The organism is Pseudomonas sp. FBCC-B545, assembly GCF_059134095.1.
Genome location: NZ_CP101441.1, coordinates 1,542,672 through 1,657,433, shown reverse-complemented (window position 1 = coordinate 1,657,433; position 114,762 = coordinate 1,542,672). Strand labels below are relative to the sequence as shown.

General features: G+C 57.6%; 109 protein-coding genes, 1 tRNA gene and 3 pseudogenes (2 of these 113 running past the window's edge). 53 read left to right on the top strand and 60 right to left on the bottom strand.

Features of this window, described 5'->3' with window-relative positions; genetic code table 11:
* Positions 1-349, top strand: the 3' portion of a protein-coding gene (gene ppsR / locus NMB39_RS07750) for a posphoenolpyruvate synthetase regulatory kinase/phosphorylase PpsR (RefSeq protein WP_003193298.1). 470 nt of this gene lie to the left of the window's left edge; the window shows 349 of its 819 coding nt (coding positions 471-819); its start codon lies beyond the left edge, outside the window; its stop codon occupies positions 347-349.
* A gap of 104 nt (positions 350-453) precedes the next feature.
* On the opposite strand, the gene NMB39_RS07745 is transcribed toward ppsR, so the two are convergent.
* Entirely contained in the window at positions 454-1,878 is a 1,425-nt protein-coding gene (locus tag NMB39_RS07745; RefSeq protein ID WP_494339443.1) for an aminotransferase-like domain-containing protein, read from the bottom strand.
* 160 nt (positions 1,879-2,038) lie between these two features.
* On the opposite strand from NMB39_RS07745, the gene NMB39_RS07740 reads away from it, so the two are divergent.
* Genes NMB39_RS07740 through NMB39_RS07720 form a run of 5 tightly spaced genes read left to right on the top strand, consistent with a single transcriptional unit; the run spans position 2,039 to position 7,516 of the window.
* Positions 2,039-2,932, top strand: coding sequence for a DMT family transporter (locus NMB39_RS07740; protein WP_162276342.1), 894 nt, complete (start codon positions 2,039-2,041; stop codon positions 2,930-2,932).
* Positions 2,933-2,955: 23 nt separating this feature from the next.
* Positions 2,956-4,818, top strand: coding sequence for a molybdopterin-synthase adenylyltransferase MoeB (moeB, locus tag NMB39_RS07735; RefSeq protein WP_057023141.1), 1,863 nt, complete (start codon positions 2,956-2,958; stop codon positions 4,816-4,818).
* Positions 4,819-4,834: 16 nt separating this feature from the next.
* Complete coding sequence (locus tag NMB39_RS07730; RefSeq protein WP_494339444.1) at positions 4,835-5,749, top strand: PLP-dependent cysteine synthase family protein; 915 nt, start codon at positions 4,835-4,837, stop codon at positions 5,747-5,749.
* Positions 5,750-5,786: 37 nt separating this feature from the next.
* Positions 5,787-6,779 (top strand): serine O-acetyltransferase, encoded by a 993-nt coding sequence (locus NMB39_RS07725; RefSeq protein WP_198730934.1) that lies wholly within the window; start codon positions 5,787-5,789, stop codon positions 6,777-6,779.
* A gap of 2 nt (positions 6,780-6,781) precedes the next feature.
* Positions 6,782-7,516, top strand: a complete 735-nt coding sequence (locus NMB39_RS07720; RefSeq protein WP_306958530.1) for an alanyl-tRNA editing protein — start codon at positions 6,782-6,784, stop codon at positions 7,514-7,516.
* A gap of 155 nt (positions 7,517-7,671) precedes the next feature.
* Here the strand turns inward: NMB39_RS07720 and prpD are convergent, their stop codons facing one another.
* The 6 genes from prpD to NMB39_RS07690 all read right to left on the bottom strand — a co-directional run bounded on the left by prpD (position 7,672) and on the right by NMB39_RS07690 (position 16,096).
* Positions 7,672-9,156: a 2-methylcitrate dehydratase gene (prpD, locus tag NMB39_RS07715; RefSeq protein WP_494339445.1), complete on the bottom strand. Its 1,485-nt coding sequence runs from the start codon at positions 9,154-9,156 to the stop codon at positions 7,672-7,674.
* 178 nt (positions 9,157-9,334) lie between these two features.
* The gene (gene prpF, locus NMB39_RS07710) at positions 9,335-10,525 is read right to left on the bottom strand and encodes a 2-methylaconitate cis-trans isomerase PrpF (protein ID WP_057023145.1); all 1,191 of its coding nucleotides are present in this window, start codon (positions 10,523-10,525) and stop codon (positions 9,335-9,337) included.
* A gap of 11 nt (positions 10,526-10,536) precedes the next feature.
* Entirely contained in the window at positions 10,537-13,131 is a 2,595-nt protein-coding gene (gene acnD / locus NMB39_RS07705; RefSeq protein WP_494339446.1) for a Fe/S-dependent 2-methylisocitrate dehydratase AcnD, read from the bottom strand.
* Between the two features lie 191 nt (positions 13,132-13,322).
* The gene (gene prpC / locus NMB39_RS07700; protein WP_046071651.1) at positions 13,323-14,450 is read right to left on the bottom strand and encodes a bifunctional 2-methylcitrate synthase/citrate synthase; all 1,128 of its coding nucleotides are present in this window, start codon (positions 14,448-14,450) and stop codon (positions 13,323-13,325) included.
* Between the two features lie 42 nt (positions 14,451-14,492).
* Complete coding sequence (gene prpB, locus NMB39_RS07695) at positions 14,493-15,386, bottom strand: methylisocitrate lyase (protein ID WP_494339447.1); 894 nt, start codon at positions 15,384-15,386, stop codon at positions 14,493-14,495.
* Complete coding sequence (locus NMB39_RS07690) at positions 15,383-16,096, bottom strand: GntR family transcriptional regulator (protein WP_057011920.1); 714 nt, start codon at positions 16,094-16,096, stop codon at positions 15,383-15,385. Before NMB39_RS07690 ends, prpB begins: the two co-directional genes overlap by 4 nt.
* A 271-nt stretch (positions 16,097-16,367) precedes the next feature.
* Here NMB39_RS07690 and rloA point away from each other — a divergent pair, with 271 nt between their 5' ends.
* The 6 genes from rloA (at position 16,368) to NMB39_RS07660 (ending at position 21,761) form a co-directional block, all read left to right on the top strand.
* On the top strand, positions 16,368-16,904 hold the full coding sequence (gene rloA, locus NMB39_RS07685) for a retropepsin-like aspartic peptidase RloA (RefSeq protein ID WP_046071648.1): 537 nt from the start codon (positions 16,368-16,370) through the stop codon (positions 16,902-16,904).
* Between the two features lie 5 nt (positions 16,905-16,909).
* A complete protein-coding gene (rloB, locus tag NMB39_RS07680) occupies positions 16,910-18,442 on the top strand; it encodes an osmotic stress tolerance membrane protein RloB (RefSeq protein WP_043047095.1) in 1,533 nt (510 codons plus the stop codon).
* Positions 18,442-19,428 (top strand): alpha-L-glutamate ligase-like protein, encoded by a 987-nt coding sequence (locus tag NMB39_RS07675; RefSeq protein WP_005790412.1) that lies wholly within the window; start codon positions 18,442-18,444, stop codon positions 19,426-19,428. Before rloB ends, NMB39_RS07675 begins: the two co-directional genes overlap by 1 nt.
* A 104-nt stretch (positions 19,429-19,532) precedes the next feature.
* On the top strand, positions 19,533-20,876 hold the full coding sequence (pabB, locus tag NMB39_RS07670; RefSeq protein WP_494339448.1) for an aminodeoxychorismate synthase component I: 1,344 nt from the start codon (positions 19,533-19,535) through the stop codon (positions 20,874-20,876).
* 226 nt (positions 20,877-21,102) lie between these two features.
* Positions 21,103-21,405 carry a type II toxin-antitoxin system HigB family toxin gene (locus NMB39_RS07665; protein ID WP_494339449.1) on the top strand — a complete coding sequence of 101 codons (303 nt, stop codon included), beginning with the start codon at positions 21,103-21,105 and terminating at the stop codon, positions 21,403-21,405.
* A complete protein-coding gene (locus tag NMB39_RS07660) occupies positions 21,405-21,761 on the top strand; it encodes a helix-turn-helix domain-containing protein (RefSeq protein ID WP_046071645.1) in 357 nt (118 codons plus the stop codon). Before NMB39_RS07665 ends, NMB39_RS07660 begins: the two co-directional genes overlap by 1 nt.
* Positions 21,762-21,889: 128 nt before the next feature.
* Here the strand turns inward: NMB39_RS07660 and thrH are convergent, their stop codons facing one another.
* Positions 21,890-22,507 (bottom strand): bifunctional phosphoserine phosphatase/homoserine phosphotransferase ThrH, encoded by a 618-nt coding sequence (gene thrH / locus NMB39_RS07655; protein WP_057023149.1) that lies wholly within the window; start codon positions 22,505-22,507, stop codon positions 21,890-21,892.
* 149 nt (positions 22,508-22,656) lie between these two features.
* On the opposite strand from thrH, the gene NMB39_RS07650 reads away from it, so the two are divergent.
* The 3 genes from NMB39_RS07650 to NMB39_RS07640 all read left to right on the top strand — a co-directional run bounded on the left by NMB39_RS07650 (position 22,657) and on the right by NMB39_RS07640 (position 26,136).
* A complete protein-coding gene (locus NMB39_RS07650) occupies positions 22,657-23,391 on the top strand; it encodes a phosphoadenylyl-sulfate reductase (protein ID WP_043047100.1) in 735 nt (244 codons plus the stop codon).
* A 473-nt stretch (positions 23,392-23,864) separates the two neighbouring features.
* The gene (locus tag NMB39_RS07645) at positions 23,865-25,394 is read left to right on the top strand and encodes an NCS1 family nucleobase:cation symporter-1 (protein WP_367236340.1); all 1,530 of its coding nucleotides are present in this window, start codon (positions 23,865-23,867) and stop codon (positions 25,392-25,394) included.
* 13 nt (positions 25,395-25,407) lie between these two features.
* A complete protein-coding gene (locus NMB39_RS07640; protein ID WP_057023151.1) occupies positions 25,408-26,136 on the top strand; it encodes an aspartate/glutamate racemase family protein in 729 nt (242 codons plus the stop codon).
* A 116-nt stretch (positions 26,137-26,252) separates the two neighbouring features.
* On the opposite strand, the gene NMB39_RS07635 is transcribed toward NMB39_RS07640, so the two are convergent.
* Positions 26,253-27,176: a LysR family transcriptional regulator gene (locus tag NMB39_RS07635; RefSeq protein ID WP_057023152.1), complete on the bottom strand. Its 924-nt coding sequence runs from the start codon at positions 27,174-27,176 to the stop codon at positions 26,253-26,255.
* Positions 27,177-27,282: 106 nt separating this feature from the next.
* Here NMB39_RS07635 and NMB39_RS07630 point away from each other — a divergent pair, with 106 nt between their 5' ends.
* Positions 27,283-28,029: a 3-oxoacyl-ACP reductase family protein gene (locus tag NMB39_RS07630; RefSeq protein WP_046071640.1), complete on the top strand. Its 747-nt coding sequence runs from the start codon at positions 27,283-27,285 to the stop codon at positions 28,027-28,029.
* Between the two features lie 66 nt (positions 28,030-28,095).
* Here the strand turns inward: NMB39_RS07630 and NMB39_RS07625 are convergent, their stop codons facing one another.
* Positions 28,096-28,785, bottom strand: coding sequence for an HAD-IA family hydrolase (locus NMB39_RS07625; RefSeq protein WP_043047105.1), 690 nt, complete (start codon positions 28,783-28,785; stop codon positions 28,096-28,098).
* Between the two features lie 225 nt (positions 28,786-29,010).
* On the opposite strand from NMB39_RS07625, the pseudogene NMB39_RS07620 reads away from it, so the two are divergent.
* From NMB39_RS07620 to NMB39_RS07595, 6 genes and pseudogenes are all read left to right on the top strand, one after another.
* Positions 29,011-29,262, top strand: a pseudogene (locus tag NMB39_RS07620) (type II toxin-antitoxin system RelE family toxin); the annotation flags it as partial.
* Complete coding sequence (locus NMB39_RS07615) at positions 29,204-29,572, top strand: helix-turn-helix domain-containing protein (RefSeq protein WP_057023153.1); 369 nt, start codon at positions 29,204-29,206, stop codon at positions 29,570-29,572. The pseudogene NMB39_RS07620 and the gene NMB39_RS07615, both read left to right, overlap by 59 nt.
* A gap of 51 nt (positions 29,573-29,623) precedes the next feature.
* The gene (locus NMB39_RS07610) at positions 29,624-29,989 is read left to right on the top strand and encodes a DUF2784 domain-containing protein (protein WP_494339450.1); all 366 of its coding nucleotides are present in this window, start codon (positions 29,624-29,626) and stop codon (positions 29,987-29,989) included.
* A gap of 54 nt (positions 29,990-30,043) precedes the next feature.
* Entirely contained in the window at positions 30,044-30,622 is a 579-nt protein-coding gene (locus NMB39_RS07605) for a DUF4337 domain-containing protein (RefSeq protein ID WP_198720914.1), read from the top strand.
* Positions 30,623-30,784: 162 nt separating this feature from the next.
* Positions 30,785-31,120 (top strand): hypothetical protein, encoded by a 336-nt coding sequence (locus tag NMB39_RS07600; RefSeq protein ID WP_046071635.1) that lies wholly within the window; start codon positions 30,785-30,787, stop codon positions 31,118-31,120.
* Positions 31,121-31,189: 69 nt separating this feature from the next.
* Positions 31,190-32,230, top strand: a complete 1,041-nt coding sequence (locus NMB39_RS07595) for a DMT family transporter (RefSeq protein WP_494339451.1) — start codon at positions 31,190-31,192, stop codon at positions 32,228-32,230.
* Between the two features lie 59 nt (positions 32,231-32,289).
* On the opposite strand, the gene NMB39_RS07590 is transcribed toward NMB39_RS07595, so the two are convergent.
* Entirely contained in the window at positions 32,290-32,748 is a 459-nt protein-coding gene (locus tag NMB39_RS07590) for a DUF2442 domain-containing protein (RefSeq protein WP_056845672.1), read from the bottom strand.
* A gap of 3 nt (positions 32,749-32,751) precedes the next feature.
* Entirely contained in the window at positions 32,752-32,910 is a 159-nt protein-coding gene (locus NMB39_RS07585; RefSeq protein WP_494339452.1) for a hypothetical protein, read from the bottom strand.
* Between the two features lie 507 nt (positions 32,911-33,417).
* Between NMB39_RS07585 and NMB39_RS07580 the strand changes: the two genes are divergently transcribed.
* The 3 genes from NMB39_RS07580 to NMB39_RS07570 all read left to right on the top strand — a co-directional run bounded on the left by NMB39_RS07580 (position 33,418) and on the right by NMB39_RS07570 (position 34,411).
* Positions 33,418-33,687: a hypothetical protein gene (locus tag NMB39_RS07580; RefSeq protein WP_057023157.1), complete on the top strand. Its 270-nt coding sequence runs from the start codon at positions 33,418-33,420 to the stop codon at positions 33,685-33,687.
* A gap of 207 nt (positions 33,688-33,894) precedes the next feature.
* Positions 33,895-34,158, top strand: coding sequence for a CopG family ribbon-helix-helix protein (locus NMB39_RS07575; protein WP_057023158.1), 264 nt, complete (start codon positions 33,895-33,897; stop codon positions 34,156-34,158).
* On the top strand, positions 34,121-34,411 hold the full coding sequence (locus tag NMB39_RS07570; RefSeq protein WP_057023159.1) for a type II toxin-antitoxin system RelE/ParE family toxin: 291 nt from the start codon (positions 34,121-34,123) through the stop codon (positions 34,409-34,411). The genes NMB39_RS07575 and NMB39_RS07570 overlap by 38 nt, the downstream gene beginning before the upstream one ends.
* Before the next feature lie 198 nt (positions 34,412-34,609).
* Here the strand turns inward: NMB39_RS07570 and NMB39_RS07565 are convergent.
* Positions 34,610-34,699 (bottom strand) — tRNA-Ser (locus NMB39_RS07565).
* 319 nt (positions 34,700-35,018) lie between these two features.
* Here NMB39_RS07565 and NMB39_RS07560 point away from each other — a divergent pair.
* The 3 genes from NMB39_RS07560 to NMB39_RS07550 all read left to right on the top strand — a co-directional run bounded on the left by NMB39_RS07560 (position 35,019) and on the right by NMB39_RS07550 (position 37,780).
* The gene (locus NMB39_RS07560) at positions 35,019-35,711 is read left to right on the top strand and encodes a crotonase/enoyl-CoA hydratase family protein (RefSeq protein ID WP_057014743.1); all 693 of its coding nucleotides are present in this window, start codon (positions 35,019-35,021) and stop codon (positions 35,709-35,711) included.
* A gap of 212 nt (positions 35,712-35,923) precedes the next feature.
* Positions 35,924-36,664, top strand: a complete 741-nt coding sequence (locus NMB39_RS07555) for a lysophospholipid acyltransferase family protein (RefSeq protein WP_494339453.1) — start codon at positions 35,924-35,926, stop codon at positions 36,662-36,664.
* A 144-nt stretch (positions 36,665-36,808) separates the two neighbouring features.
* Positions 36,809-37,780: a magnesium and cobalt transport protein CorA gene (locus NMB39_RS07550; RefSeq protein WP_057025701.1), complete on the top strand. Its 972-nt coding sequence runs from the start codon at positions 36,809-36,811 to the stop codon at positions 37,778-37,780.
* Here NMB39_RS07550 and NMB39_RS07545 read toward each other — a convergent pair.
* From NMB39_RS07545 to NMB39_RS07535, 3 genes are all read right to left on the bottom strand, one after another.
* On the bottom strand, positions 37,758-38,501 hold the full coding sequence (locus NMB39_RS07545; protein ID WP_043047168.1) for an amidotransferase: 744 nt from the start codon (positions 38,499-38,501) through the stop codon (positions 37,758-37,760). The two genes, NMB39_RS07550 and NMB39_RS07545, sit on opposite strands and share 23 nt — an antisense overlap.
* 93 nt (positions 38,502-38,594) lie before the next feature.
* Positions 38,595-40,742: a 3-hydroxyacyl-CoA dehydrogenase NAD-binding domain-containing protein gene (locus NMB39_RS07540; RefSeq protein ID WP_057025688.1), complete on the bottom strand. Its 2,148-nt coding sequence runs from the start codon at positions 40,740-40,742 to the stop codon at positions 38,595-38,597.
* Between the two features lie 16 nt (positions 40,743-40,758).
* Positions 40,759-41,964, bottom strand: coding sequence for an acetyl-CoA C-acetyltransferase (locus tag NMB39_RS07535; RefSeq protein ID WP_057025689.1), 1,206 nt, complete (start codon positions 41,962-41,964; stop codon positions 40,759-40,761).
* 653 nt (positions 41,965-42,617) lie between these two features.
* Between NMB39_RS07535 and NMB39_RS07530 the strand changes: the two genes are divergently transcribed.
* Complete coding sequence (locus NMB39_RS07530; RefSeq protein ID WP_494340605.1) at positions 42,618-43,424, top strand: c-type cytochrome; 807 nt, start codon at positions 42,618-42,620, stop codon at positions 43,422-43,424.
* A 19-nt stretch (positions 43,425-43,443) separates the two neighbouring features.
* Here NMB39_RS07530 and NMB39_RS07525 read toward each other — a convergent pair whose 3' ends face one another.
* The 14 genes from NMB39_RS07525 to NMB39_RS07460 all read right to left on the bottom strand — a co-directional run bounded on the left by NMB39_RS07525 (position 43,444) and on the right by NMB39_RS07460 (position 55,031).
* Positions 43,444-44,244 (bottom strand): transglutaminase family protein, encoded by an 801-nt coding sequence (locus NMB39_RS07525; RefSeq protein WP_046069118.1) that lies wholly within the window; start codon positions 44,242-44,244, stop codon positions 43,444-43,446.
* Positions 44,241-45,191, bottom strand: coding sequence for an alpha-E domain-containing protein (locus NMB39_RS07520; protein ID WP_046069119.1), 951 nt, complete (start codon positions 45,189-45,191; stop codon positions 44,241-44,243). Before NMB39_RS07520 ends, NMB39_RS07525 begins: the two co-directional genes overlap by 4 nt.
* A 4-nt stretch (positions 45,192-45,195) precedes the next feature.
* A complete protein-coding gene (locus tag NMB39_RS07515; RefSeq protein WP_367236402.1) occupies positions 45,196-46,605 on the bottom strand; it encodes a circularly permuted type 2 ATP-grasp protein in 1,410 nt (469 codons plus the stop codon).
* Between the two features lie 443 nt (positions 46,606-47,048).
* The gene (locus tag NMB39_RS07510) at positions 47,049-47,390 is read right to left on the bottom strand and encodes a ribonuclease E inhibitor RraB (RefSeq protein ID WP_003193463.1); all 342 of its coding nucleotides are present in this window, start codon (positions 47,388-47,390) and stop codon (positions 47,049-47,051) included.
* A 212-nt stretch (positions 47,391-47,602) separates the two neighbouring features.
* The gene (locus tag NMB39_RS07505) at positions 47,603-47,839 is read right to left on the bottom strand and encodes a hypothetical protein (protein WP_046069121.1); all 237 of its coding nucleotides are present in this window, start codon (positions 47,837-47,839) and stop codon (positions 47,603-47,605) included.
* A 104-nt stretch (positions 47,840-47,943) separates the two neighbouring features.
* Complete coding sequence (locus tag NMB39_RS07500; protein ID WP_057025691.1) at positions 47,944-48,549, bottom strand: START domain-containing protein; 606 nt, start codon at positions 48,547-48,549, stop codon at positions 47,944-47,946.
* Between the two features lie 41 nt (positions 48,550-48,590).
* Positions 48,591-48,845 carry a YkgJ family cysteine cluster protein gene (locus NMB39_RS07495; RefSeq protein ID WP_043047177.1) on the bottom strand — a complete coding sequence of 85 codons (255 nt, stop codon included), beginning with the start codon at positions 48,843-48,845 and terminating at the stop codon, positions 48,591-48,593.
* A gap of 162 nt (positions 48,846-49,007) precedes the next feature.
* Positions 49,008-49,499 (bottom strand): translation initiation factor 2, encoded by a 492-nt coding sequence (locus tag NMB39_RS07490; RefSeq protein WP_494339454.1) that lies wholly within the window; start codon positions 49,497-49,499, stop codon positions 49,008-49,010.
* Positions 49,500-49,592: 93 nt separating this feature from the next.
* Complete coding sequence (locus tag NMB39_RS07485) at positions 49,593-51,032, bottom strand: aminotransferase-like domain-containing protein (RefSeq protein ID WP_005790467.1); 1,440 nt, start codon at positions 51,030-51,032, stop codon at positions 49,593-49,595.
* A 250-nt stretch (positions 51,033-51,282) separates the two neighbouring features.
* Positions 51,283-52,095: an OmpA family protein gene (locus tag NMB39_RS07480; RefSeq protein WP_043047180.1), complete on the bottom strand. Its 813-nt coding sequence runs from the start codon at positions 52,093-52,095 to the stop codon at positions 51,283-51,285.
* On the bottom strand, positions 52,092-52,454 hold the full coding sequence (locus tag NMB39_RS07475; protein WP_494339455.1) for a DUF4398 domain-containing protein: 363 nt from the start codon (positions 52,452-52,454) through the stop codon (positions 52,092-52,094). The genes NMB39_RS07480 and NMB39_RS07475 overlap by 4 nt, the downstream gene beginning before the upstream one ends.
* A gap of 9 nt (positions 52,455-52,463) precedes the next feature.
* Entirely contained in the window at positions 52,464-53,279 is an 816-nt protein-coding gene (locus NMB39_RS07470; protein WP_057025695.1) for a substrate-binding periplasmic protein, read from the bottom strand.
* Positions 53,280-53,349: 70 nt separating this feature from the next.
* On the bottom strand, positions 53,350-54,279 hold the full coding sequence (locus tag NMB39_RS07465; protein ID WP_057014755.1) for an electron transfer flavoprotein subunit alpha/FixB family protein: 930 nt from the start codon (positions 54,277-54,279) through the stop codon (positions 53,350-53,352).
* Positions 54,280-54,281: 2 nt separating this feature from the next.
* A complete protein-coding gene (locus tag NMB39_RS07460; RefSeq protein ID WP_306958574.1) occupies positions 54,282-55,031 on the bottom strand; it encodes an electron transfer flavoprotein subunit beta/FixA family protein in 750 nt (249 codons plus the stop codon).
* A 515-nt stretch (positions 55,032-55,546) separates the two neighbouring features.
* Here NMB39_RS07460 and NMB39_RS07455 point away from each other — a divergent pair.
* The gene (locus NMB39_RS07455) at positions 55,547-57,211 is read left to right on the top strand and encodes an electron transfer flavoprotein-ubiquinone oxidoreductase (RefSeq protein ID WP_043047184.1); all 1,665 of its coding nucleotides are present in this window, start codon (positions 55,547-55,549) and stop codon (positions 57,209-57,211) included.
* A gap of 167 nt (positions 57,212-57,378) precedes the next feature.
* Here NMB39_RS07455 and NMB39_RS07450 read toward each other — a convergent pair whose 3' ends face one another.
* A complete protein-coding gene (locus NMB39_RS07450) occupies positions 57,379-58,272 on the bottom strand; it encodes an AraC family transcriptional regulator (RefSeq protein WP_046069129.1) in 894 nt (297 codons plus the stop codon).
* Positions 58,273-58,452: 180 nt separating this feature from the next.
* On the opposite strand from NMB39_RS07450, the gene NMB39_RS07445 reads away from it, so the two are divergent.
* Positions 58,453-59,505, top strand: a complete 1,053-nt coding sequence (locus NMB39_RS07445; protein WP_057025697.1) for an NAD(P)-dependent alcohol dehydrogenase — start codon at positions 58,453-58,455, stop codon at positions 59,503-59,505.
* Here NMB39_RS07445 and NMB39_RS07440 read toward each other — a convergent pair whose 3' ends face one another.
* The 6 genes from NMB39_RS07440 to NMB39_RS07415 all read right to left on the bottom strand — a co-directional run bounded on the left by NMB39_RS07440 (position 59,506) and on the right by NMB39_RS07415 (position 65,373).
* Positions 59,506-60,309, bottom strand: a complete 804-nt coding sequence (locus NMB39_RS07440; protein WP_057025698.1) for an IclR family transcriptional regulator — start codon at positions 60,307-60,309, stop codon at positions 59,506-59,508. It abuts the gene before it with no gap.
* A gap of 121 nt (positions 60,310-60,430) precedes the next feature.
* Positions 60,431-61,396 carry an L-arabinose ABC transporter permease AraH gene (gene araH, locus NMB39_RS07435; RefSeq protein WP_494339456.1) on the bottom strand — a complete coding sequence of 322 codons (966 nt, stop codon included), beginning with the start codon at positions 61,394-61,396 and terminating at the stop codon, positions 60,431-60,433.
* Positions 61,397-61,414: 18 nt separating this feature from the next.
* Positions 61,415-62,914, bottom strand: coding sequence for an L-arabinose ABC transporter ATP-binding protein AraG (gene araG, locus NMB39_RS07430; RefSeq protein WP_494339457.1), 1,500 nt, complete (start codon positions 62,912-62,914; stop codon positions 61,415-61,417).
* Positions 62,911-63,891, bottom strand: coding sequence for a substrate-binding domain-containing protein (locus NMB39_RS07425; RefSeq protein WP_108240673.1), 981 nt, complete (start codon positions 63,889-63,891; stop codon positions 62,911-62,913). The genes araG and NMB39_RS07425 overlap by 4 nt, the downstream gene beginning before the upstream one ends.
* Positions 63,892-63,923: 32 nt before the next feature.
* Complete coding sequence (locus NMB39_RS07420) at positions 63,924-64,745, bottom strand: SDR family oxidoreductase (RefSeq protein ID WP_306958579.1); 822 nt, start codon at positions 64,743-64,745, stop codon at positions 63,924-63,926.
* A gap of 148 nt (positions 64,746-64,893) precedes the next feature.
* On the bottom strand, positions 64,894-65,373 hold the full coding sequence (locus NMB39_RS07415) for a GNAT family N-acetyltransferase (protein ID WP_043050118.1): 480 nt from the start codon (positions 65,371-65,373) through the stop codon (positions 64,894-64,896).
* A 188-nt stretch (positions 65,374-65,561) separates the two neighbouring features.
* Between NMB39_RS07415 and NMB39_RS07410 the strand changes: the two genes are divergently transcribed.
* Genes NMB39_RS07410 through NMB39_RS07395 form a run of 4 tightly spaced genes read left to right on the top strand, consistent with a single transcriptional unit; the run spans position 65,562 to position 67,938 of the window.
* Positions 65,562-66,848, top strand: coding sequence for an MFS transporter (locus NMB39_RS07410; RefSeq protein ID WP_494339458.1), 1,287 nt, complete (start codon positions 65,562-65,564; stop codon positions 66,846-66,848).
* On the top strand, positions 66,845-67,189 hold the full coding sequence (locus NMB39_RS07405; protein ID WP_367236393.1) for a hypothetical protein: 345 nt from the start codon (positions 66,845-66,847) through the stop codon (positions 67,187-67,189). The genes NMB39_RS07410 and NMB39_RS07405 overlap by 4 nt, the downstream gene beginning before the upstream one ends.
* Positions 67,190-67,240: 51 nt before the next feature.
* Positions 67,241-67,507 (top strand): hypothetical protein, encoded by a 267-nt coding sequence (locus NMB39_RS07400; RefSeq protein WP_057014650.1) that lies wholly within the window; start codon positions 67,241-67,243, stop codon positions 67,505-67,507.
* Positions 67,508-67,557: 50 nt separating this feature from the next.
* Entirely contained in the window at positions 67,558-67,938 is a 381-nt protein-coding gene (locus NMB39_RS07395; protein ID WP_043050076.1) for a Rho termination factor N-terminal domain-containing protein, read from the top strand.
* A 47-nt stretch (positions 67,939-67,985) separates the two neighbouring features.
* Here NMB39_RS07395 and NMB39_RS07390 read toward each other — a convergent pair whose 3' ends face one another.
* The 11 genes and pseudogenes from NMB39_RS07390 to NMB39_RS07340 all read right to left on the bottom strand — a co-directional run.
* A complete protein-coding gene (locus NMB39_RS07390; protein WP_057025537.1) occupies positions 67,986-68,909 on the bottom strand; it encodes a PfkB family carbohydrate kinase in 924 nt (307 codons plus the stop codon).
* On the bottom strand, positions 68,902-70,368 hold the full coding sequence (locus tag NMB39_RS07385; RefSeq protein WP_494339459.1) for a purine-cytosine permease family protein: 1,467 nt from the start codon (positions 70,366-70,368) through the stop codon (positions 68,902-68,904). Before NMB39_RS07385 ends, NMB39_RS07390 begins: the two co-directional genes overlap by 8 nt.
* An 88-nt stretch (positions 70,369-70,456) precedes the next feature.
* Entirely contained in the window at positions 70,457-71,458 is a 1,002-nt protein-coding gene (locus NMB39_RS07380; RefSeq protein WP_494339460.1) for an ADP-ribosylglycohydrolase family protein, read from the bottom strand.
* A complete protein-coding gene (locus NMB39_RS07375; RefSeq protein WP_057025534.1) occupies positions 71,455-72,168 on the bottom strand; it encodes a GntR family transcriptional regulator in 714 nt (237 codons plus the stop codon). Before NMB39_RS07375 ends, NMB39_RS07380 begins: the two co-directional genes overlap by 4 nt.
* Positions 72,169-72,238: 70 nt before the next feature.
* Positions 72,239-72,799, bottom strand: coding sequence for a DUF1285 domain-containing protein (locus NMB39_RS07370; RefSeq protein WP_057025533.1), 561 nt, complete (start codon positions 72,797-72,799; stop codon positions 72,239-72,241).
* Positions 72,800-72,815: 16 nt separating this feature from the next.
* Positions 72,816-73,421, bottom strand: a complete 606-nt coding sequence (locus tag NMB39_RS07365; protein ID WP_046069142.1) for a DUF4823 domain-containing protein — start codon at positions 73,419-73,421, stop codon at positions 72,816-72,818.
* A 136-nt stretch (positions 73,422-73,557) separates the two neighbouring features.
* Entirely contained in the window at positions 73,558-74,526 is a 969-nt protein-coding gene (locus NMB39_RS07360) for a GTP 3',8-cyclase MoaA (RefSeq protein ID WP_494339461.1), read from the bottom strand.
* A 126-nt stretch (positions 74,527-74,652) separates the two neighbouring features.
* Complete coding sequence (locus NMB39_RS07355) at positions 74,653-75,318, bottom strand: TetR/AcrR family transcriptional regulator (protein ID WP_057025531.1); 666 nt, start codon at positions 75,316-75,318, stop codon at positions 74,653-74,655.
* Between the two features lie 444 nt (positions 75,319-75,762).
* Entirely contained in the window at positions 75,763-76,551 is a 789-nt protein-coding gene (locus tag NMB39_RS07350) for a TatD family hydrolase (protein WP_124379136.1), read from the bottom strand.
* Between the two features lie 64 nt (positions 76,552-76,615).
* Positions 76,616-77,605 carry a DNA polymerase III subunit delta' gene (locus tag NMB39_RS07345; RefSeq protein ID WP_057025529.1) on the bottom strand — a complete coding sequence of 330 codons (990 nt, stop codon included), beginning with the start codon at positions 77,603-77,605 and terminating at the stop codon, positions 76,616-76,618.
* Positions 77,598-77,954 (bottom strand): annotated as a pseudogene (locus NMB39_RS07340) (dTMP kinase); the annotation flags it as partial. The gene NMB39_RS07345 and the pseudogene NMB39_RS07340, both read right to left, overlap by 8 nt.
* Positions 77,955-78,051: 97 nt before the next feature.
* On the opposite strand from NMB39_RS07340, the gene NMB39_RS07335 reads away from it, so the two are divergent.
* From NMB39_RS07335 to NMB39_RS07300, 8 genes are all read left to right on the top strand, one after another.
* Positions 78,052-78,918: a deoxynucleotide monophosphate kinase family protein gene (locus tag NMB39_RS07335; protein WP_308813386.1), complete on the top strand. Its 867-nt coding sequence runs from the start codon at positions 78,052-78,054 to the stop codon at positions 78,916-78,918.
* A complete protein-coding gene (locus NMB39_RS07330) occupies positions 78,918-81,095 on the top strand; it encodes a hypothetical protein (RefSeq protein WP_494339462.1) in 2,178 nt (725 codons plus the stop codon). Before NMB39_RS07335 ends, NMB39_RS07330 begins: the two co-directional genes overlap by 1 nt.
* A complete protein-coding gene (locus NMB39_RS07325) occupies positions 81,088-83,322 on the top strand; it encodes a tyrosine-type recombinase/integrase (RefSeq protein ID WP_494339463.1) in 2,235 nt (744 codons plus the stop codon). Before NMB39_RS07330 ends, NMB39_RS07325 begins: the two co-directional genes overlap by 8 nt.
* Complete coding sequence (locus tag NMB39_RS07320; RefSeq protein ID WP_494339464.1) at positions 83,315-84,388, top strand: hypothetical protein; 1,074 nt, start codon at positions 83,315-83,317, stop codon at positions 84,386-84,388. The genes NMB39_RS07325 and NMB39_RS07320 overlap by 8 nt, the downstream gene beginning before the upstream one ends.
* Before the next feature lie 2 nt (positions 84,389-84,390).
* Entirely contained in the window at positions 84,391-85,764 is a 1,374-nt protein-coding gene (locus NMB39_RS07315) for a site-specific integrase (RefSeq protein WP_494339465.1), read from the top strand.
* Between the two features lie 584 nt (positions 85,765-86,348).
* Positions 86,349-88,106, top strand: a complete 1,758-nt coding sequence (locus tag NMB39_RS07310) for an SMEK domain-containing protein (protein WP_494339466.1) — start codon at positions 86,349-86,351, stop codon at positions 88,104-88,106.
* A gap of 321 nt (positions 88,107-88,427) precedes the next feature.
* Entirely contained in the window at positions 88,428-89,876 is a 1,449-nt protein-coding gene (locus NMB39_RS07305) for an alpha/beta hydrolase (RefSeq protein WP_494339467.1), read from the top strand.
* 283 nt (positions 89,877-90,159) lie between these two features.
* Positions 90,160-91,143 carry a hypothetical protein gene (locus NMB39_RS07300; protein ID WP_494339468.1) on the top strand — a complete coding sequence of 328 codons (984 nt, stop codon included), beginning with the start codon at positions 90,160-90,162 and terminating at the stop codon, positions 91,141-91,143.
* 188 nt (positions 91,144-91,331) lie between these two features.
* On the opposite strand, the gene NMB39_RS07295 is transcribed toward NMB39_RS07300, so the two are convergent.
* The 4 genes from NMB39_RS07295 to NMB39_RS07280 form a co-directional block, all read right to left on the bottom strand.
* Positions 91,332-92,129: a hypothetical protein gene (locus tag NMB39_RS07295; protein WP_494339469.1), complete on the bottom strand. Its 798-nt coding sequence runs from the start codon at positions 92,127-92,129 to the stop codon at positions 91,332-91,334.
* Positions 92,130-92,295: 166 nt separating this feature from the next.
* Positions 92,296-95,073, bottom strand: coding sequence for an AAA family ATPase (locus NMB39_RS07290; RefSeq protein WP_494339470.1), 2,778 nt, complete (start codon positions 95,071-95,073; stop codon positions 92,296-92,298).
* A complete protein-coding gene (locus tag NMB39_RS07285) occupies positions 95,066-95,635 on the bottom strand; it encodes a hypothetical protein (protein ID WP_494339471.1) in 570 nt (189 codons plus the stop codon). Before NMB39_RS07285 ends, NMB39_RS07290 begins: the two co-directional genes overlap by 8 nt.
* The gene (locus NMB39_RS07280; RefSeq protein WP_494339472.1) at positions 95,625-98,009 is read right to left on the bottom strand and encodes an ABC-three component system protein; all 2,385 of its coding nucleotides are present in this window, start codon (positions 98,007-98,009) and stop codon (positions 95,625-95,627) included. The genes NMB39_RS07285 and NMB39_RS07280 overlap by 11 nt, the downstream gene beginning before the upstream one ends.
* A gap of 354 nt (positions 98,010-98,363) precedes the next feature.
* On the opposite strand from NMB39_RS07280, the gene NMB39_RS07275 reads away from it, so the two are divergent.
* The 3 genes from NMB39_RS07275 (at position 98,364) to NMB39_RS07265 (ending at position 101,343) form a co-directional block, all read left to right on the top strand.
* A complete protein-coding gene (locus tag NMB39_RS07275; protein ID WP_494339473.1) occupies positions 98,364-98,738 on the top strand; it encodes a LysR substrate-binding domain-containing protein in 375 nt (124 codons plus the stop codon).
* A 176-nt stretch (positions 98,739-98,914) separates the two neighbouring features.
* A complete protein-coding gene (locus NMB39_RS07270) occupies positions 98,915-100,453 on the top strand; it encodes an AAA family ATPase (protein WP_494339474.1) in 1,539 nt (512 codons plus the stop codon).
* Positions 100,450-101,343 carry a hypothetical protein gene (locus NMB39_RS07265; RefSeq protein ID WP_472509929.1) on the top strand — a complete coding sequence of 298 codons (894 nt, stop codon included), beginning with the start codon at positions 100,450-100,452 and terminating at the stop codon, positions 101,341-101,343. The genes NMB39_RS07270 and NMB39_RS07265 overlap by 4 nt, the downstream gene beginning before the upstream one ends.
* 153 nt (positions 101,344-101,496) lie before the next feature.
* Here NMB39_RS07265 and NMB39_RS07260 read toward each other — a convergent pair whose 3' ends face one another.
* The 7 genes and pseudogenes from NMB39_RS07260 to NMB39_RS07230 form a co-directional block, all read right to left on the bottom strand.
* Positions 101,497-101,706, bottom strand: a complete 210-nt coding sequence (locus tag NMB39_RS07260; RefSeq protein ID WP_181125492.1) for a hypothetical protein — start codon at positions 101,704-101,706, stop codon at positions 101,497-101,499.
* Positions 101,707-102,415: 709 nt separating this feature from the next.
* Entirely contained in the window at positions 102,416-102,988 is a 573-nt protein-coding gene (locus NMB39_RS07255) for an HAD family hydrolase (RefSeq protein WP_494339475.1), read from the bottom strand.
* Complete coding sequence (locus NMB39_RS07250; protein WP_460137752.1) at positions 102,985-103,809, bottom strand: IS3 family transposase; 825 nt, start codon at positions 103,807-103,809, stop codon at positions 102,985-102,987. The genes NMB39_RS07255 and NMB39_RS07250 overlap by 4 nt, the downstream gene beginning before the upstream one ends.
* An 8-nt stretch (positions 103,810-103,817) precedes the next feature.
* Positions 103,818-104,120 (bottom strand): transposase, encoded by a 303-nt coding sequence (locus tag NMB39_RS07245; protein ID WP_040267329.1) that lies wholly within the window; start codon positions 104,118-104,120, stop codon positions 103,818-103,820.
* A gap of 69 nt (positions 104,121-104,189) precedes the next feature.
* Positions 104,190-104,300: pseudogene (locus tag NMB39_RS07240) on the bottom strand (HAD family hydrolase); the annotation flags it as partial.
* An 807-nt stretch (positions 104,301-105,107) separates the two neighbouring features.
* On the bottom strand, positions 105,108-105,836 hold the full coding sequence (locus NMB39_RS07235; RefSeq protein ID WP_181125490.1) for a metallophosphoesterase: 729 nt from the start codon (positions 105,834-105,836) through the stop codon (positions 105,108-105,110).
* Positions 105,837-106,031: 195 nt separating this feature from the next.
* Positions 106,032-106,544, bottom strand: coding sequence for a hypothetical protein (locus NMB39_RS07230; protein ID WP_494339476.1), 513 nt, complete (start codon positions 106,542-106,544; stop codon positions 106,032-106,034).
* A gap of 245 nt (positions 106,545-106,789) precedes the next feature.
* On the opposite strand from NMB39_RS07230, the gene NMB39_RS07225 reads away from it, so the two are divergent.
* Positions 106,790-107,248: a helix-turn-helix domain-containing protein gene (locus NMB39_RS07225; RefSeq protein ID WP_181125586.1), complete on the top strand. Its 459-nt coding sequence runs from the start codon at positions 106,790-106,792 to the stop codon at positions 107,246-107,248.
* Between the two features lie 61 nt (positions 107,249-107,309).
* Here NMB39_RS07225 and NMB39_RS07220 read toward each other — a convergent pair whose 3' ends face one another.
* Positions 107,310-107,687: a type II toxin-antitoxin system CcdA family antitoxin gene (locus tag NMB39_RS07220; protein WP_401192567.1), complete on the bottom strand. Its 378-nt coding sequence runs from the start codon at positions 107,685-107,687 to the stop codon at positions 107,310-107,312.
* A 255-nt stretch (positions 107,688-107,942) separates the two neighbouring features.
* Between NMB39_RS07220 and tnpA the strand changes: the two genes are divergently transcribed.
* From tnpA to NMB39_RS07190, 6 genes are all read left to right on the top strand, one after another.
* Complete coding sequence (gene tnpA, locus NMB39_RS07215; protein WP_139372294.1) at positions 107,943-108,275, top strand: IS66-like element accessory protein TnpA; 333 nt, start codon at positions 107,943-107,945, stop codon at positions 108,273-108,275.
* Positions 108,272-108,607, top strand: a complete 336-nt coding sequence (gene tnpB, locus NMB39_RS07210) for an IS66 family insertion sequence element accessory protein TnpB (RefSeq protein WP_494339477.1) — start codon at positions 108,272-108,274, stop codon at positions 108,605-108,607. Before tnpA ends, tnpB begins: the two co-directional genes overlap by 4 nt.
* Before the next feature lie 62 nt (positions 108,608-108,669).
* Complete coding sequence (tnpC, locus tag NMB39_RS07205) at positions 108,670-110,196, top strand: IS66 family transposase (protein ID WP_494340606.1); 1,527 nt, start codon at positions 108,670-108,672, stop codon at positions 110,194-110,196.
* A gap of 25 nt (positions 110,197-110,221) precedes the next feature.
* A complete protein-coding gene (locus NMB39_RS07200; protein WP_078824719.1) occupies positions 110,222-110,680 on the top strand; it encodes a GNAT family N-acetyltransferase in 459 nt (152 codons plus the stop codon).
* 141 nt (positions 110,681-110,821) lie between these two features.
* Positions 110,822-111,340, top strand: coding sequence for a hypothetical protein (locus tag NMB39_RS07195; RefSeq protein WP_494339478.1), 519 nt, complete (start codon positions 110,822-110,824; stop codon positions 111,338-111,340).
* 343 nt (positions 111,341-111,683) lie between these two features.
* Positions 111,684-114,762: the 5' portion of a DUF4365 domain-containing protein gene (locus NMB39_RS07190; RefSeq protein WP_463561757.1), read on the top strand. 887 nt of this gene lie beyond the right edge of the window; the window shows 3,079 of its 3,966 coding nt (coding positions 1-3,079); it begins with the start codon at positions 111,684-111,686; its stop codon lies beyond the right edge, outside the window.

The following is a 114,762-nucleotide window of genomic DNA, read 5'->3' as shown; positions in this document are numbered from 1 at the left end:
CAAGACCCCGACCTGCCTGTACATGGCCATGCAATTCGGCATCCGTGCGGCCAACTATCCGCTGACCGAAGATGACATGGAGCACCTGACGTTGCCCGCCGCCCTGCGCGCCCATTCGCACAAACTGTTCGGCCTCACGATTGACCCTGACCGGCTGACGGCCATCCGCAACGAGCGCAAGCCCAACAGCCGCTATTCCAGCTATGCCCAGTGTGAGTTTGAAGTGCGCGAAGTAGAAAATCTGTTCCGTCGCGAGAATATTGCGCACATCAATTCCACGCATTTTTCGGTGGAAGAGATTTCAGCGAAGATTTTGGTGGAGAAGGGGGTGGAGCGGCGCTTCAAGTAATCTCTGTCGCCTGATCTGACGCTATCGCAGGCAAGCCTGCTCCCACAGTTGGAATGCGTTCTCCTGTGGGAGCTGGCTTGCCTGCGATGAACGGTAACGCGGATTTACAGATGAAACCGCCCGCCCCCCTGCCCCAACGCCGTCGCCAGCGCATCAAACCCCTCGCGCAATAACTGATCATCGCCCGACGTATTGCAGATACTCGCCCGAATAAACTGCGGCACCGCCGTCTGGCCCACGGCAAACGCCTCGGCGGTGGCAATCAGGTAATTGTTCTGCTTGAGCTCTGCCTCGATTTCCGACGCACGCCATGGCTCCGGCACTTCTATCCAGAAATGCGGGCTGTTGAAGTGGGTGCGATACGCCAGCCCGGTCAATAAATCCTCGACCAAGGTCTTGCGACGGCTGATTTCGTTGATTTGTTGGCGCAGCAGATACTCCGCCGTGCCGTTTTCAATCCACTGGGTGGCCAGCTCCAGGGTCACTGGCGTGGCCATCCAGCAGGTCGAGCGCAGTGCCGCCGAGATGCGGCTGACCAGTGCCGGTGGCGCGTGCACGTAGCCAACCCGCAAGCCTGCCGACACCGCCTTGCTCAGGCTACTGATCAAAATCGTACGCTCGGGCGCGAAATAGCTGAGTGGCGGCGGACGATCTTCCACCAGCACGCCGTGGGCTTCGTCCTCAAGAATCAGCAGGTTGTGTTCGCGGCATACCTTGGCCAGGGCTTCGCGGCGCGCAACCGATAACACCGCCGTCGTCGGGTTCTGAATAGTCGGCGTGCAGTACAACGCCGAAATCCGGTGATTACGACAGACCTCGTCCAGCGCCGTGGGCAGCACGCCCTCCTCATCCATGTCCAGGCCAATCAGCCGTATGCCGAGCATGCGCGCAGCGGTAATCAGCCCGGGATACGTCAGTTGCTCGGTGACCACCGTATCGCCGGCGCGCAGCAACGCCATCATCGCGCACAACAAGCCATGCTGACCGCCGTTGACGCAGATCACCTGCTCGGGGATCGGATGGAAATCGCGCTGCACCAGCCATTGTGCACCGGCTTCACGGTAACGCGGCAGGCCGGCGTCGGGGGTGTAGGCACTGATGTCCTGAAGAAACTTGGCGTTGGTCGACAGGGTTTGGAAGCTCTGGGCGAGAAACGCCGTCTCCTGCCCAGGAATATGCATGTTGCGGCTCATGTCGAAGTATTGGCGCGGCTCCTCGCTGAAATTGCGAAAGCCCTCATCGCGCTGGCGCTCCATCCCACGCTTGCGCACGAAGGTTCCATTACCTACTCGCGCAACCACCAACCCCAGGCGCTCAAGCTCACCATAGGCGCGGCTGATGGTGCCGATGGTCACCCCCAGATTGTCGGAAAGCACCCGATGGGGAGGCAGTTTTCGTCCCGGTTCAATCAAGCCTTCGAGGATGCCCCGCTCCATGACATCGGACAAGCGCTTGTACTTCACGCCCTGCCCGCTGGACAACCCCTCACGCATAATTGACACCATGTCAATATTTGTTTTGACAGTCATCTTTTGCCCTAATAGTGTGCTTTTACGGGTTCAATCGCCGATAAACATACCTCATTACAAGTTCAATATAGAGTTCAATTTCGGCTCAGGGAAGCAATAAACGATGCCAATGTCCGCCGTTCTCGAAAACACTGCAAAAACAAAAACGCAAAAACAGTGGTTGGCCGGGCTGGTGACCAGCGTGATGTTCCTCATCGTATGCCTGAGCTGGGGCACCACCTGGCTGGGCATCAAGATTGCCGTGGAGAGCGTGCCGCCGCTGACGTCCGCCGGCCTGCGTTTCCTGATTGCCTTCCCGTTGTTCCTGTGTTTTGCCCTGGTGCGGCGCGAGCCGATCCTGTTCCCCCGGGAAAGTCGCTGGTTCTTCGTATTCGTGACCCTGTCCTACTTCAGCATTCCTTATTACCTGCTCAACTATGGCGAGATGCATGTGTCGTCCGGGCTCACCGCCCTGCTGTTCAGCTGCATGCCGGTGTTCATCCTGATCTTTTCCGCGCTGTTCCTGCGTGAGCGCATCTACTTCTCCCAGGTGGTCGGCATCGGCATCGGATTCGCCAGCCTCTACATGATCATCAGGAGCCAGGGCCTGCACCTGGACCACGCCGAGTTCTTCGGTGTACTGGCCATCCTGAGCGCGGCGATCATGCATGCCTTGTGCTATGTCATCACCAAGCAAAAAGGCAGCGCCATCAGCGTGATTACCTACAACACCCTGCCCATCGGCATTGCCGGGCTGATGCTGTTCGTGGCAGGCCTGTGGTTTGAAACACCGGTCTTCAACGCCATCACCCTGCGTTCCTGGAGTGCGTTGTTCTACCTGGGACTGGTGGCATCGGTAGGCGGGTTCATCGTGTATTTCATGCTGCTCAAGCGCCTGAGCCCGATCATCCTGTCGTTCGTATTCATCATCTTCCCGGTGTTCGCGGTCATCATCGGTGCCTGGTACGAAGGCGTGGAAATTTCCCGCGACCTGATGCTGTACTCGGCGATCCTGCTGGCCGGCTTTGCGATTACCAAGTTGCCCATCGAAAAACTCCTGGCCAAGAAAAATTGACCCCCAACCAACGCGAGAGAAACATGGAAGTCCTCCGCCCCACCGCCCTGGAACAAATCTACGCCCACGCCAGCCGCAGCTACCCCGAGGAATGTTGCGGTTTTGTCTTCGCCGACGGCAGCGTGTACCTGGGCAGCAATATCCAGAACGAGTTGCACCGCAAGAACCCCGAGATGTACCCGCGCAGCGCGGCCAACGGCTACACCTTTTCGGTGGCCGACACCTTGTTGATGAACAAGGCGGGTCGCAGCGACAACCCGGTAGTCGTGATCTACCACTCGCACCCGGATGTCGGCGCTTATTTCAGTGACGAAGACCAGGACAAGGCGCTGTTCCTGGGGGAGCCGATCTACCCCGTCAGCTATCTGGTGGTGGATGTTCGCCAGGGCCAGGCCCTGGGCTCGAAGCTGTTTGCCTGGGATGGCAGGCATTTCGCCCTTCAACCCTTCAACGACCTGCACACGGAGTTGTCCATGAACGCTGTCTCTTTCCCCGACATCCTGGTCCGAGTGGCCAAGCTGCCGGAATCAACCCTTGAGGGCACTGGATCGACATTGCGCGAAGTCATTGAAAACCTCTGCAGCAGTTACCCGCAGTTGCGCCAGCACCTGTTTCATGAAAAGAACAACCAGCTCAAGGAACACTTCCTGTTCACCGCCGAGGAAGAGTTGATCAACGCCGATGATCACCTGCCGGAAAAAGCCCGGATCGAAGTGTTGCTTGCCACCTCCGGTGGCATGGACGTCGATACCCTGAGCAATGAAGAAGTGCAGCGCTACGTGCGCCATATCACCCTGCCCGGCGTCGGTCGCGAGGGCCAGTTGAACCTGAAGAAAGCCAAGGTGCTGATCATCGGCACCGGCGGCCTGGGCTCGCCGATCAGCCTGTACCTGGCGGCGGCCGGTATCGGCACCCTGGGGCTGGTGGACTTTGATGTGGTGGAAAGCAGCAACCTGCAACGCCAGGTTGTCCACGGCAACAGCACCCTGGGGATGCCCAAGGTCGAATCCGCCAAGCAACGCCTGCAGGACCTCAACCGCCATATCCAGATCAACACTCACGACACGGCGCTCGACGCCGACAATGCCCTGGAGCTGGTGGGCGCCTATGACCTGGTGATCGACGGCACCGACAATTTCGACACCCGCTACCTGGTTAACGATGCCTGCGTCCAGCTGGGCAAACCCTTGGTGTACGGTGCCATCTACCGCTTCGATGGGCAGATCAGCGTACTCAACTATAAAGGCGGGCCGTGCTATCGCTGCCTGTTTCCCAAGGCTCCCCCTGCCGAACTGGCACCCAATTGCAGCGCCGGCGGCGTGATCGGCGTGCTGCCGGGCGTGGTGGGAATGATCCAGGCTACCGAGGCGATCAAGTTGCTGATCGGCATCGGTGAGCCCTTGTCCGGGCGCCTGATGCGCTTCGACGCACTGGCGATGAAATTCACCGAGATCCGCTTCAAGCGCCGCGCCGACTGCCCTTGCTGCTCGGAGCTGCGTCACAGCGAAACCGTTACGCCCGCTACCTGCGCAGATGCCGTACCAAGCCAACCGTCCCTGGCGGCAGAGCGCTACATCAAGCCTCAAGGCCTCAAGCAAGTGCTCGAACACCCCAGCGGCGCCGATGTACTGCTGGATGTGCGCGACGCCAGCGAACTGGAAGTGTGCAAACTACCGGGCGTGGTGCATATCCCGCTGGCCGAGCTGGATGGGCAATTGGCCAACCTGAGCCGCGACAACACCCATTACCTGATCTGCTACGCGGGCACCCGTGCCGAGCAAGCCGCCAGCACTTTGCTGGCGGCCGGCTTTGCCAATACCAAAGTCCTGCAGGGCGGTATGAAGCACTGGGTTCGCGACGTCGAACCCGACATGCCTTTGTACTGATCGTGGGGGCTTACTGATGTTGCATAACTCGATTCTCGACGTCATCGGCCAGACGCCGATCGTGCGACTGGCCCAGTTTTCCGAAGACCTTGGCATCGAGGTCTACGCCAAGCTGGAGTCCCTCAACCCCGGCGGCAGCCACAAGGCGCGCATCGCCCTGGGCATGATCCTCGATGCCGAGCGCCGGGGCGTGCTGATCCGTGATTCCGGGCAAACCATTATCGAGCCAAGTGGGGGCAACACCGGCATCGGCCTGGTGATGGCCGGCAACGTGCTCGGCTACAAAGTAGTGCTGGTGATCCCTGACAACTACAGCCCCGAAAAGCAGAAACTGCTGCGCCTGTATGGCGCCAGGGTGGTGCTGTCGGACAGCCGCCTGGGTAACAATTCCCACGGCGAAAAGTGCATGGAACTGCAGTTGGAGAACCCCAACTACGTGATGCTCAACCAGCAGCGCAACGGCGCCAACCCTCAGACCCACCGCGACACCACCGCACCGGAAATCATCCGCGCCTTCGGTGAGCGGCGCGTGGACTACTTCGTCAGCGGTATCGGTACCGGCGGTCATATCACCGGCATCGGCGAAACCCTCAAGGCGGCCTGGCCGGCGCTGCGCATCATGGGGGTGGAGCCGGAAGAATGCGATCTGTTGAAAGACCAGCACGCCGCGCACGCGATCCAGGGCCTGTCGATTGGCCTGATTCCGAGCATTCTCAATCTGGATGTGATCGACGGCATGCTCAAGGTGTCGCACGCGGTATGCCTGGACATGATCAAACGCATCATGCGTACCGACGCCATCAGCCTGGGGTTGTCCTCGGCCGCCAACATGGTTGCCATCGCCCAACTCGCCCCCGAATTACCGCCTGAAACGGTGGTGTTGACCATGGTCTACGACAATGCCGACAGCTACCTGCCCAGTTTCGAGTAACGGGTTTTCCAACCATCCAGAATGCGGGGGTGCCTCCATGGGGGGCTTTATCGACATGCAACAGCTGCACGATGAGCTGCTGACCCATCTCATCACGACCCTGACGCCCGGACAGATGAAGCAGCTGGAACCGCACCTTGCGCCGCTGATCCAGAACGCGGCCCAGGCGGTGGCCGAAGACCTGATCGCCTACGCCTATCGTGACCCCGCATCGCGTGGGCGCGGGGAGTTGATCCTGGAGTCCTATGCCTCGTTCAAGGCAGTGCTGTTCTATCGCCTTGCGCATCTGGTGTGGCATTTCCCCGACCCTGGCCACGCGATGTTTTCGCGCATGGCCCTCAAGCTCAGCAACCAGGGCAAGATCCTCTCCGGCGCCGAGATTCACCCGGCGGCACGCATTGGCCGACGCTTTGTGCTGGACCACGGCTTCGGCACCGTTATCGGCGAGACCTGTGTAATTGGCAACGATTGCTACATCCTCTGCGGCGTGACCCTGGGCGCACGCGGCATCGCCAACAACCCGGACGGCAAGCGCCACCCGCGCCTGGGCAACAATGTCGAGGTGGGCGCCGGTGCCCGGGTGCTGGGTTATGTGTCGATTGGCGATAACGTGTTTATCAGCCCCTCCTGCGTGATCACCCAGGACGTGCCGGCAGGCACCAAGGTCAAGGTGGTCAACCAGATCCAACTGCAAAAAAACGATGAATCGGACCACAGCAACTACCTCGGCGCCTTTGCTCTGGATGAGCGCTTGCATGTCGTCGGCGAGGTCAGTGCCGGCCACAAGGTCACCGTGCTGGATGCTGACTTTCATCCACTGCAAGGGTTGATGCTCGAGCCCACGGTAAAAGAGCGGCATCACCTGCAATTCCGCCTGCATCGCCTCGACATCGGTGACCAACTGCCGCGCCTGCCGCTGAACTTGAAAGTCTGCGGACCAGAATTTGAAATCACCCTGCTCTCTCCTCCTGGCTTGAGCGCAATGGTGCGCCACCTGCTGCAAGCCAGCCCACTGATCGTCGGAGGTTGAAAATGTCCGTGCACACCATGGAAACCCTGGCGCTGTTCGACAGCGCGCCCTACCAGAACGCTTTCAGCGCCCGGGTGATTGCCGTCAGCGAACATGGCATCGCCCTGGAGCACACGCTGTTCTACCCCACCGGTGGCGGGCAACCGGGCGATACCGGCCATCTCACCCTGTCCGATGGCACACGGGTCGAGGTGACGGGTACCGTGCGTGACCCGGTGTTGCGTTCGATCATCTGGCACCAGGTGGAGCATTGCCCCGAGCAATTGACCGCCGGCGTCCAGGTCCACGCGGGGCTGGATTGGGAGCGGCGCTACCAGCACATGAAGATGCACACCTGCCTGCACTTGCTGTGCTCGCTCATCGACGCGCCGGTGACCGGTTGCAGCATCAGCTCGGATAAAGGCCGCCTGGATTTCGACCTGCCGGAAATGACCCTGGACAAAGACAGCCTCACCCGCGACCTCAACGCCCTGATCGAGCAGGCCCACGCAGTGAAGACCCTGTCGATGCCCGCCACCGAGTACGCGACGCTGTTGCAGATCACCCGTACCCAAGCCGTGGCGCCACCGGTGGTCTCGGGTTCGGTACGGGTGATTGAAATTCCCGGCATCGATATCCAGCCATGCGGCGGCACCCATGTGCTCAACACCGAGGAAATCGGCCGGGTGTTCTGCGAGAAGATCGAGAAGAAGAGCAAGCACAACCGCAGGGTGATACTGCGTTTTGAACAGGCCTGAGCCTGCCACAATAGCGGCCACTGTGGAGGGCAAATGTGGGAGGGGGCTTGCTCCCGATAGCGGTGGACCAGTCAATGAATCTGTTGACTGACACCCAGCTATCGGGAGCAAGTCGAATCGTCGCACCGCCCCTCCCACATTGACCGAGTTACTTTCTAGATCACGAACAGGTCCATGAAACGGTTCACAGGCGTCGCCTCAAGCCGCGCCTGGTCCTTGCACAACGCAAAAATTTCGACGCTGCGCTGCGCGGTAAACCTCGTCGCCAGGTTGGCCTTGAACTTGTCCTCCAGCAATGGAATGCCGTCCACTCGACGGCGACGATGGCCAATCGGGTACTCCACCGCCACTTGCTCGGTGCAAGTGCCATCGGTAAAGAACACTTGGATAGCATTGGCGATGGAGCGCTTGTCGGCTTCCAGGTACTCGCGGCTGTAGCGAGGGTCTTCGACAATGACCATCTTGCCGCGCAACTCATCAATGATCGGGTGGGCCGCGTGGAAGTCATCTTCGTAGTGCTCGGCCACCAGGTTGCCGAACGCCAATGGCACGGCGGTCATGTATTGCAGGCAATGGTCACGGTCGGCGGCGTTGGCCAGTTGGCCGACCTTGGAAATGATACGAATCGCCGACTCATGGGTGGTGATCACGATGCGCTCGATCTCGTGCAGGCGCGGCTTGACCTGCGGGTGCAGGGTCACCGCCGCTTCACAGGCGGTTTGCGCGTGAAACTCGGCAGGGAAGCTGATCTTGAACAGCACGTTTTCCATCACGTAGGTGCCGTAGGGCTGGGACAGGCTGAAGGTGCGCCTGTCCTCAGGCTTGAGCGCCAGGTCCTTGTTGGTGTGGCTGAACAACACATCATAAAAACCCCACTGCGGCGCACTCAGCACACCGGGGATGCCCATTTCGCCACGCAGGGCGATATCCGCCAGGCGCACGCCGCGGCTCGATGCGTCCCCCGCGGCCCAGGATTTGCGCGAGCCGGCATTCGGCGCATGCCGATAGGTGCGCAACGCCTGCCCATCGACAAAGGCGTGGGACAGAGCAGATAGCAGCTGTTCACGGTTAGCGCCCATCAGCTTGGCGGTGACGGCTGTGGAGGCAACCTTCACCAGTAGCACATGGTCGAGACCGACGCGGTTGAAAGAATTTTCCAGGGCAATTACACCCTGGATTTCGTGGGCCATGATCATCGCTTCCAGCACCGCACGCACCGTCAGCGGCGCGTCGCCATTGGCCACGCGCTTTTGCGACAGGTGATCGGCCACGGCGAGGATGCCGCCAAGGTTGTCCGAAGGATGGCCCCATTCAGCGGCGAGCCAGGTGTCGTTGTAATCGAGCCACCGCACGATGCAGCCAATATCCCAGGCAGCCTTGACCGGGTCGAGGCGAAACGACGTACCCGGCACCCGTGCACCGAATGGCACCACCGTCCCCTCCACTATCGGCCCCAGGTGCTTGGTGCACTCGGGGAAGCGCAGGGCCAGCAGGCCACAACCGAGAGTGTCCATCAGGCAATTGCGGGCAGTGTCCAATGCGTCCCGGGAGTCGATGCGGTAGTTGAGGACATAGTCGGCGATGTCCTGCAAAACCTGGTCGTAGTCGGGGCGGTTGTTCTGGTCGACGTTGGCGCTCATGGCAGTTCTCCTAAAAGTTGGGTTGTTCCATCCTCAGGGTCAGGGTTAATCGTTGCGCAGGTCTGATTGCCTGCTTGTATCCCTGTGGGAGGGGGCTTGCTCCCGATGACGGTGGGTCAGTTAATGAATGGGGCGACTGACACCCTGCTATCGGGAGCAAGCCCCCTCCCACATAAAGCTAAAAAGCGTCACCCGGAACGCGTACGAAGCCTTCCATCAGCACCCGCGCACTGCGGCTCATGATGGCTTTTTTCACCACCCATTCGCCGTTCACTTGGGTGGCCTCGGCGCCAACGCGCAACGTCCCGGACGGATGCCCGAAGCGCACGGCATTTCGCTCAATACCGCCGGCCGCCAAATTGACCAAGGTGCCGGAAATCGCCGCCGCCGTGCCAATCGCCACCGCCGCGGTGCCCATCATCGCGTGGTGCAGCTTGCCCATGGACAGGGCGCGCACCAGCAGATCCACATCGCCGGCCTTGATCGCCTTGCCGCTGGACGCCACGTAATCGGCTGGCTTGGCCACGAACGCCACTTTGGGCGTGTGCTGGCGCTGGGCGGCTTCGTCCACATGCTTGATCAGCCCCATGCGCAGCGCCCCGTAGGCGCGTAGGGTCTCGAACATCGCCAGGGCCTTGGGGTCGCTGTTGATCGCGCCTTGCAGCTCGGTGCCGGTGTAGCCGAGGTCTTGGGCATTGATGAAAATCGTCGGAATGCCAGCGTTGATCAATGTGGCCTTGAAGGTGCCCACTCCGGGCACTTCCAGGTCGTCGACCAGATTGCCCGTGGGGAACATCGAGCCGCCGCCGCCCTCTTCTTCTGCCGCCGGGTCCATGAATTCCAACTGGACCTCGGCGGCCGGGAAGGTCACGCCATCGAGTTCAAAGTCCCCGGTTTCCTGCACCGCACCGTCGGTAATGGGCACGTGGGCGATGATGGTCTTGCCGATATTGGCCTGCCACACCCGCACAACGGCTATACCGTTGTGGGGTACGCGGGCCGGATCGACCAGGCCCGCGCTGATGGCGAAAGAGCCCACCGCCGCCGAAAGGTTGCCGCAATTGCCGCTCCAATCTACAAACGGCTTGTCGATGGAAACCTGGCCGAACAGGTAGTCCACGTCGTGATCGGCGCGGGTACTTTTGGCGAGAATCACGCTTTTGCTGGTGCTCGAGGTAGCCCCGCCCATACCGTCGATCTGCTTGTCGTATGGATCGGGGCTGCCGATCACTCGCAGCAGCAAGGCATCGCGCGCCGCCCCCGGGACCTGCGCCGCTGCGGGCAGGTCCTTGAGGCTGAAGAACACGCCCTTGCTGGTGCCGCCACGCATGTAGGTGGCGGGGATCTTGATTTGCGCTACGTGTGCCATGGTAATCCTCTTCAGGCGGTCGCCGCCGATTCCAGGAAGTCCTGGGCGAAGCGTTGCAACACGCCGCCCGCCTCGTAGATCGACACTTCTTCGGCGGTGTCCAGGCGGCAGGTCACCGGCACTTCGACACGTTCGCCATTCTTACGGTTGATCACCAGGGTCAGTTGCGCCCGCGGGGTGCGTTCGCCGACCACGTCATAGGTTTCACTGCCGTCGATCTGCAGGGTGTGGCGGTCGGTGCCCGGCAGGAACTCCAGGGGCAACACGCCCATGCCCACCAGGTTGGTGCGGTGGATGCGCTCGAAGCCTTCGGCGGCAATCGCCTCCACACCGGCCAGGCGCACGCCCTTGGCCGCCCAGTCGCGGGACGAACCCTGGCCATAGTCGGCGCCGGCGATGATGATCAACGGCTGCTTGCGCTCCATGTAGGTCTCGATGGCTTCCCACATCCGCGTGACCTTGCCTTCCGGCTCGATACGCGCCAGGGAACCCTGCTTGACCATGCCGTTTTCCTGCACCATTTCGTTGAACAGTTTCGGGTTGGCGAAAGTAGCGCGCTGCGCGGTCAGGTGGTCGCCACGGTGAGTCGCGTAGGAGTTGAAGTCGACCTCCGGCAAGCCCATTTTCGCCAGGTATTCACCCGCAGCGCTGTCGAGCATGATCGCGTTGGACGGCGACAGATGGTCAGTGGTGATGTTGTCCGGCAGCACCGCCAGCGGGCGCATACCCTTGAGCGGTCGCGCACCGGCCAGTGCGCCTTCCCAGTACGGCGGGCGGCGGATATAGGTGCTCTGCGGGCGCCAGTCGTACAGCGGGGTGACTTTAGGGCCGGTGTCTTCGTGGATCGCGAACATGGGGATATACACCGCACGGAACTGCTCGGGCTTGACCGACGCCTTGACTACCGCGTCGATCTCTTCGTCGCTCGGCCAGATATCCTGCAGGCGAATTTCCTTGCCGTCGGCATCCAGGCCGAGCACGTCCTTCTCGATATCGAAACGGATGGTGCCGGCAATCGCATAGGCCACCACTAGCGGCGGCGAAGCCAGGAAGGCTTGCTTGGCGTAAGGGTGAATGCGCCCGTCGAAGTTGCGGTTGCCCGACAACACGGCGGTGGCGTACAGGTCGCGGTCGATGATTTCCTGCTGGATCACCGGGTCGAGCGCGCCGGACATGCCGTTGCAGGTAGTGCAGGCAAACGCCACCACGCCGAAACCGAGCTTTTCCAGCTCATGGCCGAGGCCAGCTTCTTCCAGGTACATGGCCACGGTTTTGGAGCCCGGCGCCAGGGATGACTTGACCCACGGCTTGCGGGTCAGCCCGAGCCTGTTGGCGTTGCGCGCCAACAGGCCTGCGGCGATCACGTTGCGCGGGTTACTGGTGTTGGTGCAACTGGTGATGGCAGCGATGATCACCGCGCCGTCGGGCATCTGCCCTGGCACTTCGTCCCACTGGCCGCTGATGCCTTTTGAAGCCAGGTCGCGGGTGGCAACACGGGCGTGGGGGTTGCTCGGGCCGGCCATGTTGCGCACGACGCTGGAGAGGTCGAAGGTCAGCCCGCGCTCATATTGCGCGCCCTTGAGGTCATCGGCCCACAGGCCGGTGTGGCGGGCGTACTGTTCCACCAGGGTGACTTGCTCATCTTCGCGGCCGGTGAGTTTCAGGTAGGCGATAGTCTGTTGGTCAATATAGAACATCGCTGCCGTGGCGCCATATTCCGGGGCCATGTTGGAGATGGTTGCGCGGTCGCCCAGGGTCAGTGCCGAAGCCCCTTCGCCGAAGAACTCCAGCCAGGCGCCGACCACTTTCTGCTGGCGCAGGAACTCGGTGAGCGCCAGCACCATGTCGGTGGCGGTGATGCCCGGTTGCAGCTTGCCGGTCAATTCCACACCGACGCTTTCCGGCAGGCGCATCCACGATGCACGGCCGAGCATCACACTCTCGGCTTCCAGGCCGCCGACGCCGATGGCGATCACGCCCAGGGCGTCCACGTGCGGGGTGTGGCTGTCGGTGCCGACACAGGTATCCGGAAAGGCAACGCCGTCGCGCACCTGGATTACCGGGGACATTTTCTCCAGGTTGATCTGGTGCATGATGCCGTTGCCCGGCGGGATCACATCGACGTTCTTGAAGGCCTTTTTGGTCCACTCGATAAAGTGGAAGCGGTCTTCGTTACGACGGTCTTCGATGGCGCGGTTTTTCTCGAATGCCTGCGGGTCGAAACCACCGGCCTCGACGGCCAGGGAGTGGTCGACGATCAGTTGGGTCGGCACCACCGGGTTGACCTGGGCGGGATCGCCGCCTTGCAGCGCGATAGCATCGCGCAGGCCGGCGAGGTCCACCAGCGCAGTCTGGCCGAGGATGTCATGGCATACCACGCGGGCCGGGAACCACGGGAAGTCCAGATCGCGCTTGCGGTCGATCAACTGGCCCAGGGACGCATTGAGGGTGGCCGGGTCGCAACGGCGCACCAGGTTCTCGGCGAGCACGCGCGAGGTGTAGGGCAAGGTGGCGTAGGCGCCGGGGGTGATTGCCTCGACAGCCGCACGAGCGTCGAAGAAATCCAGGCGGCTGCCGGGAAGCGGTTTGCGAAACTCAGTGTTCATCGTCAGGACTCGGTCACGGTGATTACAAAAGGGACCTACTGATCCAGATTTGAAATGCAGTTCAAATGTGGGAGGGGGCTTGCCCCCGATGGCGGTGGTTCAGTGCCAGTTGTATCAGCTGACAGAATGCTATCGGGGGCAAGCCCCCTCCCACATTTTTGGCCTCATTCCAATTCTGGAAGCGTTGGTTTTCAGCGACGTTCGATTGGCACGAACTTGCGCTGCTCAACGCCGATGTACTCGGCGCTTGGACGGATGATGCGGTTGTTGGCGCGCTGTTCGAACACGTGCGCGGCCCAGCCAGTCAGGCGCGAGCACACGAAGATCGGCGTGAACAATTTGGTCGGGATGCCCATGAAGTGGTACGCCGAGGCATGGTAGAAGTCGGCGTTGGGGAACAGTTTTTTCTGCTCCCACATGGTCTTGTCGATGGCCTCGGAGACCGGGAACAACACAGTGTCGCCCACTTCATCAGCGAGTTTTTTCGACCAGCCCTTGATCACTTCATTACGCGGGTCGCTGTCTTTATAGATGGCATGGCCGAACCCCATGATCTTGTCTTTGCGCGCCAACATGCCGAGGGTGCCTTCCACAGCGTCTTCGGCCGAGGAGAAGCGCTCGATCATTTCCATGGCCGCTTCGTTGGCACCACCGTGCAGCGGGCCGCGCAGGGAACCGATGGCGGCGGTGACGCAGGAGTACAGGTCGGACAAGGTCGAGGCACACACCCGAGCAGTGAAGGTCGAGGCGTTGAATTCGTGCTCGGCGTAGAGGATCAGCGATACGTTCATGACCTTGACATGCAGCTCGCTCGGTTTCTTGCCATGCAGCAGGTGCAGGAAATGGCCGCCGATGCTCGCTTCATCAGTCACGCAATCGATGCGTTTGCCGTCGTGGCTGAAACGGTACCAGTAGCACATGATCGCCGGGAACGCGGCGAGCAGGCGGTCGGTGACATCGCGCTGTACGCTGAAATCTTTCTCCGGCTCGATATTGCCCAGGAACGAGCAACCGGTGCGCATCACGTCCATCGGGTGGGCGTCGGCGGGGATGCGTTCGAGCACTTCCTTCAGCGCCTGGGGCAAATCACGCAGCTTGCTCAGCTTGGCGCTGTAGGCGGCCAGTTCGGTCTTGGTTGGCAGTTCGCCGTACAGCAACAGGTAGGCGACTTCTTCAAACTGCGCATCGGCAGCGAGTTCGCGCACGTCGTAGCCGCGATAAGTCAGGCCGGCCCCGGCCTGGCCCACGGTGGACAGGGCAGTCTGCCCGGCCACCTGGCCACGCAGGCCGGCACCACTCAATACTTTTGCTTCAGCCATGTTCGTTCTCCAATCTTGAATTTATTAGGGAGGCGCACCGCATTACTTTTTCGCGGCAAACAGCGCGTCGAGCTTCTGCTCGAAGGTGTGGTAGTCGATGCGATCGTAGAGCTCCATGCGCGTTTGCATGGTGTCGATCACGTTCTGTTGGGTGCCATCGCGACGGATCGCGGTGTAGACGTTCTCGGCGGCCTTGTTCATGGCGCGGAAGGCCGAGAGCGGGTACAGCACAATGGAAACACCGGCAGATTTCAACTGTTCGGTGGTGTACAACGGGGTCGCGCCGAACTCGGTAATGTTAGCCAGGATCGGGGCCTTTACGCGGGAGGCAAACAGCTTGTACATCTCAAGTTCGGTAATGGCTTCCGGGAAGACCATGTCGGCACCGGCTTCGATACAGGCCGCGGCACGCTCAAGGGCGGACTCCAGGCCTTCGACAGCCAGGGCGTCGGTGCGCGCCATGATCACGAAACTGTCATCGGTGCGCGCATCCACGGCGGCCTTGATACGGTCGACCATTTCCTGCTGGGACACGATCTCTTTGTTAGGGCGATGCCCGCAGCGCTTGGCACCCACCTGGTCTTCGATATGGATGGCGGCCGCGCCGAACTTGATCATCGACTTGACGGTGCGCGCCACGTTGAACGCCGAGGAGCCGAAACCGGTGTCCACGTCGACCAGCAACGGCAGGTCGCATACGTCGGTGATGCGCCGCACATCGGTGAGTACGTCATCCAGGCCGGTAATACCCAGGTCCGGCACGCCGAGCGAGCCGGCGGCTACCCCGCCACCTGACAAGTAGATCGCCTTGAAACCGGCGCGCTTGGCCAGCAGCGCGTGGTTGGCGTTGATGGCGCCGACCACTTGCAAGGGCTTTTCGCTGGCAACTGCGTCACGGAAACGCTGGCCGGGAGTGCTGTTGTTGTTGGAACTCATGACTCACCTCGTGATGAAGGAGCGCCGTCCGGGAAGTGACGGGCAATGTTGCGTTTGGACGCGCCGATATGCCGGCGCATCAACAGTTCGGCCAGCTCGCCATCGCGATCGGCAATCGCGTCAAGAATGCGGTGATGCTCGGCAAAGGCCTGGCGTGGACGATTGGGAGTGGCGGAGAACTGGATGCGGTACATGCGCACCAGCTGATACAGCTCGCCGCACAGCATCTGTGTCAGCGTACGGTTACCGGCGCCCTGGATGATCCGGTAATGAAAGTCGAAGTCGCCTTCCTGCTGGTAGTAACCGACACCGGCCTGGAACGCCGCATCCCGTTCATGGGTGTGCAATACCTGTCGCAGCTCTTCGATTTCCGCGTCGGTCATGCGCTCGGCAGCCAGGCGGCAGGCCATGCCTTCCAGGGACTCGCGGATTTCATAGAGTTCGATCAGCTCGGCATGGCTCAAAGACACCACTCGCGCGCCAACATGGGGTACGCGTACCAGCAGGCGCTGACCTTCCAGGCGGTGGATCGCCTCACGCAGCGGGCCGCGGCTGATACCGTAGGTACGCGCCAGCTCCGGCTCGGAGATCTTGCTGCCGGGGGCAATCTCGCCCTTGACGATAGCCGCCTGGATACGCCGGAAGACGTTCTCAGACATGGTTTGGGATTCGTCTGACGTCGCTATCGGAATTTCCGCCTGATCGAGCATATTGTCGACACCTTTCAAATCAATGCGGCAAAAACTAGCCAATACTCCCGTAATAGTCAAAGAATAAATAGGTATTGTCGACAATCGTCTAATGCACCCGCTTTACTTACGCCGGGCATGGCCGCCTGCCAGCGCTGGCGCCAAAAAAGCATCATGTTAGAATGCCCGGCGTATTTGCCTGACATCTCTGGATGAAACGGCGCACGAGGGAGTTTGCGCAGCAATGCCAGTCGCCTTGAATTGAACATCGCACGGCACCGCCTCAGGATTTATGAGACTCAAGCCCTTCCCCCTGTTTTTCTGCCTTCTGTTTATACCCAGCCTCGGTATCGCCGCCGAGAAGACGGTGTATGGCCTCAATGAATACGCCAAGCTGGACGGCATCGACCTGGAAGTCGCGGCCAAGCTCGACACCGGTGCCAAGACCGCCTCGCTGAGTGCCCGTGATATCAAGCGATTCAAGCGCAACGGCGAATCCTGGGTGCGCTTCTACCTGGCCATCGACACCGCCCACTCCCACCCCATCGAACGCCCCCTGGCCCGCGTCAGCAAGATCAAGCGCCGCGCCGGTGACTACGACCCCGATGAAGACAAGAACTACACCGCCCGTCCGGTGATTGCCCTGGATATCTGCATGGGCACTGCTTTACGCAGCATAGAAGTGAACTTGACTGACCGCAGCGCTTTCCAATACCCGCTGCTGATCGGCTCCGAAGCGCTCAAACGCTTTGATGCGCTGGTCGACCCCAGTCTTAAATACGCAGCAGGCAAACCTGCCTGCGCCGCCGACGCTCATACCGCCGAGTAAACCGAATGCGCTCTTTGACCCTGCACCTGAAAATCCTGATCACCTTGCTGGTGGTGCTGGGCATTTCGGTCACCGCCTATCAGATTTTCGTGCTGGGCATCCCCGTTACCGAGGATGCCACCGACGACTTGTGGAACATCGACGCCAAGGTCGAGTTCGTCGCCAACCCGAAAGACCCCGTCAAGATCCAGATGTTCGTGCCGCCCCTGAGCCGCGACTTCGTCAGCCTCAACGAAAGCTTTATCTCGAACAACTACGGGGTGAGCGTCAATCGCATCGACGGCAACCGCAAGGTCACCTGGTCGGCGCGCCGGGCCAAGGGCAACCAGACCCTGTATTACCGCCTGGTGCTGACCAAGCGCTACAGTGGCGAGAAGGTCAAGATCAAGGGCCCGACCTTTCGCGACAGCATCGCTGTGGAAGGCCCGGAAAAAATCGCTGCCGAAGCCTTGCTGGCGCCGATCCGCCAGCACTCGGCCGACGTCGAGACCTTTATCAGCGAAGCGATCAAGCGCACCAACAACCTCAACGACGACAATGTGAAATTGTTGCTGGCCGGCGACCCGTCGACGCCACACAAGGCCAAGATCGTCGAGCTGCTGCTGTCCATCGCCCATGTGCCAGTAGAGAAAGTCCACACCATCCGCCTGGTGGCCGACCAGCCGCAAACCCCGGAACTGTGGCTGCGCAGCTTCAATGGCAGTGACTGGTTGTACTTCAACCCGGAAACCGGCGAACAGGGCCTGCCGGCCGACCGCCTGCTGTGGTGGACTGGTGATGAAAACCTGATCACGGTCGACGGCGGCAAGAAAGCCATGGTGACCTTCAGCCTGAACAACAGCGAGATGAACGCCATCCGCCTGGCCAAGCTGACCGACGAAAACACCGACGCCAATTTCCTCGAATACTCGCTGTATGGCCTGCCGCTGCAAACCCAGCAGACCTTCATGATCATGGTGATGATCCCGATTGGCGTGCTGGTGATCCTGATCCTGCGCAACCTGATCGGCCTGCAGACCCTGGGCACCTTCACCCCGGTGCTGATCGCCCTGGCATTCCGCGAGACGCAGCTGGGCTTCGGGATTGTGCTGTTCACGATCATCACGGCGCTGGGGCTGTCCCTCAGGTCGTACCTGGAGCATTTGAAACTGCAGATGCTGCCGAGGCTGTCGGTGGTGCTGACCTTCGTGGTGGTACTGATTGCCGCCATCAGCCTGTTCAGCCATAAACTTGGGCTGGAACGCGGCCTGTCGGTCGCGCTGTTCCCGATGGTGATCCTGACCATGACCATCGAACGCCTGTCGATCACCTGGGAGGAGCGTGGCGCCAACCATGCGCTGAAGGTGGCGATTGGCACACTGTTCGCAGCGTCCCTGGCGCACATCATCATGAGCGTGCCGGAGCTGATCTACTTCGTGTTCACCTTCCCGGCGATCCTGCTGATCCTGGTGGGCTTCATGCTGGCCATGGGGCGTTATCGCGGCTACCGCCTCACCGAGCTGGTGCGTTTCAAGGCGTTCTTGAAGGCTGACTCCTGATGTTCGGCTTCTGGAAGACCTGGAAGGCCTTGGAAGCGCGGGGGATCATGGGCATCAACCGGCGTAACGCCGACTACGTGCTCAAGTACAACAAGCGCAGCCTGTACCCGATTGTGGATGACAAGATCATCACCAAGGAGCGCGCGCTGGCGGCCGGTATCCATGTGCCGGAAATGTATGGGGTGATCTCCACCGAGAAGGAGATCGACAAGCTCGACGAGATCATCGGCGGGCGCAGCGACTTCGTGATCAAGCCGGCCCAGGGTGCGGGCGGTGATGGCATCCTGGTAGTGGCCGACCGGTTTGAAGGACGCTATCGCACGGTGTCCGGCAAGATCATCAGCCATGAAGAGATCGAGCACCAGATTTCCAGCATCCTCACCGGCTTGTACTCCTTGGGTGGCCACCGTGACCGGGCGCTGATCGAGTACCGCGTGGTGCCCGACCAGATCTTCAAGAGCATCAGCTACGAAGGCGTGCCGGATATCCGCATCATTGTGCTGATGGGCTACCCGGTGATGGCCATGCTGCGCTTGCCGACCCGCCAGTCCGGGGGCAAGGCCAACCTGCACCAGGGCGCGATTGGCGTGGGCGTCGACCTGGCTACCGGCCTGACTTTGCGCGGCACCTGGCTGAACAACATCATTACCAAGCACCCTGACACCACCAATGCCGTGGATGGCGTGCAACTGCCCAACTGGGACGGTTTCATGCAGCTTGCGGCTGGCTGCTACGAGCTGTGCGGGCTGGGCTATATCGGCGTGGACATGGTGCTGGACCAGGAAAAAGGCCCGCTGATCCTTGAATTGAATGCACGGCCGGGGCTGAATATCCAGATCGCCAATGACTGCGGGCTGACCTTGCGCACCCATGCGGTGGAGGCGCGACTGGAGGAACTCAAGGCTGCCGGCGTGACGGAAACCCCGCAAGAGCGGGTGAAGTTCGTGCAGGAGATGTTTGGGCATATACCGCCCGTTGAGGGCTGAAGGCCACCCCGTGGCGGGATGGATATCCCGCTATTGCCTCTAGGAGCAAATCCTACAGAAGACTACAATCCCCTCCCCCGCGCCATTGGCTGATCCACCCCCGCATGTCGACCTGTTCCGTATACCCGTTGCCCTACCGGGCCAACCCCGCCGAGTATTTTGCGGCGATTCGCCATGCCCCTGGCGCGGTGCTGCTCGACAGCGGCCGCCCCACGGCGGACCGCGGGCGTTATGACCTGCTCAGCGCCTGGCCCGAAGCGACCTTGACGGTAGGGCCGGACGAAAGTGGCAACGATTTCCTGCAACGCTTGCGCGAGAACCTGACGCAGTTGGGCGAAGCGGCCTTGCCCGCGGGTTTGCAGTTGCCGTTTGCCGGTGGCTTGATTGGCTATCTGAGCTATGACTTCGGCCGGCACCTGGAACAGATGCCGCACCTGGCCGTCGATGATTTGTACCTGCCAGACGCGCGTTTCGGCTTATATGCCTGGGCGCTGATCAGCGACCACCACGCCCACACCAGCCAGTTGGTGTTTCACCCGGCGCTGGTCGATGGCGAGCGGCAACGCCTGATCGACCTGTTCAGCCAGACTGCCGTCGAGTCGCCGGCCTCCTTCAAGCTGCATGGCCCCATGGCTCCCGACCTTACAGCCGAGGCTTACCGGCAGGCGATTGTGCGCATCCAGGATTACATCCAGGCCGGCGACTGCTATCAGGTCAACTTCGCCCAACGCTTTCGCGCACCGTGCAGCGGCGATCCGTGGGTGGCCTACTGCGCGTTGCGCGAAGCCTGCCCTACCCCGTTTTCCGGGTTCCAGAGCCTGCCCGATGACGGTGCGGTGCTGAGCCTGTCGCCGGAGCGCTTTGTGCGCATCAGCGAACGCCAGGTCGAGACCCGTCCGATCAAGGGCACCCGCCCTCGCGGCGTAACGCTTGTAGAGGATGCCGACCACGCCGCCGAACTGCTGGCCAGCCCCAAGGACCGCGCAGAAAACCTGATGATCGTCGACCTGCTGCGCAATGATCTCGGCCGCAGTTGCCGCATCGGTTCGGTGAAAGTGCCGGAGTTGTTCAGCCTGGAAAGCTACCCCAACGTGCACCACCTGGTGAGCAGCGTCACCGGCGTATTGGCCGACGACAAAGACGCCCTGGACCTCATCGCCGGCAGCTTCCCCGGCGGCTCCATCACCGGCGCGCCGAAGATTCGCGCGATGCAGATCATCGACGAGCTAGAGCCAACCCGCCGCGGGCTGTACTGCGGCTCGCTGGTCTACCTGGACGTGCGCGGCGAGATGGACAGCTCCATCGCCATCCGCAGCTTGCTGGTCAAGAATGGGCAAGTGTGCTGCTGGGGCGGCGGCGGGATTGTGGCTGATTCAGAGTGGCAGGCGGAGTATCAGGAGTCGTTGACCAAGGTGCGGGTGTTGTTACAAACGTTGGAAAGTTTGTAGAGCACAGCCCTTTCCGGGGTTCGCTTGCAGGAGCGGCCAGTAGAAAAAGCCTGAATCAGAACCGCTGTGGACGGGATAGGCGCTTGCAGATAGCGTCAGGATCCACCGTCCACCCGCCATCTGTGAAGGACCACATGAAGCGACTGCCCCCTCGTCTGAAAATATTTCCGAGATTGCCTATTCAAGCACTCACGCCTATTATCTCCCAAACTGGGAGGTTAAGGCGATGCGTATTATCGCTCTCTCTACCCTACGAATATTCTGGGAAAGCCACTCAGCTTATAGCGACGCCAAAATACCGCTGGTCGAGTTGTATCGTCACATGGAGAAAGCCACCTATCCAACGCCGCAAGCACTCAAGGCAGAGCTTAGAACAGCGAGCATTCTCAAAGGCGGCAGGGTCGTGTTCAACGTCGGTGGCAACGAATACCGAGTGATCATGGCGATCGACTATCAGCGACAGCTAGGGTTCATACGTTTTGTGGGAACCCACGCTCAGTACGACCAGATCAACGCGGAGATTGCGTGATGAACATCAAACCTATTCACTCCCAGGACGATCTGACAGCTGCACTCGCACGGGTCGAGCAGATATGGGGAGCACCACCCGGCTCGCCTGAAGGTGACGAGCTGGAAATCCTGGCAATTCTTATCGAGAAGTACGAAGCCGAGCATTATCCAATGCCCCCTTCGGATCCGGTGGAAGCTATCAAGTTTCGCATGGAGCAGTTGGGCATGACCGCCCGCGACCTGGAGCCGTTTATCGGCACCAGCGGACGGGTATCCGAGGTGTTGAACCACAAGCGCAAGCTGAGCCTTTCGATGATCAAGCGCCTGCATGAAGGCTTGAGTATTCCTTATGAGCGGTTGCTGGCAGGGCTGTAGCCGGTGACTGCGCCGGCCTCATCGCGGGCAAGCCCGCTCCCACATTGGACTGCGTTTATCCTGGAGGAACGCAGTCGAGTGTGGGAGCGGGCTTGCCCGCGATGGGGCCCTCCGCCTCGCTGGATAATTTACAGGCTCAACTGCCGATTCGACGCCTTGATGAACTCCCGCTTCAAATCCTCAAACGTGTGCACCGCCGGGAAATGGGGAAACTCATCCATCACATTCTGCGGCGCATGGAACAGGATCCCACGATCAGCTTCGCCCAGCATGGTGGTGTCGTTGTAGGAATCACCGGCCGCGATCACGCGGTAGTAAAGCGACTTGAACGCCAATACCGATTGACGCTTGGGGTCTTTCTGACGCAGTTGGTAGCTCACCACCCGGTCGTGTTCATCGGTGATCAGGCGGTGGCAGAGCAAGGTCGGGAAGCCCAGCTGGCGCATCAGTGGCTGGGAAAATTCGTAGAAGGTATCGGACAGGATCACCACCTGGAAACGCTCGCGCAGCCAGTTGACGAATTCGACGGCACCGTCCAAAGGCTTGAGAGTGGCGATCACTTCCTGGATATCGGCCAGCTTGAGCCCGTGCTCGTCGAGGATACGCAGGCGCTGCTGCATCAGCACGTCGTAGTCGGGAATGTCGCGGGTGGTTGCACGCAGGGATTCAATACCGGTTTTTTCGGCAAAGGCAATCCAGATTTCCGGAACCAGCACCCCTTCCAGGTCAAGACAGGCAATTTCCACAAGACACTCCCATTGAATTTATTAGTTGAGCGGGCAAAAGGACTGCCGAACTCTAGCGACTCAAGCCCGCCGCCGCAACGCACGGCAGATTTTGATACCATCGCCGCCTATAGAGCGCTCAGCGCCACTGACCTGTAGGAACCGTCCTGATGAACCAAGCCTTCGACGTCGTTGAACTCGCCACGACTTATGCCAACAAGTCTGCCCAGGATATTCTCAAGCTGGCGTTCAGCCAGTTCGGCGATGACCTGTGGATTTCCTTCAGCGGTGCCGAGGATGTGGTGCTGGTAGACATGGCCTGGAAGCTGAACAAGAACGTCAAGGTGTTCAGCCTCGACACCGGCCGCCTGCACCCGGAGACCTACCGGTTTATCGAACAGGTGCGTGAGTTCTACAAGATCGACATCGAACTGATCTCGCCGGACCAGAGCAAACTGGAGCCCTTCGTCAAGGAAAAGGGCTTGTTCAGTTTCTATAAGGACGGCCATGGTGAATGCTGTGGCATCCGCAAGATCGAACCGCTGCGCCGCAAGCTTGCGGGTGTAAGTGCCTGGGCCACCGGCCAGCGCCGCGACCAGAGCCCCGGCACTCGCAGCCAGGTGGCGGCGCTGGAAATCGACACGGCCTTCTCTACCCCGGAACGCACCCTGTACAAGTTCAACCCGCTGGCGCAGATGACCAGTGAAGAGGTCTGGGGTTATATCCGCATGCTGGAACTGCCTTACAACAGCCTGCATGAGCGCGGGTTTATCAGCATCGGCTGCGAGCCCTGCACCCGGCCGGTATTGCCCAACCAGCATGAACGGGAAGGCCGCTGGTGGTGGGAAGAAGCCACACAGAAAGAATGCGGGCTGCATGCGGGGAATATCATCAGCAAGGCATGAGCCTGGCAAACTGGTGTGGTAAAAATGTGGGAGGGGGCTTGCTCCCGATAGCGGTGGGTCAGTTGCAGATTTTCTGACTGATATACCGCTATCGGGAGCAAGCCCCCTCCCACATTTTGTTTTGTGCGCAGCATAAAATGTACACAACCTTGTAACCATCGGTGCCATTTTTGTGTGCAACTCATATTCTGGCGCACCAAAACGTAACATCCATCTCTGCTAGTTTCCACGCACCCGAACCACACTATTCCCAATCAAAAATAAATACCTGTTCAAACGGTCAATTTATATTGCTTTTAATTCAGTAGTTTATTCAAAAGCACTATTAAAACGAAATTACCCACGTTTTTCATATAACGAAAACTGGCACGCATGTGGCTTAGTGAGATGCACGCTTTGTATACAATCAATACAAAACCTACATACACTTTGCCATCCGCCGCTATGCTGCAGATGTGCTGGAGCCTGCCGGAATGCGTACAAGTCTCTCGAGCAACATCGCACTGGATCTGCCCTCCTCCAACTTGAATCCCGCAGCTGCAAGCCCCGGCCCGCTGGTACTCAGCCCACGCCTGCACAACAAGGACCTGGCCCCCACCAAGGTTGAAGGCCGCCGCTGGGGGCGCTACAGCATCTTTGCGTTGTGGACCAATGACGTGCACAACATCGCCAACTATTCATTTGCCATCGGCTTATATGCGTTGGGCTTGGGCGGCTGGCAGATATTGCTGTCCCTGGGGATCGGCGCGGCACTGGTTTACTTTTTCATGAACTTGTCTGGGTACATGGGGCAGAAAACCGGCGTGCCGTTTCCGGTGATCAGCCGCATCAGTTTCGGTATCCACGGCGCGCAGATTCCGGCCTTGATCCGCGCAGTCATTGCGATCGCCTGGTTCGGCATCCAGACCTACCTGGCATCGGTGGTTTTCCGCGTGTTACTGACGGCGATTCATCCGGGCTTTGCCGATTATGACCACAACTCGATCCTCGGCTTGTCGACCCTGGGCTGGGCGTGCTTTGTGGCGATATGGCTGGTGCAGTTGGTGATCCTCGCCTATGGCATGGAGATGGTGCGCCGTTATGAAGGGTTTGCCGGACCGGTAATTCTGCTGACCGTGGCTGCGTTGGCCGGTTGGATGTACTTCCAGGCGGGCGGCGTGATTGCCTGGTCGATCCGCGAACCACTGAGCGGCGGCGAGATGTGGCGCAATATCTTTGCTGGCGGCGCATTGTGGCTGGCGATCTATGGCACCTTGATCCTCAACTTCTGCGATTTCGCCCGCTCATCTCCATGCCGAAAGACCATCAAGGTCGGCAACTTCTGGGGCCTGCCGGTGAATATCCTGGTGTTTGCCGCCATTACCGTGCTGCTGTGCGGCGGGCAGTTTCAACTCAATGGCCGGGTGATCGAAAGCCCCACCGAAATTATCGCAGCGATCCCCAACACCTTCTTCCTGGTGCTCGGTTGCCTGGCCTTCCTGATCGTCACGGTGGCGGTGAACATTATGGCCAACTTCGTCGCCCCGGCCTTTGTGCTGAGCAACCTGGCGCCCAAGTACCTGAATTTCCGTCGCGCCGGGTTGATCAGTGCCTTCGTTGCCGTGCTGATCCTGCCGTGGAACCTCTACAACAGCCCGTTGGTGATTGTGTACTTCCTCTCTGGCCTGGGCGCACTGCTGGGGCCGTTGTACGGGGTGATCATGGTTGATTACTGGCTGATCCGTAAAAGCCAGGTGGATGTGCCGCAGCTGTACAGCGAAGACCCCCAAGGCATTTATTACTACAGCCATGGGGTAAATATGCGTGCGGTGGCGGCGTTCATTCCTGCAGCGGTGATCGCCATCCTGCTGGCGCTATTGCCGGGGTTTGCCAGTGTCTCACCGTTTTCCTGGTTGTTTGGCGCAGGCATCGCCGGGTTGCTGTACCTGCTGATCGCCAAGCGTCAGCCGTTCTACGCCGATGTCAGCGGCGAAAGCATTGCCGTCGATAACGTCAGTCATTAAACAAGGACTTTCCATGCGTATCCTCGTGGTCAACGTCAACACCACCGAATCCATCACCGAGACCATTGCCCAGCAAGCACGGGCCGTAGCGTCACCGGGCACCGAGATTGTCGGACTCACCCCCTACTTCGGCGCCGAATCGGTGGAGGGCAATTTTGAAAGCTACCTGGCGGCCATCGCCGTGATGGACCGGGTGATGGCCTACGATCAGCCGTTCGATGCGGTGATCCAGGCCGGCTATGGCGAACATGGTCGGGAAGGTTTGCAGGAATTGTTGAATGTGCCGGTGGTGGATATTACCGAAGCGGCCGCCAGCACCGCGATGTTTCTGGGGCATGCCTACTCGGTGGTGACCACCCTGGACCGTACCGTGCCACTGATTGAAGACCGGCTGAAACTCGCCGGCCTATACCAGCGTTGTGCGTCAGTGCGCGCCAGCGGCATGGCGGTGCTGGAGCTGGAAGAAGACCCGCTGGCTGCCATGGAGGCAATCGTGCACCAGGCGGAACTGGCGATTCGCGACGATAAGGCTGAGGTGATCTGCCTGGGATGTGGGGGCATGGCCGGATTGGATGAACAGATTCGCCAGCGCACCGGGGTGCCGGTGGTGGATGGGGTGACGGCGGCGGTGATGGTTGCCGAGTCGTTGGTGAGGTTGGGGTTGTCGACATCCAAAGTCAGGACCTATGCGGCGCCAAGACCCAAGAAAGTTGTGGGTTGGCCGAGCAAGTTCGGCCACTGAGGTTTTAATGTGGGAGGGGGCTTGCCCCCGATGGCGGTGTACCAGCCGACTTATCTGTAACTGACCCACCGTAATCGGGGGCAAGCCCCCTCCCACACTTGGAACTGTTTTCACTTTTAGATGGCACTGAATCTTTGGCCTAACTGCTGCTCGGCAAACTGCTCAATGATGAAATCCACAAACGCCCGGGTCTTGCCGGGCAACAGTTTGTGTTCGGCGTAGTAGATGGAAATATTGCCATCGTTCACATACCAATCCGGCAACACCCGCAGCAACTTGCCGCTCGCCAACCAGGGCACAGCAAACGGCATGCTCACCAACGCAACGCCCAGCCCCTGGTCGGCGGCGATGCAGGCGGCTTGGGAGTCGCTCATGGTCATGCGCGGCTTGAGGTTCAGCGGACCGTGTTCGCCCTTGCGATGAGTCAGTTGCCAGGAGCGCACGCGACCGGTTTGCGGTGAGCGAATCAGGATGCCGTCGCAGCGCTCCAAGTCCTCGGGCTGTAACACCGCCGGCCGTGCTGCCAGGTAATCGGGGGATGCCACCAACACCCGATGCGCTGGCGCCAGTTTGCGCGCCACCACGCCCAGGGGTAGCTCGAACCCGCCGCCAAGTGCCGCGTCGAAGCCTTGGCCAATCAGGTCGACCTGGCGATTGTCGAAATGCCAGTCCGGAATGATATCGGGATAACGTTTTAGGAATTCACCCAGCAGCGGCACGATATACAAGCAGCCGACCACTGTGCCCATGCTGACCTTGAGCGTGCCCACCGGCCGCCCTTCGGCGCTGGCCAGGTTGGCTACGGCATTCTGGATGGTGGTGAGGCTGGAGCTGACCTCGGCAAGGAACAGCTTGCCGGCTTCGGTCAGGGCGAGACGTCGGGTACTGCGTTGGAACAGCCGTACACCCAGGCGCGCTTCCAGTTTCGCAACGCTCTTACCCACCGCTGCCGGGGTCAGGCTCAGGTGCCGGGCGGCCTCGGCAAAACTACCGCCCTCGGCGCTGCGCACGAAGCATTCGATACTGCCAAAGCTCTCCATATCGCCCCACTCTAAACTTTTGGTTTACACAGACTATAGCAATCGCGGTCTACCGGCTTGGGTGGGTGAGGTCGATACTCGGTCCATCAACTACTCGGAGATCGACATGACCACACAAAATCTCATCGGCAAAGTCGCCTTGATTCAAGGCGGTTCCCGCGGCATCGGCGCCGCCATCGTCAAGCGCCTCGCCGCGCAGGGTGCAGCGGTTGCCTTTACCTACGTCAGCTCGGCCTCCAAGGCCGAAGCGTTGCAGAACGACGTGATCAGCGATGGCGGCAAAGCCTTGGCGATTCAAGCGGACAGCGCTGATGCCACGGCAATTCGCAATGCGGTCAATGCCACTGTCGAAGCGTTCGGGCGCCTGGATATCCTGGTGAATAACGCCGGCGTGCTGGCCATCGCCCCACTGGAAGATTTCAAGTTGGAAGACTTCGATCAGACCCTGGCAATCAACGTGCGTAGCGTATTTATCGCCACCCAGGAAGCCGCCAGGCATATGGGCGAAGGGGGTCGGGTGATCAATATCGGCAGCACCAATGCCGAGCGCATGCCGTTTGGTGGCGGCGGGCCTTATGCGATGAGCAAGTCGGCACTGGTGGGCTTGACCAAAGGCCTGGCGCGAGACCTGGGGCCGCGAGGCATCACCGTCAATAACGTGCAGCCCGGGCCGGTGGATACCGATATGAACCCGGCCAACAGTGACTTTGCCGAAAGCTTGATCGGGTTGATGGCGGTGGGCCGGTATGGGCATGTGGAAGAGATTGCCAGCTTTGTGGCGTATCTGGCCGGGCCGGAAGCCGGGTACATCACCGGTGCCAGCCTGACCATCGATGGTGGCTTCAGCGCCTAGTTTTTTGGAGAGCTGCAAAACCAAATGTGGGAGCAAGCCTCCTCCCACATTTTGCCCTATGTTGAATCAGGCCATGGGTGGCAAACCATAGGCCGCCAAATCGAAATCCGCGAGCTTGCGGATGATCTGGTCAGCATGCTGGTACTTGCTGTCCGCCATCGCCTCATCGGGCACTGCAATGGCAGTCATATGGGCAGCCTTCGCCGCGGTCACGCCGAACGGCGAGTCTTCGAACACCAGGCAATCCTCCGGCGCCACACCCAGACGGCGCGCGGCGGTCAGGAAGATATCCGGCGCAGGCTTGGCAGCGCCGACCTCCGGGTCGTCCGCCGTAACGATAGTGTCGAAGAGGCCAAACCATTCGCGGTGCAGGGTGGTCTTGTGGCCAAACGAATTGCGCGACGAACTGGTGCCCACCGCAATCGGAATATTGTGCGCCTTCAAATGCCGCACCAACGCCTCGGCGCCTGGCATGCCCAGCGCCTTGGGAAAACGCTCGCTCATCAGCGGCTCGCGGATCTCCAGGAACTCGGCGGGTGTGATCGGCAAGTCCAGCGCCTTGACCACGTAATCGGCCAAGTCTTGGGCACCACGCCCAATGATGTGCTGCTTGATCCCCCAGTCATAGGTACGGCCGTAGCGCTCGGCAATGATCTGCGTGACTTCGGTGTAGATGCCTTCGGTATCCAGCAACAACCCGTCCATATCGAAAATTACGGCCTTGATTGGACCGACTGCTGTACGCGGTGCATTCATCACAACAAAACCCTGGGGTAAGACTAAAAGGATTCAGCACAATAACGGCCCTCGTTGCCTGCAAGCAACCTTCGTTGCCCACGATGAGCAATTCATACCAGGCAACAGTTTCACCAGCCGACACCCACAGCGGCCGTCTAGGGTTTATCAAGGCAGAGCGATCAACCATTGACTCGCACAGGAAAATAAATCTTGCAAACCTTATAAAAGACTTATTAATCTCCGATGAATTCAATCCACTGGACGCGAAAATCCGTCAAACAATTGCTTCGGCTACATTCGTACCATCAGCAACAGGTCCGCGATGCTGTGTCCGCTCTTGAGCGAATGCCCGATGCAGTCAACGTCAAGGCGCTGGTTAACCATCCTCACAGCTATAGATTGCGGGTAGGTAATTACCGCGTCCTCTTCGACTGGGATGGCAGCATCCAGGTGGTCAGCATCCAAGAGGTTAAAAAACGTGACGAGCGAACCTACTGCCGTACAGATCATCCACAATACGGAGGGCAAGCCAGCCTTTGTGGTGATTCCCTATGAACACTATGTGGCGCAGCAAAACGATCCAAACCTGATCCCCCACGCGGTAGTCAGCCGCCTGGTGGATGGCGCGACACCTATCCGAGCCTGGCGCGAACACCTGAACCTGACCCAGGAAGAGGTCGCCAGGCGCCTGGGTATTTCACAACCTGCCTTTGCCCAGCAAGAGGCGGTCAATAAACCTCGACGGACCACGCGGGAAAAAATTGCCAAGGCGTTCGGAATCAATGCCAGCCAACTGGAGATATAAACGTCATCCCGCAAGATTCGCGCGCCCCTTTACCTCAAATCGAGCTCAAGCATGCTCTATCGTTTAGCCGCCGACGGCCTCGTGCTGTTTCATCTGACCTTTATCCTGTTCGTGCTGTTCGGCGGCCTGCTCACCCTGAAAAGGCCCCGGGTGATGTGGCTGCATTTGCCCGCCGTTATCTGGGGCATCGCTGTGGAGGTGCTGCACCTGCCCTGCCCGCTCACCCGCTGGGAAAACCTGTTGCGCCACCTGGCCGGGCAAGAGGGTTATGGCGGCGGGTTCATCGAGCACTACATCCTGACGCTGATCTACCCCGCCGGCCTGACCGCGAATATTCAGTTGGTGCTGGGGGCCGTGGTGGTGCTGGTTAACCTGGCGGTGTATGGGCGGGTTATCCGGCGTTACGTACAGGCTTGAGACAGCTGCGCTGGTGAAGAATCAACCCTCCTCAATCCGTTCGCAGACGCCGCCATGTCCGAAGCCTTCGAAGTCCCCAGCCCCCACGAAAAACACCTCGAGCACACCACCGAACACGCCCACGGCCGCGGCGACACCTTCGCTAGCCGCATTGCCGTGATGACAGCCATCATGGCCACCGTCGGCGCCATGCTCAGCTACCAGGCCGGCTCCAGCGAAAGCACAGCTGCGATGGACAAGAACAACGCCGCCATCATCAAGACCGAAGCCGCCAACCAATGGAACTACTACCAGGCCAAATCCAGCCGCCAGAACCTGGCGGAACTGGCCACCCATATTCCCGGCGTGGATGCGGCGCACTATAAGGACGAGATCGAGCGCTACAAACACCAGAAGGAAGACGTGCGCAGGCAAGCCGAGAAACTGGAGGCCACGTCACGGGAATGGGATCAGAAATCCGAGCAGGCACTGCACCAGCACCACCGCTGGGCCCAGGCAATGACAGCGATTCAGATCGCGATTTCGTTGGCGGCGATTACCTTGCTCACCCGTAAGGAGTGGCTCAAACGCATGTCGTATACGGCCGGCGCAGTGGCTGTGGTGCTGGGCAGCCTGGCATCGCTACATATCTGACCCAACGCGGGCAAATGTTGGAGGGAGCTTGCTCCCGATGGCGGCCTGACATTCGCCACCTACACATGAAACCTTGGCCGATTGATTTCAATCTGCCTGCTGAGCGCTTAGAGTGTCGCCCCTCGAGAATTGAGTCTCGAGATTGAGCCCATGGAGTTACAAGTGAAATACGTCAGTAAAGTAGTTGCAGCAGCCGTTCTCGGTTTCACCCTGGCAGGTTGCACCGGCACCGCCATGAAAACCCCGCAATACGACGCCAGCCAATACACCGTCCTCGGCCATAGCGAAGCCAGCGCCACCGGCATCATGCTGCTGGGCGTTATCCCGATCGGCCAGAACAACCGTTTCGTACGCGCCCAGAATGCCGCCATCAAGGCCAAGGGCGGCGATGCGCTGATCAACACCCAAGTGCAGGAAAAGTGGTTCTGGGCCTGGGTACTGAACGGCTACACCACCAAGATTTCCGGTGATGTGATCAAGTTGAAAACCGCGCAATAAAGCACGAAATTGCCCGGGCGCCGACCCCGGCAAGCGACGTATCATGGGCCGGACTTTCGAGGATGGCCCATGAACCTCAGTATCGTTTACGCCCTCGCCGCCGCCGCGCTGTTCGGCGCCAGCACCCCGCTCGCCAAAAGCCTCGGCCTGGGCCTCTCGCCCATACTGCTCGCCGGCCTGCTCTACTTCGGCAGCGGCATTGGCCTTGCCGGCGTACGCCTGATCCGCGATCGCGGCTGGGCACCTGCCAGGTTGACCCCATCGGAATGGCCCTGGCTACTTGGCGCCATCGCCTTCGGCGGCATCCTCGGACCCGTCGCCCTCATGTTCGGCCTGACCCGTACCGCCAGCGCCACCGCCTCGCTGATGCTCAACCTTGAATCGGTATTGACCGCCGTGATCGCCTGGGTCGTGTTCAGGGAAAACGCAGACCGCCGCATCGTGCTTGGCATGATCGCGATTGTGCTGGGCGGCGTGGCGTTGTCATGGACCGGCGCTGGCGGCGCCAGCCAGGACTGGACCGGGCCGCTGGCCGTTGCGCTGGCGTGTTTGTGCTGGGGCATTGATAACAATCTGACGCGCAAAGTGTCTGCGTCTGACGCGCTATTTATCGCCGGCGCCAAGGGTTTGATTGCGGGGATTGTGAATTGCAGCCTGGCGTTTTACCTCGGGGCGCAAATTTCCGGCCTGGCACAACTGGCGCCGATTCTGCTGGTGGGGTTCCTGGGGTATGGGGTCAGCCTGGTCATGTTTGTGCTGGCGCTACGCGGGCTGGGCAGTGCGCGCACCGGCGCCTACTTCTCGACCGCGCCCTTCCTCGGCGCCGCAGTGGCCTTGCTGGTGTTTGGAGAGTCGGTGACTGTGGCGTTCTGGATTGCCTCGGCGCTGATGGCCGTAGGTGTGTGGCTGCATCTGACGGAACGGCACGCCCATGAGCATCTGCACGAAGCCACGGAACATGGGCATCGGCATGTGCATGATGAACATCATCAGCATGAGCATGGGTTTGAGTGGGATCCGAAGGAGGCCCATAGTCATGTGCATGTTCATGGTGAAATGAGGCATAGCCATGCGCATTTTCCGGATGTGCATCATCGGCATAGGCATTGAAAGTGGTGCGGATGTATCAGGGCGGCTCTATTGGCCGCCCTGGTGGAGAGCAGGTCCGTTTAAGCGTGGTGGCCCGTGTAGCCTTTATGCTCATACTCCCACCCCCTGCATGCCAACCCGACATGCTTGGGAATCAGCGCAGCACCACTGCTGTACGCGGTGATAGTCCTACGAGAAAAGCCCAGTTCAACAGCAGCTGCGGAAAGGGATAAATTGTTACTGAGCATCCACTTTCTGAAATCCTGGGTCAGCATGACCTCACCAGATTGCTCCAACGCCAGACGGTGCAGCGTGACAGCGGACAGTTCCAGGTCATTACCCCATGTCACATCAAAGCCCCACTCACCCACTACCACTTGGCTGAATAGCGCCAAATCCAAGAGTGGTGTGAGCACAGGAAAAGTATTTATATGATCGGTGAGGTCAACAGTGTGTCGCTTACCGTTGTTCCATTCGATCTCTAAGGCATGCTTGCCGGCAACTGGTTGCACAGCAGAAATGCGAAGCTTGCTGGTCATATGTCAGTCCCTCCGGTTTTGTTCATCCCATACCCGTTTAAGATCAGCGATATGAGCTTTTGCCCAAAGCAGGGCAGCTTTCAAGGCTTTCTTCTCGGCGCCTGTACCGAGCACAACAAACCCTTCTATCTGAACCAGCGACTCACCATCCGGCGTCTGCACGTGAAAATGCGGCGGCGCGTGGTCGTCGGGATAGATTTTTGTTTTCCAGTTTCATTCAGTGGTAGCCATGACGGCAGATGCTAGAGAAATATTTTCTCTAGCACTACCTCACTTTTTTAACCAGGCACCGAACTTTGTGTTTCTTTCGAAACCTTGGAGACGGCTAGACCGAGAGCCGCGATAGTAGCCAATCATATAGGCAACGTCCTACACGCCTAGCAGAAGTGGGGGCTCCCGTTTCAAAATCGCTATGTCTATAGTCACCCGGTCGCCCACATGGCGACCGGGTTTGGCGACTCGACTATAAGATGGCAGAAGCCTCCCGGCTGATTTGCGGGATGCCCCTGCACGCAATAAGCTACTCAATGGTAGCTGTGCGTGGGAGACCCTCGGGTCTGCCGGTCTTTGTCCGTTCTTATGCCGGTTCGCCAACCTGCGTGCAGTTGCCACCTTTTGTTTGGCGACAAACAGGTGGCTTCTCCCCCTCTAAGCGAACGGACTTTACGCATGAACCAATACATAGCCCTCACCAGCAACGACAGCGCCACCCCTGCCCTTTTTGTCGACACCACCGTGCCGCTGGAAATACTCCTCGACGCCGCGACCTATCGGCTTCGTGCCGTTACACAAGTCCTTGAGAACCTTGCTCTACGCGGTGAAATCAGTAGTGATGCGGTGGTGCTCAGTGATTTTGCACTGCTCTGCTCAATTCCTCTGCGGGACGGGTGCGATTTGCTCGATGTCATTGGACGACGGATGGATGTGCCGAGCATATGACCTGAAAAACTAAGTTTTCAAACTCAAAAACCACAAACCCTCTAGCTTCTTCCGAAGCCAGAGGGTTCGTTTGATTCGAATTTGGTGGGGTCAAGATCAACCATTCACTCGTCTGTTTTTATAAAAATCACTGTTAGGCATGCGTGTAAAAGTATACATTCCCAACATCTGTATACGATGTATACGAGCGAGATTGAGGAGTCTTTTATGGCATCACCCGTGCTGTCATTTCGTGTGGAAGAGGAATTGGTTGAACAGCTTGATCAGTTGTCATTGGCAACGGATCGCGACCGCCAATATCACCTCAAGCGCGCCTTGGCTCGTTACGTTGAGGCCGAGTCATGGCATATCAACGCAATCGCTGAAGGTATCGCAGACGCAGAGGCAGGCAACCTCATAGATATGGACGCCGTTAAGGCTAAGTGGGTAAACCGTGCCAAAAATCGTGTTGACGGAAAAAGCGGACAGTGATCTAGAGTCGATCTACGAATACTATGAGTCACGCTTGGGGGCAGAAGCCGCCGAAGGGGTGGTAGCTCAAATCATTGAGGCGCTCGAACAGTTGGAAATGTTTACAGGCTTGGGCAGGCCCTCTCAAATTCCAGACGTCAGAGAGCTGATCCTGTCCAAATTTCCTTTCATCGCCCCCTATCGCCTTGCTCACGGAATAGTACAGATTCTGCGTATCCTGCATCAGCGTATGGAGCGCTCTGAAGACTGGTAATTACCAGCGCTTACCAGCGCTCTACGTCGTCGTATCGCCTATGACAGCGTGGACGTCATCGGCATGCGGCAGCTGACCCTGGGCATTCAACGAACCCCGTGTTCCCATGGATGTTCCCATATGGGCCTTTCTCGCCGCCCTGAAAACACAAAACCCCTAAAAACTTTAACGTTTTCAGGGGTTTTGTCGTTTCAAATTTGGCGGTGAAGGAGAGATTCGAACTCTCGATACAATTTCTTGTATACACACTTTCCAGGCGTGCTCCTTAAGCCACTCGGACACTTCACCGTATCTCGGCAAACCAGTTCAGTCTGTCGAGGCGCGCTAATGTAGTCGAAAGCCTTTCTGATGGCAAAGGTTTTTTTCAGAATTTTCATGCGGTTAGATGGTTATGCCGTGGCGCGCCCGGTAATGGGCGGTGTTTCTGCCATTCTTGGGCAGGCCCAGCACCGGTTTTGCGGGACTGCTGCGCTGTGCTGCGGGGCGTCTACCCTTGGGGATAGAGGAAAAGCCTGACTGGGTAGTCAGTCACAGCGCTTTACCCAGGCGGGCGTGGTGGGTAACGTCTGCTGCATTCTCTATAACAAGCCCTACAAGGAACCGCGTCATGAGTGAGTTGATTGCCTACCACTTCGAAGACGGTATCGCGACCCTGACCTTGAGCAACGGCAAGGTCAATGCCATTTCTCCTGCGGTGGTCAGCGAATTCAATGCTGCGCTGGATCAGGCCGAGAAAGATCGGGCGGTGGTGATCATCACGGGCACGCCGGGGATTTTGTCGGGTGGTTATGATTTGAAGGTGATGACCGCCGGCCCTAAAGAGGCAATCAGCCTGGTGACGTCGGGCTCGACCCTGGCGCGGCGTCTGTTGGCGCATCCGTTCCCGGTGATCGTTGCGTGCCCTGGGCATGCAGTGGCCAAGGGCGCGTTTTTATTGTTGTCGGCGGATTACCGCATTGGCGTGGAAGGCCCGTTCAGCATTGGTCTGAATGAAGTGGCAATCGGCATGACCATGCATCACGCCGGTATCGAGTTGGCGCGGGATCGTCTGCGCAAGTCGGCATTTCATCGGTCGGTGATCAATGCCGAAATGTTTGATCCGCAAGGCGCCTTGCAAGCAGGCTTCCTCGATAAGGTCGTGGCGCCGGAAGAATTGCACGCGGCAGCCCTGGAGGCGGCGCGGCAGTTGAAGAAGATCAATATGAACGCTCACAAGCACACCAAGTTAAAAGTGCGCCGGGCGCTGCTGGAGGCTCTGGACGAAGCAATCATCCAGGATCAAGGCCATAACCTGAGTTAACTCCTACACCTGCTTTATCAACGCCCGATCTAGTATCGGGCTTTTTCTTACAAATAAACCCGAGACATCTGTAGCCGCTCTGGGCAGCCGTTACTGGCATGCGTAGAAACATGCGCTTAAACATCGCCTATCTCCTACATCTGTAGGGGCAATTGCCGAATACAGTGCACATCCGTACACTGCGCCACCTTTTGTCCCGATGGGCCGTTTCGATGCTTTTTCTGTTACGTATGCTGTTGATGGGCCTGCACTTTATGATCGCCGGGGTACTGGGCGTAATTTTAGGGGTGTGTCGGCCATTCAATCCGGACAACAGCCGCCTCTGTGCCCGTCTTTACGCATTACCGGCCATGTGGATTTTGCGCCTGAAGTTGAAGACAGATGTCGGCTCGCTGCGCAACAAGCCTGGTACCTGTGTAGTGATCGCCAACCATCAGTCCAATTACGACCTGTTTGTACTTGGCAATGTAGTGCCGCACCGCACCGTATGCATCGCCAAGAAAAGCCTGAAATGGGTGCCGCTGTTCGGCCAGTTGTTCTGGCTGGCGGGCAATGTGCTGATCGACCGCGGCAATGCACACAAGGCGCGGCGTGCCATGCTCACCACCACCCACACGTTGCAGCATGAGGACACCTCGATCTGGGTGTTCCCCGAAGGCACGCGCAACCTGGGCAACAGGCTGTTGCCGTTCAAGAAAGGCGCGTTTCATATGGCAATTGCGGCCGGCGTGCCGATCGTGCAGGTGTGTGTCAGCACTTATGTGAAGCAGATGAAGCTCAATCGTTGGGACAGTGGGGATGTGCTCATACGTTCGTTGCCGCCGATTCCTACGATTGGTCTGACAGTGGACGACATCCCTCAGTTAATGAGGACCTGTCAGACGCAGATGGATGAGTGCATTGCCCAGATGGACCGCGAACTGCAAAGCGCTTGCGTGCCTGCGCCGCTATAAGCCCTGTGCAGGGAGACGCGGAGCGCCACAGGAGGCATTCCCACGCAGAGCGTGGGAACGATCAATCAACTGCCCACAACAATAGAACTCGCTTCCAGCTAAGCTGCCCAACATCTGTCCTCTTGATAAGAAGTGATCAGCACCATGGGTAGAGTTGTTGCGGCCGCCGTCTACAGTGCCGGAAAGAAAGTCTCGGATATCACCCTCGATGAAGGCGCAGCCTGGGCCGCCAAACCCGGACACTTTGTGTGGATTGGCCTGGAAGAGCCCAGTGCCCAGGAGTTGAACAACCTGCAACGCCAGTTCAACCTGCACGAACTGGCCATCGAAGACGCCATGGAAAAGCACAGCCGCCCGAAGCTGGAAACCTTCGGCGACGCGCTGTTTATCGTCACCTACTCACCAGTTCGTGAGAACGGCAAGCTGGAGTTTATCGAAACCCATATCTTTGCCGGCAACGGCTACATCATCACCGCACGCAATGGTCATTCGGCGTCCTACGGTTTTGTGCGCCAACGTTGTGAAGCGCGACCACTGTTGCTGGAGCATGGGGAAGACTTCGTACTCTATGCGCTGCTGGATTTCGTCACCGAAAACTACCAGCCGGTGAGCGAGGCGATCCATGCGGAGATTGATGAGCTGGAGCGCAATGTGCTGTGCAGTTCGCTGAGCGAGGGCGATATCCAGAACCTGCACGGCCTGCGCCGCGACGTGCTGCGGCTCAAGCGCTATGTGGCACCGATGGTGGAGATCAGCCAGGAGCTGCAGAAGCTGAGCTTTCCGTTTATCGACAAGAACATGCGCCCCTACTTTCGCGACGTGCAGATCCATGTAACGCGGCAGATGGAAGACCTCACCACACTGCGCGATATCGCCAGCCAGACCATCGAGATCGGTGTGTTACTGGAGGCCTCGCGCCAGAGCGTAGTACAGCGCAAGTTCGCCGCGTGGGCGGCGATCCTGGCATTCCCCACGGCAGTGGCGGGGATTTATGGGATGAACTTTCAGAACATGCCCGAGCTGCAGTGGCACTACGGCTATTTTGGGGTGCTCGGGTTTATTGCGCTGGGCTGCACAGGTTTATGGGCCAGCTTCAAGCGTTCGGGCTGGCTTTAACGCTGGCGTCCGGCTTGTGGGCGACAAAACGCATCATCCACTCCGCCACGGTTGCGCCGTGGTGGTCGCGTTCCAGGCTGGCAACGCCGTTGGTGTAAACCTTTTCCCCAAGGGTTGTCTGAAGAATCTCCAACAACTCGCGGGAATAGTCCTGGACAAATTCAGGGTGCCCCTGGAAGCACAACACCTGGTCACCGATGTGGTAAGCGGCAATCGGGCAAAACTCACTGGAGGCAATGACCGTGGCATTTTCCGGCAAGGTCGTGACCTGGTCCTGGTGACTGATCAATAGCGTCAGCTCCGGTACCTCGGGGCTCATCCATGGGGCCTTGGCATCCAGCTTGTAGTCATGGATGCCCATGCCCCAGCCTTGGCTCGCGCGCTCAGTCTTGCCGCCGAGCAGCAATGCCAGGAGTTGATGGCCGAAGCAGATACCCAACAGCTTGTCACCGCGCTCGTAGCGCTCGAGCACATAGGTCTTGAGGGTCTGGATCCAAGGGTCAGTGCCGAACGAGTCGGCCTTGCTGCCGGTGATCAGGTACGCATCAAACACTTCGTCATCCGGTGGGTATTCGCCCTGCACCACGTTGTAGACGACAAATTCGGCGGCAATCGGTTGCTTGGCGAACAGGCGCTTGAACATCTGCCCGTAACCTTGGTACTGATCGATCAAGCCTGGACGCAGGATATCGGTTTCCAGGATGCAGACGCGTAGCGACATAAAAAATACCTGACACGGCGATGGGAATATTGCACACCCCAGAGCCTGCCTTGAAATACACCCTCAAGGCAAGCTCCCCCTCCCACATTTTGCTCAGCGGAACACTTCACCCTGTGCCGCTTTCTCCAGCAACAACGCCGGTGGCGAGAAGCGCTCCCCGTACTCCTCTGCCAGGTAGCGGGCGCGGGCGACAAAGTCGTCCAGCCCGTACTGGTTGATAAACTGCAAGGCGCCGCCACTCCATGCGGCAAAACCGATACCGAAGATCGAACCGACGTTGGCGTCAGCGGTGGACATCAGCACGCCCTCCTCCACACAACGTACGGTTTCGATGGCTTGGATAAACAGCAAGCGATCGCGTACGTCCTGGGGTGAGATTTGCTTGCCAGGCTGTTCGAACCGGGTTTTCAGCCCAGGCCACAGGTGCTTCTGGCCGCCAGCGGGATAGTCGTAAAAACCAGCGCCTGCCGCCTTGCCCGTGCGCTTGTATTCGTTCACCAGCAGATCGATCACCGCGGTCGCCGGATGGCTCGGCAGTGCCTTACCTTCGGCCTGCAGATCCTTGGCGGTTTGCTGTCGGATATGACTCATCAGGCTGAGGGAAACTTCATCGGACACCGCCAGCGGTCCCACCGGCATGCCGGCCTTGCGCGCTTCGGTTTCGATCATCGGCGCGGCCACGCCTTCGCCGAGCATGGCGATGCCTTCGTTGGTGAACGTGCCAAACACTCGCGAAGTGAAGAAGCCACGACTGTCATTGACCACAATCGGGGTCTTCTTGATTTGCAGGACGAAGTCGAAACCTCGGGCCAGGGTTTCGTCGCTGGTGCGGGCGCCCTTGATGATTTCCACCAGGGGCATCTTGTCCACGGGGCTGAAGAAGTGCAGGCCAATAAACCTGGCTTGATCGGGGACTGCCGTGGCCAGGCCGCTGATGGGCAAAGTGGAGGTGTTGGAGGCGATCACTGCGTCGGCACCGACCACGCTTTGTGCGGCGGCCGAGACCCTGGCCTTGAGTTCGCGGTCTTCGAACACGGCCTCGATGATCAGGTCGCAACCGGCCAGATCGGCATCATCCTGCGTCGAATGAATGCGCGCCAGGGTGGCTTCCCGCTGTTCGGCGCTCAATTGCCCATGACTGACCTTCTTGTCCAGCAGCGTCGCCGAATGTGCCTTGCCTTTCTCGGCGGCGGCGAGGTTGATGTCCTTGAGCACCACGTCGATGCCCGCACAAGCGCTGACATACGCAATGCCGGCGCCCATCATCCCGGCCCCGAGCACACCGACCTTGTGTGTGACGTAAGGGGCAAAACCCTGGGGCCGCGAGCTGCCGGCGTTGATTTCATTGAGCTGGAACCAGAAGGTGCCGATCATGTTTTTCGCCACTTGCCCGGTCACCAGTTCGGTGAAGTAGCGGGTTTCGATCAGGTGCGCGGTATCGAAGTCCACCTGGGCGCCTTCCACGGCGGCGCAGAGGATTTTCTCCGGCGCAGGGAAGCAGCCATTGGTTTTGCTGCGCAAAATCGATGGGGCAATGGCGAGCATCTGCGCGACTTTGGGATTTGACGGCGTACCACCTGGGATCTGATACGCCTTGTTATCCCACGGTTGCTTTGCCTCAGGATTAGCGAGAATCCAGGCCCGTGACTTGCTCAGCAGCTCATCACGATCCGCCGCCAGCTCATCAATCAAACCTGCTTGCAGTGCCTGGGCGGGCCGGACTTTTTTACCCTCGAGCAAGTACGGCAGGGCTTTTTCCAGGCCCAGCATGCGCACCATGCGCACTACCCCGCCACCGCCCGGCAACAGACCAAGGGTGACTTCCGGCAGGCCGAGCTGAACAGCTTTGTCGTCCAGCGCGACCCGATGATGACAGGCCAGGCAGATCTCCCAGCCGCCGCCCAAGGCCGCGCCATTGATCGCAGCCACCACCGGCTTGCCGAGGGTTTCAAGGCGCCGCAACTGCGCCTTCAACACCAGCACGCTATCGTAGAAACCCTTGGCATGAGACTTGTCGACCTTGATCAGTTCATTGAGATCGCCACCGGCAAAAAAGGTCTTTTTGGCCGAGGTGATCACCACCCCGGCGATCCCGTCTTTTTCTGCCTCCAGGCGCGTGACGGTGGCCGCCATGGCCTCGCGATACGCTGCGTTCATGGTGTTGGCGCTCTGGCCGGGCATGTCGAGGGTCAGCACCACGATCTGGTCCTGGCCTTTTTCGTAACGAATGGCATCGGTCATGAAAGATTCCTTAGGCTCAGAGGCGTTCGATAATGGTGGCGATACCCATGCCGCCGCCGACACAGAGCGTGGCCAGGCCGTAGCGTTGCTGACGCACCTCCAGCTCATCGAGCAAGGTGCCGAGGATAGCGCAACCGGTGGCGCCAAGCGGGTGGCCCATGGCGATGGAGCCGCCGTTGACGTTGACCCGGGCGGCGTCGATGCCCATGTCCTTGATAAACTTGAGCACCACCGAGGCGAACGCTTCGTTGACTTCGAACAGGTCGATGTCTTCAACCCGCAGGCCGGCCTTGGCCAGGGCCTTGCGAGTGGCTGGCGCCGGGCCGGTAAGCATGATGGTCGGGTCGGTGCTGGTCACGGCCGTGGCAACAATGCGCGCCCGCGGTTGCAGGCCCAGTTCGCGACCTTTGGCCTCGGAGCCGATCAACATCAATGCGGCGCCGTCGACGATGCCGGAGCTGTTGCCTGGGGTGTGCACATGCTGGATGCGCTCCACATGGCTGTAGACCCGCAATGCGGTGGCGTCGAAACCCATCTGGCCCATCATTTCGAAGCTGGGCTTGAGCTTGCCCAAGCCCTCAAGGGTGGAGTCGCCCCGGATAAACTCGTCATGGTCCAGCAGTACGATACCGTTCTGGTCCTGCACTGCGATCAGCGACTTGTTGAAGGAACCGTCTGCGCGTGCCCGGGCGGCTTTCTGCTGGGATTGCAGGGCAAAGGCGTCCACATCCTGGCGGCTGAAGCCTTCCAGGGTGGCGATCAGGTCGGCGCCGATACCTTGGGGCGTGAAGTGGCTGTGCATATTGGTTTGCGGGTCGAGCACCCACGCGCCGCCATCGCTGCCCATGGGTACCCGGGACATGGATTCGACGCCGCCGACGACGACCAGGTCTTCGAAGCCGGAACGCACCTTCATCGCGCCCAGGTTGACCGCCTCCAGGCCCGAGGCACAAAAGCGATTGACCTGGACGCCGGCGACGCTGATGTCCCAGTCCGCTACCAGCGCGGCAGTCTTGGCGATATCGGCGCCCTGGTCGCCCACGGGAGTGACGCAGCCGAGCACGATGTCATCCACTTGGTGCGTATCAAGTTCGCTGCGTTGCGCCAGCGCATTGAGCAAGCCGGCCACCAGGTTTACCGGCTTGACGCTGTGCAGGGCACCGTCGGCCTTGCCCTTGCCCCGGGGCGTGCGTACCGCATCAAAGATCAAAGCTTGGGTCATGACATCCTCGAGCCGCTGTGGGTGTATGCCCCTTACCTTAGGCCCGATTGACACGGTTTCAATGACGGATGCGCTCAATGCTTTTGACCCCCTCGCTCGGACGAACGGTAGGTAGCTACGGAATATGCCTGATTAATCGTTTTAGCGGTCTAGCCCTAGGGCTGGCGCCAAGATGGCACTAAGCCTCATGCCGTTTTTAGCGCAAATGCTGATTAGCTGATATGAAATGGATCTAAGCGAAGAAGGGCGGGCGCTCTAAGGTTGAACCTGTAAGACGCTGCTGCCGGGTCTTGCCGGAGCAGCTGTAAGAAAAGTGCAACGTCAGCTCGCGATACTGAAATTAACCGGCACGCATTTGACGCTCAGGAATAACAACAAAATAGGCAGTCAGCCATGTTCAAACATTCGAAAGTACGTCAGGCAGGACTTATTCTGTTCGCCACCACACTGATTCTGATCTTGCCCAACCTGACCAAGGTGCTCGGGTGACGCCCCGCCCCCCAGACGCCGTGCACACACAGCACCAGGCCTGCAGCTTTTGGCAGCACCTGCCGGGATAGTGCGCTTAGCACTGCCGTTGCGGGGGCTGTCTTTTTTACCTGTCAATTTCCGGTATCGTGAGCGCCATCGCCACCTTGCATCGGGCCGCTGCCTTGAAATCGATCCTCGCCTTATTTGCCCTGCTGCTGAGCTTTCCTGTAGCCGCTGCGCAACTCACCATCGACTTGGACCACACCAGCCGGACCTGGCAGACCGCCGATCTGCTCAAGCACCCGCAGGCACAGACGGTACAGATCGTCGATGACGTGTCCTACAAGCGCGACATGACCTATCGCGCGGTACCTCTGGCGGTGCTCCTGCCGGGCCTGAACCCTGCGAGCCACTTGCAAGCGGTTGCCCTGGATGGTTTCGCCGCCGAACTGTCTGCCGCGCCGTTGTTGGAAAAGTCCGGTGCCCGCGCCTGGTTGGCGGTGGAAGACCCGGCTCATCCATGGCCCGCCCTGGCGCAAGGCAAACCGAGCGCCGGGCCGTTTTACCTGGTGTGGACCCAACCCGAAGCCGGGCACATCAGCCCGGAACAGTGGCCCTTCCAGGTATCCAGAATCAAGCAATTGCAGACGGTTGCCGAACGTTTTCCCGCGTTGTTGCCCGACCCGAAACTGGCCGCAAATGACCCGATCAACCAAGGCTTTGCGTTGTTCCAGAAGAACTGCCTGGCCTGCCACCGCCTCAACGGGGCCGGCGATGCCCAAGTGGGACCGGACCTGAACATTCCCTACAACCCCACCGAGTATTTCGGCGGTGATTTCCTCAAGCGTTATATCCGTGACCCGCAAAGCCTGAGGCGCTGGCCACAGGCAAAGATGCCGGCGTTTGCTGCCAGTGTATTGCCGGATAAAGAGCTGGATATGCTGGTCGAGTATTTGCAGCATATGGCGGGGCGCAAGCACCAACCTTAAGTCTGGAGCAATTCAAAAGTTATTGCTGCTGCACTGAAACCACGGTCGGTGCCACGAATACCTTGGCATGCATCTGCTCATGCCCGCCCCCACGGCGCATACCGCGTACCGGGCAGGCGTCGAGGTAGTCCAGGCCCACGGCCAGTTTCAAGTGCCGCTCCGGCCGGGCCAGTTGGTTGGTCACGTCAAAACTGTACCAGGCGTCATCCAGCCAGGCTTCGGCCCAGGCGTGACTGGCCAGATGTGCGCAGTCTTCGGTGTACAAATACCCCGACACATACCGCGCAGGAACTCCCAGGCTGCGTGCGCAGGCGAGAAATGCATGGGTATGGTCCTGGCACACGCCCGCAGCGCCTGCAAAGGCCTGGGCGGCACAGGTGTCGACTTCGGTAGCCCCCGGCGTGTAGATCATCGCTTGGTTGAGGGCCTGCATCAGGTCAATGAGCGCCGTGCGGTCGCGACGCTGGTGGCAATGCTGCTCGGCAAACCGGCGCAGGGCTTCATCGGGCTCGGTCAGACGCGTGCAGCGCAGGAACGGCCAGGCAGACTGGCTTTCGTGTTCGGCCTCGCGCAACTCGTCGATCTCCACCTGGCCACGGGCGCCGATGATAATGGCGTCGTGGGGTTCGTCCAGGGTCAGCACATGCAGGATATTACCGAAGGGGTCCACCTGCGCCCGCACCGGGCGTGGCAGGTCGAGCTGCCAGCTCAATACGTGCTGGCGTTCGCTGTCATGGGGCGTGAGCCGCAGGTACTGGATGCTGGCGCGCACTTGGTCTTGGTAGTGGTAGGTGGTTTCGTGGCTGATGGAGAGTCTCATGCCGCCTCCAGGTAGGAACTGTAGATGGCGTCGCCCAATTGGCGGACCAAGGGGATAAAGTCGGTCAGCCAGGCATGCAGGCCTTCCTCGAGGATTTCGTCGATCGCGGTAAAGCGCAGGCGCGCGTCCATCTCGGCGGCCAGGCGCTGGGCCGGGCGGCCGTTGAGGCCAGGCAGGCTGGCGAGCACTTGGTCGATTTCCTCGCTGCAGGCCCGCAGCGAGCGCGGGACATCGGCGCGTAACAGCAGCAGTTCAGCCACTTGCCGGGACCCCGGCGCATCACGATAAATCTCGGTGTAGGCCTCGAACGACGACAACGCACGCAGCAGTGCACTCCATTGGTAATACGCGTGAGCCGTGCCATCGCTGACCGACGCGGCCTGGTCGCCGGCCATTTCGTAGCGCGCATCCAGCAGGCGCAAGGTGTTATCGGCGCGCTCGATAAAGGTGCCCAGGCGGATAAAGCGGAAGGCATCGTTACGCATGATGGTGCCGTAGGTGGCGCCGCGGAACAGATGGGAACGCTCCTTGACCCACTCACAAAACCGGCTCATGCCGTATCGGCTCAGCCCCTGCTGGGCGATATCGCGAATGTCCAGCCAAGTGGCGTTGATGTTTTCCCACATGTCGGCGGTGATTCGCCCACGTACCGCATGGGCGCTGGCCCGCGCAGCACCCAGGCAACTGTAGATGCTGGCCGGGTTGGCCGCGTCCAGTGCGAAAAAGTGCAGCAGGCGTTCGGCATGCAATTGGCCGTGGCGCTCGTGGTAATCCTCCAGGGTGCCGGTGATCAACAACGGCATGGCCAGTTCGTGCAGTCCGTCGCCGCGCCCATCCTGAGGCATCAGCGACAGTGAATAGCTGACGTCGAGCATGCGTGCGAGGTTTTCGGCACGTTCCAGATAGCGCGACATCCAGTACAAATCCGAGGCAGTTCTACTCAACATGGCATCAGTCCTCGACCACCCAGGTGTCTTTAGTGCCGCCGCCCTGGGACGAGTTGACCACCAGCGATCCTTCGCGCAGGGCCACGCGAGTCAGGCCGCCGGGCACCACGCGGGTTTCCTTGCCGGACAGCACGAACGGGCGCAGGTCGATATGCCGTGGGGCGATACCGTTTTCGACAAAGGTCGGGCAGGTGGATAAACACAGGGTCGGCTGCGCGATATAAGCGTGGGGCTTGGCCTTGATGCGAGCGCGGAAGGCTTCGATTTCCGCCGCCGTGGACGCCGGGCCAACCAACATGCCATAGCCGCCGGAGCCCTGGGTTTCCTTGACCACCAAATCGGGCAGGTGGGCCAGTACGTGGGACAATTCGTCGGGATTACGGCATTGAAAGGTCGGAACGTTCTGCAGGATCGGCTCTTCATCCAAGTAGAAGCGAATCATTTCAGGGACGAACGGGTAAACCGACTTGTCGTCCGCCACTCCCGTGCCGATGGCATTGGCCAGCACCACATTGGCGCAACGATAGGCCGCAAGCAGACCGGGCACGCCGAGCATGGAGTCCGGGTTGAAGGCCAACGGGTCGAGGAAGGCATCATCTAGGCGGCGGTAGATCACATCCACGGCCTTTGGGCCGTCGGTGGTGCGCATGAACACACGGTCATCGCGTACGAACAGGTCCGCCCCCTCCACCAGTTCCACGCCCATTTCCCGGGCAAGAAAGGCATGCTCGAAGAACGCGCTGTTGAAGCGCCCCGGGGTCAGCACAACCACGCTGGGGTTATCCAGAGGGCTGGCGCTTTTCAGGGTATCGAGCAACAGGTTGGGGTAGTGGTCGATGGGCGCGATGCGCTGGGCCGCAAACAGTTCCGGGAACAGGCGCATCATCATCTTGCGATCTTCGAGCATGTAGCTGACGCCACTGGGCGTGCGCAGGTTGTCTTCCAGTACGTAGTAGGTGCCGTCACCATCGCGTACGAGGTCGACCCCGGAAATGTGGGAATACAGATCACGGTGCAGGTCCAGGCCCTGCATTGCCAACTGATACTGCTCGTTGGCCAGTACCTGCTCGGCGGGAATAATGCCGGCCTTGATAATGCGTTGGCCGTGGTACAGGTCGGCGAGGAACATGTTCAGTGCCTTGACCCGTTGGATACAGCCGCGCTCGACAACCCGCCATTCGCTGGCCGGGATACTGCGCGGAATGGTATCGAAGGGAATCAGGCGCTCAGTGCCCAGCTCATCCCCATAGAGGGTGAAGGTGATACCGGCGCGGTGGAACAGCAAATCGGCTTCACGCCGACGCTGGGCCAGCAATTCCGTGGGGGTGTCGGCCAACCAGCGGGCGAACTCGCGGTAATGAGGACGGACCTGCCCTGCCCCATCGTACATTTCATCGTAATAAGTGCGGATCATGCCGTACTCCTTGTCACCCGGACGCGAGAACCTTCGCAAGGCCCGTGCCAGCGGCATAAACACTTAATAATCAATGACTTGAATAATCCAGGCGGAGTCTTCGCACCATTCCAGTGCGTAGAACGTGCCCATTGCATGTCGCACGCTTCATTGCAACGCGGCCCTTGGCTATCGATCGCATAGCCAGAGTTGATTTCACTGCCCGGCCGGCGCTGCGGATAATCACCTCCATCGGCTGAACAGGACATGTCCTACAGCGAAACCCTTTGTGCAACCGGTACTGTGTTACTTCGTGTACTGATCTGCTCCCTCGAGCTTCCCTTTCCGCCACCCTACTGGGGTGGCTTTTTTTTGCATGTAACAAAACCAGTGCAGGCCCCCCCCCAAACAAAATCGGCCGACCCAAAGGTCAGCCGATACGCTGCGCTGCTCATAAAAACCAACTACATGGGTAACCCACGCACCTCCTGCTTGACGCCCCATCCTTCGATGATCCCACCCAGGGGCTCGACCACCGCCTCGAAGTCTTGCTCGAAGTCTCCTATGCCGTCGTAGGTTGCAAACATGATTTTGCTCAGTTCCAGGTACCAGGCGCCATCGTCGCGCGCGCTGACCTGGGCATTCAGGGATTCGCCACGAAATCGACCCGCAGCCCTGCGCGCCCGTTCCTCATCCGGGAAAATGGCGTAGAACTCAATGGGGTGAAAACGCGAGAAATCGAAGCCGCCCTCTTTCATGCGGCGCAGGACGTTGGTACTGATGTCTTCTTGATAGGCTGTGCTCATGAAAAGTGCTCCTCAAATGATGGATAGACTTTCCGTGCTTCCCGAAGCTCGCGCCCTACTGGCGCGAGTACTACGGCAGGAACAACACCGCTGGAAAACAAGCATGTAGCTGACAAGACCAGACCTTAGCGATTCATTCGCTGATCTCGATTGCAGAGTAGCGCGAAGCTATCACCTCCACCAGAGGTGCTTGATGGGTCTAACGGAAATATTCAGGCCGCGGGTTCGACCTTGAGGTCCTTGATACCATTTTGATCATGCAGGCTCTTGACCGTGGGCTCGGGAACACGATCGGCAAGATCGTTAAGGTCCAGCTTTTCTAACACCGGCGACACACGCACCCGCACCATCTGTGCGGCTTCTTCCAGCGTCGGCTCATGCTCGCAGTCGAATTGCTCGACTACCGGCTCGCCACGGTCATTGATGAAAGAAACATTCCACTTCGGCATCGGTGCCTCCTCGATAAAACCCCATGTGTGGGCTTACATCTATCTGGACCTTGAGGCTTCGCCAAACGTTCCACCCAAGGCAGGAGGCACCGGATCAGTTGCGCTTATTTTTCAGCGCGTTCCTTGAGCGCCCTCAAGGTATTGAACGGCGCTTCCACCACGAACTTGTTGGCCAACCACGACGGCACGCTGCCGCCCGGCTCGGTGTGCACTTGGTAGGTCACTTCGGTCTCATTGGCGCCCTTGGGCACCAGTTTCCAGGAGCCTTCGACCTGAGCGACCCGCACATAGCCTTTTTCTTCGGGCTTGTAGGTAGGCACGCCCTGCAAGGTGCGGGTTACGCTGCCATCGGCGTTTTTAGCGGTTGTGACATGAATATACGAGTCACGATCGCTCACCGGAAACGGTGCCTTGAATTGCGTGTAGGTCCAGGCTTCGTCGCCTTTCTTGTCGACCAGTTTCTGGGATTTGCACTCGTGAATCCACGCGCAGGCACCCGCCACGTCTTCCTGCAATGCAACGATCTTGGCCACAGGCGCCTTGATCACGGTCACGCCGCGATACGCTTTGTACTTGGAGCCGGCAACTTCGCTCAGGGACACCTTGATACCGTCTTCGTCCTTGGCCACTTGCCATTCCTCAGCCTGGGCAGTAGCAGCAAACAGCAGTGTAAAACCGCACAACACGGCCAGTCGTTTCAGCGAACCCATTGTTGTATTCCTTATTGTTGAAGTTCCAATAGTAAAGCCCATCAAGCCGCCGTCATCTGCTCCCACCAGCCGATCAAGCGAATTGCATCGGCCTGGTCATTGCCACAGACCTCGATATCAGCCTTGAAATCACTGCACACCGCCGGCCGTTCAGGCAGGCCGAACAGCTGGCACAGTTGTCCGACCGACAGGTGCAGGCAGCGAACGCCTGCAGGCTTGCCCTGGGGCATTCCGGGCAGCGGCGAACTGATGGAGGGGGCGATGCAGCATGCGCCACAGCCTTCACGGCATTTCATGACCAGCAGGTCCTCGACGACTCAATAGGGATGACCGGGCTAGAGTACGCCCTTAAACAGCCGTTTTAAAATGGTCAAACAGGGGTTTTTCGCGCAAAACAAAAGTGACCGACCAGTCTGCGACAGATGGTCGGCAACCTGGGTCACGCATAGCGGCAATGTTTATTGCTTGAATTCGAAATCCAGCGCGGCGCCTTCAACATCACGGCGCTCATCGTTGCGCAGTTGCAGCTTCATCTCATTGCTGAGCAAGCGGCCGTTGATCTGGAACGCACTGTTGTCGGTGGGCTTTTCGCCAAACAGCGGCGGCAGCAAGGGCACGCTCTTGGGCTTGGGCATGGTGCCGATGGGCTGCAACAGCCTGACCATGTCAGAGGGCAGCGAAAGGTCCAACTGTGCCGGTGGCAATTTAGTCTGGGCGACTTCATGGGCAGACTTGGACTTGCTCGCAACGGGCGCGCGCTTTTTGCTCGCTACGGCTTTTTTCTGTGTGGCCGGGGCTTTTTTCACGGGCGTCGGCTTCTTCACGGAGACCTTCTGCTCAACACTGGCAGCCGACGTGCTATCGCCCACCGGCGTGGCTGCCAGCACACCGCTAACATTGCACAGGCTCAACAAGCCAATCACCAAGGTAACGCGAAAAATAGATGTCATATCGCCAACAGCGTTAACGGCAGAAGGCCATATGCTCGCTTGTTGTGCACGGCATGACAAGGGCGCAGATCAATGCTGTCCCCTTTGCACGTCTCAAAAACCCGCCGCGGTCTCCTGGCACAACTGGCTGGCCAGCATGCCCAAGGTCATCAACGCCCGCTCTGCCTCGCGGTTCCAGGGGGTACCGCAGTTGAGGCGAATACAGTGGTTGAACTGTTCCGTATTACTGAAGATCAGCCCCGGCGCAATACTGATGCCCTGTTGCAGGGCACGGACGTGCAGTTCCTGGGTATTGACCCGACCCGGCAAACTGACCCACAGGATAAAGCCGCCGGTTGGACGGGTCATCTGGGTGCCTTCGGGGAAATATTGCTGCACCGCCAGTTGGAAGGCGCTGAGGTTCTTGCGGTATTCCTGGCGGATGTAGCGCAGGTGGCGGTCGTAGCCACCGTTTTCCAGGTAAGCCGCGACCCCCATCTGGGTGACACTGCAAGCTGAGTGGGTACTGAACATCTGCAGGCGCTGGATCTCCTGCTGGTACTTGCCGGCGATCATCCAGCCGATGCGCACACCCGGGGACAAGGTCTTGGAAAAACTCGAGCAGTAGATAACCCGGTCAAGGCGGTCGTAGGCTTTCAGAGCCTTGGTGCGACCCAGTTCGAACATCAGCTCGCCATAGATATCGTCCTCGACGATCTGGATATCGAAATCCGACGCCAGGCGCAGCAGTTGTTTCTGGCGCTCCTCGGGCATGGTGCCACCCAGGGGGTTGCTCAGACGCGTGGTGAGCACCAGCGCCTTGATCGACCACTGGTTGGCGGCCAGTTGCAGGGCTTCCAGGCTCATTCCCGTGGCTGGGTCGCTGGGGATCTCGATGACTTTCAGACCGAGCAAATCGGCGAGTTGCAACAAGCCGTAGTAAGTCGGTGATTCGGCGGCGATCAGGTCGCCAGGCCGCGTGAGTACACGCAAGGACATCTGCAACGCGTCGACGCAGCCGTGGGTGATCACCACCTCGGAAGGGTCTACCACCACACCGGCATCGCGCATGCGGATCGCCACCTGACGGCGCAGCGGTTCAAAGCCGGGGCTGAACATGTAGCTGAAGGCCCGCGGACTCTGGAACCGTGTGACCTTGGCCAACTGCTGGTGCAGCGCCCGTACAGGAAGATAGTCGACACTCGGCACCGCGGCGCCCAAGGGGAACACCCCTTCACGGCGCGACTCGACCAATACCTGCTGGATGATGCTGCTGCGGGTGACCAAGCCTGGCCGCTCGACCCGCGCGATGTCTGGCGTCGGCGCCGTGAGTGCGGGTGTCTGGTGCACGTAATAGCCCGACTGCGGCCGCGCCCGGATCAGCCCCTGGTCTTCCAGGTTGGCATAGGCCTGCAGCACCGTGGCATGGCTCACATTGAGCTGGGAACTCATTTTGCGCACCGACGGCACGCGCTCCCCCGGTTGGTAGACACCGCGTCGGATGTCCTCAGCCAGTTGCTGGGCAATACGCTGGTAAAGCAACAGATTGGTCATGACGCAGCACTCGATTTCACGGGTATTTTATTTTTGTGTGAAACATACCGGCACAGTTTAGAACTGTACGGGGACAGTTGTCACGATAGTCGAGCGCGGGTGGGAGTGACAGCAAAAACTGTTAGAGAGTACGCCTAACAAATGTGGGAGGGGGCTTGCTCCCGATGACGGTGTATCAGTCAAAGATGTCGCAACTGAACTACCGCTATCGGGAGCAAGCCCCCTCCCACATTAAATCGCAGCCTGGCGCTCAGCGAGCGGCGCCCAGTTGGCCTTTCTCGTCGGAGAATACGATTTCCACCCGGCGATTCTGTGCGCGGCCTCGTTCGGAGGCGTTGGCTTCTACCGGATACTGATCGCCATAACCCTGGACCTCGATACGCTTGTCATCGATACCCAGGTCCATCAACAGGTCCGCCACCGATTGGGCACGGTCGCGGGACAGCTTGAGGTTTTCCTGCTCGCCCCCGGTGTTGTCGGTGTAACCCTCGACGCGCACCCGACGCTTGGGGTTCAGTTGCAGGAACTGCACGATCTTCAACACCGTGCGGTTGGCCGAGTTGGCCAGTTCCGCTTCGCCGGTGTCGAACAGCACATCTCCCAGCGTCATCACCAGGCCACGGTCGGTCTGGGTGGTGAGGCTGGCAATTTGTGCTTCAACCCACTTGCCCTGTTGCTGCACGCTGGCCAGTTTGTTTTCGCGCAGGGCCAGTTGCAGGCGCTGGCGTTCCAATTCGAGTTGGGCGCCACGTTCGGCGTTCAGGCCTTGCTCAGTGTGTTCGCGGGCGATGGCACTGTAGCGCTGGCTGAGGTAGGCGTAATGCACCACATCGGCGCCGCTGCCCCAGTAGCTGGACAAGCGATCGGCACGGGCCAGGGATTCGCCGGCGCGGATCACATCCTTGGGGGCGAAGCGCAGCACGTTGGCGTCCTCCTTGACCTTCTGAAAGTCATCGCCGGCCTGTTGCAAGGCCTGCTCGCTGCTGGGTTGGCTGGCGCACCCGCCGAGGGCTGCGCTGCCCAGCAGCAACACACAGCCCAAACCACGGATCATCGGGCTCATTGCGCGTCCCCCAACTGTAATTGCTTGCGCAAGCGGGTTATGCGGGTATTGAGCACGTTCAATTGCTCCTGGCTCTTGGCGGTGAGTACTTTAGCCTCGGCCAGACGCGCATCCAGCTCAGCCTGCTCGGCCCGCATACGCGCGCGCTTGTAGGATTGGTCGGCCATGTTGGCCTTGGCCCTGGCGAATTTATCTTCGGCCAGTTTCAGCTCGGGCGATTCGTCGGCATTGACCCCGACCGCGGTGGCTTGCTCCAAGGCTTGCTGGGTCAGGCGCATTTGTTCATTCGGCGCAGGATCGGTTGCACATCCCGCCAGAGCGACAACGGCGAGGGCCGCGAAAAGAGGTCGAAAAATCACTGTAAATCCCTACTGTGTTGGGGTGCCGACGGGCTGTTGCAGTTGCGCCTTCCAGCGCTCCAGATTGCGCTGCAGCGCGGCTTGCGCGACACCGGACGCGGGCAATTCTGTCATCTTTTTCGCCAACTGTCCGCGCAGCCATGGATCATTGCACGCCGAGTTGTGGGAAATCGCCAGGTACAAGCCGGGCTGATCGACAGGCACCTCATGGGCGACCAGGTCGTCACTCATGCCCAAGGTCTGGGCCATGGCCATGCCGGAATAGCGCCCGGCCAGCACGTAATCCACCTCACCCAGCAACAGTTTCTGGAATGCCGGCGTCAGATTGGGCAGGCGTTGCAGGCTGAGCTGCTGGCCGGCGAAGGTTTCGAATTCAGCGCTCAAGCGGGCGCGCTCCGATACCGCGCCCTTGTGGCCGTGCAGGTCAGCCACTGAGGTGTAGGCCAGCTGTGAATCCTTGCGTGTCCAGACCAGGTAATCGGTCTGCATCAACGCCGGATGGATGTAGTCGAAGTTGTCCAGTTCACCGAGGTTCAGCGGCGCGTCGGCGAGGATGTCCATGCGCCCGCTGCGCGCTTCATCCAGGGCCAGGGAGCGTTTGCCGCCGTAGAGCAGGTCGATTTTCAGCCCGAGGTCCTTGCCCACTTGTTGCAGCACCTCGGCGGTAGCGCCGATCAGGTGCGTCGGGTCCTGGGGGTCACGCCACAACAAAGGTGGGGCATCAGGGCTGCCGGTGATCACCAGGCGCTCGCACTTGCCGGCGGCCAGTGACAGGCTCGGCAGCAGCATGAGGGCGAGCAATATGCTCCAAGGACGCAGTTCCATGGCGAGGTTCCCCTGATAAATAAAAAAGCCCGGTCACAAGACCGGGCTCTTTATAAGTGAAGCGACTGGATTAGACCAGCTTCTCCAACTCAGGTACGGCTTCGAACAAGTCCGCCACCAGGCCGTAATCGGCAACCTGGAAGATCGGCGCTTCTTCGTCCTTGTTGATCGCGACGATCACCTTGGAGTCCTTCATACCGGCCAAGTGCTGGATCGCACCGGAGATACCGACAGCGATGTACAGCTGTGGCGCCACGATCTTGCCGGTCTGGCCGACCTGCATGTCGTTGGGTACGAAACCTGCGTCGACGGCTGCGCGGGAAGCGCCGACCGCAGCGCCGAGCTTATCGGCCAGGGCGTACAGGTGCTTGAAGTTGTCACCGTTCTGCATGCCGCGGCCGCCGGAAACGACAATCTTGGCAGCAGTCAGCTCAGGGCGATCCGACTTGGCCAGCTCTTCGCCAACAAAGCTGGACGTGCCAGCGTCGTGGGCAGCGGAGACGGCTTCAACGGCGGCCGAACCACCTTCGGCGGCAACCGGATCGAAACCGGTGGCGCGTACGGTAATAACCTTGACCGCTGCGTTGGACTGCACGGTAGCGATGGCGTTACCGGCATAGATCGGGCGCTTGAAGGTGTCGGCGCTTTCCACCGAGATAATCTCGGAGATCTGGTCAACGTCCAGCTGCGCGGCAACGCGTGGCAGGATGTTTTTGCCGTTGGAGGTAGCGGCAGCCAGGATGTGGCTGTAGCCAGCGCCCAGCTCTGCAACCAGCGGCGCAACGTTTTCTGGCAACTGATGCGCGTAGGCGGCATTGTCAGCGTTCAGGACTTTACTTACGCCCGCGATTTTCGCAGCGGCTTCAGCCACGGCGCCAGCGCCCTGGCCAGCAACCAATACATGGATGTCACCACCGATTTTCGCAGCGGCAGCCACGGTGTTGAGGGTGGCCGGGGCCAGCACCTTGTTATCGTGTTCAGCGATTACCAAGATAGTCATTTTTAGATTACCTTCGCTTCGTTTTTCAGTTTCTCGACCAGTTCAGCCACCGACTTGACCTTGATGCCCGCGCTGCGTGCAGCCGGCGCTTCAACCTTGACGGTCTTGTTGGTGGAGGCGGTGGAAACGCCCAAAGCGTCCGGAGTCAGCACTTCGAGAGGCTTCTTCTTGGCTTTCATGATGTTTGGCAGGGACGCATAGCGCGGCTCGTTCAAACGCAGGTCGGTGGTGACGATGGCCGGCAGTTTCAGGGAAACCGTCTGTGCGCCGCCGTCGATTTCACGGGTCACCGCGAGGCTGTCGCCGTTCACTTCGACTTTCGAAGCGAAGGTGCCCTGGCCGTAACCGGTCAGTGCGGCCAGCATCTGGCCCGTCTGGTTGTTGTCGCTGTCGATGGCTTGTTTGCCGAGGATCACCAACTGAGGCTGTTCCTTGTCGACAACGGCCTTGAGCAACTTGGCAACCGCCAGGGAGGTAAGTTCTTCGGCGGATTCGACCAGGATTGCGCGGTCGGCGCCCAGGGCCAAAGCGGTACGCAGCTGCTCTTGGGCAGTGGTCGGACCGATGGACACCACGACGATTTCAGTCGCAACACCTTTCTCTTTCAGGCGTACGGCTTCTTCCACAGCGATTTCGCAGAAAGGGTTCATCGACATCTTGACGTTAGCAAGGTCGACGCCGGAATTGTCCGCCTTGACGCGAACTTTCACGTTGTAATCGACAACGCGTTTGACAGCTACAAGAACCTTCATGGATTCCTCGTTACTCTCCGGTGAAAAGAAAGTCGCCTAGGCGAACCTGGCGGTTGATGCTCATCGGCACACAAGGGCACCTCCAAAGACTTCGGCAGTGGCCTTGCACACGGGAAGTGACGACCGTTCGTCAGTGGTGACTGAGAGGTCATTCTTTATCGCGGCGTGTAAACTGCGCCCCTGTGTCCGGGTACGCGTCACATTTTTACCTTCGGCCGGCCTTTGGACGTGCTCTTGAAACCTGCAGTCTGCCTACGGGAAGCGCAAAACCGACCGTATCTTGACCGGAACGCCTATTCTGGTCAATACGGCAAAATGGTCAGTCATAAGCCCCGTTGCTTTGATTTACCTAGGCTGCGGGCAATTCAAACAAACGTTTGTATTGGACGCTGCCAGTGGTCTATATATAATGCGCCACCTAGAGAGACAGGTGGGTGCTGCCGTTAAGCAGAACCCCGCCGAACCTCCACCCATTAGAAAAAAAAGCCTGTTGAGCCTTGAGTAGGAGATAGCCTGTGGAACGCGAATACATGGAATTCGACGTGGTCATCGTCGGCGCTGGCCCGGCTGGCCTGTCTGCCGCCTGCCGCCTGAAGCAGAAGGCCGCCGAAGCCGGTAAGGAAATCAGCGTCTGCGTGGTCGAGAAAGGCTCCGAAGTCGGCGCCCACATCCTCTCCGGTGCCGTGTTCGAACCCCGGGCCCTGAACGAACTGTTCCCGGACTGGAAAGAGCTCGGCGCCCCGCTCAACACGCCGGTGGTGCGTGACGACATCTACGTGCTGCGCAGCAGCGATACCTCCACCAAGGTTCCCGACTTCTTCGTGCCCAAGACCATGCACAACGAAGGCAACTACATCATTTCCCTGGGCAACCTGTGCCGCTGGCTGGCCCAGCAGGCCGAAAACCTGGGCGTGGAAGTCTACCCAGGTTTCGCCGCCCAGGAAGCACTCTTCGACGAGAACGGCGTGGTGCGCGGAATCATCACCGGTGACCTCGGTGTCGACCGTGAAGGCAAGCCCAAGGAAGGCGTATATACCCCGGGCATGGAATTGCGTGGCAAGTACACGCTGTTTGCCGAAGGCTGCCGTGGCCATATCGGCAAGCAGTTGATCCAGCGTTTCAACCTGGACAGCGACGCCGACGCCCAGCACTACGGCATCGGCCTGAAGGAAATCTGGGAAATCGACCCGGCCAAGCATCAGCCAGGCCTGGTGGTGCATACCGCCGGTTGGCCGCTGGACATCATGAGCGCCGAAAACACCGGTGGTTCGTTCCTCTATCACCTGGAAAATAACCAGGTAGTGGTCGGCCTGATCGTCGACCTGTCCTATAGCAACACCTTCCTGTCGCCCTTCGATGAGTTCCAGCGCCTCAAGCACCACCCGGTGCTGGCCCAGTACCTGGAAGGCGGCAAGCGCGTCAGCTACGGCGCCCGCGCCATCTGCAAAGGTGGCCTGAACTCGCTGCCCAAGATGGTCTTCAAGGGCGGAGCGCTGATCGGTTGCGACCTCGGCACCCTGAACTTCGCCAAGATCAAGGGCAGCCACACCGCGATGAAGTCCGGCATGCTCGCCGCCGATGCGGTTGCTGATCGTCTGTTCGCCGAATCCGAAGGCGGTGACGAGCTGACCGCGTATGTCGACGGCTTCAAAGCCAGTTGGCTGTATGAGGAATTGTTCGCCACCCGTAACTTCGGCCCGGCGATGCACAAGTTCGGCCCGATCATCGGCGCCGGCTTCAACTGGTTCGACCAGAACATCCTCGGCGGCAAGATGCCGTTCACCCTGCACGACACCAAGCCGGACTACGCCTGCCTCAAGCTGGCCAAAGACTGCAAGAAAATCGACTACCCCAAACCCGACGGCAAGTTGAGCTTCGACAAACTGAGCTCGGTGTTCATCTCCGGTACCAACCACGAAGAAGAGCAGCCTTGCCACTTGAAGTTGAAAGACCCGAGCATCCCGATCGGCACCAACCTGCCGCTCTACGATGAACCGGCGCAGCGCTACTGCCCGGCCGGCGTGTATGAAGTGATCACCAAGGAGGACGGCGAGAAGCGCTTCCAGATCAACGCCCAGAACTGCGTGCACTGCAAGACCTGTGACATCAAGGACCCTTCGCAGAACATTACCTGGGTGACACCCGAAGGTGCGGGTGGGCCGACTTACCCGAATATGTAAGCCCTGAGGCTCCCAATCGGGAGCCTTTTTTATGGCCAACATCAATCTAAATGTGGGAGGGGGCTTGCTCCCGATTGCGGTGGGTCAGCTAAAGATTAGCTAACTGATACACCGTCATCGGGGGCAAGCCCCCTCCCACATTTTGGAGTGTGGTTTGGCCTGAAATGCTATGCAGCGCGCTCTTCACCAGGGTTACGCAGGAAGTAGCGCTTGTACTCGCGACTGAACTGCGACGTACTCTGATACCCCACGCTATGTGCCGCCTGCGCCACACTCATGCCGTCTATCAGTAACAACTGCTGAGCCTTCAACAACCGCAGGCGCTTGAGGTACTGCACCGGCGACAACAAGGTGCAGCGCTTGAAATGCTCATGAAAGGTCGAGGCACTCATATGGGCATAACCGGCCAACGTCTCGATATTCAACGGCTCGGCGTAATGGGCATGCAGGTGGTTCAATGACGTGGCGATTCGCGAAAACTGCCCCTGCTGTTCCACCAACGCACGCAACACATCCGCCTGGGGCCCACGCAACGCGGTGAACAACAATTCGCGTACCCGCGCCGGGCCCATGATCCGGCTTTCCAGCGGATCGTGCAGGCACTGCAACAGCCGCTCCACGCAGCCGCGCATGGCATCGTCCAGCACCACCGAACTCATCGACTCCAAGGTCTGCGCCGTCGGCGGTGGTCCGCCCTGCATGCCCATGGCAATGACCAACTCCCCCAGCACCACCCGATCGATACCCACCGTCACGCCCAACAGCGGCGCGCCAGGCGCCATGGCAAAGGTCTCGCACTCGAACGGCACCGGCATCGCCTGGACCAGGTAATGCCCGGCGCCATACTCCAGCGTTCTCGGGCCGAGGTAGGCAACCTTGCTGCCTTGGGCCACGAACATCAGGCTTGGCTCGTAGATCTGCGGCCCACGCGCCACGTCGCAACTGGCACGCAGCACCTGCACGCCGGGCAGGTTGGTCGGGGAGAAACCGTCGCGGGGCGCAAGCCCTTCAATCAGGGACACCAGCGTGGCGTTGGCGTCGAGATGGCGGGTCAACAACATGGCAAAAAACTTCGTGAACAAGGGATGAGAACATCATCGCAGGTCTGACGGCGAATACATCCAAAGCAAAGCCAGTCCCGGACGAATAGGCATGAGACTCGGAGCATTTGCCATGTTCGCGCCCAGGGCCGGCGCGCAGAATGCGCCGCCTCTCCAGTCCAAGCTTTAGCGAGGTTTACCATGTACACCGCCACAGGTTATGCCGCCCAGTCGGCCACCACTCCCCTCGCCCCCATGTCGTTTCAACGCCGCAGCCCGCGCGTCGATGACGTGGCCATCGAGATCCTCTACTGCGGCGTCTGCCACTCCGACATCCACCAGGCACGCAACGAGTGGGGCATCGCCGTTTACCCGCTGATGCCGGGCCATGAGATTGTCGGCAAGGTCACCGCTGTCGGCACCAATGTGACCGCACATAAAGTCGGCGATCTGGTCGGCGTCGGTTGCATGGTCGACTCGTGTCGCCACTGCGAAGCCTGCCAGTCAGACCTCGAGCAATACTGCCTCGAAGGCCCGACCATGACCTACGCCACCCCGGACCGTGTGGATGGCAGCAACACCATGGGTGGTTACTCCGACAGCATTGTGGTCAGCGAGCACTTCGTGGTGAAGATCCCGGCCAAGCTCGACCTGGCCAGCGCCGCGCCGATCCTGTGCGCGGGCATCACCACCTACTCGCCGCTCAAGCACTACGGCGTGAAGGCCGGCGATAAAGTCGGGATTCTTGGCATGGGCGGCCTCGGTCACATGGGCATCAAGTTTGCCAAGGCCATGGGCGCCGAAGTCACGCTGTTCACCCGCTCCGCCAGCAAGGCCGAGGAAGGCCGTCGCCAGGGCGCCGACCATGTGATCGTGTCCACCGACGCCGAGCAGATGAAAGCCGCTGCCGGGCACTTCGACTTCCTGCTGGACACCATCCCGGTGCAACACGACCTGAACCCCTACCTCGATGTACTGCGCTTTGACGGTGTGCATATCCTGGTCGGCCTGATCGAGCCGGTGGACCCGCCCGTCAATGCCGCAAAGCTGGTGCTGGGCCGTAAAGTACTGGCCGGTTCGCTGATCGGCGGTATTGCCGAAACCCAGGAAGTCCTGGATTTCTGCGCCGAGCACAACATCACCTGCGACATCGAAATGCTCGATATCCGCCAGATCAACGAGGCTTACGCACGCATGATCGCGGGTGACGTGAAGTACCGCTTTGTCATCGACATGGCGAGCCTGAAAGCCTGATCAGGCTTTCGCACCCAACTCCGCTGACAGCCGGGCTGCGACCTGTTTGATCACAGGGATCAGCTCGGCCATTTTCTCCAGCGGCATGTAGGGCACGGTACTGGCGATGCTGATGCCAGCGACAATACGCCCACCGGCATCACGCACCGGTGCCGCCACGCAGCGGATCGACGGCTCGTTATCTTCGAGATCGAAGGCATAACCACCCGCCACATATTCACCCATGCGCTGCTCGAATTGCGCCCAGGATTGCTCCGGGTGCTGCGGCCATTGCAGGTTTTTGCCTGCCGCCGGCAAGCTGACTTCGTAGAGGCGCTGCCACTCCTGCGGCGAATCATCCAACAGCAACGCCTTGCCGATGCCGGTGCGCGCCAGCGGCATACGATGGCCAACCCGTGAGCGCATTTCCGGGCCGTTGCGACCGGGGTTCTTGTGCAGGTAAAGCACGTCGTCGTATTCACGGATCGCCAAGTGGATGGTGTCACCAGTGAGGGCCGACAGCTCGTCCAGGTACGGCACCGCCAGGCTCACCAATGGCAACTCTTCGCGGGCCTGGAAGCCCAGCTCGATCAGCTTTGGCCCCAACAGGTAGCCGACCTGCGGCACCACGCGCAGGTAACGCTCATCCACCAGGCAACTGGCCAGGCGGTGCGTGGTGCTGCGGGTGGTGCCGATGCGCCGGGCGATCTCCTTGAGATCCCGCGCACCGGCCGCCACCGCTTGCACCACCCCCAGGCCACGCAGCAGGGTCTGGGTGCCGGTGGGGGCGGCGTCTTTGACGGGGGTGTGGGCGTTTTCCTGCATATCCGGGCCTATAAATAAAAAAGCGGGGGCATTATGGCAAATACCGCCCCCCAATACAGAGGAGAACTCAATGTGGGAGGGGGCAAGCCCCCTCCCACATTGAGTCCTCACCTGACATAACTCAGCGTTGTTTCAAGCGGTCGATGATGACCGCCAGCAGCAGGATCGAGCCGCGAATCACGTACTGGTAAAACGTGTCGATGTTTTTAAGGTTCATCGCGTTCTCGATGATCGCCAGAATCAGCACACCCGCAATCACGTGGCGGATCATGCCGATTCCGCCGCTCAGCGATACCCCGCCCAGTACGCACGCAGAGATCACCGTCAATTCGAAGCCCTGGCCGATCATCGGCTGGCCGGAGGTCATGCGCGAGGCGAGGATCACCCCGGCCAGTGCGCCGATCAAACCGTGCACGGCAAAGATAATGATCTTGGTGCGGTCAACATTCACACCTGCCAATAGCGCAGCTTCCTGGTTGCCACCAATGGCCATGGTGTTGCGCCCATAGCTGGTGTAGTTGAGCAGCCAGCCGAAGAATACAAAGCACAGCACGGTGATGACGATCGGCACCGGCACGCCCATCAACTGGCCGTTGCCGAACACAAAGAAGCCTTCGTCCATCACCCCCACCGCCTTGCCGTTGGAGAAGATGTAGGCCAGGCCGCGCACGATCTGCATGGTCGCCAGCGTCGCAATCAGTGCATTGATGCGCAGCTTGGCAATCACAATGCCGTTGATCAGCCCTACCACCAGGCCCATGGCCAGGGCCGCCGACACGCCAAGTGCCACACTGTCGGTGTCGCGGATCACAATCCCCGCCACTACACCGGCGCAGGCGATCACCGAGCCCACCGACAAATCAAAATGCCCCGACGCCAGGCAGAACAGCATGGTGCACGCGGCAATGCCCACGGTGGAGATCGCCAGGCCCAGGCCACGCATATTCAGCGGCGACAGGAAGTTATCGATAAACACAGCGCTGAGCACAAAGATGCCCAACGCCGCCAACAGCATCACCCAGTCATCGAGAAATTTGCGCTGGTTGAACGCCGGCCAGAAGCCCTTTGCAGTTTTTGCCTGAGACATACCCACACCTCTTATTCTTCAAGCCCGCGAACGCGGGAGTGCCAGTTGCAGCAGCCGTGCTTCATCCGCCCGCTCGCGGGGCAATTCACCGGCCAGGGCGCCTTCGCTCATGACCAGGATACGGTCGGCAATGCCCATCACTTCCATCAGGTCGCTGGACACCACGATCACCGCAATGCCGCTGGCCGCCAGGTTATGGATGATCTGGTAGATCTCTGACTTGGCGCCGATATCGATGCCACGGGTGGGCTCGTCCAGCAGCAGCACCTTCATCGGCATCGACAGCCAGCGACCCAGAATGGCCTTCTGCTGGTTGCCGCCGGAGAGGTACAGGATCTTCTGCGCGGCGTTTGGGGTTTTGACCCGCATCGCCTGGATCTGCCGGTCGGCGTTGCCCTTCTCCCAGCCGTCGCGCAACAGCCAGCCAAAGGTGGAATGCGCCGCGCGGGCACTGATGTTGATGTTTTCGGCGACGCTGGCCAGTGGGATGATGCCTTCCTTTTTGCGGTCCTCCGGGCACAGCAACACGCCGGCGGCGATGGCGTCGCGGGGTGAGCGCAACTGCAGCGCTTGCCCGCACAGCTCCAGGCTGCCGGCGCTGGCGCGCTCCAGGCCGCTGAGCAAACGAAACAGCTCGGTGCGCCCCGCGCCCACCAGCCCGAACAGGCTGAGGATCTCGCCCTTGCGCACCTGGAAACTGATCGGCTCACGCAGCCCCGGGCCGAGCAGGCCGTCGACCTTGAGCGCCACCTCGCCCTGCTCCCGCGGGCGGTAGTCGTAGATGTCCTGGATATCGCGGCCGACCATACAGGTCACCAACTGGTCGTGGGTCAGGCTGCTCATGTCTTCGAAGGTGCGCACGTAGCGACCGTCCTTGAACACCGTCACCGCATCGCAGATACGGAACACCTCTTCCATGCGGTGCGACACGTAGAGCACCACTTTGCCCTCGTCACGCAGGCGCGCAATGATCGCCATCAGCCGGTCGATTTCCCGCGCCGACAAGCTGCTGGTGGGTTCATCGAAGGCGATCACGTTGGCGCCACGGGACAGCGCCTTGGCGATTTCCACCAGTTGGCGCTGGCCCAGGGACAGGCGCCCGAGTTTCTCGTCGGGGTCGATCTCATCGGCCAGGCCCTTGAGGCACGCCAGCGCCTGCTGACGCAACAGGCCGCGATTGACCACCCCCAGGCGCGTCGGCAAGTGTCCGAGGAACAGGTTCTCGGCGACGCTCATTTCCGGCACCAGGTGCAGTTCCTGGTGGATCACCGCGACGCCGCTGGCGATGCTGTCGGCGGCATTTTTGAACGCCATGACCTGCGTGCCGATCTGCACGCTGCCGCTGCTGGGAATGTAAGCGCCGCCGAGGATTTTCAGCAGCGTCGACTTGCCCGCACCGTTCTCGCCCATCAGGGCGTGCACCTGCCCGGGGTGGGCGGTGAAGCTGATGCCGTCCAACGCCTTGACCCCGGGAAAGGTTTTGCCGATCGCGTCGAAACGCAGGGCCGCAGCGGTCATTTCCACAGCCCGATCTTGGTCAGTTCTTCCTTGAAGTTCTCGCGGGTGATCAGGGTGACTTCGTCCATGGCGGTGTACTTCGGTGGTTCAGTGCCTTTGGTGACCCACTCGTACATCATCAGCGCGGTGTTATAGCCTTCGATATGCGGGCTCGGCAGCATGGAGCCGAAGAAACCGCTGTCGGCTTTCTTCAATTCGCCGATGGCGTCGGTGCCATTGATGCCGATGCCGATCACGTTGGCCGCCTTGAAGCCGGCGCTTTCAGTGGCGCGTACGCCGCCGAGCACGGTGTTGTCGTTCATGCCGCCGATGATCAGGTTCTTCGCACCGCCGGGCAGCTTGACCAGGGCCGAGTTGGTGGCGTCCATGCTGCCAGGCACGTCAAGAGTCTTGAGGGCAGCGGTGAGGATGTGATCCTTGGGGATGCCGGCTTCTTCCAGGGACTTGATCGAGCCGTCAGTGCGCTTTTTACCGGTATCGAGCTCGTTGAAGGTGTTGATCACCGCGTAGGTGTCCTTCCAGTCCCACCCGCGTTTCTTCGCCTCGGCGGCCATGGCGGCGCCCTGCTTCTGGCCCACTTCGAAGGCGGCCATGCCCAGGTACGGCACGTCCTCCATGAAGTTGCCCTTGGCATCGACAAAGCGGTCATCCACGGCCATCACTTTCAGGCCATTGACCTTGGCCTTGGCGACGATGGCCGGGCCCAGGGACACGTCCGGCGGGCAGATCACAAAGCCCTTGGCGCCGTTGGCGGCCAGGCTGTCGATGGCCGAGAGGGTTTTCTCGCCGTCGGGCACGGCGATCTTGATCACGGTGAAACCGTGTTCCTTGCCGGCTTTTTCGGCGAAGGCCCATTCGGTTTGAAACCAGGGTTCTTCGGCCTGCTTGACCAGAAAGCCGATCTTCACTTCTTCAGCCGATACAACGCCGCTGAACGCCAATGCCAGCGCCACAGCCCCGAGTGCCTTCTTGAACATGAACCACCTCCTTCTTGTTATTGGAAAACGCTTTAGTCGTGGTACATCACGGACCGCCCGCCATCGATCATCAGGCAGGTGGCATTGATAAAGGGCGCCTCGTCGGTCGCCAGGAACAGCGCGGTCATCGCCACCTCGATGGGCTGGCCGATGCGCTTGGGCGGGTGCAGGTCGAACGCGCGCTGACGCTCGGCGTGAGGGTCTGGGAAACCGTTCCAGTAGTCGACGTTGAGCTGGGTTTCGATATAACCCGGGGCGATGGCATTCACACGGATGCCCTTGGACGCGTATTCGATGCCCAGGGCGCGGGTGAGGCCGAGCAGGCCATGCTTGGCGACGGGATAGGGAAAGCAGCCGGGAATGATGTGGCTGGAATGGGTGGAGGCAATATTGATGATGTTGCCGATGCCCTGCTCGATCATGTGCGGCAACACCGAGCGGCAGCCGTACCAGGCGCCGTCGAGGTCGATGGCAAAGCAACGGCGCCAGTCTTCGTCGGTCATCGCCAAGGGGTCGCGGAACACATTGACCCCGGCGCAGTTGACCAGCACATCTACGCGGCCGAAGCGTTCGATCGCCAGGTTGACCAGCGCCTGCCATTGATCCTTGGAGGTGATATCGACAGGCTGGGCATGGATCTGCGCACCGCGTTCACGCCAATGGGCGGCGATCTTCTCGATTTTTTCGCCCTGGATATCGGCAATCACCAAGCGCGCCTGCTGGGCCTGGAAGCAGGCGACAATCGCTTCGCCAATGCCTTGGGCAGCGCCGGTGACGATCACTACCTTGTTCTTCAAACGCTCGCCGTAAGTCGGCTCGGGCACCGCGGGTAGTGACAACGGTTGTGCCTGCATCGCTTCACCTGTTTTATTTTTTGATAGTGAGTGCTGATGCAGGCGACTATAAACCTAGAGCTTGAAATATCTCAATATATAAATTTCAATCCCATATTGTGAGTAATCGCAAAAAAAACCGGCCATTCATAGCCGGTTCCGAAGACCGTCAGCCTTGGGCAAAATCCCTCAGCGCATCACCTTCCATGCGATAGCGCACCCACTCTTCCTGCGGCTGGGCGCCGATGGACTTATAGAAGGCGATCGCCGGCTCATTCCAGTCCAGCACGCTCCATTCAAAGCGACCGCAACCGTTGTCACAGGCGATCTTGGCCAAGTGGCGCAGCAACTTCTTGCCTGCCCCGCCGCCACGTTGTTCCGGGTTGATATAAAGGTCTTCCAGGTACAGGCAGTTACTGCCCAGCCAGGTGGAATAGCTGAAAAAGAACACCGCAAAACCAATCGGCAGGCCGTCGCGCAGACACATCAGGCCATGGGCCGTGGCACCTTCGCTGAACAGGCTGCGTTCGATATCCACCACGCTGGCGATCACCTCATGCCGGGCTTTCTCGTACTCGGCCAGCTCGGTGATAAAGGTCAGGATCTGCGCAGCATCGCTGGGCACGGCGGGGCGAATCTCGATGGTCATGGGCAAGCCTTGGGTAAATTCAGAGCCCACATACTAAGGCGGTTCAGTGACCGATTGCAGCGCAATTTCATACCCAGGAGCATGTTTTACTCCGCTGCACCGGGATGCCAGCACCGGCAAACACAGAACAATCCCGCGGGATACCCATGGTAAACAGTTGGCATAAATCCAACGATCAGGTCCTGCTCATGCACGCCACGTCTCCAGTAGGCGCAAAGACGTTCGCGCTGTTCTGCCTCGCCAGTTTCCTGCTGTCGCTCTCCTATGGCTCAACCTTTTTGCTGTCGCTGCTGATTCATTCACGCGGCGGCAATGAGCACGACGCTGGCAGTGTGATTGCCACGGCAATGCTCAGCACTTTTGTGGCGGTGCTTCTTTCCGGGCATTTGGCGGATGCGCTGGGCGCGGCGCGAGCGATTGCGAGCGCCGGCGTATTGCTGGTGTTGGCCTGCCTGGGGTTCGCCCTGGCGCCTGGGTTTGGTCAGGGCTTGATGCTGTTCGGGCTGTCTCTGGGTCTGGGCTGGGGCGTGTTCTATACCCTGGGCCCGATCATCGTGACGCTGCTGGTAGAACCCTGCCAGCGTGCCAGGTATTTCGCCCTGCTGTCGGGCAGTATGTTGAGCGGAATCGGCTCCGGCCCTTTACTAGGGCGCGCCGCCATTGCGCTGGACCTGCCCCTGACGACTGCGTTCTATATCGCCGGTCTGGCCAGCCTTGCCGGCGTGGTGATGTTCTGGCGCATGGGCGCCCTGCTCAAGGGGCATGCGAATGTGCCTGCGTCGAGGATCTCCTGGTTCGCTAGCCGCCGCGTACTGTCGTCCAAAGCGGCGTTCGCCATCCTGATGGTCGGCCTGGGTGGTTGCGTGTTTGGTGGGCTTTCATCGTTCCAGACCAGCTACGCCGCTGCCCATGGGCTGGACTACTCACTGTTCTTTGCGGGTTTCCTGACAGCAGCGATCACCAGCCGTCTGCTGATCGCCGGTTTTGTGGTCAAGCGCGATGCCTACCAGGCTGCCTGCTTGTTGTCCGGGATAATGCTCGGTGCGATCGCGCTGTTTGCATTTGGTGTGAGCGGCAACCTCAGCTATTTGCTGGCCGCCGCTATTTTGGGGATTGGGTATGGCCTGACGTATTCGGTGATCAATGGGCTGGTGGCCAATGAGGCACCCAGTGGCACTACGCCCCAGGCGTTATTGCTGTTCAGCATGGCGTACTTTGTCGGCGTCTTCGGGTTTCCTTGGCTCGCGGGCAAGATCATTGTCGATTACGGGCTTTGGGCAATGATGCTGAGCGTACTGTTTATCGCCGCACTCAATTGGGCGATCGCCACAGTGCGCTTGATAGCGCGCAGCGTTTGGGCACATAAAACGGATACAGGCCTATTGATACCGTTCGTCGACATCAAGGCACGATCACCGAATGAGGGGGGACCAATACAGGGTAAGGACATTAATCATATGGAGACACCCTCATGAAAAATTCCAAATTGTCTGCCCTCGCCCTCGCCGGCCTGTTGTCCGCCGCATCCCTGGGCGCGTTTGCCGCCGCATCATCTACCGGCAAGACTGATCCAGTCGGTAGCCCGCCTAGCCCCGCCACCCAGGAATCCCAGGATTCAATGGGCACCGGCCTTGATACCAACGGTGGCGCGATCATCGACAACGGCGCGGACCCACGCACCAAGGGCAACGACACCCAGCGCCAGGCACCGGCTGCCGTCGGCAACGGCAAGATGGGCCCTGGCACCAATGAGCCGAAGATCAACAAAGGGGATGACTCAAACGTCCCGGGTGCACCGAAACAACCCGCGCCTTGAGACACCCGTAGCACGACCGACACCCGACCATTTCCCAGTGAAGAGGTACACATGAACGTCGATAGAAACCTTGAAAAAGAAGTCCTCACCCGTCTGCTGCATGCCCATCCGCAAGGCTTGGGCAAGGAGGTGCTGGACAATTACCGCGGTGAAAAGGAGGTCGCCAGTGTCTTGGCGTTCCTGCAGGACCGCGGATTGATCAAGGATGGGCATGTGACCACCGATGACGCCGGTGAATACTCGTTGAACCTGCCGATCAAGCTGACTGCCTCGGGTGTGGATGAGGCGCGCAAGCTGGACGGTGCAGTCCCTCAGTAATCCATTTCTGGTCTGGCCCCGGGTTACAGGGGCCAGAAGGAGTTTTAGCGATGCCTCGTGGAAGCAAAGCCAAATACACCACCGAACAGAAACGCAAGGCCGCTCATATCGAAGACAGTTATGAGCACAAGGGATTATCCAAGGAAGAAGCCGAAGCCCGTGCCTGGGCCACGGTCAACAAGCAGTCTGGCGGCGGTGAAAAAGCCGGTGGTTCGGGCCGGCGCAAGGCCCCGGCGAAGAAGGCCGAGGATCGGCATGAGTCGTCCAAACGTGCAGCGGCCAGCCGTGAAGGACACCCGCGCAGCAGCCGGGCCTCGCTGGGTACGCAAACCAAGGAAAGTCTGATGAAAGAAGCGCGGGCCAAGAATATCCCCGGGCGGTCGACCATGCGTAAAGATGAGTTGATCCAAGCGCTGAAAAAAGCAGGCTAAATATCGATCCCAATGTGGGAGGGGGCTTGCCCCTCCCACATTGGGGTTTATTTTTGCCTGGAAACTAATGCATCAACTTCGGCTGCGCCTGGACAGGTAGCCGGCCCCCAACGCGTCACGGCCAACGCCGCCGCCGCATTCGCCCGGCGTGCTGCTTCAACCGGCTTCAACCCCGCCGCCAAGCCAGCAATAAACACCCCTGCGTGCGCATCCCCCGCACCATTGCTGTCCACCGCCTGCACCTTGAAACCGGGCACATGTTCAATCTCACCCCTGCGCCCTACCCAGCAGCCATTCGGCCCATCGCGTACTACGAGCATCGTTTGTGCAGGCAGGTATCGATTCAGTTCTGGCAACGCGGCGGCGATATCCGTCGCCCCGGTAAACGCCAGAGCTTCCGGGCCATTGCTGGTCCAGATATCAATACGCGGCAGCAACCCACGCATCAACGCTGAATCCGGCGCCTTGACCAGCGGCCCCGGGTCGAACACCACAACGATCTCTCGCGGCAATGCCAACAGCCAGTCGATCAACGGCTGTGCCTTGCCTTCAAGGAGCAAGCTGTAACCACTGACGTACACATAGTCATCGGCATGCGGCACGACCCGGGCCAGGTCCCCGGCACTCAGCTCGCCCTCGGCGCCGATATGGGAAATGAATGTGCGCTCGGTGCTGGCTTCGGTCAGGGACACACACAGGCCGGTGTCTTTGTCGCTGCTGGCCGCCAAGGCCATCTCAATGCCCTCGGCCTGCATTGCCGCACGCGCCAAGTCGCCGAAGCGCCCGTTGCCGTGGCGGCCCAGATAAACCACCGGCAAGCCATTGCGCCTCGCGGCAGCCATCACGTTAAAGCCACCGCCGGCTTGGAAACTGGCGGACTTCGCCAGCACGTCGCCGCCAGTCGCCGGCAGCGTATCAAGGGCCATGACCAGGTCGACGATGACCTGGCCGGTGTGCAGCAATCTAGACATTGGGACGCTCGACCAAAGCCGGACGACGATCAGCCGCGCCACCCAGTACCGCATAAATTCCGCCCGCCACCAGGAACGTGACGATCCAGCCCAGGCCGTTATGGCCAAGCCAGGAGTCGGACAACGGCCCGGCAAACCAGGTGTTGTCGGCGGTGGTGCCGATGGTGGTGAAGCTGAACCCCAGCACTATGGCCACGACCCAGGCGCCAAACGCCCGCCATTCCACGCCGCCGCGATACCAGTAGGCGCTGCTTGGGCTGACGTCCAGCAGGTCCTTGGGGCTGTAGTAGTGACGATGAATCAGGTCGACCACGAAAATCCCGACCCACGCAGTGATCGGCACCGCCAGCAGCGAAATGAAGGTAATGAACGGGCCATAGAAGCTGTCGGCGATCAGCATGAAGTAGATGGAACCTGCGAAGATCGCCACGATATCGACGATCACCGCATGCACGCGCTTGACCTTCAAGCCCAGGGTCAGGGTGGTGAGACCGGCCGAATACACCGATAGGTTATTTGACAGCAACAGCCCGCCGAACGCAGTGATCAGGTACGGCACGGCCATCCAGGTCGGCAGCATGTCGCGGATCGCGATGATCGGGTCGGTGGCCGACGCCAGGTCATTGTTACCCACCGACAGCAGGCCGCCAAGAGTGATCAGCAGCACCAGCGGAATACCCGCGCCAAACGCGGCGGACGCCACCAGGCGCACGGCCTTGACGCTGCGGTGCTGGTAGCGCGACATGTCGGCACCGGCGTTGGCCCAACCGATCCCCGTACCCGCGGCCATGGTGCCGACACCGATGATCATTGCGCTCAGCGGCGCTGGGGTGGCGTTGAACACCGCGCTCCAGTCGATGGTGGCACAGAGGAATCCACCCACCAGGATGTTCAAGCCGCCGAATACGTAGGTGGCCCACTTCTGGATCACCAGCAAGGTGGCATGGCCGAGACCGGAAACGGCCAGGGTCAGTAGCACGAAGATAGCGATAAAGACCAGGGTCAACAGCGGCGCGCTTTTCGCCGCCACTGGCGAACCGAACAGGATCGAACACAACGACAACAGCACAAACGCGGCGGTGGTGGTGTTGACGGTTTCCCAGCCCAGGCGCGACATCAGCGAGACCAGGGTCGGGCCGATATTGCCGCGTACACCGAAGATGGCGCGGGACAGGGTCAGGCTGGGCGCGCGACCTCGGCGACCGGCGATGGAAATAATCCCCACCACCGCAAAGGAGCCGGCGGCGCCAAGGATCGCAACGATGATCGCCTGCCAGATGGCCAGGCCACGAAACGCCACGAGGGTCGCGCCCAGCGGCAAACCGAGGATGCTGATATTGGCGGCGAACCATACCCAGAACAGCTGCAGCGGGTGGCCGTTGCATTCGCTTTCAGGGACCGGCTCGATACCGCGTGTTTCCAATTGCCCGGCACCCTGGCCGGAAGAGGTGCTGCTCATGAGGGGGTGCTCCTGATGCCTGTATTATTGTGGTTGTGGCAGATGTGCAATGTGCAGCGGTATCCCGGTCTTCTTTGACTTGTGCTGCTCAACGCAATTTGAGCAGTTCTTGAACCAGCGGCCACAACTCAAGGCCATTGACCTGCTTGACCTGCTCGATCAGCGCCTCGGGCCAGCATTGCATGCCCAGGCACGCCCCCAGCATGGCGCCGAGGATCGCGGCGATGGTGTCGGTGTCGCCTCCCAGGCTGGCAGCCAGGCACAGGGCCTCGAAGGCATTCATCTCGCCCGACGCCACTTGCTGCGCGAGGGCGAACGACACCACCACCGACTCCTGGGAGGCGACCGACGTGCCGATCAATTCATAGAGCAGGTCCGCAAACAGCGCTGTATCACCACTGCCAACGCTCAGGGTGCGCGCCCAGCTGATGCGCGTGGAAATGCGCCCCCCGGCGATCCAATGGCCGTGGTTTTCGGCCCGCTGTGCAATCTGGGTGCCGATGTTCAGGGCTTCGCCCAGGTCGGCGCCGTTGATGCCGGCCGAGACCACCGCCGCCACGGCTGCGGCGCTGGAAATGCCCAGGCTGGTGTTATGGGTGACCTGGCAAGCCTGGATCACGGCCTGGATAAATGGCTGCGGATCGCTGACATCGGCGGCGATGCCCACTGGCGTGATACGCATGGCCGCGCCATTGGTGGTGCCGTAGCGCCCCGACTCTTCCGGGGTGTGGCCGGCCAGGATCATGTCGATGGCACGTTTGGTCGACGGCCCGAGCAAGTCCTGGGAACCCTTGGCGCGCATCACGGCCTCCCAATCGATCAGGCGCTGAGCCAGCACCGTGGGTTCGATCCGGCCATGGCCTTGCACCAGCAACTCGGCGACCAGGATGGCTTGCTCGGTGTCATCGGTAATGGAGCCGGCAGGCATGTTCGGGGCGATGGGCTGGTCGGCGCCCGCATCTTCCAGGGCGGTGATGGCTCCGAAACGCTGTCGAACCTGCTCCCGGCTTAACGACTGGGTGGGCATGCCCAAGGCATCGCCCAGGGCCAAACCGTAGAAGGCACCGAGTGCGCGATGTTCTGCTGTCATTTCGACGCTCCGAATTGCAGGTGCAGGCGAAAGTGCACAGGGTCGAGCAGGCTTTCGACATGCTCCATGAAACGCTCGCGACGGTCATAGGTGGTGCGCGAGGCTTTGAGAAAGACCGTGCCGATCGGCCGCCCGAGCCGTTCGGCGTCTTCGTCGCTGAGGGGCTCGGCACCGATCCATTGGTCGCCATCGGCGCCCACATAGCCGTAGGCCGCCAGGGTGATGGTCAAGGAATTGTCGATCAGGCCGATGCGCGGCAGGCTTTCCAGGTCGCCGACAGCGGGCATCAGCGAGCGTTCCAGAGATACCGGGGTCCCGTCGGCAGCGCGGCGCAGGCGGTCAAGGGCGATGAATTGGTCGGTGCCGAAACGGCTGAACAGGTCCGCACGGGTCACGGCCTCGAAGCGCAGGATCTCAGTGGACACCTGCGCCCCCGTATCCGCCAGGGCCTGAGCCCAACCGCTACGCTGGTCCAGCACCATGCCGTCAAAGGTGACGATGGAGCCAACACCGCTTTGGGTCGCAATGTAGTGACGACGTTTAAGCTCGGCCAGCGCTTCGCGCAACGTGCCACGGCTGACCGCAAACTCCTCGGCCAGTTGGTGCTCGCCCGGCAGCAGGAAACCGTCGGCCATCACTCCACCCTCGATTCGGCGGATGAGTTCGTCGACGACGCGTTTTTTCTTATCAAATCGGACATGTCTAATCATGTACAAATTGATAACCGAAAGCGCCCATTCCCGGCAAGGGAATTATTTCAGAACAAAGACAAAATCGTCTTCAAGGTTCCAGGCCAATGGGGAAAAACACCCCGCCGCTCCATACGCCAAGCCAGTTCTGACCGTTGATCGGACGGCTCACCGCCAGCTCCACCAATTGATAGAAGGCATTGCGGTGCACCAGGGCTTCGAGATTGGCGCGCACCCGCAGATAGGGCGCAGGTTCCTGGGTGTCGGGGTCGATCACCACCCGCAACGGGTGTTCAAGGCCGGCCTCGATCTGCTCATCGACGTTGGTGGTAAAGCGCAGTAATTGACTTTCGCCCTGCCCTTGCACGTCCAGGGTGACGGCGACAAACGGCGCGTCATCGACGGTTATCCCGACTTTTTCCACCGGGGTGACCAGAAAATAGTCATCGCCATCGCGACGGATGATGTTGGAAAACAACTTGACCATCGGCTTGCGCCCGATGGGCGTGCCTTGGTAGAACCAAGTGCCGTCGCGGGCGATGCGCATGTCGATATCGCCGCAGAAATCCGGGTTCCACAGGTGCACCGGCGCCGGTCCCTTGCCCTTCGGCAGTTGGGCCAATAGATCATTGGCCTTGGCGGAATCGGTCATGGGGTTCTCCTCAGGTCTACTGATTGCTCATGCCCAGCAAGCCTCGGGCGTATTGCGCCAGGGGACGGGCAATCAGATCTTGTGGTGATGTGTCGTGGAACGTCAGTAAACCGCCACGACTGCGAATACGGGCAGTATCGATCAAATACTGGGTGCTGGTCTCGATCAACATGACTTGGATCACGCCGCTGTCCAGCCCCAGGCGGTCCAGGGCTTGCTGGTCAGTCCATTCGTCGGCATTGCCGATACGGTCATCGGCTGCCGCAAAACGGCAATACAGCAAGTAGTGGGCACCCGCCTCGCGGGCTTCGGCCATGGCCTGCTCTAGACCTTCCGGTTGGCGCGCGCGACGCACCATCGGGAAATATTCGACAAAGCCGTTGAACGCCTCCTCGGCTACCACGTTAGGCCGCGGATACGCGCTACCCGGCGGTACGAAGGCGCCCTGGGCGATAAACACAAAGGAGTCCGGCTGTATGCGCACTGAGGCAGTACGCCGGGTATCGCTGTGGTCGAGCAACCCGGCGTCGCTCATCTGATAGCGGGTGCCTTCGGCCATATCGCTGACGGTCATGCAACCGCCCAGGGCCAACAACGCCAGCAGCAAAACCAGACTACGCATCCTAATCCTCCAGAAGCCGGTGACGGAAAACCGGCGAATGGGGGTGAGATGCAGAATCCGCGCCATTGAGCAGCGCCCCCAATCAAATGTGGGAGCGAGCCCCCACATTCATTTGTGTGAACTCGGAAGATCTACATTAGCCGCCGATGATCTTCATGACCGTCGCGCCGCCAGAAAACGCTACTTCCTGTTTGTCGCCCAGGGCCTTCATCAGCAAGCCCTGCAGGGCCGGCAATGCCTGGTGGCGCGGCTGATCGAGCAAGTCACCGACGTAGTGGCGATTGCTCGATGAAAGGCACCCATGCAGCCATCCCGTGGAGGATAAGCGCAGCCGCGAACAGGTGCGGCAGAACGGCACGCTTTCGTTGGCGATCACGCCGAAGAAGCCCTTGCCCGGCACTTCGTAGCGCACTGCAGTGGCGTCGACGGGCGCATTGGCTTGCAAATATTCGTGGTGTTCGCCGATCAGGCTGAGCAGCTGCTGCAAGCTGACGAACTGTTGCAGGAACGCGTTGGAGTCCTTGGCCAGGTGGCCCATGCGCATCAGTTCGATAAAGCGCAGCTCGTAGCCGCGCTCCAGGCAGTAATCGAGCAGCGGCATCACCTGGTCCAGGTTCTGGCCGCGCAACGGCACCATGTTGACCTTGATCTTGATCCCGGCAGCGCTGGCCTGGTCCATGCCGTCGAGCACGGTGGCCAGGTCGCCGCCACGGGCGATGCTGCGGAAGGCATCGGCATCCAGGGTATCGAGGGAAACATTGATGCGTCGAATGCCGGCGGTCACCAGCAACGGCAACTTGCGCGCCAACAGTTGGCCGTTGGTGGTCAGGCTGATGTCGCTGAGGCCCATCTGCCCTACCGCGCCCATGAAAGCTTCCAACTTGGGGCTGACCAGCGGTTCACCGCCGGTAATGCGCAAGCGCTCGATACCGGCTGCTTCGATCAGGTAAGCCACGCTCCGGGCCATGGCCTGGGCCGAAAGTTCGTCTTGGGCAGCCACCAGCCGCTTGCCATTTGGCACGCAATAGGTACACGCGTAATTGCAGGCTGAGGTCAGGCTGATTCGCAAATTGCGAAAACGCCTGCCTTGACGATCAACGATCATGGATCACTCCGGCAGAGGATAATTCGGGCGCACTAAAAGCTGACTTATAAATCAGCTTTTAGCAAGGTCCTTGCCTGAGTATATTCCTGGGGTACTGCGCCTGGCAGTAAATCATTGGCGAATGACTTACGTAGCCGGGGTTTCACCACTCTTTTCAGCGCCTGGCAGTTCAGAGCTGTGCTTGCGCTTGTTGCCCATGCGCACACCGATGTCCATCAGGAACTGGAAGAAGCCTTCCTGATCTTCCAGCACATTGCTCCAGAACGGCGAGTGGTACAACGCCACGGCGCCATGCACCAAAGCCCAGGCGGCGCAGTAGTGGAAATACGGCGGTACGTCTTCGAGCTTGCCTTCACTGATACGGCCCTTGATCAGCAGCGTCAGGCGTTCGAAGTTCGAGGCGCGAATCTTGTGGAGCTCCTCGACCATTTCCGGCACCTGGTGACCTTTGACCACCTTCTCTTCCAGGCGGTCGAACAGGCGGTAGCGTTGCGGGTCACGCATGCGGAACTCGAAGTAAGCGCGGGACAGGGCTTCCTTGTCTTTGTCGACGTCGGCCGAGTGCAGCAACTCGTTCAAGTCACGCTCGTAATCGAGCATAAGGCGCAGATAGATCTCGGCCTTGGACTTGAAGTGCTTGTAGATTGTGCCTTTGCCGATACCCACGGCATCCGCAATCATCTCGACGGTGACACTGTCTTCGCCCTGGTCGAGGAATAACTTGAGTGCAGTGTCGAGAATTTCCTGCTCACGGCGGCGAAACTCACGGACCTTACGGGGTTCTTTGTGCATGAGGAAAAGGTCTGCAAAGGTCGGAATAGGGAGGGTTGCGCAGGGCCACAGATACGTGGCGATACGATTTACCCGATGCGAGGGATTATCCCGACTGAACGGTCGTTGGGCAATGTCTATGTGAACCCGCCAGGCACATAACTTTCAATGCGCCAACGATCCTGCCTCTATCAGTCAGAAATAATACGTATCACCTGAACCTGCCCACCTGAGCAATGAGAACTCAAGAGAAGCGGGCGTATTCCAAATCTGTTTAAAAAACGATCAGATCCGACTGGACTGAATGAGATAGTGATCAATACTTCAACTGTCGGCGCGACATCTCCCCCAAGTGACGCGTCGACCTGGGTACCGACGGACTGTGTGCCCTTGTTTTACTCCTAATGGTCTTAGCCCGGATTCCCCCCCCAGAACCCGGGTTTTTTTTGCCTGGAATTCGAGCGTTTATCCAACTGCTACATGGGCCAGCGGAAACAGGCGCTTGAAGTTCTCGGTCGTCTGCTCGGCAAAATGCTCGTAGGACTCGCCGCGCAGCATTGCCAGGTAATCGGCCACGTCACGCACGTATTCCGGCAGGTTCGGCTTGCCGCGATGGGGGATAGGCGCCAGGTAGGGCGAGTCGGTTTCCACCAGCAGGCGGTCGGCCGGCACTTGGCGGGCTACGTCACGCAGCGCGTCGGCATTGCGGAAGGTGACGATACCCGACAGGGAAATATAGAATCCCAGGTCCAGGGCAGCTTTGGCCATGTCCCAGTCCTCAGTAAAGCAGTGCAGTACACCGGCCTGTGGCAGTGCGGCTTCACGCAAAAGCGTCAAGGTATCGGCCCGGGCGCCACGGGTGTGGACGATCACCGGCTTGCCGGTCTGTTGGGCAGCTTGCAGGTGCAGGCGGAACGAAGCCTGCTGTAACTCGGCGGCTTCGGGTTCGTAGTGGTAGTCCAGGCCGGTCTCACCGATGGCTACCACCCGTGGGTGGTTGAGTTCGCCCAATAGCCAATCGAGGGCCGGGGCTTCGCCGGGCTTGAGGTCCAGCGGGTGGATACCCACCGAGCAATCCACGTCCGTGTAGCGCTCAGCCAGGGCCTTGACGTCGGCGGCGTTCTCAGCGCTGACACCGATACATAGGAAGTGGCCTACCCCACGCTGGCGGGCAGCTTCAAGGGCGGCGTCGAGGGAACCGCCGTGCTGGGCAAGGTCGAGACGATCAAGGTGGCAATGGGAATCTACGAGCATAGGGAGTCAGGGCTTTAAGTCACGAAAAGAGTCTGGCCAACGATACACCCGTCGGCCACGGAAATTAACGCCGCCCGAGCAGGCCGACCCACTGCACCAGCAGCGCTTCGAGCAACAGCACGCGGTTGAGGTTGGCCTTGCCGAGTACCTTCTGGCGCTGGGCAAGAATCCAGTCCTGGATGTTCAGCACTTTGTCCTGGGCACTTTTCTGCGCCAGGTATTGCAGGACCTTGCGCATATCCGCCAGGCCCAGGCCGTTTTCATCCTGGGTCAACTGGTAGCGCAAGATCAGGCTGGACCAGTCGCAGAACCAGTCGAACAACAGCAACAGGGGGATATCCTTCCAGGCGCCTTCGGCCAGTTGCGTGGCAGACAGCTCCTGCTTGAGCAGCTTCTTCACGCCATCCACGACCAACGCCCGCTGCTCACGCACGCCCTGGGCTTGCAGCTTGACTGCCGCCAAGGGCGAACCGGCCGCCAGGGTCAGTAATTCGACGCGTTCCTCTGCGGTGCACTCCGGCAATGCCTGCGCCAACCATTGCAAGCTCATGGCCTCGCTCGGCAATGGGCATGCCTGCTGCACGCAGCGGCTGCGAATAGTCGGTAGCAAACGGCTGGACTGATGGCTTACCAGCAACAGCACGGTATCGCCGGAGGGTTCTTCGAGGCTTTTGAGCAAGGCGTTGGCGGCGTTGATGTTCATCGCCTCGACCGGCTCGATCAACACCACTTTGCGCCCGCCCATCTGCGCGGTCTGCACCACGAAGCTGACCAGGTCACGCACCTGGTCGACCTTGATCGCCTTGTCCGCTTCCTCGGGTTCCAGCACATAGTTGTCCGGGTGACTGCCGGCCTTGAGCAGCAGGCAGGATTTGCACTCACCGCACGCCTGCAGATCGACCGGGCGCTGGCACAACAGGCTGGCCATCAGGCGCTCGGCGAGGTGGCGTTTACCGATGCCCACCGGCCCATGCAGCAAATAGGCATGGGCGTGCTGGGCACGCCCGGCCAGTTGCTGCCAAAGGCTGTCCTGCCATGGGTAGGACTCAGCCACGGGTGCGCTCCAACAGTGTCGGCAACAGTGCGTCGATGGCCTGTTGCACCCGGGCCAGCGGCTGGGCGGCGTCCAGCAGGTGATAACGCGCAGGCTCAGCCTTGGCACGCTGCAGGAAAGCGCTGCGCACAGCTTCGAAAAATGCCTGCCCTTCCAACTCGAAACGATCCAGGCGCCCCCGGGCACTGGCGCGAGCCATGCCCACTTCCACCGGCAGGTCGAACAGCAGGGTCAGATCGGGGCGCAAATCCCCCTGCACGAAGGTTTCCAGGGTAGCGATGCGTTCCAGGCACAAGCCTCGGCCACCGCCCTGATAGGCGTAGGTGGAATCTTGTTTTCGGTTTTTCAAAAACGTCAACATCAGAAAATTATAACCCTTTTAACAAAAAGGTAAACGTGCTCAAATCCCCGAATCATAAGGCTTGAGCCGAAAACAGGAGTCCACCGTGAGAACCATTATCGGCCTAGCCGCCTTAGCCAGATCTGGCAAAGACACCGTAGCTTCGATGCTTCTGAGCATCCCGGGGGTAGCCGCCTTTGCTCTGGCTGACCCACTCAAAATGGGATGCCAAGCGTTGTTCGGCCTGACAGACGCAGAGGCGTGGCAGGACGACATTAAGGAAGAAACCATCGAGCTCTGGGGCCGTTCGCCTCGCGAGTTCTTTCAAACGGTGGGTACTGAATGGATGCGCCATCATAACGCAGACCATTGGCTAATGAGAGCTGCAAGGGAGATCAATCCCCCAGAGCGCCCAAAACCCCCTGCAACACCCGCAAATCTCAGCGTCCCGGACGCTCCGTTCCTGCTGGCAGCTCAGGCGATTTTCGATTTCAGCGACGACCAGATCTGGAACTCAGGTTCCTACACGACTCTCGACAGCTACTGGGGCCTCTCCCCTGCCGATGCCGTAGCGCTGCTTAAACGTCACGCTTACGACCTGTACCCGGACTTTGATGCCCTGCGCAGCCACCGCCCTGTCAGCAAACCGACCCCGCGCGGACAGATCCCGGCTAACGCGAGAACAATCATCTTCAAGGACATCCGCTTTGAGAACGAAGCTGCGTTTCTCCGGGCGCATAACGGAGAGATCTGGCACATCACCAGACCGAATCTGCAGAAGATCAATGCCCACTCCTCAGAGCTCGGGGTCGCCCAGGCACCTGGTGATGTGCATCTAATCAACGATGGCACCCTGGAAGACCTCAAGGCCCGTGTAGCGGAGGCCTGGCAATCCCACGTCCAGCGCCAGTCGCCCACAAAAAACAACACAGAGGCCAACTCAGAAACCGGCACCACCGGAGGCCGCAACTGATGTCTGCCTTCGACCACAGCATTACCGAAGTAGTGACCTCCACTGGCCGGAAGGTGGCGTGCTCATACCTGAGCAACCCGAACTACAATCCGACCAGCAACGTCTGCGCATGCCTCCATTGGTTGTTCCTTCTTTATTGCCCTGCCAGAAACCACGCACGAGCTTACCTGCTACGCGATGCCATCGGCCTCTTTGTGGACTTCGCGCACCTTCACAACTCGAACAACCCTGAACCTCTGCACATCAAGATGTACACGGACATCAACGCAGAGATCTTCAACCGCTACATCGAGTACGTCTATGACCTAGGCGACACGCCCGCTAAGCCGGAAATCTTCAAATCAGCAGTCAAACTCGTAGCGGAAGAAACCGGAAAGCTTCCGCTGCTGACGCTGCCGATCGTGCCCCTGCCGCCCAAGACGGGCAAGAACCCGCCTTTGTCCGCCGAGGGCCTCAATTCCTTGGAGGAGGCACTGACTGCGCACGTCAACGTCCTCTGGGACAAGTTGTTATTCCGCGAAGAGGTGAAGAGCGCTCAGCTGTATACCGCCGAGGAGATCAACAACCAACTCACGCCAGTTCGGACTCGTGTCAGAATGCTGCAGTCCTATCACCATCAGCAGATGAATAACGGCAAGCCAAGGAGACAGGTGTGGCTGAAGCGGCTCGCTGAATGCACGGATCCAGAGCTGCGCCAGCTTGCGAATACTCCAGACACGGCGATGCAAGAACTCAAGGCGATCTACCAGCAACAAGTGCATAGCCTTCCCGAGTTTGACACTAGCGAAGACCCACTCGCTGGCGTCCCCATGAGCGTCTGGCAGCCTGACTATCACCGCGTAATCAAGACCTTCCTAGCCCATGGCTATCCGTTCGAAATGTCCTTGGATTACCTCTACAACGAGCTGCGCAGAGTGAACCTGCTCTCGATTGAGGCGGGGTGTCAGGATGTTATCAAGATCCTTCTGCACCGGTTCAGCTCAGCGAACCGTGATGCCAAGCTGCCGATGGTCGACGAAGTGCTTGGCTTCTACTACCCGACAGTTGTCGACATGACCGCCATCCTGCTCTTCATGATGTTCCAATCGGGGTGGAACAAAGAGACAGCCCTCTCGCTGGATAAGGACAATTTCGAGCACCTCCTGACCGGCACCATTGATGAAGCAGTGAAGGTCGTCTTCGCGGAGAAGACGCGTTCACAGGGGAATGACAAGCCTTACTTCTCAGCTAAACGCATTGAAATCCCCACAAGTGGCGATGATCCTTACTCGTTCTACAACCTGATCCGGCTGGCCAAACACTTGGCTGCTCCCTTGTCCCCCTACCCGATCGATCAGATCCCAGTGGACATGACGGAAGACCAGATGAATCCGCTGTTCCTCTGCTTGCGCCTGCGAGAGGACTGGAGCCGGGGTGGCCGCCTGACCTCAATCGCTCATCCCAAGACGTTCCGCGTCTGTGTGCAACATTTCCTTCAGCAGTACGAAGTCGTGGAGAACGGCAAGAGACTGACGAGCGCCAGTGAATTGACTCGACGCCTGCGCCCCACCTGGCTGCTTTATAAGAAGCGGGACAACCCCATTGCCCTGCTATCCATGACTATGGGCCATGAAAGTCGGGACACGACGGATATGTTCTATGACAACTCTGCAGTCGCTCACCAGGAACGCCTGCAGCGCTTGCGTAGTGAGCTGGAAGCCATCATCGAGCTGCTGCGAGCCCGCAGATTCAAAGGGATGCTCAGCAAGCATGCCCAAGCGCTGGCCGCAGCCATGTGGAAGGTTTTCCATATCCCGGGTCAGCTCAAGGCGATGTGGGGCTGCGCGGATCAAACCAAGCCGAATTGGGTCGGCTCCGAGATCATTGCCACGACCGGCAAGAAGTGCTGGAAGATCAAGGAGTGCATTTTCTGCTCTCAACTTCGGATTTTCCAGGACTCCCTGCCGTACCTGATGGAGCGTGATGCGCACCTGAGCGAGCTGCTGGAATCTGGCGCCGGCGGATTCTCTTCTCGGTTTGTGAAAGAGCAAGAAGCTATCAGGTTCATCCTCGACGAATGGGGTGACTACGACGAGATCAAGCAAGCCGCTCGCTACCGCCGTAACAATGGCCCGCTGCTCCCGCGCGACCTCGATCTGTTGGAAATCATCTTTGAAAGTGAAGTGCACAATGCCTAATAAAAATCTGACCTCCTTCTCGATTCAGTCTGACGGCACCCTGATCGAAGACGAGCAAAGCCAGCCAGCGACCACTGCCGAGGTCAGCCAGGAACGCGCTCAACCAGAAGCAAAAGCAGAAGCCAAAGCCAAAGCCAAAAAACCTGGGCAGCCGAAGCAAGCACGCGACAAATCCGGCCACGACACCGATGCAGCCGAAGACACCGAGGCCGCCCAAAATATTATCGATGCAGACGCTCAAGCGATCCTGGATGACATCGATGAAGACTACTCGGAGGCCCTTCTGGAGGAGCTTGACGCACTTCAAGAGGAGCTGACGTCCAAGGCGTCACAGCCATCGATGTCATTGGCCAACAAGATCGCCCAGATGGGCGAGGACTTCCCGGTTAGCAACGGTGTTCGCTACGGGGATACCATGTGGTCATTGCCCCACGGGCCTCACGCGCATCCGAACAACATCCGGTTTGATCGCGAACTCCCGGGCTCTAATGACCTCAAACGCGCGCTGACGTATCACACAGTCCCAGCGTTTTCACCGTTTAGTTACATCCGCTCGAACACCACGACTAAGGCCTTTGGCAACGAGTACGCGATCGTCGAGCAGTACATCTTCGAAGACAACGGCCTCACTGCCGAGCCTCAGCATATTGCCCTGATCTCGATGCCGATGATCAACCAGGCGTTTGAGCGTGCCAAAGCCAGCACGGCGAAGCATCACTATTTCGCGCTTTTCAAGCATCTGCGCTTCTGGGCCAGGTTATCCGAACAGAAGCTGCTCCCAGAAGCGCTTCGGCTGGATGTTTCATCAGAGTACATCGACATCCCAGAGCGCCGAAAGGAAGTGGTACAGAATCGCTTCAACGGCGCAATCGAAAGCTGGATCGCGTATTCGGAAGAGGATCTGGAGATTCTCATGGAATACGCCTTCTTCTGGCTTGAACGCGTCATGCCGAAGGCGGAGGCGCTCAAAGATTATTTAGTGGAAAGCAAGTTTGCGTTCCTCAAAGACCTAGTGGTTACTCGACGGGAGCGTCTGCCGGAGCTGGAATCTCTGTGCTACATCGAAGTCGATGGAAAAACAGTGATGTCGCCCAAGGTGCACGAACATTACAAGGACGACCTGCCGCACCTTACCTATAGCTGGGTGACTGGCTACGGCAAGGTTCTGGATGGCATTCGCAACTCGATCTTCATCCTCGTCGCTCTGGTGACCGGTGCGCGCAAGGGTGAATTGGCAGCGATGCATTTCTCTCATGTTACGACAGATCATAACGGCGACTACTGGCTGAAAATCACTCGCTGGAAGACCGCTGCCAGTCCGAAGCACGGTGAAGAGGACATCCTTCCCCTACCCCGTTTTGTCGGAGACATGATCCGCAAGTATGAGCAGTTGCGATCGATTCCTCCATTTGTGAAGGAAGGCTGGTTGTTTCAGCCTATGCGCTCAACCAAGGTCGTTAACAGGGCCACCCCCTCTCAGATCACTTCGGTGATTGAGCAGCTCAAAAATGCGTTACCCATCGAGCGTCTGCATTGCCACAGGTTCAGAAAGACAATTGCTGAGATCCTAATCAACCGGGATGAACGCAACATCGACATCATCCGTGCGTTGTTCGGGCACAAAAGCTATGCGATGACGCTTCGGTACATTGCCCGAAATCCACTCATGGTGCGCAGCGTCGCCCTGGCGATTGAGCAGAACTACGCCCGGGAATTTCACGACATCGTTGCCGGCCTACGGCTTGGCCATTCAGGGGCCGCTGCGCAGCGTATCTACAAGCAAATCCTCAAGCGTCCAGATGAGTTTGCAGGCCAGCAGTTCAAAGTGACTATCGTCTCGTATGTCAGCCACCTGCTGAAGGCTGGCGAGCCTCTCTTCATCCGCCGTACCGCCTTGGGCACGTATTGCCTCTCCGGAGAGCGCTTCACCCCGTCGAACCTGCCCCCTTGCCTGGAAGGCAGACAGTTCGACGAGGGCTTGATCATGCCAGACCCTGGCAACTGCAAGCTGGAATGCAAAAAGATCGTCATGCTGGGCTCAGCGAAGCAAGCCCTGACTGACAACATCCAGTTCTACGAGGCGGTACTTGATAACGCTCGTGGGAAACTCGTACCCAAAGTGGAGTCCGAGCTGCTGCGTCGTATTGCGACGAGCGAAGGTCACCTGAATAACCTCATCAGCACCGGACATTCAGCGTCGACGCACATCGAGGTGCGCCATGTCTAAGGTCAAGCAGGTTCATAACGACGCCGATATCCCAGTACAAGCAGTACCAGAGGACTGTAGCGCAGACGCTCTGTTGGCACAGGCTGCTGCTCAAGCCGACCGCCGCCAGGTCATCAAGGACATCATCGTCTCGCATTACACGTCCGGAGCTATCCACAAACTCAAGCTGAAGGATGTAGCTAAGCGCGCTGGCATTACGCGTCAAGCTTTGGATCGCTACTACTCCGAGTTCAAGCCGTATATCGCTGGCAAGAAGGATGTGACTGAGCTTGTGGATGGCACGGCGGCCAAGGCGAAGGTGGAAACCCAGGCCACCATCAATGCCACTGACGCGAAATGGAAGGCACGTCTTGATCAGGTTCTTGTGGAGCGAGACAAGGAGATTGCCAAGGCCATCAACAGCCATGTCAGTACGCTGATGAACGACGACATCGCCATGTTCGAAAGCAATCAGTTGCGTAAGTCTTTGGAGAAACAAACCCTGCACGCGGTCGAGCTCACGAAGAAAAACGCCCTACTGGAGCTCAAGCTTGCTACATCCTTCCAGCGGGAAGCACCGCTGGAGAGCGCATCGAGCCGGGACAAGATCATCTACGATGTCGACATCGAGCAGCTGTGCATCCATTACCAACGCACGAAGAGCCTGGATGATTTCGAGGATGCGAAGGAGGCAGAGCTCATAGCCATCAGGGAAAAATTTGCTCGGTTCACATCCATGCCCGATGTCCATGTGGTGCTGTTTGCAGACAGGTACGTTTCCAGGTTCAACAAGTTCGCCGAGCGGTATACAACCTTGCCGGACGAGACCTGCCTGATCATCCGCCTGCCCTTATTCTCCCGAGCGGAGATCAACAACTTCATCAAGCACATACCTTCCACCTTCAAGAAATCGCTGCATGTCCCCTACATGCCGCTGGACACTGAGCGTAAAGCGCAAAGAGTGTTCATTTATCAGCGCAACGCTTTGCCCGAGCAGGAGATCCGGGCTGCCGATAGTGCTGACACACCCAGCATGACCTGGGGCTTAGACGAAATCGTCTCTTTCAAAGTACAGGTAGGAGACTGATCGTGAGTGATAAAACAAATCCGACTAAAGCTTCTGCTGGCCTGCGTATCACGACACAGCAGGTCACCTACAACAGCCTGGAGCTGGGAATGCAGGTCACCCACTGTGTTCTCATCGCCCATCAGAAGAATAAACAGGTTCTTTTGAGCCACCCTAACCTGTTCCTGTACAAGCATACTCGTTCGTCGACGGCGTCATCAACACGCCATGCCACCCTTATTTCCATGTTCTACCGGTTTCTGTCGACACAACCGAAAATGAAGAACGTGGATCTGGGTTATTACCATGCTTTGGCGGACAACAAAGACATCTGCCGATGGCAGGTACAACGGCAGCTTGAGCGGCTCAAAAGGAATTCCCCGAAGCCGTCGTCAGAGACCATCTTCGAAGACGCGAAAGTACTGCTGATTTTCTTCAGGTGGCTGAACGAACATGGTTATGTGACTAACGTCAATGTGCAGACCAGAACCTGGCGGGCGAATTTCCGCAGTGGGCGCATGCTCAGCTACATCGATCGGATTGGTACGTCGAGGATCAGCGCGAAAAACATCCGGGTCTTGGATAAACAAAGTCGGCAGAAAAAGTATGATTTTTTGATCACTGACGATGAAATCAAGCTGCTCCTACAATCGTATTCAGATCCTGTGTATGCGTCGATTTTTCTTCTCGCGTTAGGTACCGCGATGCGGCCTATGGACTTGGTCAGGTTCCCGTATCTGGGCAATGCCGCGAACAAGCACATCATGCCGTATTCGAATATGAAGAAGGGAGATGTGACCACGCAGTACACGGTTTACAACAGCAAGGGAGGCAAGGATCGTGAGATCACCATACACATGGATGATCTTAAAGCTCTCGAAGAGAACTACATCATTCCCCACTATGGCATTCGTAGACAGCTTTACAAAAAGCGATTCAAACATGACTGTCCGCCCGATGTATTGTTTCTGACCTCCCGGGGGATACCGGTCGACGTCGACCGGATTTCGTCTCGAACGCACGATGCGAAGAACGACGCGGCGAAGATCGACAGCAATTTCAGGTCTCACATCAATTTCTACCAGAGCAGGCACTGGTGGCCAACTCAGTACCTCATAGCCTTCTTCGGCGACCGATTGATGACGGAGAATCTGGAGGTGCTCTACCTGGCTGCGGCCCAAGCGCTAACCAGCCAGATGGGGCATGAAGATGTCGCCACTACGTACAAATTCTACGTGAGCATGGCCCGCGTCCTCATGTTCGCTCACAAAGGCCACGCGCTGGATCTGATCCGGGCGCCTGAACATTCTGTATCCAGCTTCATAAAAAATCTGCGCCCGATTGACCGGAACAAGTTGGTTGAGGATGGAGCCGAGCAAGGAGGCAGGGCTGCGTAAACAGGGTCTTGTGAACCGACACCTGGCCATTCGCGACGGCCCCCTGCTTCCAGCTAAACCACGCTGATGGTTGCTTGAACATTGAGGTCAAAGATGTGTGCGGCCAGGTGGAATGCATCTAAGTCCAAATGCTTCAGCCGTCGGTATCGTCGCGATGAGCTCGACCAGTTCGAGCTCGTTGATATTTCGAGGCGGTGATGGCCTTCACTCCAGGCCCAAGCTCCCCGGACTCTTGGTTCCCTTGACCTCCTAGGATCCTTCTACTAGGCAGAGTGAGGTTCTCATCGGCAACCACGAGCTTCTACGACTGACCACTTCCAGTCCCGATATCGATCAAACGCGAGCTGCCATCTTCCACCCGTGCCCCAACCACAAACCAGCGGTTCGATGTGCGAGCGTTCAAACCCAAGACGCTCAGCCCCCCCTTGAGCGAAGCCATCCTCCCCGGCAGCAGGTGTAGCTCTGCTTTTGAGTGCGAATGAATCGAGCAAATGTGCTGGGGAGAAGTGATGGCCTTTTGATGGCGAATGCTTGTAGGATCGCTATTCTCGCTTTTCAACGACACCAATACTCAAGGATCGAAAATGCTGGAAAGAAAAGCTTTGATTGAAGAGATTACCTCTCATTTTTCATTCCTCCAACTTTTTATAGAAACCAGCTCAACTTCTGGACTAGTTGACGTGAACATCATAAGCGAAGACTTTGTTGCTAGCATTCTGAATGCATCTCACAAATGGAATCTGGCAAATATCAACCACATATCCCCAAACACCAAATCCATTGACTTATTGGACACGGACAACCGAATAGGCGTACAAGTTAGCTCTCGAATAGATTCGAGCAAAATCAAATCTACGATAAGTGGCTTGATCGAAAGCGAAAATCGCGAAAAAATTGACGAGCTATTCTTTTTCTCCTTAAAGCTAAACCAGGCCAGACCCGGCAATATTAAAGTCGAATGCCCAGGCGTAAAGTTTACGACCCAAAACATCTTGGACTTCAACTCAGTGTTACGCAAGACACAAGGTTTGTCTACAGGAACTGATGACCTGAGATTGATGCGCGACATTGTAGTCAAGCATTTCTCCGAAATACCTAAACGCATTATCAAAGCCGCTACAGCCATGAGTAGCTGGCTGTCAAAATTTGACAACTCCGTCATTGGGGAGACGCTAGAGAAACTCCTAGGTCGTTCTTTTGAAACAGGCGAGACAATCAAAACCCAAGTCATTCTTTTGATCGAAAAAAACGAAATAAGCCAGGCCAAGGAGCTGCTGGACAGCTTGGCCAAAGCCAGTAAGACCATGGCAGCGCAGGATTTCGTTGATATTGCAAATCTCTACACTCTGTTAAACTCCGACCAAGCCGACATCTATTACGCCCATGCGGCCACCCTAGATCCTGACAGCGTCAAAGAGGCTAACCTTTATGCAATTGGCCTAATGCACCGAGGAAGACTGCCAGAGGCCGAGAAGGTATTCAAAGACTGTCTGAACAAAAAAAACATTACACCTAAAGAGCGAGAGGCGGTACTTGGCAACCTTGGGTTTCTTTACAAGAACAATGCGCGATTCCCCGAATGTATTAAAGCCTTTAAAGAAGCACTTGCGATATCCGACAGCATTGACCACAAGATCGGTAGAATCAAACACTTAAATGGACTGGGCAGCTGCTATCAAAACCTAGAAAACACGGAGCTATCTGGAAAATATTTCTACGAGGCCAAGTCGTTATTGGACGAGATGTTGAACAACTCAAACAGCGACATTGAAAAGAAAGAGCTGCGCTACATAAAATCCAATTTGTTGACAAATCTTGCTATTCGCCTGAAGCATATGGCCGAAATCTCCAATGACGAGAGCCTACTTAGTCAAGCATTGGACATCTTGGGCCAGGCCATCGACCTAGCAGAAATGATGGAAGATTCAAAAAGTTTGCTGAAGCACTATGGCAATAGTGCAAACATCTACCAGAGGCTCAAAAACCTGCCAAAATCACGCGAGTACAATAAAAAAGCCTATGACCTATCCATCCAGGAAGACGATAGACGGTCACAAGCTGCAGCACTTTTAAATATCGGCCTCGTGGACAAAGACGAAGGCGATCTCGCTTCCGCCAAAGCCAACTTTGAGCTAGCTCTTGAGCGGGAGAACAACGTATATCCGAAGCTTCGAGCGAATGTCCTAGCTAGCTCCGCGCTTGTCTGTAAAGAACTGGGCGATGACCTGCTTGCTCAACAGCACTATGAGCAGGCTGAAAAATTGTATAACGAATGGGGCATGCAGGAATCCCTAAAATCATTAAAAATTAAATTCGCACAACTTGATAGAACAGTGCACTAGCTACTTCTGCTCTATGGAGTACCTGCCCTCATAGATCAGAGACCCACACATCTGAGCACACTTTAGACAAGCCATTCTCTTAGTATCCTAGCCAGCAACAAAGGGATCTATGAGGATGGCTTCTCTGAGAGAGGGAAATCGGGAACCCGTCAGCCAGATGTTGCGGGCGCGGGTATAGGGAGGCTGGAGTGCTGCAGAGCGTCTTGGCGCTGCGCAAGGGAAGCCCAGTTCGCGTGATCTATCTAGGTCTGCCTGGAGCTGGGTTGCCAACCGTAAGAACTGCACCTTACAGTGCTCGTTTCGCTCACGAGGGCTTGGATCATGGAACAGCCAAAACGGACTTTGCACGAGCTCAAAATTGCACTCGCGATCCTTCGTATGAACGCTATAGCGGGGTCTTCCAGCCATCGGGTGATCAGCTCAAGTACGCTGTTTTTCTGCTGGAGAAACAGTCCACCTGATACCTTGATTGAGGTGCTTCAGGCCCGTATCACGGGGCGATACGCAATCGACACCTTTAAAGATCTTCTGAAACGAGTTGATGACATCAGCCTGGGACAAAGGGCCGTTGATGTAGAGGCATTTCTGAGCGCCCGGGTGCCCAGCGGAGCTAGCATTTTGTCGGTAGTCAAAAATACTGATTACAAGAGAGCTTTAGAGGAAGCGGTCGATATTCCACAGGAGCTTCACCCGCCCCAAGAATACGGGATATTCTCTAGAGAGGCCCCTGACGACTTGCTGTATGACTACAGCTCCGAAGTTTGCTATAGCCGGAAACCTGTAGAACAGATTTACACGACCTATCCAATCTTTTACGGGACGGATCGTCTGCAGGAGCCTAGCCGCACAGTGAAATTTGGTGGGTTCAGAAGCGGAGGCACAATCGCCTACGGCGTTGCTGAGGTCTCTATCCCTCATATACATCGTGAGGGTAAGCTTGAACGACCCTGGCTGTGGCCTACCCAGACAAAGGGCAATCCCAACAAGCACATCGTCGTCCACAGTAATGCGCTCCTGGCTTTAGATGCGTGGTTCACAAGCGCCAAGGAATATCTGAGCCATCAAGGAATAGGTCAGGATCCCTCGAAGAAAGAGGGCCTGCTCTTCATCCACGGCTATAACGTCGGCTTCGATGCTGCGCTGTGGCGTGCAGCACAGCTCTGCCACGACCTGAAATTCCCAGGCCTGATGCTGTGCTTCTCCTGGGCGTCACTGGGTACGCCAGGGGGCTACCCCGCCGATGAAGCGACTGTAGATTGGTCAGCAGCCAATCTCAGGCAGTATTTGACTCATGTGACAGAGCAGCTGGGGTTGTCAGCCCTGCACATCGTGGCACATAGCATGGGCAATAGAGCGCTCCTGTCGGTTCTGGAAAACTGGAAGCACAAGCCTGGCACGACCTCTATCCATCAAATCATCTTGGCGGCGCCAGACGTGGACACCAGCCGGTTCAAACAAATTGGACAGGTCTTCGATACCTTTGAACAAGTAACGCTCTACGCCTCGCGGCATGATAGAGCGATTGCAGTGTCCAGATTCGTTCACAGTTATCCCCGGGCAGGGGACGCCAATCCGCCACTGGTCATGAGCTCTCTGTCCACCGTGGATGTATCTGTAGCGGGTAAAGACATGTTCGGCTTAGGCCACAGCTACATCGCCGATGTGTCGAAGGTATTCCGTGACTTGTTCTACGTCGTCAGGCACCGCCACAAACCTGACCAGCGTGCAGGCATCACTAAGCGAGACGAAGGTTATTGGGAGCTCACATAACCCGAGCGACGGGGCCTATGAGCATTATCAGGGCTGAATGACTGATTGGGCATTAAAATAGGTGTCGTATTGGGATCGTGACGAACGGTCATCGCCCAGCATCTGCCCCGTGCCTTGATCTTTGATATAGCATCTCATGCGGTGCATCCAGCAAAACTCGATAGGCGTAGAAACATGCCTATTGGAAACATAGCCGGGGGGTACTTTAGCTCAATAAGGCAATACTCCCAACGCCTACATTAATCGTTAAGATTAAATTAACACCCATAGCGAACTCACAAAATTGAAAAACAAAATAATTGCATTTTCTCTAGCTGTAATTGTTCTAGCCCCGGCAATCCTTTATCTTTCGAAATTCCACGGCGGCTTAACAGATCAGCATGGGCGCTGGGGAGAGGCTGGTTCGTATTTTAGTGGCATATATGGAAGCCTTGCACTTCTTGTACTGGCTTATACAACATACCTCACTCAAGCTCAATTCAGACGCCAAAATGAAGACAGCATCTTCTACAAATTATTTGATTCCCTGCAGTACAGAATCCAAAACAGCTCAATCTCCACAGGAGGCAAAGAATTCTCAGCCCATAAGAGCCTTAAGTATATTGTAGATGAATTTTACAAGGAGCTTTCTGGCGAGGCAGTCGAAATTGGTCGTATGCTTTTCTGCACAGAGCCGGAAAAAGTAGCGAATGTTCACTATACAAAATTATTCGCTGCAATTAATGGGCCGTCCTGGATCGAGACGTTCGAAGAGGATCGCGCTGCCTTTATTGCTGACATTACGTCACAAGGGCACTTTAATGAGCGCTGGGAGCGACTAAAAGACTATATAGGATCTCGCGGCGAAGAGAGTCAATCAGTAAGAGAGGCATTGCGGGCGACAGGCAGCGTCAACTTTTACAAAATTTCATTTAAGTCTCGCCAACGCCACTACACAGCCGCACTCCAGAGAATCCTGGCTGAACACGGTGAATTTTTGGATGGCTACTTAAGCACCATCCTATATATTGCGAACATATGTAGGACGAGCAAAAACTCACTTCAATACGCGCAGTATGCCCAATCACAACTTACGCGCTACGAAGTGGTAATACTTTTCTACTTGCTTGCTGGGAGCGATGAAAAGATTGTTGGAGCGGGGAATCTCAAAACCCTAGGCCTATTGAATCGCCTTCGAACTATTGACTGCCAGAGCTTAATGATAGACCTTCCGAGTGTGGAAGAGATTGATAGAGAAATCGCAGCAGTGTTTGAAACTGGGACATAAATGATATTATATAATGCCTAAATTTAAGATATCTCATATCTGGGAAGTCACCCGTTGGTCAACGCCCCTAGTGGAGTGATAACGGTTATTCGTACCTAGCTGCATTCAATCCCACACGCTATTCCATACGAATGGAATCAGACCAAGGCTGCCCTGGCTAACCAGAGGCGGCCTCCCAACGCGTGCATCTATCCCAGTTTATTTTTCACTAAGTAGGGGTTGTCCAGCCCCAAGAAATCAGCCATCCAAGTCATCTCCTCCTCACTTGGCTCGAAAGAATAGGCCCTGTGTCTTTCATCCTCTACAGGTATCTCACGCCAGTATCTTGGCTGACCGACCAGATCCAGGAAAACAAGCTCGCACGAGACATAGCACATCCATATTCCCGAGGTCAGGAACTGAACGTTCAGCGTCAAGGATTCTTCGGTGCCAGTGTATTCACGAATCGGTGTGAGCTGCTTATGCAGAGAGCCTACATGGGTAAATTCTCGGCTTAAAAGTCCGTACAATTGGCCGAAAGGTGGAAATACACGCTTTGCGCTGGAGATGGCCCGCGTGGAATCAAACTTGTGCTCTCTGTGCTTCTGGAGATCTTCCTGAAACTGCATCAGGTACAGTGCCATCGCCATGGACTCAATGGCGGAGCGGATGACCGGCCCTGGCTGTAGAACGAATCCGCCTCGAAGCAGATAGGCTGCGGCAGCCATGGAGTTCAGCGCGTTGTAAAGTAGCTCAGCGCACGCCATTCTCAGATCATCTTCCTCCTGCTCGATCTTAATCAGCCCAGTCGCGATAATGGCTGAACAGTGGGAAAACTGTACACTTAACTTTCCAAGAACATCTGAATGCAATGCATCAAAACTTTTAGCTATTTTATCCGCATCACGACTAATCTGATTGATGAGCATTGACTTACGAAACTCAAGGATCCGCTCATTCAGGGAATCGAGAACTAATGCACAAGTATCCGGATGCTTTTCCCACATACTGAAATCCTTTTGGGGACGAGATTTATTCCTAGGGCATCGCCTAGAGTCATGACAGAGACCGCACAGGCACTGCCCCAGGTGGAAGCGGATCGCTTGTTCAATGGCATGGACGCGACACTGTGAGGGAATGGGCGCAACAAGCAGCCCATCACCTCACGTGAGCTTAACCGGGCTGGCCGGGCTGGCCGGATGAGACTGCATTGCGCTGAACAGTCATCTTGACTCCCGTGCGGGGGTTTCCCTCCAAATGAATCATGTTCAACAGGTGCCGGTCGGTGATGCTAGAAAACTTCTGAGCCATGTGCCGGGCCAGCGAATCACTGGCAGTGGTCAAGATCAAGTTCATGTCCGGCATCGAGGTGGCCACCAGCCGGAAAATGTCCAGCATTGCCACGCGATTCAGGTCATCCAAATGCGCGATTGGCTCATCTAGGAAGAAGCTTCCCCCGGTATTCCGAGCCCTGGCTAGGTATAGCGACAATGCCAGATCCTGGCGCTGGCCTTGGCTAAGCTTCCCTTCTGCGTCCAATGCAGGCTCATGGCCCTCGGCGAAGACTGTCCATTTCAATGCGTCTTCGCCTTCTGAAACGCCCAGGCCTTTATAGACCTCGTTGGCATGCATCCTGGAAAACAGCTCAGCTGCAGGACTCAGCAGGGGCTTGAGGCTGGAGGCGGTGAAGTCTTTCACATGCAAGGCATACTGCTCAATCGCCAGGTCTGCATCAGCAATGTAGCCTGTGCCGATTCTCAGCTTGCTGGTCAACTCAAGCAGTTCCTGCTCAAGCTTTTTCAGCTTTGCCGAGTCGGTATCAACACTCACCACAGCTTTGCATTGATCAAGCATGCTGGTGTATGTCGTTACATCAATTCCTCGCTGACCCAGCCGCTGACGCATAATGTCGTAGGACTCTACTGACACGGTTTGATCACCAAAAAGCTCACGCCAATGGGAGTCGAAGCTGCTGGTGATCTCTACCGCCGCAGCGATGTTCGCGTTGAGACCAGCGATCTCGCCCGCCTTGGACTGCACGGCTTGTAAAAGCCCTTGTACAGCCAGAACGAGGCGAGCTCTCGCCGGCTCGTATTGGTCGAATTGATCCTGAAAATGTTTCTTGTAGCTTCGCAAACGATCGACGGCGGTCGCAACCCGTGTTGTCGCACCGTTCACCGGAGTAATACCGAAAAACTTCTCTACCTCAGCAAGCGTTGCCAAAACCCCGATGATTTGAATTGCAGAGGTCACCCTGCGATTCATATTGGCAAGGCCGTCCATGTTCATTCCGGAGAAGTCTTGAACATTCATCGTTTCGAAGTACGTACTCCTGATTGCAAACGACTGCAGCTCTTGATTCACAGAATTAGATCGAGCCAAATAAGTGTCATACGCGGATTTCTGCGACGTAGCTAACGCCAGGGCTTTAATGGCATCCTGCTCATTTTGACGAGCCAACGTCAGTGCACTTGAAGCAGCCTGAAGAGCCGGCGCAAGCACTTCCATATTCGAGGATATTTCTTCCCGGAGTATAGCTGTGGTGGGCCAATTATAGTTACAGAGCGGACAGTGAGGGTCATCATGAGTATGGGCAAATTCATTGCCCATAACTTTTATCTTACCCAAAACGTTAGTATAAGCGTCGAAGTCTGCTTCTGCTCGGATGCGGTTATTCTTTGCAGCATCAGCCAGGCGTGCCTTTTCGTCGTAGTCGGTAGCAGGCGCTACAGGATTCGCCACCAGAGCATTTTTCTGACGCTCAAGCTCCATGATTTTTTGGAAGTTAGCGGATAGCAGAGTAATTGCCTCTTTCCATTTCGCTTGCCGATCAGAATCCCACCCCAGCTCTACAAAACCCGCCGCCTCAAGTTCCGCTTGACTTCGGTCAGCCTGCTCAAAATACCCTCCCACACCCTGAGCGCTAGTCGCTGTTTGCCACCCCTGGAAGGTTACCAGGCTGTCATCAGCCCATTTTAACGACCGCTGAGCGTCAGACACTTTCTGTTGGGCGTCGGACAACTCTGATGCTCGAACACTGTGATCTTCGCTCGCCTTTTTCTGCTCCTGCGTCAGGGCATCAACTGACTGACGAAGAGTTGCAATTTGCTGCAAAGAACCGTGGTACGGCGTCCACTGCTGATACACAGTGTTCAGCACTGCCATCTCTCGCTGCTGCTTCTGGCTGAACGAGTTAACACGTAGCTGAGCTGCCTCTAGCCGCTCAAGAATGGTTCCCTCGACTGCTGGTGGAAACGCCTTGAAAATAGCATCAAGGCTACCTAGCGCGGCCTCCTTGGCAGGGGAACTGGTAGCCAGGGATGCTTTAAGCGTTTCAATTTCAGCATTCACGCCAGAAACTTTGTCCGCCAGCCCTTTTGTATTGGGAAGTGCTTTCCTGTAATCGCGCAGATCTCGCAAGGTGCTGGTGAGATGACCAAAACCAAGTATGTCAGCGAAAATCTGCTGCCGCTCGTCGGCCTTATTATTATCAATCAACAAGGCTAGCGAATTTGAATAGAGCCACCGACTATTGCGCAACCATCCGCGCTTGGCCTTTCGCAATGCGATGGTACTTTTCCCCGAAACCGACGTGGGCGTGAGCATCCCCAGAAGAAACTCATCGTTAATTTTTTTCTTTTTCTCGCCGTCGGGGGTTATCCACAGCGAGGTATTAGTTCGGGTAAGTACGTGAAGCTTTCCGTCAATCAAACACTTTGCGGAGACAGTAGTAGCCCCCCTACCCCATTGGCATTCCAGTGCCGCCCCGTTCAGATCATCGACCTTGCCGGTAATCAACCACTCCAAGGCATAACAAATGGTGCTTTTACCCGTGCCGTTGGCCGCATGGATAACGGTCAAAGGTGCATCCAACGGCACCACCAACTCATCTGGAATGCCCCGAAAATTCTGGATGGTAACAGCAAGGAATTTGATGGGCAGGTTATTCATTGAGATTCCATTCTTTACCATGAATTTGGGCAAGCTCTTGACTGTCCATCTCCGCCAGTAACTCTACCAGCTGGAGGTAGTCGGTATTCTCGGAAGAAAAGACTACCGCGTCCGCTTGATCTTCAATACGCTCCAGGCCTAACGGAGTGATTCGCTCATAGCGCTCCCAACCTTCATCACCCAGGGTAACAACATGCTTTCTGACAAATCTGATATCTCTCTCGATATCCAGGATGAACGCCTTGAACTGATCATTGACCTGGGTAGCGGCGATCACCAGGTAGCCGTCAATAACGAGACCTGAGCGCTCGCGCTGGACAATCGCGGCATCCAAGAACGTCTCTGCAATTTTGGCCTGGCGCATTGCATCGACACCGGTATCAGTGGTGATGTTGACCAGTAAAATAGAGGCGAAGGACGACTCCCAATACCCGAGCTCATTCCCTATCGCGCCATCCTGCCAGTTCTGATTAGTGCCCGATAAGTACTGCTGAGTGGAGGCTCTGGAAAAGCCAGCATCCTCAGCTCGACGCCCTATGATTTCAGTCAATTCATTGAGCATCTAACTTCCCCTTCCGTACAAAAATATCTTCCATGAACTGATTGGGTGAAGGAGCTGAAGGGTCGTCATACACCGCTTCAATATCGCCCAAACTGAACATATAAACGTTTCTTGCAATCGCGGGTTCAGTGATTGATCCCTTGGGGGCAGGCGGGCTGGTGTAATCGTAACGCCCATCGCTGGGCTTTTTGTCCGCGACATTCCCCCTACCCTGCGCGAAGACGATGAGGCTCGGATGCACAATCGGCTGTCGAGCCCAGTCGAACAGGTCACCTTCCATTTGTCTGACGGGATAGTTCCTGTTTGCCCAAGCCATGAGGTTGACCTCGCCATGCACAGGGTCGTCATGCCGGATATGTCCCTGCAGGTCGGGCGAGCAGACCCACTGGCTGGCGGGCGGTACATTGAGGTAGCTCAGCGCCTGGACAGTTCTCATGACGCACTCTCCAGATGCGCAGAGCGTCTCCAGTGGAAAAGCCTCCCCCGCTTTGACACCAAACCACGTTCTGTAGGTGAAGCCCGAGTAGTCAGGCAGGCCCGCGCCTTGCACCAACGTATCGAGCAGATCCAGCTCAGCTTTCACAGCAGGCAGGTAGCCTGGGTACGGAGGATACCGATTGAAGAGCTCATGAAATTCAAGCGACATCGGATGCATATCGTCTGTAACGGCCCCCGCAACCAAGCGATGCGCCTTTACAGCAGTCAGGGTCAGATCTGCATTCCAGTCGAGGGTGAACGTAAGAGCACCACTGGTGCTCCGACGCATAACACGTCCAGAGGGATTAACGGTTGCTGGGGTTGGTCGGGTCGCGCACTCGACGTCGATCGCTGGAAAGATGCCGGTGGCACTGTACAGCTCGGTAGGACACGCTCCGACACGGTTACTGTTGGCAATCGCCGTGGCAATCGTCGAGTGTATGCGCTGACCATAGTGATCTGATGCCGAGGTCAATACTTTTTCGAGGCTGGTGACTCTAATGGATGCAAGGACAAGATTGGGCCGCTTCGAATTGTCCTCTTTTTGGCTAGCCATTATTCGACGCAACTGAGACCTGGCATTTGATATCGGGTTCGTAAAATCGTTACCCAAGGTTGGCCAGACGACAACGTCTTCAAATGCTAGACGCAGCGACACCTTACCGTGCCCGTACTCAGCCTGGCCTGTCTCGTTTTCCACGAGCACATAGCAGTTAAAAATACCCTGCGTAGGATCTTTGACCCAACACCAACCGGCCCTGTAGTTCTGAAGCGGAGCCGGATCCCACTCTGGATCAATCCAAATCATGTCATCTGAATTTTTCCAGGCAGCAAGCTGAGCCCCAGTCACGCCACCACAACCTACGAACACGACCGCTTGGCTATCGTATGTTTCGACAAGCTGGTGAAGTTCTGCCCAATCGCCAGGATCTGCCGCCTCGGCTCCGGCGGTAAAAATCACGGGAAGCGAGCCAAAGTTATTGAACAGCGTGCCTGTCTTGGGTAGGAGCATGGTTCGCATGAAAGGCAGAAGCTCTGCGCCTTGCAACAGCCCCAGATTGAAACGCTGATTCTGACCCAGCTTTAACTTGATGTATTCAGTCCGGATTCCGGAAATGAGCTCCTCGTCCTCCTGACTCACCATCAGATTCCGTGATTGGAGGAACGCTTTCAGCTCACCTACGATCTGTGCCGAATCGGACTCAAGCTTGAAGTAGGTCGACTTGATGTGCGGATAGGCGCCCACCAGCCGGGAGAGGTCGTCTTTTTTGTGAAGATCGGTATGAAGATTGTCGATCCTGGCCCAGACCAAATCACACAGCTGTGCCTGTGTGAGATTTTTCAGGGCTGCATGCTTCCTCAGGGTCGCGGATCCTTTGCGGGCAGCCAATGCTTTCACTTCAAATTCTGACCGCAGATCTTCGAAGCGTTTGCGCCCCTTTCCTGTCATGAACTCGAAGAGCTTGCCCGCCGCCCGGTCAGATACTGCGACGTAGTAGCGGAATGGCTCACCTGGCGCAGATGCGATGCCGGGCTTGATCGTCGCGTAGAGGAAGAATTTACAGATCTCCTGAATGATCATGGCAAGGGTAACGATGCCGTTGTATCGCTTGCACTGGATCACGCCGACCGGCGCTGAATCATCGAGCAAGATGACATCACGCCCTTGATCGGCACCGTCGTTTAGCCGGCGGGCTTCGTCATACCAGTCTTTCGAACCATCGTCCGCACGCGCAGCGTAGAGGTCTGCCAGGAGCAACTCAAAATGAGCGTCCCCCATTCGCTCGAAAGGTAGCTGGCCGCAGTCAAACGCGAAGAGTTCAGGGGTATCGGGGTTCTCTTCTCGCAGCTGGCGGTCTTCCTCCTCGCTGCGAAATTGGACATTAACAGTCGTCAAACTCTTGCTCCTTGACTTGACCCGACCATGCTTACTGGCACTGACCGGCGCCGCAGCGATGCTCGCAGTACCTTCGCAAGCACGATGTCAGTGGGGACTTAATTCACTCCGAAGCCTGACCGCCTGCCCAGGGATATCCTGATGTCAGCATGCTGAGCTTGTAGGAGCTTCATCCGTGACGGTGGAGGCCACTACTCCGCCGACTCAATGGCAAAACGTCATCATATTAGAACCAGCGCCCATAAGATGCCAACAACAGGGCTTTAAATCAGGGATAGCCAAGAAGGGCAGTGCCTACCCTCGATCCCCAGCAATTCGGATAAGAGCTGTAACAAGGCATTTGAATCCTGCATCATGCCGCAACATGCTGCCCTGGGCCTGCGTCGGTTGAGCCTCTCTGACCTGGTTAACTCAGACCTTGTGGTTTTGGAGAGCAACACCGCGATGCTCAAGCTTCTGGAGGGGGCGGCGGAGGCCGAGGGCAAGAAGCTTCGATTACGCGTGCAGGTGAAGAGCTTCGAAGCGATCTGCAAGATGATCGAGGCAGGTCTGGGCATCGGCATCCTCCCCAAGATTGCCGCCGAAGCCTTCGCTCAGGAGCTGAACCTTCGGCTTGTGCCGCTCGGCGATGCCTGGGCCATCCGGCAGATGTACGTCTGCTGCCGGGATGAGGAGCTACCGGTTTCAGTGCAGAAGATGCTCGACCATTTGCTGGCCGATATCGGTTAATGCCTTGGTATGAGGTCGACCAGCCAGGTGCTTTCGACTAACAGGTGTATGCACCTGTATCTGATCGTCATCCCAGTAATCCTTCGCCAGTAGAAACAGAGCAAGGCTTTAGTAACAAACGAGTAAATTACGCGAGCCGTCCTCAATAGATTTCGATAAAACATGAGCCCATGGAAATGATAAGTAAGATCGAAGTAGATGACCACGTGATCAGCCTAAATCTTGCCACTGAAGGCACACCTAATATTTTTGACGTCGACTCAATATCGCTAATTATCGGCAACAATGGCTCGGGCAAAACATCTATATTCAGGAAAATAATCAGAAAGTTCCTACCCTCAGCAAAGAGAGACCATTACTCCAGCGAGATCCACCTCGACAACGGAAAAAGCTTGTCGTTTGCAGAAATGCGCAGCAAGTGGGGAGTAATTTATTACGCCCCAGTACAGTCAGGCCGCCGCCCTCATGCAACTAGAAATTTCGTAGACATATCACCAAAATGGGGCGAATCACTCTCGGCATTTGACTTACGCCATCACACAGATATTCTCGCAGAATTCGATATCTCCCCCAAATTATATGCTGTAAGCAGAATCAATGTGAGGGATGTATGCAAATCCCTCGTGGACGTTCTAATGGTGCAAAATTACCCGAATGAAGAGAATATCCCTTTTGTACTTATGGATATGTTTCCCGACTTATTTAACCTTCTCGACGAAAGTCGCTCAGTTAAATTGGTCGCTACATTAGAGTCCGTCAGCCCAATCGAGTCAATGGAAGCTGAGGAGCAACGCCAGCTAGAAAAAGAAAAATTAAAAAAGAAGGTTATTGAAGATTCCGCAAGCTTGCTTTACCGCCAACTTAAGTCGCGAGCTACAAGCGAACACAATCTATTTGCCCTACTTGCGGTAATCAACCATTTGCTCAAAGACATCCGGAGAAATAAAAAGGACATACGTTTTATAATTTTTGATTCCCTTGAATTACGTGACCAGTGGTTCCTGGGTGCTCAAACCCAATGGACAGCAGAGTTTTTAAGCGACATAGAATCCCTTGAATTCTTCATGAAACAACGCTCTGCCGATACCAAACTTGGCAGCCAGGCGTATTCGGAAATCGCCCTAGAGCCTTATGAAGACTCATCCATTCTGAAACAGTCAAATCTTGAGCGTTTCTTCGATGTCGGCTTCCAAAATATGAGCTCCGGGCAATTTGCTGTAATCGCACAACTCGCACTCATTTCAGAGACAATTTCATCATATTCAAAAAAAGGGTTGAAGAAAATTCTACTCTTGATTGATGAAGGAGATGCCTTCTTGCATTTAGAATGGCAGCGCAAGTACATAGAGCAACTAAATCGAATGTTATCAAACTTAAAATACCGAGAAGGAATTTCATCTCTCCAATTGATCATTGCCACCCACTCACCACTACTCGCAACTGATATTCCTAAGCAATTCGTTTGCCGAATGGAATCTCTTGGTGAGACTGATGCACCCAGCGCATTTGCAGCCCCATTACACACATTGCTTACTCAGTCATTCGGAGCCAAGACCATTGGAGAGTTTGCATCCGCAAAAATCAAGTCGGCAGTCGAATCGATAAAATCAGGTCACGCGAGCGAAATTGACAAATTCGTAATTGAAAGCATTGATAACCCCATCATCAAGGCTGAAGTAGACCATATTGCAAATCGCCACCGAGGTGAAAATTGATAGCTGCCATACGTGACAACTGGAAAGCAGCAGAAAAAGACCACGAGAAATACCTCAATAAAATCATTCAAGACTTTATTGATGCTCAACATGAAGAGTGCGGCCCAAGAAAACCGGCATTTTACTTTGTATGCAACACGAGAGAACTCATAACTTCTTCCAAGCTTTCAGACCTTCTAAAAAGCATGGAAATCCTGGAATCCTACTCTGAAGAACTAGGTGATCAAAAAGCACTTCTCATAAAAGATCTTGAGCAAATATTTAATTACGAAAAATTTATCAGCAAATACGGACAATGGAATGCCTACGCGCTATGCAAGAAATCCAAGACAAGAATCTGTCCATATTGCAATCATGCTTATGCGTTCACCATAAAAACCAAGGGAGGATCATTCCGACCTACGCTGGATCACTTTTTCTATAAAGATGAATACCCGCACCTTGCATTAACCTTATACAATCTCGTTCCGAGCTGCTCAAGTTGCAACTCCAGCTTGAAAGGGAAGAAAGACTTCTTCAAAAATCCTCATCTGAATCCGCTATTTGACGACGAACAAATCAAGTTCCAACTCGTCAGTTCCGGAAACCCTGCTGGCCTTTCTGATGCAATAACTGGTGATGACAATGGTGTAAAAATCGTCGCGCGCGCCCCGGATGAGTGTGAAAAATCCCAGAACTCTCTTAAGACATTCATAATAAATGAGCGCTATGACATCCTATTAATGGAAGCCATTGATTTCTTTATTGCGAAAAGAAATCTCGAAGAAGCCAAAATAAACACCCAGCTCGGACTCTCATTTAATGAATCTGAACTATTAAGATTTGATCGAGCCAACCACAACAAATATCTGCTAGGGAAGATGTTTGCCGATATCTATGATTCATTTTGAGATATCGCTATACGAGAGTACCCGCTCACTGCCCATGCAGGATGCACAATTGCACCTTACATGGGCAGCTGTCAAAACGTAGTCAGTCAGGCATGACAAGTACCACTTCCCTCAAATTTCATGCCGTACGGATACATTGGCAATTGTTCCTCCCTAAATCCTGAATCCACCTACAAGGCGCTGAAGCCGGATAGCCTCTTCATCCAGCGCTACGCAAGCTGCCAACGATGACTTCGCATTCTCGATGTTCTTGCCGTTCAGATCGCTGATCTGATTGATGTCTTGGTTCAGCGTGTCCACCACTGAATCGCCATAAGCCTGCACGGCCCTTTCCCACAAAAGCTTCTCAACATTGCCGTCCAACCAACCTCCTCATCGCAATCACCCCACCCAGTAATACCGCCTTCGAATTGTTGGCCCTTCTTTCCGGGCGCAAACCTAGAAAGGATCGAAGTAGGCCTGGGCCTGAAGCCACTTAAGGTTCTTGAGCGTCGCTAGCGCAAAATCCGGGACAAGCTCATCCAAAACCGTGTTGTACGACATGGGTGACATTTCAGACGCAGCTACCCTACTCAGGATTTTTGTGTGAGTCAGTTTCCTTGTTTGGAGTCAAAAGCAAAAGCAGCGGCCTTTGGCCGAAATACCGACCTCCCCTGCCGCCCTTTGCCTGTCGGCAAGGCAAGGCACCAGAGACCTCCAAAGCCTTGAAGATCAAAAGCATCAAGCGTGGCCATGTCACCACGCCTGAACAGAAATCGTCGGCAGCATCACCACCGAGCTTTTTCCTTGCTCTCAAATATAAGAGCTCCGTCTCGCTTTAAAATTTTCAAGAGGGGGGGGTGCAAAAAAAACTTAAAGTGACATTAAATGTCGCAGAAACGTAAATTTGTCTGACGTTGTCCCCAATAAATAGAATTTCGGTGCACTCTAAAAAGGTCACTACCCCCCCCCCTAATTTGGGGTTCATTAGCAACGTGCCAAGGACGGTCTTCCCGGTATTTAGGTGAGCTCAACGGCTGCCTGAGCCATCCCTTGAATGAGTCGCCTGGCCGCCATTTAGGATGCTTACCACTCACCCAGCACCGTCGTGCCCGATGACCCGTTTAGCGAACTGCATGAGGTCGCTGATCTGTCCCAAACCTGACCGATCCAAGTGGTACCCCATTATCCCCACACCGCCAGGGCCATCTCTGTCACACTTTCTCGAATCACCAATCATCACCACCCTCCCTTTTCCGTCGTAGCGATAACCGGCCTCCACGCCCATCTCTCGGCATACGGCCAGATAGATCTCAGGATTGGGCTTCATAACTCCAAGCTCGTAACTGAACGCGTGACACTGCACATGCGGAAGGGCCTTCCTGATCACAGGGCCGAAGGGCTGGGCCAGATTCGAACAGATGCCAATCATGACCCCGGCTTCCTGGAGCCTGGAAATCGCTTCGAGTGCATCTGGGTATGGCTCTATGGATGCCAGCTCCTTCCCCAACGCATCATTCAGCTCGGCTCGCTTGTAGGGAGAAAGCTCAATACTCAGATGATCAGCCATCTGATCAAAAGTGAGGTTTGTCGTCATCGCAAAATGAGCGCTGTTGGGTGCGAGCATGAACTGGTCAAGTATTCTTGGACACCATTTAAGGTTCACGCCGCCAGTCTCTCCCTGACGACCGGAGACCGGTAATCGTTGTAACTGTGAGGCCTGGTGATGTTGTAGCGCGAGACATAACGCTGCACGTCCGCTCGGGCCTCATGTTCTGATGCGTAACCCGTCTCGGGCACCCACTCTGATTTCAAACTTCCGAAGAAGCGCTCCATCGGAGCGTTATCCCAGCATTCGCCTTTACGGCTCATGCTTTGCCGCAGGCCATGCTCCAGCAGCTCATTCCTGAACTTATGACTGGTGTACTGACAGCCTTGGTCTGAATGAAACAGCACCTCTTTAGGACGACCTCTGAGCTCAACCGCCATCCGCAAAGCCTCGCAGGTCAGCGTGGCATCGGAAATCATCGAAAACGACCAGCCCACGATCCGACGGGCGAACAAATCCAGAATCGCAGCAAAATACAGCCATCGCTTGCCGACCTTGATGTACGTCACGTCGCCACACCACACCTGATTGACCGCCGTGACATCAAACTTACGTTTGAGCACGTGCGGTGCCACCAAAGCTTCCACACCGGGCGATTTGTACTTATGGCGTCGGCGCTGGCGGCTGGCGATCCCCGCTTCGCGCATCAAACTGCGAGCCAAGTACCGGCCGATGCGATGCCCTTTCTCTTGCAGCTCCTTCGCCAAAGTCCTCGCTCCCGCAGAAGCCCGCGATGCTTTGTGATGCTTGACCAGCGCGGCTTTAAGCTTCTCTCGCTGAGGATTAGCCTTACCTTGGCGCTGACGCCAAGCGTAAAAGCTGCTGCGGTTGACGCCGAACGCCCGGCAACACCGATTAACGCCGTACTGCTCGTCCAGCTCATCGATCAGCGTGAATGATCTTTGGCGTCCAAAAGCAGGAGAGCACTGGCCTTTTTTAGGATTTCGATGTCCAGGTCTTTCTCCCTGAGCAGGGCTTTGAGCCTCTGAATCTCTCGCTGGTCGGCGGTAATCGCCTTGGCGCCTACCGGCGTCGAGCCCAAACGCTCTTTGCGTACCTGATCGACCCAACGACGCAAGGCGGTAGGGCCTATATCCAAACTGGCACACACCTCGGTAACCGGCTGGCCTTCGTCCAGCACCATGCTGGCAGCCTTGAGCTTGAACTCACTCGAATAAGATTTACGCATATCCAAACACCTCAGATTTGGGCGCCATCATAGCGCCCGATTGAAGTGTCCAAAATCATTAGGCCAGTTCAGCATCACCCCCTGTCGACGGCCTTCTCTGAACAAAGCACCGTAAGGGTTGGTGCGTCGGCGAATACGAACAACGGTACCAAATGCATCGAATACGGCGGCTGAAATCATAATACTCTTTCTCCTGACCAACCTGATTCAAACGCCATGAGTGCTCGGCGCGAAAAGCCGCTGGAGGCCACCCGAGTCTGTTCCGCCAATGACTTCAATCAGGACGTGCCCCTAGGAATCATAGGACTGTAAACCGGTTTTCCGACTTGTAAACCGAGGTGGTTAACACGTGAAAAAAGAGGTTTACAACTTTCTGAGATGCGTGTTTTCCAAGCCGCTTCTGCCAAAGGATAGCTGCGATCATGAGCGTGATATTTTGTCCAAAAATGGAAAGCCAACGTTGCTGGCAAGCAGCATAAGTGACCGCGTGCACTACCCTGTTAACGCCTCAGCGACCACCTAGGAAAGCTTCAAAAGCATCCTGAACTGGGTATCGACAGTTCATAGGCAGTGATCCGGACATCGCCTGCGCGAAAGCGATTGCCTCATACGGGGGCATACAGTCCCCGCCATAAACCGCCCCAAGACTCATGATCCGGATCATTTCATGGACTGGCAGGAGTGCTGGCCTCATCGGCTTCGAGCCAATTCACAACGACGTAATGATCACGACCACTAATGCTCCGGAGCAATACGAAGCCCTGCTGCTCAGCGACAGGCTTGGCGGGGGGAGTGGCGACGGTCTCTCCGTCCTCTATCAGACCCGCACGATCCGAGAAAACCATGGCCGAGTATCGTGATCCTACCCTCGCAACATCGGTAAGGTATGCATCGATGACAACGCCCCACTTGATACGCTTCGCAGCTAAGACTTGTAGAGGGATGGGAGTCACGTCACCCGCCGAGCTCCTCACTACTTTCGACACTTTAAATCTCCAGAATCTTGCTAGGGTCAAAGCCCGTTTCTTCGGACGGGTATCCCCGAGGGTTCGAGATCAGCCGGCACTGCCCAAAAAACTGATCGAGCGAATGGTGGGTATGCCCGAAGATCCAGACGTCGGCTTGGTCAACTAACTGGTGCCAGCGATTGAAATAGCCGGCGCTCAAATGTCCTGAATGCTCTGACCCAGAGGCCTCTTGGATAGGGCAATGATGAGTGATGACTACCGTCTTGCCGACATAGCGAATCGCGAGCTGCTCGCGCAGAAACTCGTAAGTTGTTCGATTTTTCTCAATGAGATCCGTAGGACGAATGCGACGGTATTCGCTACCCGCACGGATCATTCGAAAGTCATTCATTTCCCGCACGCACGCGCTGGAAGCAGCCATCACATCACCAGTTCCGGAGAAATCTGTCCAACCGGTCGCGACAAGAAATCGGACACTGCCCGACGTCCAGACCTGGTTGTCCAGGACATGCACATGGGAGGCCGCTGCTGCCTCCATTTTTTCACGAGTACGAGTGAGATGACCTTTGTAGAACTCGTGGTTACCGCTGCAATAAATCACATCACTCGTGAACGCGTCATTTGCCCACCTCACCCCTCGGTGCAGGAGATCGATATCCCCAGCCAGGACGACCAGGTCAACATCGATATCGGGTGGGGCAAAGCAGTCGAATTCGTTATGCAGATCCGAGTAAATCAAAATCTTCATCAGGGAACCCTTGCCTCCCAGGTAACGAGCCGGGACGGCATTTTTGGCCAACCTTAGAACAGCCGCTTGGCGGTGTATGGGTCTTCTAATTGACGCTTTATCGGTATATTGAAGCTCGGAGCAGATTGACTTTGAGCAGCGATACGAGCACCTGCTCATAACTTTAGGCCGTTTGAGCACCTTCGCCCCAAAGACTTAACGAGACCAACCCTCATCTACGCGAATGCCGTGCAGAGAAAAGTCTCGAAGCAATTGCTCACGACTCAACCGAGCCGGAATTTTGAAAACCTGCATATATACTTGATAAAAAGCAAAAGGGATTAACGCTAGGCCGACCCCATAAGTCGCAATTGCCACAATGCATCCAGCAGGAATTGCGGCGATACCAATCAGGACTCCCCACCAGAGGCCCCTGCGGGACAAGTTTCGAACTTCATCAAGGTCATATTCAACCGTACCGTTCTGGGCTTCAAACGCTACCAATACCACTGCGGATTTATGAACGCTTTTTATATACCAAGTTCTCAACACGTCCTGTGCAAATGCACCTCGACGCTCAAGGTACTTTGGAACAATTAGATTTTTAAAATAAACATTTTTCCCAGACGAATCTAAAAGACGAACCTTTTTGTAAAGACGCGCATAGTCGTCGGAAGAGCTGGACTCAAAATTCTTAACAGTGACAGTTACTTTCTTCAGATCTGACATCCTAGCGTTCCTTAGTACCTACCCTGTACATAAAGCGATTTGAGTCTTAATTGCGCCTGGGCACGAGCCCAGGAGGGCGCGCCACCCCTCACCATGGAATCCATCGCAGGCATGTTGCTGAAATGCCGCGCCGTGCGGCATGCCAGGAGCTAGCCATGGAGACGAGCAAAACCCATGCGGCTCAATATATAGATTTGTTCGGGCGCAGGCAAACGAGGCATACCGTCTCCTTTTGAGAAGGCCTAATGTCGATTCAAACTGGCTTCGCCGCCGCGCTGCGCGTCATTCGCCTGGCCAAAGGTTTTACGCAAAAAGACCTCAGCGGCACGGTGGCCGCGTCGCACGTCAGCCAGCTAGAAAGCGGGAAGACCACACCGACACTCAAAGTAGCAGCAGACCTAGCCCATACGCTGGGCCTCTCACCCTCTGCTCTAATAGCCGTTGCTACTGCCTCTGATTCACGTGACTCACCAAGAGCGGTGCTGCTCCAGGCACTCGGCGAATTGGAGGCCCTCGGGCTGGCGGATCAAACTCCACCAGCATCGGCACTGGCCGTGGATAGCACTCACCCAACAAGCATCCGCGCTGCGGCTACGCGCGCGGACGTCCAGAAGCTCAAAAGCCAGGGGCTGACGCAGGTCGAGGTAGCGAAAGAACTGGGGCTTCCAAGATCCACCGTTCAGCGGCATTGGCATGAGCTTTGATCAAGGAGTGGGCTTGAGGTGATTTCGGGCATGGTTCCAGGCGGCAAACTGACGCGATTTACTAGGCACCAAAGCCGTTTTCTATTCGCGCTATCAGATCCATGACCTGTTCAATATCCGCCTCTACTGGGCGCTTGTTGCCCAGCGCTCTCGCTGGAGTGATCAGCCATTTTTTCGCGAGAGTCGCGTTACCGAAAACACCAATAGCTGCCCCCAGCACATTGGGGTCAATCTGACCTACTGATTCGTCAAGTATGACGTCTCGGTTTTCTCCAAGGCCCTGCTCAGCTTCATGAAACCGATCGACAGCTTCAGCTATGGCGCTTTCTAAAACGGCGGAGAGGTTCAGGTCGATGAGCGCTGCCCTCTCCAGAAGGTCACCGTTCACGAGAACACTGACAGCCTGTTTGGGGGCATTTGGATCGTAGCCGAGCGGCATGGCTTATCTCCTATATTGTGCTGCGCGAATGGGCTGTCCTGCTCGAAAGCTCCAAGCCAGTAAACCCTAGAAGTGAACGCCTAGCATGCCATCGACACTCCTCGTTCGTGACGGGGCAGATTCTAGCCTACACCTCAACGCCCAAGTCCATGGTAACCGTCCGGGCAACACACCTTCCTGATGCCATCGCTTAAGACGATGGTGTCCACCTAAATTTAAGTGGACACCTTTTTTAGCCTTTTTAAGCGGACGCCCATGCCACAAGAACGTCGTTCCTATTCCAAGTCCTTTAAAGCCCAGGTCATCGCCGAGTGCGCGCAGGCTGACACCTCGATTGCCAATGTCGCCTTGACCCATAACCTCAACGCCAACCTTGTCCATAAATGGATTCGGGTGCATGCGCAGAAAAACCTGGCACTGCAAACTGCCTTTATTCCGGTCAAGGCCGCGCCGTCGATAGCGAAGCATCAAGCTCTTCCCGCTACAATCCGAATTGAAGTGCCTCATCCAAAAGGCGTAGTTGTGGTGAGTTGGCCGACAGAAAATACAGCGTCGTGTTCCGCTTTCCTACGAGACCTGCTGCGATGATCCGCGTCGACTCCATCTGGCTCGCCACCGAGCCCATGGACATGCGCGCCGGTACCGAGACCGCGTTGGCCCGAGTGATTGCAGTATTCGGTGCGGCGAAGCCGCACTGTGCTTATCTCTTCGCCAATCGCCGCGCCACACGCATGAAAGTTCTGGTGCATGACGGCGTAGGCATTTGGCTTGCAGCTCGCCGGTTGAACCAAGGTAAGTTTCACTGGCCAGGCATTCGGCAAGGTTGCGAGGTTGAGCTGGATGCCGAACAACTTCAGGCCTTGGTGCTGGGCCTGCCTTGGCAACGCGTTGGAGTTGGCGGTGTGATCACTATCCTTTAAAAGGCTGTAATTAACGCCTGAGCTTGCTGCCGCAGGTGATCTGCTTTGGTAAAATCCAAGGCATGACTTCTACACCCAACCTCGATCAAATGCCCCCCGATCAACTGCGTGCATTCGCGGCGCAGTTGCTGTCGCAGGTCGACACCATGGGCAAGAAGATGCATCGGATCGAAACAGTCAACGAACAACTCACCCACGAAATAGCCGTGCTCAAACGGCACAAGTTCGCCAAGCGCAGCGAGCAACTGAGCCCTGACCAGGGCAGCTTGCTCGACGACCTGCTCGACACTGATATTGCAGCCATCGAGGCTGAGTTGAAAGCGGTCAATCCGCCGGCTGCGCCGGCCGAACCACGTCAGCAACCCAAGCGTGCGCCGCTGCCGCCGCAGTTTCCTCGTACGGTTATCCGTCACGAACCCGAGAGCACACAGTGCGCATGTGGTTGCCAGCTTCAACGCGTCGGCGAAGACATCAGCGAGAAGCTCGATTACACGCCCGGCGTGTTCACCGTCGAGCAGCATGTGCGTGGAAAGTGGGCCTGCCGCCAGTGCGAAACATTGATCCAGGCGCCCGTACCGGCGCACGTCATCGACAAGGGCATCCCCACCGCAGGCCTGCTGGCTCATGTAATGGTGGCGAAGTTCTCTGACCACTTGCCGCTGTACCGGCAGGAAAAAATCTTTGGCCGCGCCGGCCTGATGATCGCCCGCTCGACGCTGGCGCAGTGGGTTGGACAAACCGGCGTGCAGCTTCAGCCTTTGGTCGATGCATTGCGCGAAGCTGTGCTGGCCGAAGGTGTAATCCACGCCGATGAAACCCCAGTTCAAATGCTCGCGCCAGGCGAGAAGAAAACCCATCGAGCGTATGTCTGGGCCTACAGCACGACGCCGTTTTCGGCGCTCAAGGCGGTGGTCTACGACTTCAGCCCGAGCCGAGCGGGCGAGCATGCGCGTAACTTCCTCGGCCCCTGGAATGGCAAGCTGGTGTGCGACGATTTTGCTGGCTATAAGGCTGGCTTCGGAAAAGGCATGACCGAAATCGGCTGCATGGCCCACGCCCGCCGCAAGTTCTTTGATCTGCACGTGGCAAACAAAAGCCAGTTGGCTGAACAAGCACTGCTCTCGATTGGTGGCTTGTACGAAGTTGAGCGCCAGGCGAAGGACATGAGCGATGAAGATCGCAGGCGAATACGCCAAGAAAGGGCAGCACCAATAATCAAAACACTACAAGACTGGATGTTGGCCCAGCGAGACCTGGTGCCCAATGGGTCGGCAACAGCCAAAGCCCTGGATTACAGCCTTAAACGCTGGGTAGCGCTGACGCGCTACCTCGACGATGGAGCTGTGCCCATCGACAATAATCAAGTCGAGAACCAAATCCGACCATGGGCACTTGGGCGCTCGAACTGGTTGTTTGCCGGATCGCTACGCAGCGGAAAGCGGGCGGCAGCGATCATGAGCTTGATCCAGTCTGCGCGCATGAACGGACATGATCCGTATGCTTACCTGAAGGACGTTTTGACTCGTCTGCCCACGCAGCGGGCAAGTGACGCTACCAACTTGTTACCACATCGTTGGGCGCCCGTTTAATCACAAACTACTCAAGGAGAAAGCTGTGGACTTACGGATAGAGATAAATGAGACGCCTCAAGAGGCGGATTACCAAGCGATTTTGGCACCGTTGCGCGAATACAACCAAGCACAAACGGGGCTCACCGGAACTGAAAAACTTGCGATCTTAATCAAGGATGACGCGGGGGCTACGCAAGGTGGGCTATACGCAAAAATTTCTGGGCAGTGGTTATTTGTTGAGTTGCTGGTAGTACCTGAAGTTGCCCGAGGGCAAGGGTTGGGCGCAAAGTTGATGAACAAGGCGGAAGCTCTGGCGCGTGAGAAAGGCTGTCAAGGTATCTGGCTGGACACATTCTCTTTTCAAGCTCCTGACTTTTACCTCCGGCACGGCTTCAGCATATTTGGAGAACTTAAAGATTACCCGGTCGTTGGATACAACCGGTTTTTTATGCAGAAAAGATTTGATCTCAACAAGCATAACGCTAGTAATACTCAGCCTTGAGGCAATAACAGCAAAAATCTAAGCAAGGTGTGTTACCCGGACGCTTACAGTCCATGGCCAGAATAGTCGTCATTGATCGTCACCGTGAGCGACTACACTCGATGACGGACGACACTCGACGGCATTTTTGGGAGCGCAGCCATGCAGGACAGCATCACACCAGCCACCATCTACTCAGCCTCAAACCCGCGTTTCGCTGGGCGTTTCCCAGACTCGCAGCATGACGAGCTTTGGCTCGCTGACATTAAGGCTTGCGAGCCTGGAGGGGCATGTCGGGTTTTCAAGAATGTGTTGTTTGTGGAATCTCAGGGGACGGCTTACCTATACGGCCTCAAACATGAAGATGGCAGGCCTAAGGAGCTCAAAGCAGAGGTGGCAGACCCACAGCAACTTTTCGTCGAGTTTGTGCGAGAGCAGACTGAGCTCACGCTGGCCAGAATGGGCCTGCTCGCCCCCGTCTTCGATGGAGCAGAGTATGCCTCCGAGGCTAGGGTCACGGCGGCTTACATGATCCACCGTGAAAATCTTCGGTACTTGGCCTTCGGCTACCGCAGTCGCGACGGCGACTACATCAGAGAGAAACTTGAAGACCCTGAGGACTGGCTCGATAACGCACGGGCTATCCGGCCTTTTGAGGAGCTTGGCACATCGAAGGCGTAGATAGGCCCGGGGGACAATTGGGAGTGACAGGGGCGGATGGGCCCAGTGAGAGCCCACCTAGCCGGATGCTTTAGGTAGGGTATCGTTCCGCCGGCATGCATTGACCGGGCTAGCATCAGAACCCATTACGAGGCGCTTTGGAAAGGCCGGAACTCGGATAACCTTGGGCAGTCTTGTGCGAGACAGGTATGCGCCCAACCTGCCTATCAGTCCAGACACAGAGATATTGATCACGTAGGTGACCCCAAGCCCCGTTTAGAGGGCTGTATACTCCTAAACAAAATGCACCGAGAACGCCTTTTTTACGCCATCTGCGCCCTTTTGATTATGCTGAGGAAGCACCATGCCAGTTGATGGGCCTTTACCAGGGACGGGTGATCAGCACGACATCAATGCAGATGCAACACGTTGTCTGATGGCTCGTCATCCCAAGGATTGGCGGGTGCAAAGCCTAGAAGGGACTGACGACTATGGCTATGACTTCCAGGTGCAGACCACGCCGAATCAACGCGCGACGGATATTTTTCGTATCCAACTTAAAGGCACCCGCTCTCCTAGCCTGACGGCGGATGGCGAATACATTTCGGTGACTCTGAAAGCCACCACTGTCCGCTATTACGCCAGAGCCGTTGAACCGGTGCTCCTAGTGATCTGCGACCTTTCGGTAAATGAAGATCCTGTTGACTGCCCTCTTTACTACGTTTGGCTTAGGGATGAGCTGATCCGCATCACCGTCGATGATCTATCTGCCGAACAGAAATACGTCACCCTTCGCGCGCCAACAAAAAACATTCTGAAAAGGACTACGGATCTCTCTGAGGGCATTCGTCACCAGAACGAACTGTCTCGCGTAGGGCACGTCCTTAGCCAGCGCGCTCAGCAAACCCACCCTGGGATGCAAGCAGATGACCGCTTAACCTTGGTTCAGGGGGTGGTAGAAGGTGTGGCTGCAAGAGGGCCTGCGCTGATGAACGCCTTGGCAGGCTCAACGGAAGACTACTGGGTTAACCCAGCTCGGGGCACGCTTGCCTGGAATTTGACTCAGGCCAAAGCGGATCTCCAAGTAACTGCGCTGGATCGAGCGAAGATACAGCTCGACGAGGCAGAGCCAAAGCTCGAAAACTCGACCACGCTGGAGCGCGCAGAATATTGGCGTCTACGTGGCAACTGGCAGGTTCAAACCGGGGATAACGAAGCGGCAGCCTCTTCATACCAGAACGCGTATGAGGCAACGCCTTTGCCCAAGTACCGAGCCGCTTTGGTGGAAGCAGAGATCCGCATCAGATTCGAACACGATAACGAATCGCTTGCTGAGCTGCATGATCTGCTGGAGGGTGAAGACCCAATAGTCATCGCCGTTCGTTCCCGACTCCATGCTGTGCAAGGGCATTATGAGCTGGCCATTGAGCTGGCTGATTTGCTGCCAGAACCTCAACGGTCTTTCGCTAGAGCGTTTGCACATTGGTTGTCTGAGCAGCCTGCAGATGCCCTGACTGACTGCGAAGCGGGCCTTGCAGCCTGCGAGGCATCCGATGACATACGTGAACTGTTACTTTTGCTTAGGGCCCGAGCCAAATTTTCCCTAGCTTTGGCCACCGCCAGTACGCAGCGACGTGAATCTATCCCACCCGCAGGTCTTCCGGGTGTAAACCTTCAGAAGCTTGAGGAGGCTTGGGCTGCGATTAACGACGCGGTGTTATCTATAAAGGCGTCAGGGTGGGATTCCAACATAGAGCAGCTTGTCGACATATGGGGGGCTACAGCGTCGGCACTCGGAAAGGCAGAGTCGATACTTGCAGACCTGAAGGATGCTGTGCAGAAGCGCCCGGACTTGCCTCATATCCATGAGGTCTTACGGGGCATTGCGGGTCAGTTATCGGACTTCACCCTCGCATTGTCGGCAAATGATCAGTTGCCCGACTCACCTGACAAGCATCTCTGGAACACGCTCTTGCTATATGAGACCCGTAAATTCCGGGCATGCTACCAAAGCTTTGGCACATACGTCGGCACCGTGGAACGCAGCCATCCCCTTTTTGGCTCGGCTGTCACCGCCGCCTCGATTTCTGCTCACAAATCAGTTCAGCCTGGCCTAGTGAAACAGTGGATGAGTCTGCTCGAATCAGATCCTGATTTAGCTCCCCAAGCCGCCCTCGCACATTTTTATCTCCAGTTGGAGATGAGCAGGTTGGCCAAAGATGAAGCTTTGAAGACGCTGCAGGCACGGTATGAGGAATTGGATCAGCCCGTGAGCATTGCACTCACACTCATCCACGAGCTTGATCCCACCGATTCAGACAGTGCGATGGAGTGTGTTCGACTCGCCGAAAGAATAACAGAGCACTACGTACTCTCGCCTGCGATGGCGGCGCGCCTCGGGATGGCGTTGGTAGCTTTGAAAGATTGGCAGGGCATCGTAGAACTGTGTCAAAGCAATAAAGTCCGCGTTGAGTCGGGTGATCGAATGGGGGCCTTCGAGGCATTGGCACTTGATCATCTAGGCGAAACGGAAAAAGCGCGCGATCGGTTGTTGAAAATTGTTGCTACAGGATCCGACGACCCACTGGCTCTGAACACCTATGCCACGATCGCCACTCGCTGCGGCTACCTCGATGACGCCGTAGAGGCGGCGGAGAGGGCTCTCGAAACTGCAAAGTCCAAAGGAGAACAGCTGGAGTTCGTGAAGTTACTGTTCTTTCTCATTCAGTTTTCCGACCCAACGAGCGACAGACTATTGGAGCTGGCCCTGCGAGCAGGCGAACTGGTGGATCAGAGCGTAGAGAGCCAGGAAGGCACCTATTTGATGATGCACCTGAGCGGTACCCTGGGTGGACGCAGTGACATCGACCTTGCTAAGGATAGGGAGCAATTCCGAACACGCGCTGATGCATTCTTCAGAAATTTTCCGAATTCCCGGATGCTCTGGAGAGGCGAGGTTCGAGATGGCGCCTCTGGCAGGGAGTTGGTTGAAAGCCTAAAAGCACTGACTGGGCTGACGCCCGACAGAGAAGCGTTCCAGAAACGGTTGGAGCGCTCCCTCCGGCAGGGATTATCCACCATCCCTTTCTCATGGCGCCCGCGACTGGTGCTGTCCTGCATTTGCGATATCGTGCATCTGTGGGAAGTTGCCAAAGTGTCCAGCCGCGATGATCGCCAGTATCACTTGGCGATGGTCAACGATATTGGCTGGCAACCCGCCGGTGCCGATTCCCTGCGCAAGCGTGTGCCTCTGCTGGATTGGACAGCGCTGCTAGTCCTCAATGATTTGGGGCTCATCGACGCCGTCATCACTTTCTTCGGTCAAATTGCAGTGGCCAGAGCCACAATGGAGGAGCTTGCCGAGTTCACGAATCCTGTATTCGGAAGCCCGATGCGAAGCAAGTGCTTGGCACTACAGAACGCCTTGAAAGCCCATCTCGCTT

Bases quoted from the DNA above. Each gene is read 5' to 3' on its own strand.
- NMB39_RS07370 (WP_057025533.1), bottom strand. From the start codon at position 72,799: ATGACCGATTCCGCCAAGGCCAATGATCTATTGGCCCAACTGCCGAAG.
- NMB39_RS07450 (WP_046069129.1), bottom strand. From the start codon at position 58,272: ATGTTGTTGACCCGCCATCTCGACGCCAACGCCACGCTGGTGTCCCTG.
- NMB39_RS07595 (WP_494339451.1), top strand. From the start codon at position 31,190: ATGAACCTCAGTATCGTTTACGCCCTCGCCGCCGCCGCGCTGTTCGGC.
- NMB39_RS07500 (WP_057025691.1), bottom strand. From the start codon at position 48,549: ATGGGTTCGCTGAAACGACTGGCCGTGTTGTGCGGTTTTACACTGCTG.
- tnpA (WP_139372294.1), top strand. From the start codon at position 107,943: ATGCCACAAGAACGTCGTTCCTATTCCAAGTCCTTTAAAGCCCAGGTC.
- NMB39_RS07275 (WP_494339473.1), top strand. From the start codon at position 98,364: ATGCCGCAACATGCTGCCCTGGGCCTGCGTCGGTTGAGCCTCTCTGAC.
- NMB39_RS07235 (WP_181125490.1), bottom strand. From the start codon at position 105,836: ATGAAGATTTTGATTTACTCGGATCTGCATAACGAATTCGACTGCTTT.
- NMB39_RS07365 (WP_046069142.1), bottom strand. From the start codon at position 73,421: ATGCGTAGTCTGGTTTTGCTGCTGGCGTTGTTGGCCCTGGGCGGTTGC.
- NMB39_RS07635 (WP_057023152.1), bottom strand. From the start codon at position 27,176: ATGGAGAGCTTTGGCAGTATCGAATGCTTCGTGCGCAGCGCCGAGGGC.
- NMB39_RS07615 (WP_057023153.1), top strand. From the start codon at position 29,204: ATGGCAGCATCCAGGTGGTCAGCATCCAAGAGGTTAAAAAACGTGACG.
- NMB39_RS07730 (WP_494339444.1), top strand. From the start codon at position 4,835: ATGTTGCATAACTCGATTCTCGACGTCATCGGCCAGACGCCGATCGTG.
- NMB39_RS07525 (WP_046069118.1), bottom strand. From the start codon at position 44,244: ATGAGACTCTCCATCAGCCACGAAACCACCTACCACTACCAAGACCAA.
- NMB39_RS07545 (WP_043047168.1), bottom strand. From the start codon at position 38,501: ATGTCGCTACGCGTCTGCATCCTGGAAACCGATATCCTGCGTCCAGGC.
- prpB (WP_494339447.1), bottom strand. From the start codon at position 15,386: ATGAGTTCCAACAACAACAGCACTCCCGGCCAGCGTTTCCGTGACGCA.
- NMB39_RS07400 (WP_057014650.1), top strand. From the start codon at position 67,241: ATGAACGTCGATAGAAACCTTGAAAAAGAAGTCCTCACCCGTCTGCTG.
- tnpC (WP_494340606.1), top strand. From the start codon at position 108,670: ATGACTTCTACACCCAACCTCGATCAAATGCCCCCCGATCAACTGCGT.
- NMB39_RS07225 (WP_181125586.1), top strand. From the start codon at position 106,790: ATGTCGATTCAAACTGGCTTCGCCGCCGCGCTGCGCGTCATTCGCCTG.
- NMB39_RS07650 (WP_043047100.1), top strand. From the start codon at position 22,657: ATGAACCAAGCCTTCGACGTCGTTGAACTCGCCACGACTTATGCCAAC.
- rloB (WP_043047095.1), top strand. From the start codon at position 16,910: ATGCGCTCTTTGACCCTGCACCTGAAAATCCTGATCACCTTGCTGGTG.
- NMB39_RS07330 (WP_494339462.1), top strand. From the start codon at position 78,918: ATGTCTGCCTTCGACCACAGCATTACCGAAGTAGTGACCTCCACTGGC.
- NMB39_RS07270 (WP_494339474.1), top strand. From the start codon at position 98,915: ATGATAAGTAAGATCGAAGTAGATGACCACGTGATCAGCCTAAATCTT.
- NMB39_RS07360 (WP_494339461.1), bottom strand. From the start codon at position 74,526: ATGATCGTTGATCGTCAAGGCAGGCGTTTTCGCAATTTGCGAATCAGC.
- NMB39_RS07745 (WP_494339443.1), bottom strand. From the start codon at position 1,878: ATGACTGTCAAAACAAATATTGACATGGTGTCAATTATGCGTGAGGGG.
- NMB39_RS07550 (WP_057025701.1), top strand. From the start codon at position 36,809: ATGGGTAGAGTTGTTGCGGCCGCCGTCTACAGTGCCGGAAAGAAAGTC.
- NMB39_RS07295 (WP_494339469.1), bottom strand. From the start codon at position 92,129: ATGTGGGAAAAGCATCCGGATACTTGTGCATTAGTTCTCGATTCCCTG.
- pabB (WP_494339448.1), top strand. From the start codon at position 19,533: ATGTCGACCTGTTCCGTATACCCGTTGCCCTACCGGGCCAACCCCGCC.
- acnD (WP_494339446.1), bottom strand. From the start codon at position 13,131: ATGAACACTGAGTTTCGCAAACCGCTTCCCGGCAGCCGCCTGGATTTC.
- NMB39_RS07495 (WP_043047177.1), bottom strand. From the start codon at position 48,845: ATGAAATGCCGTGAAGGCTGTGGCGCATGCTGCATCGCCCCCTCCATC.
- NMB39_RS07580 (WP_057023157.1), top strand. From the start codon at position 33,418: ATGAACCAATACATAGCCCTCACCAGCAACGACAGCGCCACCCCTGCC.
- NMB39_RS07355 (WP_057025531.1), bottom strand. From the start codon at position 75,318: ATGCACAAAGAACCCCGTAAGGTCCGTGAGTTTCGCCGCCGTGAGCAG.
- NMB39_RS07640 (WP_057023151.1), top strand. From the start codon at position 25,408: ATGCGTATCCTCGTGGTCAACGTCAACACCACCGAATCCATCACCGAG.
- moeB (WP_057023141.1), top strand. From the start codon at position 2,956: ATGGAAGTCCTCCGCCCCACCGCCCTGGAACAAATCTACGCCCACGCC.
- NMB39_RS07480 (WP_043047180.1), bottom strand. From the start codon at position 52,095: ATGAGCCCGATGATCCGTGGTTTGGGCTGTGTGTTGCTGCTGGGCAGC.
- NMB39_RS07395 (WP_043050076.1), top strand. From the start codon at position 67,558: ATGCCTCGTGGAAGCAAAGCCAAATACACCACCGAACAGAAACGCAAG.
- NMB39_RS07720 (WP_306958530.1), top strand. From the start codon at position 6,782: ATGTCCGTGCACACCATGGAAACCCTGGCGCTGTTCGACAGCGCGCCC.
- NMB39_RS07410 (WP_494339458.1), top strand. From the start codon at position 65,562: ATGCACGCCACGTCTCCAGTAGGCGCAAAGACGTTCGCGCTGTTCTGC.
- NMB39_RS07665 (WP_494339449.1), top strand. From the start codon at position 21,103: ATGCGTATTATCGCTCTCTCTACCCTACGAATATTCTGGGAAAGCCAC.
- NMB39_RS07325 (WP_494339463.1), top strand. From the start codon at position 81,088: ATGCCTAATAAAAATCTGACCTCCTTCTCGATTCAGTCTGACGGCACC.
- prpD (WP_494339445.1), bottom strand. From the start codon at position 9,156: ATGAGCGCCAACGTCGACCAGAACAACCGCCCCGACTACGACCAGGTT.
- NMB39_RS07610 (WP_494339450.1), top strand. From the start codon at position 29,624: ATGCTCTATCGTTTAGCCGCCGACGGCCTCGTGCTGTTTCATCTGACC.
- NMB39_RS07320 (WP_494339464.1), top strand. From the start codon at position 83,315: ATGTCTAAGGTCAAGCAGGTTCATAACGACGCCGATATCCCAGTACAA.
- NMB39_RS07510 (WP_003193463.1), bottom strand. From the start codon at position 47,390: ATGAGCACAGCCTATCAAGAAGACATCAGTACCAACGTCCTGCGCCGC.
- NMB39_RS07305 (WP_494339467.1), top strand. From the start codon at position 88,428: ATGGAACAGCCAAAACGGACTTTGCACGAGCTCAAAATTGCACTCGCG.
- NMB39_RS07630 (WP_046071640.1), top strand. From the start codon at position 27,283: ATGACCACACAAAATCTCATCGGCAAAGTCGCCTTGATTCAAGGCGGT.
- NMB39_RS07470 (WP_057025695.1), bottom strand. From the start codon at position 53,279: ATGGAACTGCGTCCTTGGAGCATATTGCTCGCCCTCATGCTGCTGCCG.
- NMB39_RS07415 (WP_043050118.1), bottom strand. From the start codon at position 65,373: ATGACCATCGAGATTCGCCCCGCCGTGCCCAGCGATGCTGCGCAGATC.
- NMB39_RS07485 (WP_005790467.1), bottom strand. From the start codon at position 51,032: ATGACCAATCTGTTGCTTTACCAGCGTATTGCCCAGCAACTGGCTGAG.
- NMB39_RS07390 (WP_057025537.1), bottom strand. From the start codon at position 68,909: ATGTCTAGATTGCTGCACACCGGCCAGGTCATCGTCGACCTGGTCATG.
- NMB39_RS07560 (WP_057014743.1), top strand. From the start codon at position 35,019: ATGAGTGAGTTGATTGCCTACCACTTCGAAGACGGTATCGCGACCCTG.
- NMB39_RS07385 (WP_494339459.1), bottom strand. From the start codon at position 70,368: ATGAGCAGCACCTCTTCCGGCCAGGGTGCCGGGCAATTGGAAACACGC.
- NMB39_RS07405 (WP_367236393.1), top strand. From the start codon at position 66,845: ATGAAAAATTCCAAATTGTCTGCCCTCGCCCTCGCCGGCCTGTTGTCC.
- NMB39_RS07575 (WP_057023158.1), top strand. From the start codon at position 33,895: ATGGCATCACCCGTGCTGTCATTTCGTGTGGAAGAGGAATTGGTTGAA.
- NMB39_RS07540 (WP_057025688.1), bottom strand. From the start codon at position 40,742: ATGACCGATGCCATTCGTTACGAAAAAGGCCAGGACCAGATCGTGGTG.
- NMB39_RS07490 (WP_494339454.1), bottom strand. From the start codon at position 49,499: ATGACATCTATTTTTCGCGTTACCTTGGTGATTGGCTTGTTGAGCCTG.
- araH (WP_494339456.1), bottom strand. From the start codon at position 61,396: ATGTCTCAGGCAAAAACTGCAAAGGGCTTCTGGCCGGCGTTCAACCAG.
- NMB39_RS07445 (WP_057025697.1), top strand. From the start codon at position 58,453: ATGTACACCGCCACAGGTTATGCCGCCCAGTCGGCCACCACTCCCCTC.
- NMB39_RS07350 (WP_124379136.1), bottom strand. From the start codon at position 76,551: ATGCTCGTAGATTCCCATTGCCACCTTGATCGTCTCGACCTTGCCCAG.
- NMB39_RS07515 (WP_367236402.1), bottom strand. From the start codon at position 46,605: ATGATCCGCACTTATTACGATGAAATGTACGATGGGGCAGGGCAGGTC.
- prpC (WP_046071651.1), bottom strand. From the start codon at position 14,450: ATGGCTGAAGCAAAAGTATTGAGTGGTGCCGGCCTGCGTGGCCAGGTG.
- NMB39_RS07460 (WP_306958574.1), bottom strand. From the start codon at position 55,031: ATGAAGGTTCTTGTAGCTGTCAAACGCGTTGTCGATTACAACGTGAAA.
- rloA (WP_046071648.1), top strand. From the start codon at position 16,368: ATGAGACTCAAGCCCTTCCCCCTGTTTTTCTGCCTTCTGTTTATACCC.
- NMB39_RS07195 (WP_494339478.1), top strand. From the start codon at position 110,822: ATGCAGGACAGCATCACACCAGCCACCATCTACTCAGCCTCAAACCCG.
- NMB39_RS07555 (WP_494339453.1), top strand. From the start codon at position 35,924: ATGCTTTTTCTGTTACGTATGCTGTTGATGGGCCTGCACTTTATGATC.
- NMB39_RS07465 (WP_057014755.1), bottom strand. From the start codon at position 54,279: ATGACTATCTTGGTAATCGCTGAACACGATAACAAGGTGCTGGCCCCG.
- NMB39_RS07625 (WP_043047105.1), bottom strand. From the start codon at position 28,785: ATGAATGCACCGCGTACAGCAGTCGGTCCAATCAAGGCCGTAATTTTC.
- NMB39_RS07420 (WP_306958579.1), bottom strand. From the start codon at position 64,745: ATGCAGGCACAACCGTTGTCACTACCCGCGGTGCCCGAGCCGACTTAC.
- NMB39_RS07440 (WP_057025698.1), bottom strand. From the start codon at position 60,309: ATGCAGGAAAACGCCCACACCCCCGTCAAAGACGCCGCCCCCACCGGC.
- araG (WP_494339457.1), bottom strand. From the start codon at position 62,914: ATGACCGCTGCGGCCCTGCGTTTCGACGCGATCGGCAAAACCTTTCCC.
- NMB39_RS07520 (WP_046069119.1), bottom strand. From the start codon at position 45,191: ATGTTGAGTAGAACTGCCTCGGATTTGTACTGGATGTCGCGCTATCTG.
- NMB39_RS07310 (WP_494339466.1), top strand. From the start codon at position 86,349: ATGCTGGAAAGAAAAGCTTTGATTGAAGAGATTACCTCTCATTTTTCA.
- NMB39_RS07645 (WP_367236340.1), top strand. From the start codon at position 23,865: ATGCGTACAAGTCTCTCGAGCAACATCGCACTGGATCTGCCCTCCTCC.
- NMB39_RS07230 (WP_494339476.1), bottom strand. From the start codon at position 106,544: ATGTCAGATCTGAAGAAAGTAACTGTCACTGTTAAGAATTTTGAGTCC.
- NMB39_RS07375 (WP_057025534.1), bottom strand. From the start codon at position 72,168: ATGATTAGACATGTCCGATTTGATAAGAAAAAACGCGTCGTCGACGAA.
- NMB39_RS07505 (WP_046069121.1), bottom strand. From the start codon at position 47,839: ATGCCGAAGTGGAATGTTTCTTTCATCAATGACCGTGGCGAGCCGGTA.
- NMB39_RS07290 (WP_494339470.1), bottom strand. From the start codon at position 95,073: ATGAATAACCTGCCCATCAAATTCCTTGCTGTTACCATCCAGAATTTT.
- NMB39_RS07535 (WP_057025689.1), bottom strand. From the start codon at position 41,964: ATGACCCAAGCTTTGATCTTTGATGCGGTACGCACGCCCCGGGGCAAG.
- NMB39_RS07425 (WP_108240673.1), bottom strand. From the start codon at position 63,891: ATGTTCAAGAAGGCACTCGGGGCTGTGGCGCTGGCATTGGCGTTCAGC.
- NMB39_RS07605 (WP_198720914.1), top strand. From the start codon at position 30,044: ATGTCCGAAGCCTTCGAAGTCCCCAGCCCCCACGAAAAACACCTCGAG.
- NMB39_RS07245 (WP_040267329.1), bottom strand. From the start codon at position 104,120: ATGCGTAAATCTTATTCGAGTGAGTTCAAGCTCAAGGCTGCCAGCATG.
- NMB39_RS07590 (WP_056845672.1), bottom strand. From the start codon at position 32,748: ATGACCAGCAAGCTTCGCATTTCTGCTGTGCAACCAGTTGCCGGCAAG.
- NMB39_RS07380 (WP_494339460.1), bottom strand. From the start codon at position 71,458: ATGACAGCAGAACATCGCGCACTCGGTGCCTTCTACGGTTTGGCCCTG.
- NMB39_RS07690 (WP_057011920.1), bottom strand. From the start codon at position 16,096: ATGCTCGATCAGGCGGAAATTCCGATAGCGACGTCAGACGAATCCCAA.
- NMB39_RS07220 (WP_401192567.1), bottom strand. From the start codon at position 107,687: ATGCCGCTCGGCTACGATCCAAATGCCCCCAAACAGGCTGTCAGTGTT.
- NMB39_RS07725 (WP_198730934.1), top strand. From the start codon at position 5,787: ATGGGGGGCTTTATCGACATGCAACAGCTGCACGATGAGCTGCTGACC.
- prpF (WP_057023145.1), bottom strand. From the start codon at position 10,525: ATGGCACACGTAGCGCAAATCAAGATCCCCGCCACCTACATGCGTGGC.
- NMB39_RS07660 (WP_046071645.1), top strand. From the start codon at position 21,405: ATGAACATCAAACCTATTCACTCCCAGGACGATCTGACAGCTGCACTC.
- NMB39_RS07285 (WP_494339471.1), bottom strand. From the start codon at position 95,635: ATGCTCAATGAATTGACTGAAATCATAGGGCGTCGAGCTGAGGATGCT.
- NMB39_RS07675 (WP_005790412.1), top strand. From the start codon at position 18,442: ATGTTCGGCTTCTGGAAGACCTGGAAGGCCTTGGAAGCGCGGGGGATC.
- tnpB (WP_494339477.1), top strand. From the start codon at position 108,272: ATGATCCGCGTCGACTCCATCTGGCTCGCCACCGAGCCCATGGACATG.